Raw genomic sequence first — 114203 nt, 5'->3', positions numbered from 1 at the left:
CATCGACGACTGGCTCGCCGCCATCGCCACCGGCCGCTGCATCGGACTCACTCCCCAGGCCACCGCCGCCCAGTACCGCCGCGACGGCATCACCTATCGCCCCCTCCGTGGCGCCGAACCGGTCCCCGTCCACCTCATCTGGCGCGCCCACACCACCCACCCCGCCACCCACACCGCGATCGCGCTCGCCGCCGGCCTCTACCGCGAAGGCGAGGGCGCCCCGCGCTCGCGTAAATGATCTGATCGGTGCGAGCAGATCCGTGCGGGGCCGGCCGGCCGGCCGGGATCCCCCTCGGACCACCGAGTCAGTGCGGCTCAGCTGCCGGCCAGGCGCGCGGGTAGGGGACGCGCAGTGCCTCGGCTGTCGTCGGGGTGTGTTCGGCGGCCGCGTACAGGCGCCCGTCGCGGAGGGCGACCGCGCCGCCGGCGAGCATGGTCGAGACCAGTTCGGCGGTGAGGGACTCGGGGGCCACGCCCAGGAGGCGCGCGGCGTCGGTCAGCCAGGTCCGGGCAAGGAGGTACGGCTCGACCTCGTCGGCCGGGATCCCTTCGCGGATCATCAGCGCGAAGGCGAAGATCCGCCGCGCGCCGTACCAGACCGCTCCGGCGGGGTCGTCGACCAGGCGCTGGGCCCGGCGCAGGGCGGCGGTGAACGCGGAGGCGGGATCGGTGGGGACCGGGCCGTGGGAGGGCAGGATGACGCGCGGTGCGAGGTCGGCCATCCGCTGCAGGGAGGTGAGCGCGGTGGTGGCGGCGTCGGGGCCGTCGAGGGCGAGGTTGACCCAGCCGACGTCGTAGTCCGACAGTGCGTCACCGACGACGAGGAGCCGCTCATCCGGCTGCCACAGGGCCAGGTGGCCCGGGGTGTGGCCGGGGGTCCTCATGACTTCCCAGTCGGTGTCCCCGAGGCGGAGGACCTGTTGGTCGTCGAGCGCGAGGTCGACGGTGTACGGGGGCACGGGCTGGTCGAGGTACTCGGCCGCACAACAGCCGGGGTCCCGGCGGGAGATTGCCTCCGCCTCCGGTGCCCCGGCCGCGATCGCGGCGCCCTGGGCCTGGAGGAGGGCGTTGCCGCCGACGTGGTCGGAGTGCCAGTGGGTGTTCACGACGAGGGCGACCTGCCCGGCCTCGGCGCGGGCCCAGGCCGCGGTCTCCCGCGCGTGCGCGACGAACCCGCTGTCGACGAGGGCCGGTTGCCGTCCCGGTAGCAGGAGCGTGTTGGCGTCGGGGAACGGGCGCTGCCACCACGTGACCCAGGCCGGCAACGACGGCGCGGCCGTGCGGGGGCTCACTCGGCGGCCCTGTTCGCGCGGACCAGGGACTGCCGGCCAGGGCTCGCCTGCTCCTGCTCCTGATCATGCTCATGCTGGGTCTGGTCTGCCACGTACGTGCTCTCCTTCAAGTCCGTGTCGGGCGGATCGGGGCGGGTCCTCAGCCGGCCAGACGTTCCACCAGCAGGAAGGCGCCGATGCCGATCATCATGGCACCGCTGGTCCGGGTGACGGTCCGGGCGGCCGAGGGCCGGGTCCGCAGAGCCGTGCGGGCCAGGACTCCGACGGAGAGACCAGCCCGACACCGTCACCGCCTTCGAAGAGGCCGTCGCCGGCATCCCGCACGTCCTGCGGGCCCAGCGCCTCTTTTGGCGAACCCGACTACCTCCTGCGCGTCGCCACTGCCGACCTGGCCGCCTTCCAGCAGCTGTACGACCAGCAGCTCGCCCGACTGCCGGGGGTCCAGCGCCTGACCTCCACCCTCGTCATGAAGAACGTCATCGACGACCGCCCCCTGCCCGAGCAGTCGTAAGCGCCATCCGCGGGCCCCGTCCGCCCGTGCGAGTCGCTGACCCCGGTGGACCGATGGACACTGGTGGCCACGACAGGTCCTCGACGACCTTGAGAACGCACCCGCCAGGGGGGCCTGGAGGTACGTATGCCGCGGCCCTTGTGGACCGGCGCGATCAGCTTCGGGCTGGTCACGATCCCGATCAAGGTAATCAGCGCGACCGAGGACCACTCGATCCATTTCCGCCAGATGCACCTGTCGGACATGGGCCGGGTACGGACCCGGAAGGTCTGCGACCTTGACGGCAGGACGCTGTCGCAGGACGAGATCGGCAAGGGTTACGAAATCGCGAAGGGCGAGACCGTCCCGATCACGGACGAGGAACTCGACCGGATGCCGCTGCCGACCGCCAAGGCGATCGAGATCGTCGCGTTCGTCGGCGCGGACAGCATCGACCCGGTCCGGATCGCCGACTCGTACTACCTCGCGGGCGACGGCCAGGTCGCGGCGAAGCCGTACCTCCTGCTCCGCCGGGCCCTGGAGCGCTCCGACAGGGTGGCCGTCGCCAAATTCGCCTGGCACGGCCGCGAGCGCCTCGGCACTCTCCAGGTGCGCGAAGAGGCGATCGTGCTGCATGTCATGCACTGGCCCGACGAGATCCGCAGCCCGGAGTCCCTCGCGCCGAAGGAGGTGGAGCTGGACGACAACGAGATCGAACAGGCGGTCCAGCTCACCGAGACCATGGCCGCCGACGACATCTCCGGCTTCCGGGACCACTACCGCGAGGCCCTGGAGGAGCTCATCGAGGCGAAGTCCGAGGGCAAGGAGGCCCCTGAGCCGGCCGCCGGCGCGGAGAGCGAGTCCGGGCAGGTCATGGACCTGATGGCGGCCCTGAACGCCTCCGTCGAGGCCGCGAAGGAGAACCGGGGCCAGGAGGAGGACGGCGACGCGACCGTACACACGATGCGGCCGCGCAAGAAGTCCACGGTCGAGAAGACCCCGGCGAAGAGGGCCCCGGCGAAGAGGGCCCCGGCGAAGAAGTCCACGGCCAAGAGGGCCACGGCCAAGAAGTCCACGGCCAAGGAGACCCGCGCGAAGGGGTCCGCGACGAAGAAGTCCCACGCGAAGAAGGCCGCGGCCGGGGAGACTGCCGCTGAGAAGCGCAGCGCGTCCTGACCGGACACCCCTCGGCCGGGGGTCCGTGCAGAGGCCCGGACAGGCCCGGACAGGCCCGGACAGGCCCGGACAGGCCCGGACAGGCCCGGACAGGCCCGGACAGGCCCGGACAGGCCCGGACAGGCCCGGACGGGGTCCTACGCGGATCCTTCGTCCGTCGCGAGCGTGCTCCGGATGCCGTCCCGGACGAAAGCGCGCGCCCGTTCCCCCCGTCGTACGCGCTCCGCACGGCTGATCGGTACGGGATCCGCGTACCGGCGCTCGCGGATGTCGTGGACCAGGTCCGCGGGCGCACCGAGGTCCAGCAGTTCCGTCAGGGCCTCGCCCTTCGTGATCATCCGCCCGTCGCGCAGCGTGACCGCGGCGCGGGCCAGGACCAGCGGGCCGAGGTCCACCCAGATGTCCTGGAGCCAGAGGTGAGGTCTGCCGGTGGCCGGGAGCCAGTACTCCTTCAGGTCGCGCCGGATGTAGGCCTCCAACTGACCGGGTACGAGGGGCGGGAGGAGTGCGGACGGCGGCGGGCCGTGCAGGGCGAGTCCGCCGTCGAGCAGTTCCCGGCGGGTGACCGGTGTGACCGGGCGTTCCAGGATCGTGCCGTGTGCCCAGGTGACATGGTCCGTCTCGGCCTCGGCGAGTGATCCCTCGGGCATGTACGAGCAGTGCAGCTTGGCCGCGGCCGGCTCCTCGTCCAGCAGCCGCCGGTGAACCTCCGCCAGCAGCTCCCTTCGGGCCGCGTCCGGCGGGCTCTCGACCACGGCGATGAGGTCGAGATCGCTCCGTCCCTCCTGGAAGTCACCGAGCGCGAGCGAGCCGTGCGCCCAGACGGCCACCGTGGGCACCGACAGCCTCACGTCGGCGACGAACCGCTTGAGCACCTGATCGGTTTGGGTCGCTGTCATGGCCTGGATTCTCGCAGAGTGCCCCGCCGTACGCGGTGGTTCCCGCGTGTTCACGACCCGCCGACGCAGGGCCTCCGGTACGCGAACCCGGCCTGGCCCGGCGGGAGTTTGCATCCTCGTCGAATCGCGGTCCGGGGCCGCCGCGCCGCCCCATCATGGGAGGTGCGTGTCACGCGTACGACGGCGGCCGGTACGGGGGTCCGGCCGCCGCCGTACGCGTGTCACGCCGCCGTGCCCGGTTCGCCGTTCAGCAGGGCCTCGCCCAACGAGGTCCGCCGGTGCAGCACATGGTGGCGCCGGCGGTGCGAACTGATCAGGCCCGCCTCGCGGAGCACCGCCGCGTGCCGGCTCGCGCTCGCCGGGGCGAGGAACAGCTCGGCCGCGATCCCGCCGGTCGACATGGGCCGGTCCAGGACATCGAGCACCTGCGCGCGGGTGTGGCCGAGCAGCCGGCCCAGTGAGTCCAGGGTGCCGGACAGCGGGCGGGCCCGGTCGAGCCAGCCCGGCGCGGGCGACAGCGGGAGCACGAGGACCGGCGGCAGCTCCGGGTCGGCCAGCGTCACCGGCCAGCGGGCGCAGAAGAACGACGGGATCAAGTGCAACGGGCGTCCGTTCAGGGCGAGTTCCCACTCGATCGGGTACGCGCACTCCAGTGCCCCGTCCCGCCGGATCAGCTCCGACTGGTAACTGGCCAGCAGCCCTTCGGCACCCGAGGCGAGCGCCGCCTGCGAGCGGTGCGGCAGGTCGGCGGCGACCTCGGTGCGGATCGCTTCCTGGTACGGCGCCACCGCGACACGGTGGAAACGCCGCAGCGACTCGCCCAGCCAGTGCAGCGTCCCGAGATCCCCCTCTGCGAGCCGGCGCACGGACGCGGGCATGCGCCCGCGCGGGTAGAGCTGTCCGAGTTCCCGGCCGAGCCGTTCCCGCGGCGTCGACAGCACGGTGTCGAGCCCGGCCTCCAGGCTGTCGCCGCCGTCCCGAGGGGTGAGGAAGTCCGGGAAGTACTCCGCGTGCGGGCAGATCCGCATCAGCGCGGCCGTCGTGTCGGTCAGCCCCTCGTCGTCCAGGCTCGCGCGTGCCTTGCGGCGCCACGGATCGAAGGCCAGTGCGGCGTGCCGGTTCTGCAGGAGTTGCAGACTCAGCGCTGTTTCCCACAGCGGATGGACGGTTTCCGCCAGCCGCAGCCGGTTGAGGTCCTCTGTTCCGAATTCGATGCGCAGCATCTCATCCCCCGATGTCCCCCGTAGCTGCGCTGTCCACTATGGCAGGGGTCGACGGGGAGGACGAGGCCTTGCCCGGCCACTGTCGTCGGGGTCAGTGACCGCTCGCGGCATGGCTCAGGACATTGATGACACGGCCGTTCGGGTCACGTACGAAGAAGCGGCGCACGCCCCATTCCTCGTCGTGCGGGCCGTACACGATCTCCGCGCCGGCGTGCACCAGCGCCGTGTGTGCCGCGTCCACGTCCGTCACCTCCACGCTCATGTCCGGGGTGACCGGTGCGGTCTTGTCGGCGGTCATCACGCTGACCTGGGCGGTGGGTTGGGAGGGGGAGGCGAGCGTCATGATCCAGCCCTGGTTCATGACCTCCTCGAACCCCAGCAGTCCGTAGAACGCGGCATTCGCCCGCATGGCGCCGGCCTCGCCTTCGGGGCCCGCGCCCGCGTCGACGGAGATGTTCGGGACGACGCGATGGACGGACATCGGCTGCTCCTGTCACGTAACTGACTTCGAGTCACCGACCATACGGGCCGCGCTGGGCGAGCCGTGGATTCGGCCGCACCGGCAGGATCGTGCGGCTCATTCCCGACCATGCGGTCTGCTTTCGGCCGCCAAGCGGCCGATTCAGTCGCTCAGTTGGGGCTGCCGACCTGGCTGGGTACGGTTTCGAGGCAGCGGAGCAGACGCTCACCGCGATCTTCGGCCATATCCAGAGTGGCCAGAACGGCCGGCGTCGAGATGCTCGGCAGGACGTAGTGCAGCAGGACCGAGATGCGCCGGCCGAGGTCCTCGCGGTTGGACAGGACCTGGGACATCACCTGGATCCCCGAGAAGGATCCGGCCAGCATCTCGGCGGTCTCGCCCGGGTCGACGTGCGGCAGCAGCTCGCCCTGGCCCTTCGCGGCCCGCAGCAGGTGTTCGAGCCGGTCTATCCAGGCGCGGAACGGTGTGCCCCGGTCGAGCCCCTCCACGGCCTGGTCCATGGCCAGGCCGACGCTGGCCCGTACCAGCGGCTCGTGGCGCAGGCGGTAGGAGAGAATCATCCCCTGATCCACCAGTTCCTGGAGCTTGGTCAGCTGAGGAGGCAACGGGTCGCTGTGCAGCTGTATGTCCATCACCCCGAGCGCGAGATCCTCCTTCGAGGCGAAGTGGAAGTAGAGCGCGCCCTTGGTCACCCCCGCCCGCGCGAGGATCTCGCTGATGGTGGCGCTGCTGTAGCCGCGCTCGTCGAACACCTCGGCGGCCGCCACCAGGATCGACCGTCGGGTCTGGATCGCGCGCGCCTGTTGTGCCATCAGCTTCTCTCTAGTGGTGGCGGGGTCGGTGCCACATGGGGTTGGCTGGAAAGTAAAACCGGGCTGTCAGTATCTTACTGCGGGGCGGCTCGGCTCTGTGACTCGGATCCTCCTGGGGGAACTTCATGGTTCAGATCACCTCACGCAGCGCTTCGGTGTCGGTCGAGGATGTCGGAGCCGGGGGGCACACCGGACACGCCGCGACGTCCTGCGGAGCCCCGGGCTCCGCCACCGCCGCCGGAATGGAGCAATCGGCGCGAAGAGGGGGCTCCCCCGAGCACCTGAGACAGCTGGTGCACCGGCCCGACGCGCAGGACGTGTTTCCGACCGGACTGACCCGGCTGACCGACTCCCAGTTCTCGGTGTCGGCCCACTGGCCGCGGTCCCACCGCTTCTTCGCCCCGGTCGAGGGCCGCCACCAGGATCCGCTGCTGATCGCGGAGACGATGCGGCAGACCACCATGCTGATCGCACACGCCGAGTTCGGCGTACCTCTCGGAGACGCCTTCGTGATGTGGGAACTGCGGTACTTCTCCGAGGCCGAGCGCCTCGTTCTGGGCGAGGACCCCTGGGACATCACGGTGGACGTGTCCTGTTCCCGGATACGGCGCCGCGGCCGGAGCCTCGGCTCCATGCAGCTGGAACTCCTCCTGCACCGCCGCGGCGCCGTGCTGGCCTCCGGCGGCGGGCGCATCAGCTGTACCTCGGCCAGGGCCTACCAACGGGTACGCGGTCACCACAGCGCCATGCGCGACGTGCGCATACCCCTCCTGCCCGCCGTCGCACCCCGCACGGTGGGCAGGACCTCCGAGCAGGACGTCGTCCTCGCGCCCGCGGCGGCCCCCAGCACCTGGGCGCTGCGGCTCGACACCGGCCATCCGACCCTGTTCAGCCACGCCAACGACCACGTGCCGGGCATTCTGCTTCTTGAGGCCGCCCGGCAGGCCGCCCAGGCCGCCTCTCCCGGCCGCACCTTCCTCCCGACATCGATACAGGCCGACTTCCTCCAGTACGTGGAACTCGACCGGCCCTGCTGGATCGAGGCCCTGCCCGTCCCCGCCGACGGCACCTTGCCGGCCGGGGTACACATACGGGCCGTCCAGAACGACGAACCCGCCTTCACCTGCACTCTCCGCACGCCGGATCTCTGCCGGACCGGCCTCAGCGACGCCCGGAGCCGCCGCTCATGACCACGCGCATCCTCATCACCGGCGCGGCCGGATTCGTCGGCAGCCGGGTGGCCGCCGCCGCCCGCGCCACGCCCGGTGTCAGCCTCCGGCTGATGACCCACCGCACCGAACTCGACGCCTCGGCCGCGACAGCCGCCGGCGTCGAGACGGTGTACGGGGACCTCGCCGATCCCGGCACGCTGCGCGGCAGCTGCGAGGGCATCGACGCGGTGATCCACTGCGCATCGCACATCGGCTCCGGCGAACGGACCGCCCGGACCGTCAACGACCACGGCACCAGGGCTCTGGTCGACGAGGCCGTACGCAGCGACGTCGGCCGGATCGTCCAGCTGAGCACCGCGTCCGTCTACGGCCGGGGCCCCTTCACGGGGCTGCTCCCCGGTACGGCCGAACCGGCCCCCGCCTCGGCCACCAGCCTGACCCGGGCAGCCGCCGAACAGCACGTCCTCGCGGCCGGGGGAGCCGTCCTGCGCCCGCACATCGTCCACGGGGCGGGGGACCGGTGGGCGATCCCCGGACTGGTCGCCCTGCTGCGGTACCTGTCGGCCGGGCCGGTCGGCTGCGACGCCCGCCACTCGATGATCGACGTGGGGACGCTGGGCCGTGCGCTGCTCGGGGCGGCGCTCTCCCCGAAGCGCCCGGCCGGCGTCTACCACGTGAACCATCCGGAGCCGGTGACCTGTTCGGAGCTGCTGTCCACGGTCCTCACCGGGCTCGAACTGCCGTGGGCGCGGGCGGAGATCGGACTGGACGAGGCCCGCGCCCGGCTGACCGGTGTCCCGTACGCCAAGCATCATTTCGAGATGCTCACCGTGGACCACTGGTTCGCCGACGAGCGGGTCTGGGACGACTTCGGCTGCGTACCGGGTCCGGACTTCCGTACGTCCTTCGCCGAACATGCCCCCTGGTACCAGAAGTTCCTCAGCCGCTGAAGCGGTGGCGCCGAAGGGCCGCCGGTGAGTGTGCCGGGTCGCGGACGTGGAAGACGGTGTCCGATGCCCGCCACACCCGCCACACCCGCCACACCCGCCACACCCGCCACACCAGTTGCAGCATGTGCCGCACAGCCGTGCCGCGGTCCGGGACATCCCGCAGGTCCCGGACCGCGACTGCTGGTCAGTGGCAGTTCTTGGTGCCCTTGCTCGACTTCGTCCAGGAGCAGGAGTCCAGCAGCTTGCCGTTCGGCTTGATCAGCCGCGCCTTGTCACCGGTGTTGTTCCAGACGTACGAACCGCGGTTCCAGTACACGTGGCCGGAGCTGACCTTGCCCTTGCCGGTGTGGACCTTCACGGTCTTGCCCGCGCTGACGTTGTAGCTGCCGAAGGTGAAGGTGTAGCCGGTGTTGTCCTTGAGCTTGTAACCCTTGAGCTGCACCTTCGACTTGGTGTTGTTGTGGATCTCGACCCACTCGGCGTTGAGCGACGCCTTGGAGCGGGTGTCCTTGCCGGGGCTGTCGTACTGGATCTTGCCGAGGTGCACTCCGCCCTGGTGCGCGGCGGCCGAGGCCGGTGCCGCGACGAGCAGCGAACCGGCGAGGGCGGTGGTTGCGGCCAGAGCGAGAGGCACCGCCGTGCGTATGCGCATGCTGTGTTCCTTATGTGGAGTTCCAGTGAAGAGGAGTGAGCATAAGGGCAGCACGCGCTTGCCGGACCGGTTGGGGTGCCTTTCCGGCGGGCGTTGGCCGTTCCGGTCGACTCCAGCCGATCCGGCCGAGGGGCCGGCCGCCGTTGGCCGAGGGGTCAGCCCCGGCCCACGTACGGCATGGCCGTCGCCAGCACCGTGGCGAACTGGACGTTCGCCTCCAGTGGCAGCTCCGCCATGTGGACCACGGTCCTCGCCACGTCCGCGGCCGCCATCACCGGCTCCACGGCCAGCTCGCCGTTGGCCTGGAGGATTCCGGTCCGCATCCGCTCGGTCATCTCGGTCGCCGCGTTGCCGATGTCGATCTGCCCGCAGGCGATCCGGTACGGGCGTCCGTCCAGTGACAGCGACTTCGTCAGGCCGGTCAGTGCGTGCTTGGTCGCGGTGTAGGCGACCGAGTGCGGGCGCGGCGCGTGCGCGGAGACCGAGCCGTTGTTGATGATCCGTCCGCCCTGCGGGTCCTGCTCCTTCATCTGGCGGTACGCCGCCTGCGCACACAGGAACGCCCCCGTCAGGTTCACGTCGACCACCGTGCGCCAGTCGTCGTACGCGAGATCCTCGACCGGCACGCCGCCCGGACCGAAGGTGCCCGCGTTGTTGAAGAGGAGGTCGAGGCGGCCGAAGGACTCGCGCACCGAGGAGAAGAGCGCGTCCACCTCCTCGGGGCGCGAGACGTCGGTGGGGACGGTGATCACCCGGGCGTGCTCCCCGGCCAGTGCGGCGGTCCCGGTGAGCGGTTCGGGGCGGCGGCCCGCCAGCGCCACCGACCAGCCGGCGCCGGTCAGGGCGAGAGCCACGGCGCGGCCGATCCCGGAGCCCGCGCCCGTGACCACAGCCGTCTTCGTCGCCGAGTTCGCCGAGTTCGCCGAGTTCGCCGAGTTCGCGGGGATCGCGGAGTTCAACAGATTGTTGCTCATGGTGCGGCAGCGTACGCCGAGGGTCCGGGCGGAGCGAAGGCGCCGGCCGTCCACCCCGCCGGTCCTCTCAAAGGGTGCCCCCGGATGGCGGGTTCGCGTTCCCAGGGGTGATTTCGGCACCGGTTCCGGCGATTCCCCGGACATCCGGACCGGAGCTGATGATCATGGTCCTGGCCGCGTATATGCGGAGTTTGCCCTAGGGGACCCATTCCTGTCGCATTCCTCATCCCGGAGACGCCCGCGCGACGCGAGCACGACAACCGCTGGATGTGCTGGACCGGTGGACTTCCCCTCACATCACCAGTCAAGGGGAGGACAGATGACGCACTCATCGCACCAGCAGGAGCAGGAGCTGCGCGACGCCGCCCGGCACACGGGCCGCCGCCGATTTCTCACCGTCACCGGTGCCGCCGCCGCGCTCGCCTTCTCGGTCGGCCTGCCGGCCGCGGGAGCCGCGGGCGCCGCCGAGCTGGACACCCGGCAGATCGGCGAGGACCCGTTCACCCTCGGCGTCGCCTCCGGCGACCCGCTGCCCGACTCCGTCCTGCTGTGGACGAGGCTCGCGCCCCGCCCCTACGAGCCCGACAGCGGACTGCCCCGCTCCCGCGTCGAGGTGAGCTGGGAGCTGGCCCGCGACGAGCGCTTCACCCGGATCGTGCGGCGCGGCTCCGCCACCGCGCACCCGGAGTTCCACCACAGCGTCCACGTGGAGGTCAAGGGACTGGACGCCGGCCGCGTCCTCTACTACCGCTTCCGCGCCGGCGAGTGGACCAGCCCGGTGGGCCGGACCCGCACCGCGCCCGCCAACGGGGCCCGCAACAGCGAACTGCGTCTGGCCGCCGTGTCCTGCCAGGCCTACCACGACGGCTACTTCACCGCCTACAAGCACCTCGCCCAGGAGGACGTCGACGTCGTCTTCCACCTCGGCGACTACCTCTACGAGTACGCCGTGAGCGCGACCGGCGGGGCCCGCAACTACACCGACCGCACCCTGCCCGCCCTCTTCAACCGCGAGACGACCACGCTGGAGGACTACCGGCTGCGGTACGCCCTCTACAAGTCCGACCCCGATCTGCGCGCCGCCCACGCCGCGCACCCCTTCGTCGTCACCTGGGACGACCACGAGACCGAGAACAACTACGCGGGGGACACCCCCGAGAACGACGTACCGCCGCAGGAGTTCCTGATCCGCCGGGCCGCCGCCTACCGCGCGTACTGGGAGAACCAGCCGCTGCGCGCCCCGCAGCGGCCGACCGGCCCCGACATGCGGCTCTACCGGCGCCTGCAGTTCGGCCGGCTCGCCCAGTTCGACATCCTCGACACCCGCCAGTACCGCAGCGACCAGGCGTACGGCGACGGCTGGCACGCCCCCGGACCCGAGTCCGAGGACCCCGCGCGCACCCTGACCGGCGCCGCCCAGGAGCGCTGGCTGATCGACGGCTGGCGCCACTCGCAGGCCACCTGGAACGTCCTGCCGCAGCAAGTCAACTTCGCCCAGCGGCGTGACGTGCCGACCGACGCCTACACGCTCTCGATGGACGCCTGGGACGGCTACCCGGCCTCCCGCGACCGGGTCCTGAAGGGTGCCGAGGCCGCCGGAGCGGACAACCTGATGGTGCTGACCGGCGACGTCCACGTCGGCTACGCCTTCGACCTGAAGCGGGACTTCGACGACCCCTCGTCCCGCACCGTCGGCACCGAGATCGTCGCCACATCCATCACCAGCGGCAAGGACGGCTCGGAGAAGCCGGCCAACTGGAACAACCTGATGCGGGCCAACCCGCACCTGAAGTTCTACAACGGACGCCGCGGGTACGCCGTCATCACCCTCCAGGAGCGGCAGGCGCGGGCCGACTACCGCACGGTGGCCGCCGTCACCACGCCGGGTTCCCCCGTCACGACGGCCGCCTCCCTCGTCACCGAGGTGGGCAACCAGGGCCTCACCCCCGCCTAGGACCTACAGCGCGTCCACCGGGTAGCGGACGCCGATGCGGTCACGTACCGCGTCGAGCGTCCGCATCACCGCGAGTGAGCCGTCCAGCGGCACCAGCGGGGACTCCGTCTCGCCCGCCCGGACCGCCCGCATCACCTCCGCCGCCTCGTACTGCATCCCCGACAGGCCCTGCGGCCCCGGCCCAGAGGTGATCTCCTCGGGCTCGTGGCCCGCCCGGTGCAGCACGAAGCTCCGCGGGTAGAAGAAGCTGTCCGGGATGTCGATCCGCCCGGCCGTCCCGATGACCGTGGCGGCCGTCGGGTGGTGCCCGACGATCGAGCAGGCGAGCAGCGCGGTGGCGCCCGAGTCCCAGCCCAGCAGCATCCCGGTGTTCAGGTCGACGCCCTCCGGGGACAGCAGCGCGTCCGCCCGCACCCGGTCCGGCTCACCCAGCAGCAGCTGCGCGAACGACACCGGGTAGACCCCGAGGTCCAGCAGCGCACCGCCGCCCAGCGCGGGATCGCGCAGCCGGTGCTCGGCGCCGAAGTCACCGGCGAAGCCGAAGTCGGCCTGCACGGTACGGATCTCGCCGATCGCCCCGTCCCGCACCAGCTCGGTCATCCGCCGGATGACCGGGTTGCAGTACGTCCACATCGCCTCCATCAGGAAGAGGCCGCGGTCCCGGGCGAGCTTCACCAGCTCCGCCGCCTCGCGCTCGTTGAGCGTGAACGCCTTCTCGCACAGCACGTGCTTTCCGGCTTCCAGCGCGAGCGCGGCCGCCTCCCGGTGCGCCGAGTGCGGCGTGGCCACGTACACCACGTCGACCTCGTCGTCGGCGACGAGCTCGGCCCAGCTGCCGTACGCCTTCGGTATCGCGAACCGCTCGGCGAACGCCTTCGCCGAGGCGTCCGTACGGGAGGCGACGGCCACCACCTCCGCATCAGGCATCGCCAGCAGGTCAGCGGTGAAAGTCGCCGCGATCCCACCGGTCGCCAGCACGCCCCAACGGACAGTCCTGCTCATGCACGCTCCCAAAAAGGTATCGACCATTCCGGCTGAGCTGAGAGCATAGAGGCGGATTCAACAACAATGGAGATGAGAATGCCGGAGAGCGGCGTCAGCCGGGCCCAGCAAGCACACATAACCGACATCGACGCCGGAACCGGATTTTCCGGCGGCCCCGTCACCTCTCCACCCCGGCCGGCCGCCACGGCGGCGGCCCGGCGCACCGGACTTCTCGTCACCCTGGTCCTCGGCGGTCTGACCGCGCTGCCGCCGCTGTCCATGGACATGTACCTCCCGGCGCTGCCCGCCGTCACCGACGCACTGCACGCACCCGCCTCGACCGTCCAGCTCACCCTCACCGCCTGCCTCACCGGCATGGCGCTCGGCCAGGTCGTCGTCGGACCGATGAGCGACCGCTGGGGCAGGCGCCGTCCGCTGCTCCTCGGCATGATCATCTACGTCTTCGCCACCGCGATCTGCGTCTTCGCCCCGACCGTCGAACTCCTCATCGGCTTCCGGCTGCTCCAGGGCCTCGCGGGCGCGGCCGGCATCGTCATCGCCCGTGCGGTGGTGCGTGACATGTACGACGGCATGGAGATGGCGAGGTTCTTCTCCACACTGATGCTGATCTCCGGCGTCGCCCCGGTCATCGCCCCCGTCATCGGCGGACAGGTCCTGCGGATCACCGACTGGCGGGGCATCTTCGCCGTCCTCACCGTGGTCGGCATCCTGCTCACCCTGGTCGTCTGGAAGTGGCTCCAGGAGACCCTGCCCCCCGAGGAACGCCACACCGGCGGCATCGGCGACGCGCTGCGCACCATGCGCGGGCTGCTCGCCGACCGCGTCTTCGCCGGCTACATGATCGCGGGCAGCCTCGCCTTCGCCGCCCTCTTCGCCTACGTGAGCGCCTCGCCGTTCGTCGTGCAGGAGATCTACGGCGCCTCGCCGCAGACCTTCAGCCTGCTCTTCGGCATCAACTCGGTCGGCCTGATCGTCGTGGGCCAGATCAACGGCAAGGTCCTCGTCGGGCGGGTCAGCCTCGACAAGGCACTCGGCTTCGGGCTCTCCGTCATCGTGCTGGCCGCGACGGCGCTGCTGCTGATGACGTCCGGGGTCTTCGGCGACGTCGGACTCGTACCGGTGGCGACCGGGCTCTTCGTCCTGATGTCCGCGATGGGTCTCGCGATGCCGAACACCAACGCACAGGCCCTGATGCGCACCAAGCACGCCGCGGGGTCCGCCTCCGCGCTGCTCGGTACGTCGTCGTTCCTGATCGGTGCCATCGCCTCGCCGCTCGTCGGGATCGCGGGGGAGGCGACGGCCGTACCGATGGCCGTCGTGCAACTCGTGTGCGCGGTGGGCGCGATGGCGTGCTTCCTGGGACTGTGCCGGCCGTGGCAGCAGGTGGCCGGGCGGCCGTAACGGGTCCGGGGCCAGGCCCTAGTCCTCCGGGACCGACTTCGTCCGCGGGTAGCCGATCAGGTGCAGCCGGTCCTTCTCGTCCGTCCAGCGGAACAGGCCGACCCCCTGCGCCCCCTCCGCCGATGGCACCCGCACATTCGAGGACAGCAGGTCCGCCGTGCCGGCGGTGACCTCGACCTTGACCGGGTGGCCGCCGCCGGCCAGCACTTCCGCCGCGTTGCGCACGCTCGTCGCCCCGTACGCCGTGCCGTCGTCGGTCACCGACGCCAGCGTCAGCGCCTTCGCGCCCGCGCCGTCCTCGAAGCAGTAGCCCTCCCTGGCGCTCAGGTCGAACGCGAGGTTCCCGGCCACCAGATAGCCGCCCGAGGGCGAGACGACGGCCTGCGGGTACTGGCCCGGCTCTATCGCCGGTTTGTGGCACGCCACCGAGACCAGCGGCTTGCCCGTCTCCGCGTCGTGCACCGTCCACAGATCATGGGTCGCGGCATCCTTCGACTTCTTGTCGAGCTTCCACTTCGCCAGCACCACGCCGGGGGCCACGGACGTCGGGACGCCGCTCTGCCGGTCGGTGCCCTTGGGCGCGACGTTCCGGCTGAACCAGCCGCCCTGCACCCAGAACTCCCGCGCACCGCTCACCAGCAGGCCCTTCGAGGTCAGCCCCCGTACCTCGGTGAGCTGCTTGCAGGACGCGCAGTCCTTCGGGTACTTGAGCGACTTGGCGGGGACCTTGCTGATCCTGCCGGTCCTCGGGGACACCACCACACTGGTGCTCCGGCCGTCGCTGATCAGGATGCCGGGGCCGGTGGCGGTGATGGTCGGAACCGTGTTCCACGGCACCTCGACGCGCCGCCGGGAGCCGTCCTCCACGCCGTACACGTCGAGGGAGACGATCGTGGCGGGCGGGGTCAGCGCGTTCTCGCCGATCTTCCCGTACGACCACGTCACGAAGTACTCGTGGTCGTCCGCGGTGACCGTGAGCAGCTTCGGGAAGTGGTTCGCGGCCGGTGGCCGCCACGCCTCACCGCTCCAGCCGGCCCGCCCGGTGTCCGAGTCGACGGTCCGCAGCCGGAACTGGTACCCGGCGGCCCGCACCAGGTACGCCAGCCGTCCCGTCGTCCGGGAGACCGCGTAGTCGGACGAGGTGCCGATGAGCTCCCAGCCACGCTGTGTCGTGTACGCGGACGGGACGGGCAGCCGCGTCGCGGGACCGGTGCTCTTCTTCACCGGCTCCTTCGCCCTGCCGTTATCCTTGCCGCCACCGCAGGTGGCCAGCAGAAGCAGCAGAGCGAGCACCAGCACTCCGGCGACCAGCGTCAGGCGCACGATCTTCTGTCTCATGGTCCCCCCGATGAGCAATCCCGACGTCGCGCCGGTCAGCGTAGCAACTGGCCGATGACTGTCCGAAGTTCGGTTCCGCGGACGTTCCGTCCCCGTTCCGCACGGAGTACGGGCCCGGTGGAGCCCGGCCCGAATCCGCCTACACTTCGTCGGTGAACGTCACCCTCCCCACCGCGGACGCCCTGCGTGCGGCACTGGCCGGACTCCTCGACGGGCTGCCGCCCAAGCAGGCCACCCGGGCCGTCGACCGGCTCATCGCCAGCTACCGGGGGACCACCCCCACCGACGCCCCGGTGCTCCGCGACCGCTCGGACGTCGCCGCGTACGCCGCGTACCGGATGCCTGCCACCTTCGAAGCGGTACGGTCCGCCCTGCACGCCCTGCGCGAGGCCGCCCCGGACTGGGCGCCCGCCACCCACACCGACGTCGGCGGCGGCACCGGAGCGGCGAGCTGGGCGGTCGCCGGGGCCTGGGAGGGGCCGCGGACCACCGTCCTGGACTGGGCCGAACCCGCCCTCGCGCTCGGCCGCGAACTGGCCGACGCCTCCGGAGTCCCCGCGCTGGACTCCATCGACTGGCAGCGGGCCCGCATCGGCAAGGACCTCGACCTCGCCGCCACGGACCTGGTGACCGTCTCCTACGTGCTCAACGAGCTGACGCCGCAGGCCCGCACCGCACTCGTGGACGCCGCGGGCCGGGCGGCGCAGGCCGTGGTGATCGTCGAGCCCGGCACCCCCGACGGCTACGCCCGCGTCATCGAGGCGCGGGACCAGTTGATCGCCGCCGGGTTCACCGTCGCCGCGCCCTGCCCGCACAGCGAGGCCTGCCCCATCGAGCCGGGCACGGACTGGTGCCACTTCTCGGTCCGGGTGAGCCGCTCCTCGCTGCACCGGAAGGTGAAGGGCGGCTCACTGCCGTACGAGGACGAGAAGTTCAGCTACGTCGTGGCCACCCGCTTCACCCCGTCGCCCGTGGCGGCCCGGGTCACCCGCAGACCGCAGATCCGCAAGGGCCAGGTGCTGCTGGAGCTGTGCACCCGGGACGAGGCCCTCCGGCGGGCCACGGTCACCAAGCGGCACGGCGAGCTGTACCGCGCCGCCCGGGACACCGACTGGGGCGACGCCTGGCCGCCCCCGGAGGAGGCCGGCTAGCCGCGCAGCTCCTGGGTGCAGCACTTCACGCTGCCGCCGCCCTTGAGCAGCTCGCTCAGGTCCATCGGCACCGGCTCGAAGCCGCGCGCCCGCAACGGGTCGAACAGGCCCGTGGCGGCCTGCGGCAGCAGCACATGGCGCCCGTCGCTCACCGCGTTCAGCCCGAGCGCGGCGGCGTCCCCCTCCTGTGCGATCAGCGCGCCGGGGAAGAGCCGGGCCAGCACCGCGCGGCTGCCCGGTGAGAAGGCGGCCGGGTAGTACATGATCTCGTCGGCCGCCTCGTCGAGCACGCTCAGTGCCGTGTCCAGGTGGTAGTAGCGCGGATCGACCAGGTCCAGGCCGATCACCGGCCGTCCGAAGAACTCCTGGGCCTCGTCGTGCGAGAGCGGACTCGACCGGAAGCCGCGCCCGGCCAGCAGATACGAGGAGGTCACCGCGAAGTCGCCCTCGCCCTCGTTGACATGGGCGGGCTCATGGATCTCGGTGAATCCGTTGGCGCTGAACCAGTCGCGGTGGGCGGCCGCCTCGGCGAACCGCTCCTGATACGCGAACCGGGCGCCCAGCACCCGGCCGTCGACCACGGTGGCCCCGTTGGCGGCGAAGACCATGTCGGGCAGCTCGGGGTGGGGGGAGAGCAGGTCGACGGTGTGGCCCAGCGCGCGGTAGCGGTCGCGCAGATCCTCCCACTGGGTCTGCGCCAGGGGGAGGTCCACGGGTTTGGTGGGGTCCATCCACGGATTGATGGAATAGGTCACCCTGAAGTGGGCCGGGGCGCACATCAGGTAGCGGCGGGGTGTGGCTTCACGAGGCAACTAGGGCTCCTCACGAATCGTCGCGGCGGCATTGGTGGCCGCTGCGGCCGGTGCGTCGCACGGGTATGTGCGTGAGCCCATGGTGCGCCGTCCCGGGCCCGCGGCACAGTGAACCGATCGGGTGGTTCCCAGAAGCGATGATCGGGTGGTTCCCGAGAAGCGATGACGCGACATGGGGTCTCCGCCACGGGGCCGAACGGCCCCAGGGCCGAACGGCCCTAGCGGGGTGGGCCCTGCGATGGGTTCACTGCGGTGCGTCGCATGCCGCGGGCCGGTCCGGTACCGGTTCCCGAGCCGGGCCGACGCGTGGCGAGGCGAGCGTTCGGACGGTGCGGGTGCGGGTGCGGGAGAAGGGATACGTGGTGATCGCAGTCGTCGGGCACAGGGACCTCAGCAGTACGACGCTGGAACTGGTGGAGGCCGAACTGAGAGCGCGGCTGGACCGCCTGACCGAAGGGGCGGCCACCTTGGTGCGGGCCGGGGCGGGGCTGCCGCTGGTGTTCGGGCGGGTCGCCCGGGAGGCCGGGCGGAAGCTGACCGTGCTGCTGCCGGCCCAGGACCGCGTTCCCGCCGCGCTGCCCGAGCGGGACCGGTCGGCCGTCGGCGAACTGCTGGTCCTGGCCGAACACGTACGGCTGCTGGCCTTCGATCCGGCCGACCGCAACGCGTGTGTCGGCGCCGATGAACGCCTGGTGGAGGCCTGCCGGACCGTGCTCGCCGTGTGGGACGGGTCGCCGTCGGACGGCCGGGACGCCACCGCCCACCTGGTGGCCTTCGCGCGTGCGCGGGGAATCCGGGTGGAGGTCGTCTGGCCGGACGGCTCGCTGCGAGGGCGGGCATGAAGAGGGCGGGCATGAAGCTGTCGGAGCGGGGGCGGGGCGGGGGCTCGGGTGGCTGTTGGTGATCACCGCCGCGCTGGGGCTGCTCGGCTCGTTCGTCATCACGATCGACAAGTTCGAGGTGCCGGTGACCTGGTGCCTGGCCGTCGTCACGCTGATAGCAGTCCGGTTCTGGTCGTACTGACAGACGTTTCTGTGACGGCGACGATGCCGCCGGCCTCGTGATGGATGTGCGCGGCCGGAACTCCGGCGGCGACCAGCCGCGCGGAGACGGCCCGTACCCCTGCGGCCGTGGAGGTCTCGGGAGCCAGGGCCAGAAAGGCGTGCTGCCGGGCGGCGCCCGCGAAACGGGCGTCCGTCGCCTCGGCCGCGGCGACGGTCAGCCAGGGGCGCTCGCGCCTGAACGCCTCCAGATACGCCACGTCGTACATCTCCTCGGCCGCCGCGCCGCTCTCCTGCGGCGCGGCGGGACCCAGCAGCAGCCGTACCCGGTGCGCACGCGACCGGTCGGCGTCGATCCGCTGGAGCAGCGCCTTCATCGGGGCCCAGCCCGTACCGGAGGCGATCAGCAGAAGGTCCGCGGGCGGAAGGCGGCCGGGCAGCGTCAGCGCACCGCGCGGGGCGCTGAGACGGACGGCGCCGCCCTCCCGCGTACCGTGCACCAGCGCATCGCTCACCCCGCCGGCGCCTCGGGCCCGTACATGGAATTCCAGCTCGCCGTCCGGATGCGGGGCGCGGGCCAGGTAGTAGGGGCGCCACGCCTGTTCCAGCAGCGGCGACTCCAGGGAGGCGTACTGCCCGGCCTCGAAGACGTAGGGCTGATGCGGCCGCACCCGCAGCACCGCGAGACCGGGCGCGCGCAGTTCGTGCGAGGTCACCGTCGCCTCCCAGCTGGGCGGTTCCGCGATCGCCTCGTCCGCTCCCCTGACCATCGCCGAAACGGCCAGCCGCAGCATCCGCAGCCAGGCCTGCTCCAGCGCACCGGTCCACCGTGCGCCCGCGCGCAGGCGCAGTGCCTCGGTCAGCGCCCCTTCGAAGGCCTCGAAATGCGCGGGGCGCACACCGAGCTTGCGATGGTCGCGCCCCAACTGCCCGAAGACGCGGACGATCTCGTCCGGCCTGTGCAGATCGCCGATCAGACAGCGGAAGGCCGCCGCGAGATGGGCCTGCTGGAACGCCATCGACTCGGGGAACAACGACCGCAGATACGGATGCCGCTCGAAGAGAAGCCCGTACAGTTCGGCGATCAGCTCCTCCAGCGGGCCCACCAGCGGTACGGACTCGCTGATCAGCCGCTGGTCGGCTGTTCCGTCGTACGTGGCCGGGGCGTTGGCACTCCATGGTTCGCGGCGGCTGTCGGACGGGGCCAGGATGCGTCGTCGCAGCCGCATCGCGTCATGCCGTGCGAGCAGTGCGTGGTAGTCCTCGCTCGGGGTGTTCATGGGCCGGTGGCTCCTCGGTGCAGCGCAGTGGGGTGGCCGGGAAAGGGAGCTGTCCGTGGTGCCCGGACGCTCGTGGCGGCGCCAGTATGGCACCGGGCCCTGCCCGCTGACCGGCCCTGGCGACAGGGCCTTTCGGCCCTGTTCACACCCCCTTTCGTATGCCGCGACACCCCGGCGGGAACAGGCCGGCGGACGGGCACATACTGGGTTTCGGCCCTCTCCCCGAACCGATCGAGACTGGTGTGAACGAGTCCGCGAAGTCCCCGCCGAACACGGCCCCGTCGCAGTCCGCTGCCCCCGTACGCGTCTTCATCCTCGACGACCACGAGGTCGTGCGGCGCGGCGTACGCGATCTGCTGGACGCCGAGGACGGCATCGAGGTCGTCGGTGAGGCGTCCGACGCCCGGGAGGCGCTGGCCCGCGTACCGGCCAGCCGGCCGGACGTCGCCGTGCTCGACGTACGCCTCGGTGACGACCGGGGCGGTGACCACGCCGGTATCGAGGTGTGCCGGGAACTGCGAGCGCTGATGCCCGGACTCGCCTGCCTGATGCTGACGTCGTTCGACGACGACGAGGCGCTGTTCGACGCCATCATGGCGGGCGCCGCGGGCTATGTGCTGAAGCAGATCAACGGAGCCGATCTGATCGCCGCCGTACGCACGGTCGCCTCAGGCACCTCGATGCTCGATCCGCGCACGACCGCCCGCGTGATGGCACGGCTGCGCCGCGGCCAACGGGCCCCCGCCCAGGCGGCGGAGGTATCGGAACTGGACGTACTCACGCCCAGGGAACGGCAGATCCTGGATCTCATCGGCGAGGGCCTCACCAACCGTGAGATCGCGGAACGCCTCTTCCTGGCCGAGAAGACGGTCAAGAACCGCATCTCCTCGATCCTCGCCAAACTGGGCGTGGGCCGCCGGATCCAGGCAGCGATGCTCGTCGGCCGGATCAAGGACCGCCAGGGCCGGCCCCCCGCCCGGCTGAACTGACAGGCGACCAGACGTCATTCCGGCTGAACTGACAGGCGACCAGGCGTCTGCCCGGCCGAACTGCCCGGCGACCAGGCGTCATTCCGGGAGCGGCACGCGCCAGACGATCCGGGTCCCGCCGTCGGCCGGACATTCGACGGCCAGCGTGCCGCCGCACAGCTCCGCCCGGGTACGCATGTTGGCCAGCCCTCCGGGGCGCCCGGCCACCGGTTCGCCGGTCCGGGCCGCTTCCCCCGTCCCGGGCACGGCCGTGACACCGTCCCCGATGCCGATGCCGATGCCGATGCCGATGCCGATGCCGTTGTCGGTGACGGTGAGGGTCACCTCGTCGCCGGCCGACAGCACGATGCCGATACGGGTGGCACGGGCATGGCGCGAGGCGTTGGACACGGCCTCGGCGGTGACCGCCACCACGTGTTCGGCCAGTTCGTCCGGCACGATGCTGTCCACCGGCCCGTCGATCCGAAGGGAGGGCCGGAAACCGAGGGCGTGTGCCGCCGTGCGGGCGGTCTCCGACATCCGGTGACGCAGCCCGCCGCGGCCCGAACCGTCCGCTGTCCGCAGATCGAAGATGGTGGACCGGATGATCCGGATCGTGGTGTCGAGATCGTCCACCGCCCGGCTGACCCGCTCGGCCGCGTCCGGCCGGTCCGCGATGGCACGCGTGGTGCTCTGGAGCGTCATCCCGGTCGCGAAGAGACGCTGGATCGCCAGATCGTGCAGGTCGCGGGCGATCCGGTCCCGGTCGTGCATGACGGCGAGTTCCTCGGACTCGGCCCGCCTGCGGGCCAGTTCCAGGGCGATGGCCGCCTGGTCGGCGAAGCCGGAGACGAGCGCGACCTCGGTGTCGTCGAACGGCGGGCGCCCCACCGGCCGCCCCAGCCGCAGCACGCCCCTCGCTCCCGCGTCGACTCGCAGGGGCACCGTCACCACCGGGCCCAGCCCCTCCTCGGCGCCGTCGCCGAACGGGTGGGCCCGCGGATCGTCACGGACATCGGCGCAGTGGACGGGTCTCCCGGTACGGGCGGCAAGTCCGGCCAGTGATCCCCGCGCGGGCACGGACAGCCCCGTCACGCGTTCGGAGTCCCTGCCGTGGGCGACGACGACGGTGAGACGCGCCTCGGCGGCTGCCGCGGGTGTCTCCGAAGCTCCCGCGAGGGACGCGGCGGGCGCGGGCAGCAGGATCGCGGCCCGGTCGGCGCCCGCCACCTCCATCGCCCGCTCGGCGATCAGGTGCAGCACCTCGTCGGCGTCCGTCCCCGAGAGCAGGGTGCGAGTGATCTCGCCCAGTGCCTCCAGGCGGCGCTCCCGGCGACGGCTCTCGTCGTACATGCGGGCGTTGTCGATGGCGACCCCGGCGGCGATCGACATGGTGGTCAGCACCGCCTCGTCGTCGGCGTCGAAGCTCGCCCCGCCCCGCTTCTCGGTGAGGTAGAGATTGCCGAACACCTCGTCGCGCACCCGGACCGGTACCCCGAGGAAGGTGTGCATCGGGGGATGGCGGGGTGGGAAGCCGAAGCTGCGCGGATGGCTGCTCAGGTCGGTGAGCCGCAGGGGTTCCGGGTGATGGATCAGCTCACCGAGGATTCCGCGTCCGCACGGCGACGGGCCGATCTCGGCCGCGAGCCGTTCCGATATCCCGACCGGCAGGAACTCCAGGAGCTTCTGCCCCTCCCCGACGATGCCGAGTGCTCCGTACTCCGCGTCGGTCAGCGCCACCGCGGCCTCCACGATCCCGCGGAGCACCTCGGGCAGTTCGAGTCCGCGCCCCAGACTCATCACGGCATCCAGCAGCCGGCGCGTGCTGTCCGGCTGAACGGGCTCGGGCCGGGCCGCCGGGCCGGGGCAGCGGGCTTCAGGGGGGCCGGGGGGCGCGGTCGGTGCTGTCTCTGTCATCGGGGCGCCGCTCTCTGGATCCGTGTGCCGTAGGCCGGGAATGTGCTCGCCGAATCACCGCAGGGTTGGGGCCGGTCACGGACGGTCAGCCTACGACAGCCGAGGGGCGGGGAGCGCGCCGGTGCACCGCCGTCCCGGGACCGGCCGCGCTCCCGGCGGCCGGCCGCGGCCGCGGAGGACGAGCGGTGAGCCCCTGAACGGGCGCGACCCCTTGAACCGCATCCGTCATTTCATGACAAGGGGTGTGATAGTGCTCACCTCATGTCGCCGATCTCCGCACCCCGCTTCGGGACTCTGGCCACCCGAGGCGCAGGATGGTGGGACGATGGACAGGGGCAACGTGAGGTAAGGGGATAGATGGGCGCCGATTTCGGCCGTAGTCGCGGCTCAGAGAGCAAGTTTTCCCACTGGCTGCGCCGGCGACCCAAACCGCAGCAGAGCGAGGTCGACGACAGCGCACGGGAGGCACTGCTCCTGGCTGTCGCAGAGGCCGGAATGCCGATCTCGCCCGCCGCCCATCCGGTGGGCTACCGATGTTCGTGCGAGCGCATGGGCTGTCCCACGCCCGCCAGGCATCCGATCTCGTTCGCCTGGCAGACGCAGTCCACCACCGACCGGCCCCAGATCGAGCGCTGGGCCCGCAGCCAGCCGCTGGCCAACTTCATCACGGCGACCGGCATGATCCACGACGTTCTCGACGTCCCGCTGTCGGCGGGTGAGCAGGCGCTGGAGCGGTTGCTCGCGGCCGATATCGAGGTGGGCCCGGTGGCCCGGTCCGGCGACGACCGGATGCTCTTCTTCACCGCGACGCGGGGTACGCCGGAGGACGAGGACGAGTGGTGGCCGTGCGAGCTGGACTGCCACCCCGAGACGATGGACGAGCACCCCGGGCTGCGGTGGCACTGCCGCGGCAGCTACGTACTGCTGCCGCCCGCGCGGCTTCCGGGCGAGCTGGACGTGCGGTGGCTGCGGGGGCCGGAGAATCCGTTGCCGGATCCGCTGACGCTGCTGGAGACGCTGACGGACGCGTGTGCGCGGTTCGTGGGGTCGGCGGAGCAGAGTGATGTCGACCATGAGTCGGTGGCCTGGCCGCTGAGCCGGTAGGCGGTGGCCTGGGCGGGGTGGGGTGACCGGGTGCCGGGCGTCCGGCGGCCGGTTCCGTCCTCAAACGCCGGACGGGCTGAAAGATGCCCTCAATCGCCGGGCGGGCTTGGTTTTGCCGGGGTCGGGTGGAAGGTGCCCTCAATCGCCGGGCGGGCTTGGTTTTGCCGGGGTCGGGTGGAAGGTGCCCTCAATCGCCGGGCGGGCTGAAAGGGGTTACGAGCCCTTGGCCGAGGTCAGGCCTGGGAGGCGGTTCAGTATGGTCACCTTGCCCGTTCCGGCGCCCTTCTTCGGGACGTACACCAGCTGGCTGGAGACCCGCTCCTTCGTGAGGGTGCTCTTCACCTCGCCGGACAGCAGCGCACGCACGTCCGGGGTGACCGCCGGGCGCAGCCCCTTCGCCGCGGTCTGGCGTTCGAAGTGCTTGCTGCTGAAGAAGACCAGCGCCCCGCCGTCCGCCGTCTCCAGGCCGAGCGGGCCGAACGCGCCGCTGTCCAGCGGCTGGTCGATGTACTGGTACGAGAACCCCGCCCGCCGGGTGTTCTGGCGAGTGGTGCGCCACTGCGAGGTGGACGCCCCCGGGGTGAACACGTCGGGCGTGCCCTTCTGCAGGTAGCCCGTGTACTGCTCGCTCAACTCCTCCGGGGACACCACCAGTGCGGTGCTGTCCGCCGGTACCGGCTTGGCCCGGCCGTCGCCGTCCTTCGCGAAGCCGGGCAGCTGCGACGGGGCGACGACCGACAGATAGACGGCCTTCCATCCGGCTCCGGGACCGGACTTGGTGAAGACGAGCAGCCAGCGGGTGTCCTGCTTGCCGTGGTCCACATCCCGGTTGGAGTCGGTGTCCGCGACGAACCACCGCGGCCAGCCGGCCTTCTTGGGGATGACGTAGGTCGCGTCGGTCAGCTCCAGCGCCCGGTGGTTCGCGTTGCCGTTGGGATTGTTCTTCCGCCGGGCCGTCAGACCCGCCTGGTTGATCGCCCCGAGCGAGCCGCCCACCTGGTCCTCGTCCAGCGCCGGATCGTAGGCCTTGTCCGCCGCGTTGTACGCGGCGGTGAAGGCCTTAAGGGCCTGTGCGGCCTCAGCTCTCGTCGCCGCCGGCACGACTTCCAGCTCGCCGTGCACCGTCACGCAGCCGCTCGCCGTCATGCTCAGCACCGTCGCCGCCGCGAGCCCCGTCGCCAGCCGAACCGGCCTCAGACTTCTCATCCGTTGCTTTCTGCGCCTTCTGATCCGTCGCCCCCACTGACCGTGCGAACCCTACCGGGGCGAGGAACAGTGCGAGCGTGGGGATCAGATACAGCGCCCACACCGTGATCTGAAGGACCGTCGGGTCGGGCTGGAAGTTGAAGGTGCCCTTCAACAGCGTGCCGTACCAGCTGTCCGGCGGAATCGCGGCGCTGATGTCGAACGCCTGGTTCTGCAGACCGCCGAGGAACTCGGCCTCCTGGAGGTCGTGCACACCGTAGGCGAGCACGCCCGCCGCGACGACCACCAGCATGCCGCCGGTCCAGGTGAAGAACTTCGCCAGGTTGATCCTGAGCGCACCGCGGTAGAACAGCCAGCCCAGCACCACCGCGGTGGCGATGCCCAGCACCGCGCCGATCATCGGATGCCAGCCGTCGTCCGCCGCGTGCACCGCGCGCCACACGAACAGCGAGGTCTCCAGGCCCTCCCGGCCCACCGCGAGGAGCGCCGTGGCGACGAGCGCGCCGGTCCCCATCGCGAGTGCCGCGTCGAGCTTGCCGTGCAGCTCCGACTTCAGGTGCCGGGCGGTGCGCCGCATCCAGAAGACCATCCAGGTGACCAGGCCGACCGAGAGGATCGACAGCGAACCGCCGAGCGCCTCCTGCGCCTTGAACGTCATCTCCTGGGAGCCGAATTCGAGCCCCGCGCCGAACGCCAGGCTGACGACGACCGCGATGCCGACACCGACCCAGATCGGCAGCAGCTTGTTCCGGTTGCCCGTCTTGACCAGGTAGGCGATGAGGATGCAGACGACCAGGCTGGCCTCAAGGCCCTCGCGCAGGCCGATCAGGAAGTTGCTGAACACGATTCGGGTCCCTTTCCGCTTCGGGGTACTTGAGAGCGACTACGAGAACAGCGCACGGCCCCACCAGTCGTCCTTGTCGCGGACGCCCGGCGGGACGGCGAAGTGCGCCGAACCCACGTGCTGGATGTACTCGTTGAGTGCGTCGTGTGCCGCCAGGCGGCGCTGGAGCGGCACGAACCCCTTGCGGGTGTCGCGCTGGTAGGCGAGGAAGAACAGCCCGGCGTCGAGACGGCCCAGCCCGTCCGTGCCGTCGGTGAAGGAGTAGCCGCGCCGCAGGATCGTCGCCCCGGCGTTGCTGTCCGGGTGCGCGAGCCGTACGTGGGCGGTCGGCAGCATCGCCTTCAGGAACGGCTCGTCGCGCTCCTTGGCCTTGCCGACCGGGGCGCCCTCGCCCTTGTCGCGGCCGAAGACGTCCTCCTGCTCCTGGAGCGGGGCGCGGTCCCAGGTCTCGATGTGCATCCGGATGCGCCGGGCCACCAGGTAGGAGCCCCCGGTCATCCAGTCCGCCCGGTCCTTCCCGCCGACCCAGACGTGCTCGTCCAGGGCCGCGGTGTCGCTGCCGGCGATGTTCCGGGTGCCGTCCTTGAAGCCCATCATGTTGCGCGGGGTCTGTGCGCCGGGCGTCGTCGAGGACGTCTTGCCGAAGCCCAGCTGGGACCAGCGGATCGCGGTGCGCCCCATGCCGATCCTGGCCAGGTTGCGGATGGCGTGCACCGCCACCTGCGGGTCGTCCGCGCAGGCCTGGACGCACAGGTCGCCGCCGCTGCGGGCCGCGTCGAGGTTGTCGCCGGGGAACCTGGGCAGATCGACGAGCGCGTCGGGCCGCCTGCCCTCCAGGCCGAACCGCTCCTTGGCGAACAGCGAGGGGCCGAAGCCGATCGTCAGTGTCAGCCGGGACGGCTTGAGCCCCAGCGCCTCGCCCGTGTCGTCCGGCGGGGCCTCGGCCAGGCCCCCGTACGCCCCGTCGCCGACCGCGTGACCGGCTGTCATCCGCTCGGCGGCGCGGGTCCACTCCTTGAGCAGCGCGACGAGTTCGGACCGGTCCTTCGTGGTCACGTCGAACGCGGCGAAGTGCAGCCGGTCCTGGACAGCGGTGGCGATTCCGGCCTGGTGCGCTCCGTGGAACGGCACCGCCGCGCCACTGTCCGCGGCCGGGACCGCCGCGTCGTCGGAGCGGACCGCGGCGACGGCACCTCCGGCCGCCACCGCACCGAGTGCGAGTCCGGCGCCGCCCCAGCCGAGCAGCGCCCGCCTGGAGGGGGCGCCGCCGCCGGGGCCCCGCGCGGCCGGCGTACCGGAACCGGGCGTACCGGAACCGGGCGTACCGGAACCGGGCGTACCGGAATCCGGGCCCCCGGCGGTGGCGGGGCCGGCGTCGGCCGTGTTCTGCGTCTCCTCGGACATGCCCGGAACCCCTCTGCGAATCGCTACTTGGTCACCGCGGCGGCGAGCCTGGAGAGCGGCTCGGCCAGCGCGTTGACCGCGTCGGACAGTTCCTTGCGGTCCGCCTTGCCGACCTTCTCGTACGAGGTGAACTCGTAGGACGTCTTGTCCTTGCGGTAGGTGTCCAGCAGCTTGTTCAGTTCCGCGAACCGCTTGTCCAGGGTGGCTGACAGCGCCGCGTCGTTCTTGGAGGCGATCGGCTTGAGCAGCTCGTAGGACTTCTCGGCGCCCTCGACGTTGGCCTTGAAGTCGATCAGGTCGGTGTGGCTGTAGCGCTCTTCCTCGCCGGTGACCTTGCCGGTCGCGACCTCGTCGAGGAGTTCCTTGGCGCCGTTGGCCATCGAGGTCGGGGTGATCTCCGCCGTGCCGACCCGCTTCTGCCAGTCGAGCAGGTCCTTGTAGAGGGTCGGCGCGAGCGCCTTCTCCTCGGCGCCCAGCTTCTTGTCCTGCCACAGCGCCTTCTCCAGGCGGTGCCAGCCGGTCCACTTCTGGCCGTCCTCCAGGCCGTCCGCGCGGACGTCGACCTTCGGGTCGATGTCACCGAAGGACTCGGCGACGGGCTCGGTCCGCTCCCAGCCGAGCCGGGAGTCGGCGTAGGCCTTCTTGGCGGCCTCGATGTCCCCGGCGGCGACCGCGTCCGTGAAGAGCTTCGCCTTCGGCAGCGTCTCGTCGGCCTGGTCCTGGACGTAGGTGCGGTAGGCGGCGACGGCCTTGTCCATCTCGGGGCTGCGCTTGGCCGCGGTGCCTCCGCTGACCTCCAGCTTCTGCCGGATGCCGTGGCCCTTCATGCCGGGCTTGCAGGCGATCTCGTACGAACCGGCCTTGATCTCCGCCGTGATGGTGGCCCTGGTGCCGGGGCCGATGTTCTCGCGCTCGGCGACGATGCGGTCGTCGGGGAACAGGACGTAGACCTCGGTGACCTTGGAACCCTTGTTCTGCACGGCCAGTTCGATGTGCCCGGCCGGCAGCTTCTTCTTCGACACCTCGCAGGAGTCGTCCTTCGCGATGACCTGGACGGCGCCGTCGCCCTTGCCGTCACTCTTCTCGGCGCAGCCCGTGACGGCGGTCAGAGCGGCCACGGTGGCGGCAGCGGTGACGACGGAGAGACGAACGGCTCGCATACGGGCTCCACATGAGGATGAAGGAGAAGGATGAGGGAGAGGAAAACATGGCGGAGAAGAAGGGTAAGGCCGGACAAAGGCAGGTGAGGCGGACCTAACTTAACCGAGCCTTACCTGGCCGATACCCATGCGCGCAGTGATTCAGCTCTCACCACGCGCGCACGGGAACGGGGTGATCACGACCGACCCATGGGCGAGCCTGGCAAACGTAAAGCGATGGTCAAGCGGTCCGGTCCGGCACGACCAGCGGCACCCCGGTCCGCGGATGCGGGAACACCTCGACCGGCTGCCGGTAGACCTCGCCGAGCAACGCACTCGTGAACACCTCGGCGGGCGGACCCGCCACCGCGATCCGCCCGTCGTGCAGCACGGCGGCCCGGTCCGCGTACGCGGCGGCCAGCCCCAGATCGTGCAGCACGACGACGACCGCGTCACCGGCGGCGGCCCGCTCCCGGCAGATCCGCAGCACCAGTTCCTGATGGCGCAGGTCGAGTGCGGCGGTCGGCTCGTCCAGCAGCAGCAGCGGGGCGCGCTGCGCCAGCACCCGGGCCAGCGCGACCCGGGCCCGCTCGCCGCCGGACAGCGCGGAGAACGGGCGCGCGGCGAACTCGGTGACCTCGGTGGCCGCCATCGCCGCGAGGACCGCCGGATCGTCCTCGTCCTCGCGTTCCGTACCGGCCCAGGGCGCACGCCCCATCCGTACGACGTCCTCCACCGGGAACGGGAAGGAGAGCGCCGCAGACTGCGGCAGCACGGCCCGGCGCAGGGCGAGTTCGGGCGCGGACCAGTCGGTGACCGGCCGCCCGTCGATCCGTACCGCACCGCTCTCGGCGGGCAGGTCGGCGGCGAGCGCGGCCAGCAGCGTCGACTTCCCGGCCCCGTTCGGGCCGACGAGCGCCAGCACCTCGCCCGCGTGCACCGTCAGCTCGATGGAGTCGAGCACCTGGCGCCCGCCCAGCCGGACCCGCAGCCCGCGCACCTCGGCGACGGGGGAGCCGGGGGCGGCCGGGGCCGGGGGCCGGCGGTCGCGTACCGCGAAGAGATTCCGCAGCGTCCTCATGCCCAACCACCTTGCTTGCGACGGGTCCTGCGCAGCAGCCAGAAGAAGAACGGGCTGCCGAAGAGCGCGGTCAGTACGCCGAGCGGCAGCTCGGCCGGATCGGCGACGGTACGGGCCGCGAGATCGCCCGCGACCAGCACCAGCGCACCGCCGAGCGCACTGCCGGGAACGAGGAAGCGGTGCCCAGGGCCGTTCGCCATCCGCAGCAGATGAGGCACCAGCAGCCCCACGAACGAGATGATCCCGGCGACCGCCACCGCGGCAGCGGTCAGCAGCGCCACGACGAGCACCAGCACGATGCGGAGCCGTTCCACATCGACGCCCAGGTGCCGGGCGGGCCGCTCACCGAGCGCGAGCAGGTCCAGCTTGCGCGCGTAGAACGGCGCGAGGACGAGTCCGAGCACCGCGCACGGCAGCACGGCCAGCACCTTGGGCCAGGTGGCCTGGGCCAGCGAACCGAGCTGCCAGAAGGTGATCTGGGTGATCTGCGCGTTGTCCGCGAAGAAGATGAACAGCCCGATCAGCGCGCCCGCGAAGGCGTTGACGGCGATGCCGGTGAGGATCAGCGTCACCACCTCCGTCCGGCCGCCCGACCGCGACAGCGCGTAGACGAGCAGCACGGTCAGCAGTCCGGCGACGAACGCGCAGACGGTGATGGTCCAGTTGCCGAAGAAGCTCAGCCCCAGCGCGATCGAGGCGACCGCGCCGACCGCCGCGCCCGCCGAGATCCCGATGACGCCCGGCTCCGCGAGCGGATTGCCGAACACCCCCTGCATCAGGGCGCCCGCGCAGCCGAGCGACGCCCCGACCAGCAGCGCGAGGACGACCCTCGGCAGCCGTACGTTCCACAGGACGCTCTCCCCGACCCGGTCCAGGGCGTGCCCGCCGAGCCCGACCCGGTGCTGGACCGAGGCGAACACATCGCCGAGCGGGATGCGGTAGGCGCCGAGTCCGGCGGAGAGCAGACAGCAGACGGCCAGGGCCGCGAGCAGTCCGACGGTCAGGGTGACGGCGGTGGAGCGCCGGGCCGGGGGCGCGCTCGCTTCCGGGGCCCTCGCTTCCGGGGCCTTGGCTTCCGGGGCCTTCACTTCGGCCGGCCGGGTGCGTTCGTCGGACGGGGCGCTCACTTGGCCGCTCCGTCCTTCGGGTGGAGCTGGGCCACCAGTTCGCTCAGCACCCGGTCGGTGCGCGGCCCGTAGTTCAGCAGCACCCCGTCGTCGATGGAGAGGATGCGGCGGTCCATGCCGGCCGGGGTCTCGGCGACGCCGGGGATCTTCACCAGGCCGTCGACACCGCCGACCGAGTCGAGCCCCTTGGACATCACCAGGATCGCGTCGGGAGCCGCCTTGGCCAGGGCCTCGCTGGTGATGGCGGTGAAGTCCTTCTTCAGCCCGGACGCCTTGCCCGCGTCGACCGCGCCCGCCGCTTCGAGCAGCGAACTCGCGCCGGACTCACGGCCGCCCAGCAGATAGACGGAGGCGGAGCCGCGCAGATAGAGGAAGGCGACGCGCGGCTTCTCCGCCCCGTCGGCCGGTTCGGGCACGGACTTCCGGACGGCGTCGATGCGGTCCTGGGTGCGCCGCTTGAGCTCGCTGCCGGACTTCGGTACGCCCAGGGCGGCCGCAACCGTGTCGATCCGGCGGCCGACATCGGCGAGTTCCGTGGCCGGTTCGACGACGACGAGCGGAATCCCGGCGTCCCGGATCTGTCCGATGGCCTCGGCCGGGCCGGTCGTTGTGTCCGCGAGGACGACGGTGGGCCGCAGGGACAGGACACTCTCCGCCGACACGTCGTGGGCGCGGGTCACCACGGGGAGCTTCTCGGCCTGCTCGAAGGTGGCGGTGATGTCGCGGGCCACGACCCGCTTGCCGAGGCCGAGGGTGAAGACGATCTCGCTCAGGCTGCCGGTCAGCGGCACGATCCGGTCGGCCGAGGTGATCGTGGTCCGCTTGCCGTCCGCCGATGTCACGGTGACGGGCAACTCCGGTGCCGGCGCGGTGGCCAGCGGCTCGATCCGGTCGGCGTCCGCGGCCGTGGCGGTCCCGGCGCCCGCCGTCCTCGCCGCGGGAGTCCCCGTGCCCCCGCAGCCGGTCAGCAGCAGAGCCGTCGCCAGGGACAGGGCGGCCGTCAGGACGCCGGTACGCCCGCGCCTGGATTGACCGGCGTCCGGGGCCGGCCGGGCGAAGTCCTGCGAGAAGCGCACTGGGCACCGTCCTGTCGTTCTGCGGCGTGCAGTTGGGAGTGGATTGCGAGGAATGTGACGGAAGGGGGGTACCGGCACAGGATGTGCATACCTTAGGTTAGCCTTACCTCATCTTCTAGACCTCGGAGGGGTCCATGCCGCCGTTCAGACCTGCCCGCGCGCTCGCCGTCGCGCTTCTCGCGGTACTGCTGGGAGCTCTGCTCCCGGCCACCGCCGCGCAAGCGGCGAGCCGAACGGTGCAGGGCGGCCGGCTGGACTGGGGCATCAAGTCCTCCTTCCAGAGCTACGTCACGGGCCCCATCGCCCAGGGCAGCTGGAACCTGACCGGCGGCGCGGCCACGGTCGGCGGCAGCCAGTTCCGCTTCCACTCCGCCACCGGCTCCTACGACCCGGCGAGCGGCGCCCTCACCTCCGGCTTCTCGGGCGGAGTCCGCTTCACCGGGCACAAGAAGTCCGACGGCTCCAACGAGCTGGACCTCACGATCAGCCGCCCCACCGTCCGCATCCAGGGCGGCGGCGGCACCTTGTACGCGGACATGGTCAGCAAGGACCGGGGGACCGGCCGGGTCACCTCCGTAGCCCAGGTACCGCTGGCCACGCTTGGTCTGTCCGGGATCGACATGAGGGGCGGCTCCACCCCCGTCGCCCTCAACAACGTCCCGGCAACACTGACTTCACAGGGCGCGAAGTCCTTCGCCGGCTACTACACGGCCGGTACGCCACTGGACCCGGTCAGCCTCTCCGTCGACACCACGGGCCCGGCGCCGAAGCCCGCCGCGTCCAAGTCCCCCCAGAAGAAGCCCGCCGGCACCGCGAAGCCGAAGGAGACGGCGGGCCGCTTCGAGGACGCCGCCGTGGACTGGGGCGTGCGCCGCACCTTCCGGGAGTACGTCACCGGCTCGATCGGCCAGGGGAAGTGGACCCTGGCCGGGGGCGCCCAGGACGGCGGCGCGCTCTTCCGCTTCCCGAAGGGGCAGGGCACGTATGACGCGAAGAAGCAGACCCTGGCCGCCGCCTTCGCGGGCAGCGTCCGCTTCACCGGGGCCAATGACCTCGATCTGACGCTCTCCCGGTTCGCGGTGGGGCTGAAGGCGGGCAGGGGCACGCTCAGCGCCGACGTCCGGACCGAGGGCGACACCCGCAAGGCCGTGCCGCTCATCACCTTCACCGCCAGGGACTTCGTACCGAAGGACGGCCTCGCGGTCCTCACGGAGGCCCCCGCGAAGCTGACCGCCGACGGCGCGAAGGCCTTCGGCTCCCTCTACCGGGCGGGCACCGAGATGGACCCGGTCTCGCTCGCCGTGGCCGTGGACGCGAAGGCGAAGCTGCCCGCACTCCCCGACCTGGGCAGCGACCCGGCACCCTCCGCGCAGCCGTCGGACACCCCGTCATCCAAGAGCACCGATGCCGCCACGGCAGCCGTGGCGTCCGCGGCGGACGAGGGTTCCCCGACCGCCCTGTACCTGGCCCTCGGCGGCGCCGGCGTGCTCGCGGCTGCGGCCGGCGTGCTGTTCCTGGTACGCCGCAACCGCTCGACGCCGGGCACCCCCTCCTGACCTCCGCAGCCCTCCCTCCCCTCGCACCACCCCCGTTGATCACCGCTCATCCCCGAGGAGACCACCGACCATGGCAGCCACCCGCCGCCCCATAGCCCTCGCCGCAGCCGTCGCCACCGCTGCCGCCCTCGGCACCGCCTTCGCCCTCCCGGCGTTCGCCGCCGGACAGTCCGCCCAGGACGGCGCCACCGCGGCCGCCCCGGCCATGGAACTGAAGGACGGCACGCTGGACTGGGGCTTCAAGGAGTCCTTCCGCAAGTACATCGGCGCCGCCGGCAAGATCACGGTCAAGGACGGTGCCACCCAGGCCGCCGGCAACGGTGTGTTCACCTTTGTCAACGGCAAGGGCACGTACGACATGACCACCCACGGCACCGACACCGCCTTCGAGGGCGGCGTCAACTTCTCCGCCCACGGCGGCGTCCTGGACATCACGCTCTCGGACGTCAAGCTGTCCACCGCCGGTACGGGCGGTGCGATCACCGCCGACGTGGCGACCCCGCAGGGCACGCAGAACGACGTGGCCGTCGCCGACCTCGACCTGTCGGCCGTGAAGCCGGGCCAGGGTGCGGGCGGCGCGATGGTCTTCAAGGACATCCCCGCCAAGCTGACGAAGGCGGGCTCCGACGCCTTCAACGGCCAGTACCAGGCGGGCGAGGTCCTCGACCCGGCCACGCTCACGGTGAAGGCGGTCACGGCCCCGACCGAGAAGCCGACCGACCCGGCCGAGCCCACCGGGAAGCCGACCGACCCGGCCGAACCCACCGAGAAGCCGACCGAGAAGCCCACGGACAAGCCCACCACGCAGCCCACGGACAAGCCCACCACGCAGCCCACCCAGCCGACTCCGAAGCCCTCCCCGAGCGTCACGGCCACCGACAAGCCGGCCGCCGACCCGGGCGCCATCGTCGACGGCACCCTGAACTGGGGCGTCAAGGCCTCCTTCCGTACGTACGTCACCGGCCCCATCGCCCACGGCAAGGTCGAGACGACGGGCGGCGCGACCGCGTCCGGCGACGGCTACCGCTTCCCCGACGCCACCGGCCACTTCGACGCCGGCAAGCAGACCCTGAACGCCGGGTTCGACGGCAAGGTCCGCTTCCTGGGCCACCAGGAGGACGGCGCGTACACGCTCGACCTCGCCCTGAGCAACCTGGAGATCCAGGCCACCGGGGCCAAGGGCAAGCTCATCGCCGACGTGTCCACCAAGGACCGCGAGACGAAGAAGGTCGCCACCTACACCGGTCTCGCCGTCGCCGACCTCAAGCTGCCCGCCGGCGGACTCACCGCCAAGGACGGCGTGGTGACCCTCTCGGCCGTTCCGGCGGCCCTCACCTCCGACGGCACCAAGGCCTTCGGCGGGATGTACCGGGCGGGTGAGCAGCTCGACGCGCTGACCGTCTCGGTCGCTCTGGACAAGGACGCCGAACTCCCGTCCGGCGAGACCTCGACCGGCGGCTCGTCCACCACGGGCGGCACGTCCACCACCGGTGGCACGGGCGGTGCGACCACCGGCGGCACCGGCGGCACTGTGGGCGGCGGCGGCGGCGGTACGGTCGGCGGCTCGGGCGCCCTCGCCGCCACCGGCTCCGACGTCCCGGCCGGCGCGCTGTTCGCCGCCTCGGGCCTCATCGTGGCGGCCGGCGCCGGAGCGGTCGTCGTCGCCCGCCGTCGCCGCACCGCCTGATCCCGCCCCGCCGCACGACACCACCGCCCGGGTACCGGCCCTCTTACGGGGCAGGCACCCGGGCGGTGCTTGAATGCGCACGTGAGTGACTACGACGTACCCGCCGGCATCGACGTACTGCGCGTGTTCTGCGGCCCCGACGGGCGGCACGGCAACGCGCTCGGCGTCGTACGCGACGGACGCGACCACCCCGACGAGGCCTCCCGGCAGGAACTCGCCCGGCGACTCGGCTTCAGCGAGACCGTGTTCGTGGACGACCCGGAACGCGGTCACCTGGACATCTACACCCCGGGACTCCGGCTTCCGTTCGCCGGTCACCCGCTGGTCGGCGCCGCGTGGCTGCTCGACCTGGAGGTCCTGGAGCTGTCGGTGGGGGAGGTCTTCGCCCGCCAGGACGGCGAGTTCACCTGGATCACCGCCCGCCCCGAGTGGGCCCCGCCGCGCACGCTGGAGCGGTACGGCTCGGCGGCCGAGGTCGAGGCGCTGACCGGCCCGCCGCCCGGTGAGGGATGGCTCTACGCATGGGCCTGGGAGGACGAGTCGGCGGGCCGGGTCAGGGCGCGGGCGTTTCCCCGGCGGGGCGACGGCATCGACGAGGACGAGGCGACGGGGGCGGCCGCGCTGCTGCTCAGCGCCCAGCTGAACCGCGCCCTGAACATCAGGCAGGGCCGCGGCTCCCAGATCCTCACGGCCCCCGCACCGGACGGCACGGTGGAGATCGGCGGCCGGGTCCTGCTAGCGGTCCAGGGGTGAACCAAGCCCGCCCGACGGCACGTCCCGAGCCCGTCCGGGAAACACCAGTCCGACGGAAACATCAAGCCTGTCCGGCGAAACATCAAGCCCGTCCGGCGATTGAGGACAAAAGACGAAGCGGCGGGGCGACCCGAGCCCGGGTCACTCCGCCGCCGGCCGCCAAGGCCTACGCACTCAGCGGAAACGCCTCCCCCAGCTCCCGGAACACCGCGGTGTTCAGCGCGAAAGCCCGCTTGCACTCGTCCACGATCCGCTGCTTCTCCAGGTCGTCCGCGTTCACCGCGTCCAGCAGCTCGCGATAACCCCGCTTGAACGACGCGGGGTTGGCGATCCCCTCGAAGACGTAGAACCGCACCCCGTCGCCCTTGCGCTCGAAGCCCCAGGTCCGCTCCGCCTTGTCGCGGATGATCTGGCCGCCCGACAGGTCGCCCAGGTAGCGGGTGTAGTGGTGCGCGATGTAACCCGCGGGCCAGGTGCGGGCGCACTCGGCGACCCGGTCGGCGTACGCGGCGGTGGCCGGCAGCGGCTCCAGGCCCTCGCGCCAGTCCGCACCCCGCAGGTGCGCCAGATCGCGCTCCAGCTCGGCGGTGCGCATCAGCTCGGCCTGGATGAACGGACCGGCGACGGGATCGTTGCGCAGCGCCTCGGCGCCGTCCTCCAGGGCCCGGTACACGAACCACAGCTGCTCGGTGTAGCGCGTGTACGCGTCCACGCCGAGGCGTCCGCCGAGCAGGTCGCTCATGAAGGTCGAGGTCTCCGCCTCGGTGTGCTGTTCGTGCGACGCGGTACGGATCAGCGTGGAGAAGGGCGTGGCGGTGACGGTTGCGTCCAAGGCGGGCCTCCGGGGACCAAGGGGGACGGGAAGTCCAGAAAGAGACGGAGATATCGTCCCGCCGCGGCTGTGTACCGCAGCGCGGTCCGACGACCCGATCTTCCTACTTAGGCTTACCTAAGTCAACTGCTTCCCGACGCTCTGTCGGTAAAACCGTACCCCGGTCCGGCCCGGACACACGGATGCGCGAAGGAACGGAAGCACGAAGAACGGCCGCCCGAGGGGGCGGCCGTTCTGTGCGCAGGGGAGAGGAGGAGTGGGACGGCGCGGTTACGGGAGCGTGAGGATCTCGGCCCCCGTCTCCGTCACCACCAGCGTGTGCTCGAACTGCGCGGTGCGCTTGCGGTCCTTCGTCACCACGGTCCAGCCGTCGTCCCACATGTCGTAGTCGTGGGTTCCGAGCGTCAGCATCGGCTCGATGGTGAACGTCATGCCCGGCTTCATCACGGTGGTGGCGTGCTCGCTGTCGTAGTGCGGAATGATCAGGCCGGAGTGGAACGAGGAATTGATCCCGTGCCCGGTGAAGTCCCGCACCACCCCGTACCCGAAGCGCTTCGCGTACGACTCGATGACCCGCCCGATCACGTTCACCTGGCGGCCCGGCCGGACCGCCTTGATCGCGCGCTTCAACGACTCCTCGGTGCGCTCCACGAGCAGCCGCGACTCCTCGTCCACGTCACCGCAGAGGTAGGTGGCGTTGTTGTCGCCGTGCACCCCGTTGATGTACGCCGTCACATCGAGGTTCACGATGTCGCCGTCGCGCAGCACCGTCGAGTCCGGGATGCCGTGGCAGATCACCTCGTTGAGCGAGGTGCAGAGCGACTTGGGGAAGCCCCGGTAGCCCAGCGTCGATGGATAGGCGCCGTGATCGCACATGAACTCATGGGCGACCCGGTCGAGTTCGTCCGTGGTGACGCCCGGCGCGATGAGCTTCGCGGCCTCACCCATCGCCTGCGCGGCGATCCGCCCCGCGACGCGCATGCGCTCCACGGTCTCGGCGTCCTGGATCTCCGGGCCGGTGTACGGCGTCGGAGCGGGCTTGCCCACATACTCGGGGCGCCGGATGTTTCCGGGCACGGAACGGACGGGAGTGAGCTCCCCTGGTACAAGCAGCGACTGGCCAGACATGCCAGCGAGTTTAGGGCAGGCCCTAACCAGCGTGTATGGGGCAGCATGGCACCGAGGAAAGGAGCCGACGATGGCCCTGTTCAAGAAGCGCACGGTCGGCAAGCCCGGCGAGTGGTTCTACTGCCTGGAGCACAAGAAGGTCGAGGAGGGCCCCGAGTGCCCCGCCAAGGACCGCTTCGGCCCGTACACCTCCCGTCAGGAGGCCCAGCACGCCATGGAGACCGCGCAGGAGCGGAACCTGGAGTGGGAGAACGACCCCAAGTGGCACGACCGCCAGGGCCCGGGCGAGGACGCGAGCGGCTGAGGGCGCGGGGCGGGGCGCGGCCCCGGAGGGCGATGGCCGGGGCGCGGCGGGCGGGGCGCCGGCCCAGGGCGCAGGCGGGCGGGGCTCAGCCGGTGGCGGTGGCCACCGGGCCCTCCTCGTTCCGCGCCGCCCGCCTGCGCAGCGCGTCCTCGTCCGTCGCGGAGTCGTACGTCAGCAGCTTTGGGAGCGCCGCCGCCAGCAGCGCCACCGAGGCCACGCACGCCACACCGCCGGACCAGACCGCGGACCGGGTCCCCGTCCACCCCGCCATACCGCCGGCCCGCACCTGGCCCAGCTGCGGGCCGACGCTGTACGAGAGCACCTCGATGCCCGCCAGCCGGCCCCGCAGCTCCTCCGGGATGGTCTGGTTCCAGATGGTGGAGCGGCCCAGCCCGCTGAGCATGTCGCCCGCGCCCGCCACGGCCAGGCAGACCAGCACCAGCCACACGTTGCCGAACCAGCCCGCCGCCGCGATGGCGAGCCCCCAGACGGCGGCGCCGAACACCACGAACAGTCCGTGTCTGCGCACCCCTCTGGTCCAGCCGCTGGTCAGGCCCAGCACCAGCGAGCCGACCGACCCCGCCGCGTACATCAGGCCCAGCGACCACTCGGCGTCCAGTTCGTCGCTGAGGAACGGGAAGATCGCGTTCGGGAAGGCGAAGAACATCGCCGTCATGTCGATGGCGTACGTCCCCAGCAGTACGGGACGGCTCCAGGCATAGCGCGCGCCCTCCGCGATACCGCGCAGCGACGGCTTCTGCCCCTTCTCCACGGGCGGTGCGGGCGTGAGCCGGCGGCACAGGAACACGGAGACGGTGAACGTCACGACGGTGACCGTGTAGGCCGTGGCGTGCCCGGCGTACGCCACCACCACACCGGCCAGCGAAGGGCCCATGATCGCGCCGAACTGCCACCGCAGCGAGTTCAGCGCGGCGGCCGCGGCGAGCTGGTCGTGCGGCACGATCCGGGCCATCAGCGAGTCCAGCGCGGGCCGCTGGAGACCGGAGAGCGCGGAGACCCCGCCCGCGACCACGTAGAGCGGCCACAGCATCGGGTCGGGCAGGGCGGCGTTCACCAGCAGGACGAGCGCGAGCAGTCCGAGCCCCGCCTCGGTGGCCAGGATGACCTTGCGGCGGTCCACGGCGTCGGCGAGCGCACCGCCGTAGAGGCCGAAGACGACCAGCGGCACCAGCTCCACCGCGCCCATGGCGCCGACGGCGAGAGGGGACCCGGTGAGGTCCTTGATCTGGAGGGGCAGCGCGATCAGCGCCATGGAGCTGCCGAAGAAGGTGACGAGCCCCTGCACCCACAGCAGCCGGAAGTCCGCCGAGGAACGCCAGGGCGAGAGGTCGGGAAGAAGCGCGGCCAGCCTGGCGGCGAGCGAGGGACGAGAGGTCACGAGGGGTCATGGTCCGCCGGGATACGTGCCCGGTGCAAATGTGTTTTCGAAACCGCGGGACCGCCCCTGGGAAGAAGACGGCCGCCCGGCTCACCAGCGTGGTGGCGGGGGAGCCGTCAGCTGGTCGGCGAGCCGGGACAGCCGGTCGCGGAAACGCCGCCGGCCGCGCCGCACGGGCGCGCTGTTCTCCCCGGCCGCCGCGCTGACCAGGTGCTGGACCGTGTCCAGGTCCACGTCGTCGCCGCCCGCCACGGACAGCGCCTCATGGGCCAGGCCCCGGACCTCCGGATCGCCGTTGTCCAGCGAGAGCACCGTCGCGCCCGCCCGGCGCGCGTCGTGCACCCGCTCCAGCAGGCCCTCGCCCGGCGACTCCGGCACCACCACGAGCAGGGTCTCGCCCCGCCCGGCCGCCTCGATCCGGCCCAGGCCGACAGCCAGGTGGGCCGGGTCCCCGGGCTCCACCCGGTGACGCACCAGCGTGGGCGTCAGCTCGGGCAGCCCCGACCAGGTGGACTCGTCGACCAGATGCGCCGCCAGGTGCCACGGCTCGTACACCTCGGTCCCCACCAGCAGCAGCCCGCCGCCGTGCGGGACGACGGACGAGCGCAGCGTCCCGGCGAACCGCCGGGTGGCGGCCGGCCACTCGGTCCCGGCGAGCACCTCACGCAGCAGCGCCACCCGTACGGCATCCATGGCCCGGCATCCTGCACCACACGCCGGGTCCCGTGCGGGGGAACGGCCGCAGAACCATCCGAACGGGTCCGGGGACGTGCGGGTCCGGGGATGTGCAAGGCCAAGGACATGGGGGGCCGGGAACGTGATCCGGATCGCGGTCCGGCGCAGGGGCGGCCCTTCCCCGCCTGGAAGTAATGTCGGGGCCATGACTACGAATGACAGCGGCAGCGCGCCCAAGCCCCCCGCCAAGGACCCCTGGGACCTCCCCGACGTGTCGGGCCTGACCATCGGCGTGCTCGGCGGCACCGGCCCGCAGGGCCGCGGACTCGCCTACCGGTTCGCCCGCGCCGGACAGCAGGTCGTCATCGGCTCCCGCGCGGCCGACCGCGCACAGGCCGCCGCCGAGGAGATCGGCCACGGCGTCCGGGGCGCGGACAACGCCGGGTGCGCCCGCGACAGCGACGTCGTGATCGTCGCCGTGCCGTGGGACGGGCACGCCAAGACCCTGGAGTCGCTGCGCGACGAACTCGCCGGGAAACTCGTCATCGACTGCGTCAACCCGCTCGGCTTCGACAAGAAGGGCGCCTACGCCCTGAAGCCCGAGGAGGGCAGCGCCGCCGAGCAGGCCGCCGCCCTGCTGCCGGAGTCCCGCGTCACCGCCGCCTTCCACCACCTCTCGGCCGTGCTGCTCCAGGACGAGGCGATCGAGGAGATCGACACCGATGTGCTGGTGCTGGGCGAGGCCCGCGCCGACACCGACCTCGTCCAGGCGCTGGCCGGCCGGATCCCCGGAATGCGCGGCATCTTCGCCGGGCGGCTGCGCAACGCCCACCAGGTCGAGTCGCTGGTCGCCAACCTGATCTCGGTCAACCGCCGCTACAAGGCACACGCGGGGCTGCGCACCACCGACGTGTGAGCCGCACCTCCGCGGCCGTACCCCGCTCGGAGCGGCTGGGGGCATGGGGGACACTGGACGGGACCGCGCGCCATCCCCCGACAGGAGCCGTCCTCATGCCCCGCCTCGCTCTCTACGCCGTAGCCGTCTGCGCCCTGGCCGTCGCCGCGGCCGTGATCTCCTTCGTGCGGGGCAGCTGGCCGCTCGGCATCGTCTGGGTGCTCATGATCGGCCTCTCGTCCAACATGGCCTGGTACTACCTGCGCCGGCGGCGCGCCACCAGCACTGCCGCCTAGGGCCTCTCGTTTGGATCATGCTGGGCTCGCGGGGGCCGGCACCGCACCTCGCGGCGTTGTCGTCGGTCGCCAGGACTCCGCCCTGACTCCCTCCTCCGCCTTGCGATGCACGGCACCGGCCCCCGCTCCCTGATCCAGCCTGATCCAAACGAAAGACCCTAGCCGTTCAGCGAGCAGATCTCGTTCGGCGTCTGCCAGAACCGGTAGGCGTCGAGACCGCAGTACGTGTCGAAGTCGCTGACGCCGAGCGACCGCAGCAGCGCGTGGACCGCGTCGAAGAACACCGCGTTCACTCCCGGAACCCACAGCAGGGCGAAGACCGCGATCAGTCCGAACGGGGCGAACGGCTCCACCTGGCGGCGCACCGAGTGCGAGAGCCAGGGCTCGATCACCCCGTAGCCGTCCAGACCCGGCACCGGTACGGAGTTCAGGATCGCGGCCGTCACCTGGAGCAGCGCCAGAAAGCCCAGCGCGTACCGGAAGGCGGCCGGGACGCCGTCCAGCGCGTCCAGCCAGAACGGCGCCGTGCACACGATCGCGAACAGCACATTGGTCAGCGGGCCCGCCGCCGAGATCAGGCTGTGCCGCCAGCGGCCGCGGATCCGGCCGCGCTCGATGAAGACCGCACCACCCGGCAGGCCGATCCCGCCCATGATCACGAACAGCACCGGCAGCACGATGCTCAGCAGGGCATGGGTGTAGCGAAGGGGATTAAGTGTGAGATATCCCTTGGCACGGATGGAGATGTCGCCGCTGTGCAGCGCGGTCCTGGCGTGGGCGTACTCGTGGAGACAGAGGGACACGACCCAGGCCGCCGTGACGAAGAGGAACGTGGCGAACCCGGGCTGATCGGCGAAGTCCGTCCACACAGCCCAGCCGGACACCGCCGCGACGGCTGCGATTCCGAGGAAGACCGGGCTGATCCCTTGGCGCTCGTTGGTGGGCATGAGCCGACCCTAAGGGCTGTCCCGCCGCAGGCCCCAGAACACAACGCACCGCCCTTGGAGGGTGAGGGGCCTGCGGCCACGATCGCTCCGCCGTTGCTCAGGCGAGCTGGTGTTCCCAGCGGAGCGACGGGTTGTCGTCGGGCCGACACTTCGGGGTCCACCTCGACCGTCGTCACGTTGTCTTCGCCGAGCCGGTGACACATCAGGGCCGCGGAGTAGCCGGTTCCCGTGCCGATCTCCAGTACCTGATGCCCGTCCTCCACCTCCAGGTTCTCGATCATGTCCACTACGGCGACCGGGGTGGTGGATGACGAGGTGGGGGAGCCTGTCACGAGATCGCTGATCTGGTCGGCGGTCAGGGAGCCGTCGAGTTGAGTGGTCAGCGACCGGTCGCTGTAGGCGATATTGACCCACCTGTCCGGATCGGCTTCGAGCGCGGATACCGGCCGCCATCGGCCGCCCTCCTCGGCCAGGAACACTCCGGGGTTCAGGAACACCTCGCGGGGTACGGCCTCCACCGCTGCGCGCCACTCCGGTGTGGTGAGCACGCCAGCCTTCTCCAGACGATCGGCCAGCGCACGCCGCTCGGGAGCGGTATCGGCCATGAGGTATCTCCTCGTGTCAACAGGTCGGCGAATGCCGCGGACATCTCCAGCCCGGTGCTTTCCTCCAGCCACCCCCACTGGCCGTTCGGGTTCAGCTCCAGCCACCCGTAATCTCCCGCCCGGTCCACGGCGAGATCAAAGCTCCCGGACACCAACCCGAAGTGATCCAGACAGGTCAGCAGCGCCTTGCCCACCCGGGCGGGCAGGTCCACCACCGTGCAGGAGAGGGCGGAGTAGTCCTTGCGCCAGTCCAGAAGGCCGGAGTCGATGCGCACGGCGAACACGCGTCGGCCGACCACCAGCACCCGGACGTCGGCCACCTTGTCCCAAGCGCCCCGGTGACGTCCGGAGTTGGGTTCTTCGCGATGACCCGCGCCGTGTCTTCCGGGGTCCTCTTCTCGGTGGTCATAGTCATAGATGACCTTCCGTCACATAGCCCTGCTTGCCGTGGGGTTCAGAACGAAGCCAGACGGGCCTGGAGTCAACCTGCAAGAAGATTGCGCGAGTTTGCAGTACGGAGATTGAACTCACTCAACCGCCTCCTTGACCATCGGTGTGCCGCAATCTCGTGCAAGGCAGAGGACAGGAGAGCAGCCATGCAGCTACGGTTCCTGGGTAAGAACTCCAAGGTGGGCGACTGCCCGACCCTCTACGCCACCGACCGTGACACCTACCTCGTCCAGGGGTGGAAGATCTTCGCGAACGACCTCCCGGCACAGCTTGACCTCGGCGAGGGCGAGGCGGCCGTGGAGGTCCCCACCGAACTGTTCGAGCACCTGGAGAAGGACGGCCACCCCTCTGGCGAGTTCAGGCGCCTTGAGGACCCCCTCATGGTCCTCACGCCGGGTGGTACGTACGTTGTGCAGGGTCGGGAGGTGGCTGATCCCGAGGCCCTGTCCCGGATGTCGATTCCTGACTACGAGACCGTGGTCGAGGTCTCCAAGGCCGCGATCACAGCCCTACTGGAGGAACCACGTGGAGCTGATCTCCAGCACCGAGCGCAACCGGCTCATTGAGTCCGTCGCGCACGATGCCTTCCATCTGGAGCTGAGGGACGACTACTCGGTGCCGTTGGAGGACGGGCCGTATGAGAAGTGGCTCGGGGGAGTGGTCGACAACGACTTCATGGGCCCGTGGCTGTCGATGATTCGGCAGCTCACCCAGGGGGGCAAGACTGTTCGGCGTGTCCGTGTCGTGACCGAGCCGCACACCCCGTATGTCCGCTGGGAGCATGAGGGCACTCCGCTCAACGAGAAGGCCGGCGAGCAGATCCGGTGGCTCCCGAGGCATGAGCTGCCCGAGGGCCTGTCCTTCCCCCTGGCCGGGAAGGACTGGTGGCTGCTCGATGGCAGGCTCTTGGCCGTAGGTCACTTCGACGACACAGGGAGGGTCCTCGGGTCCGAGTTGATCGACGACCCCGAGACCGTCGCTGAATGCATTCGAGTACGGGACTTGCTCTGGGAAACCGCCATCCGGCACTCCGAGTACAAGCTCTGATCGATCAGTGAGCAACCAGGCGAAGGAGACCCGAGAGGCGTTGGGTGCCCGGCTGCGTGGATACCGCAAGGACGCGGGCTTCACTAGCGGCCGGGCGTTCGCTGCTGCCACCGGGTGGCAGGAGTCCAAGGTCTCCCGGATCGAGAACGGTAAGCAGAACGCGAGCGAGGAGGACATCCGTGCCTGGTGCCAGTCGACGGGGCACGAGGCCGATCTCGCCGACCTGATTGCCGTCATCCGCCACATGGACGAGATGTGGATGGAGTGGCGTCGACAACTGGAGGAGGGAGCTGAAAAGCGCCAGCAGAAGTCCATCCCGCTCTACCGGAAGACCAAGGTGTTCCGTATCTGGGAGCCCAACGTCATCTGGGGCACCATCCAGACCGCGGCGTACGCCAGAAACATCTTTGATCAGGCATCCAGCTTGTACGACACCCCGACTGACACCGATGCGGCAGTGGCCAAGCGCATCGAACGGCAGGGTTTCCTTTACACCGGGGACCGAATTTTCAACGTGCTCCTCGGCGAGCAGGCGCTCTATGCGAACCACGGTGGACCGGAGGCCATGAAGGCTCAACTCGATCGATTGATGAGTGTCCTCACACTGCCCCGGCTCAGCTTGGGTATCGTCCCGCTCTCTGCCCCACTCGGAATCTGGATCGGTCACGGATTTTCGATGTTCGACGACAAGCTCGTCATGGTGGAGACGTTCTCCGCGGAGATGTCCGTGACTGCCCCCGGGGAGGTCGAGACCTACATGAAGGCATTTGAGCTTCACAGGCGGATCGCGGTGTACGGGCATAGCGCAAGGAATCTGATTCTGGCTGCTATCGAGCACTTCAACCGAATGTGAGAGAAAAGCGTGGCTGTAATTCCTCACTGGCGCACGAGCACCTATACGAAGAGCGATTCCTGCGTGGAAGTCGCGGATGACGGCCCTGCCGCAGTCGTGGTCCGGGACACGAAGGGGCGGGACCTCGGAACACTCTTCGTTCCGCCCACTGCCTGGGCTGAGTTCGTTGAATTCAGTAAGGCCGTCAAGCTCTGACCTCGATCGTTCACCGCCCAGCGGGAGCGGGCGGGCGGCGAGCCCCGACCGTACAGGCGACACGGCCAGAACGTCTGGCATCCTGCCGGTGGTTCCGTAAAGGGTGGGGGCATGACAGGCAGTACGGCGGACGGCCCGCGCTCATACGGCCGGGCCGCGGTCCCGCACCCGGCCCCGGTCACGGAGAATAGGCGCGTGCGCTACAGGATCCTCGGTACCACCCAGGCACTCCGCGACGACGGCACGGCTGTCGCCGTCGGCGGGGCGCGGCTGCGCGCCCTGCTCACCGTTCTCGCGCTGCGGGTGGGCAGGCCGGTGCCCGCCGCCGTGCTTGTCGACGAGGTGTGGGACGGGGACCCGCCCGCCGACGCGCCGGGTGCCCTGCAAGCACTCGTGGGACGGCTCCGGCGGGCGCTCGGGCATGCGGCGGTCGCCTCGGCGGAGAACGGCTACCGGCTGGCCGCCGAACCGGACACCGTCGACCTGTACCGCTTCGAGCGCCTCGCGGGGGAGGGGACACGGGCCCTGGAGGAGGGCGATCCGGCGAAGGCCGTGACGCTCCTCGACGACGCATTGGACCTGTGGCGCGGACCGGTCCTCGCCGATCTCCCCGACCGGCACGCCGAAGCGGCCCGCTGGACGGCCCGCCGGCTCGACGCCCGCCGCACCCGCCTCACCGCCCTGCTCGCCCTCGGCCGGGCCGAGCAGGTGCTGCCGGAGCTGGCCGCGCTCTGCGGCGAGCACCCCATCGACGAACCGCTCCAGGCGCTGCGGCTGCGGGCCCTGCGCGACGCCGGACGCACCGCCCAGGCGCTGGCCGCGTACGAGGAGGTGCGCACCGTGCTCGCCGACCGGCTCGGCACCGACCCGGGCGCCGAACTGGGTGCGCTGTACGCCGAACTCCTGCGCCAGGAACCGGCCCACCCGGCGATACCCGCAGCCCCGAACGGCCGCCCCGCCCCCGCCGCCCGGCCCGGCAATCTCCGGGTCAGGCTCACCAGCTTCGTCGGGCGCGAGAGCGACATCGACACCCTGCGCGGCGATCTCTCCGGCGCCCGGCTCGTCACCCTGCTCGGCCCCGGTGGCGCGGGCAAGACCCGGCTCTCCCAGGAGGCCGCCGAATCCGTCGATCCCGACACCTGGCCGGACGGCGTCTGGATGGCCGAGCTCGCACCGGTCGAGGACCCCGATTCGGTGCCGGAGGCCGTCCTCACCGCTCTCGGCGGCCGCGAGACCGTGCTGCGCGGTGCGGGCGCCGAGGAGCTCCGGGCCGTCGAGCGGGGCGGGGGAGCCGAACCGCTCGCCAGGCTCACCGAACACTGCTCCGGGCGCCGCATGCTGCTGCTCCTGGACAACTGCGAGCACGTCATCGAGGCCGCCGCCGCCCTCACCGACCATCTGCTGGCCCGCTGCCCGGAGCTCACCGTTCTCGCGACCAGCCGTGAACCCCTCGGTGTACCGGGCGAGTTCGTCCGGCCCGTCGACCCGCTGCCCGACCCGATGGCGCTGCGCCTGTTCGCGGACCGAGGCGCCGCCGCACTGTCCGGCTTCCGGGTCGACGCGGACGAGCGCACAGCGGCGGCCACCGCCGAGATCTGCCGCCGCCTGGACGGGCTGCCGCTCGCCATCGAGCTCGCCGCCGCCCGGTTGCGAATGCTCACTCCGCGCCAGATCGCCGACCGGCTCGACGACCGCTTCCGTCTGCTGACCGGCGGCAGCCGGACCGTACTGCCGCGCCAGCAGACCCTGCGGGCCGTCGTCGACTGGTCCTGGGACCTCCTGGACGAGGGCGAACGCACCGCCCTGCGGCGGCTGTCGGTCTTCTCCGGCGGCTGGACCATCGCCGCCGCCGAGGCGGTCTGCGCGGACCGGCCGCAGGACGCGTACGACGTCGCCGCGGTGCTCGGCTCGCTCGTCGACAAGTCGCTCGTCGTCGCCGCGCCCGCCGCGGACGGCGGGATGCGCTACCGCCTCCTGGAGACCGTCGGTGAGTACGCCGCCGAACGGCTCGACGAGGCGGGGGAGCGGGAATCCGTCGAACGGCAGCACCTGGTGTTCTTCCGGGAGCTGGCCCGTACCACCGACCCCGAACTCCGGGGCCCGGGACAGCTCGCCGCCATCGAACTGCTCCAGCGCGAGTACGAGAACCTGCGCACCGCCCTGCGCCACGCCGTCGCCGCCCGCGACGAGCAGGAGGCCCTGTGCATGGTGATCTCGCTCTCCTGGTTCTGGCAGATACGCGATCTGCGCGCCGACGGCCTGCAGTGGGCCGAAGCCGCCTCCGCGCTCGGCCCCGATCCGTTCGCCCCGCCCGTCAGCCCCGCACCGTCCCTCCACGAACGCTGCATCGACGCGCCCCCGCCGATGCGCCCCGAGCTGCTCCAGGAGGCGCGGCGCCAGGTCGCGCTGGTCCAGCTGGTCAGCATGGACCACGCGATGGACGAGTTGGTGAGCCCCGAGGGCATGGCGCGGCTGCGTGTCATCGCCGGCACCTACCGGGCCGGCCAGCCGCAGACCTGCCGTGCCCCGGCATCGCTGTGGTTCTTCGCGGTCCTGCTCACCGGGGACATCGGCGGCCTGCGCACGATGCTGGACGAAACGGTCCTGGCCGCACGGGGGTTCGGCTACGAGTGGGAGCTGGCGGCAGCGCTCCAGATGCGCGCCAACGTGCTGGCCAACCGGCCCGACTGGTCGGGCGAGGCACGGGTGGACGCCGACGAGAGCCTGGAGGTGTTCCGCCGCCTCGAGGACGACTGGGGTACGGCCGAGGCGCTCTCCTCGCGCGGCGAGGCCAACGAGAAGACCGGCGCCTACACCCGGGCGGCCGATGACTACCTGGCCGCGGTCGGATACGCGGAGAAGCTCGGCGCCCACGCCCAGGTGCTGGTGCTGCGCACCCGGTACGCCTCCGTACTGACCGAGCTCGGCCGCGGCGAGGAGGGCGAGGCGATCCTGCGGGAGGTGCTCGACGAGTCCCGGTACGTGGTTCATGGCGCGCGGTCGTTCGCCCGGCTCTTCCTGGCCATGTGGCTGGGCCGGTCCGGCCGTACCGCCGAGGCCCGCGAACACCTGGCCACCCTGCGCGAGGAGTTCCACGCGGAGACCCGGGCGGTCTTCGACGGATTCGTGCTGGGCGGTGTGGCCTGGCTGGACAACCTGGACGGGCGGTACGCGGAGGCGCTGGCCGGGACCCTGCGATCGCTGGCCCGCGCCGACGACCCGCTCGCGCGGATGGTGGCGCCGCAGATGGCCGTGACCCATCTGGTCGGCGCCGCGCGGGCCCTGGGCGGACTCGGCGGGGAGCGCAGGGCCGCCGTCGCGGCGCGGCTGCTGGGCGCCTGCCGGGGCCTGCTGCCCGCCGGTCATGTGCCGACGTCGATGGAGCTGGAGGACCGCACGGCGGCCGGGGAACTGGCCCGTGCCGTTCTCGGGGACACCGCCTTCGAGACGGCGTACGCCGAGGGCGGCAGCCTCTCCCTGAAGGAGGCCACCGCCCTCGTCGAGCCGTACCGGGACTGAGACCGCCCGGCTTCCCGGTCAGGTGCGCTTGCGGAACTTCGAGACCGCCAGCGGTGCCGTGATCGCGGTGATGCCCACGGCCCAGACGAGGGTCATCCACACGGAGTGGCCGAGCGGGCCGCCGGTCATCAGGCCACGCGCCGCGTCGGCCAGGTTGGACAGCGGGTTGTAGTCGGTGAAGGTCTTGAGCCAGCCGGGCATCGTGGTCGGCGGGGCGAAGATCGAGGAACCGAACTGAAGAGGCATCAAGATGAGGAATCCCATCGCCTGAACCGACTGGGGCGTCTTGAGGGACAGCCCGAGCAGGATGAAGATCCACATGATCGCGGCGCCGAACGCCGCCGACAGCACCACCGCGGCCAGCAGGCCGGGCACCGAGCTCACCTGGAGCCCGAGCGCGAAGCCCATGCCCAGCAGGATCGCCGTGGCGACCATCATCCGGCCCAGCTCGACCACGATCTTCGCGATGAGCACCGACGAGCGGGCGATCGGCATCGTGCGGAACCGGTCCATGACCCCCTTGTGGAAGTCGTCGTTGACACCGGTGCCGACCGCGGTCGCGATGTTCATGCCCATCATCGCCATCAGACCGGGTATGACGTAGTTGATGTACGTCTGCCGGTCACCGCCCAGGCTCGCGCCGACGGACCCGCCGAAGACGTACACGAACAGCAGGGTGAAGACGATGGGCATCAGGAGCACATCGAACATCGACTCCGGATCCTTCTTGATCTGGAGCAGGTTGCGCCGCATCAGTGCCCCGATGTGCCGCATGTTGCCACGCAGCCCGATCCGGCCCTCGTCGTGGAGCGGCTTCGCCGGGGCGGTACCGGCCGAACCGGTGGGGGCGGGCTTCAGAGTCGTCGTGCTCACGCCGCGACCTCCTCGTGGATCGTGTCGGTGGGGGCGGAGGTCTTCTCGCCCGTGATGGCGAGGAACACCTCGTCCAGGCTGGGCAGCGCGGTGGCGACGTGCGCCAGCGAGAAGCCCCGGGTGCCGAGCAGGCCGATGACGGCGGTGAGCTGCTCGTCGCTGAGGATCGGTACGTACAGCAGCCCCTCGTCCGGGACCGCCTGCGTGCCCGCGACCCCGTCGAGACCGGCCTCCCGCAGCGCCTGGGCCATCGCGGCCAGCTCGGACGGGTCCGAGGGACGGATCTGCAGGGTGCGGCCGCCGACCCTGGCCTTCAGCTCGTCGACACCGCCGCGAGCGATGATCTTGCCGTGGTCGATGACGGTGAGCTCGCTGGCGAGCTGTTCGGCCTCTTCCATGTACTGGGTGGTGAGCAGCACGGTCGCCCCCTCCGCGACCATCCTCTGCACCTCGTCCCAGACCTCGTTACGGGTACGGGGGTCGAGCCCCGTCGTCGGCTCGTCGAGATAGAGCACGGACGGGCTGCCGATCATGGAAGCGGCCAGGTCCAGCCGGCGCCGCATGCCGCCGGAGTACTCCATGGCGGCCTTCTTCGCCGCGTCGGTGAGCGAGAAGCGCTCCAGCAGCTCGTCGGCGCGGGACCGGGCCTTCTTGCGCGGCAGATCGAGCAGCCGCCCGATCATGTAGAGGTTCTCCCAGCCGGAGAGCTTCTCGTCGACCGAGGCGTACTGCCCGGTCAGACCGATGATGCGGCGCAGCTGGCGGGGCTGCCTCACCACGTCGTAGCCCGCCACGACCGCGTGTCCGGCGTCGGGCAGGATCAGGGTGGACAGGCAGCGTACGAGAGTGGTCTTGCCGGCGCCGTTGGGGCCGAGCACTCCAAGGACGGTGCCCTCGCGTACGTCGAGGTCCACGCCGTCCAGAGCCTTGGTCGAGCCGTAGTGCTTGACCAGTCCCCGTACCTCGACGGCGTTCCCGCCGCTCCTGGGGTTCTTGTCGATTCGCGTCATGCCCACTATCAGAACAGCCGCCACCGACAGGCCGCCGACAGCGGGCCGACAGCCCGCCGATGGGGGATGTCGGCGGGCTGTCGGTGGTGCCGGCAGTGGTCGTCCGGCCGGTGGGTCCGGTCAGTGGAAGGTGTGCTCCGGCGCCGGGAAGCTGCCGCCGACGACCTCGTCCGCGTACGCCTTCGCGGCGTCGCCGAGGATCTGGCGCAGGTCGGCGTACTGCTTGGTGAAGCGCGGCACCTTGCCGCCGGTCAGCCCGACCATGTCGGTGTAGACCAGCACCTGGGCGTCGGTGTCGGGACCGGCGCCGATGCCGACGGTCGGGATGTGCAGGGTGCGGGTGACCTCGGCGGCCAGCTCGGCCGGTACGAGTTCCAGGACGACGGCGAACGCGCCCGCGTCCTGCACGGCCTTGGCGTCGCGCAGCATCTGCTGGGCGGCCTCCTCGCCGCGGCCCTGCACCCGGTAGCCCATCGCGTTGACGGACTGCGGGGTCAGGCCGATGTGGGCCATGACCGGGATACCGGCGCCGACCAGCAGTTTGATCTGCTCGTGGCTGCGCTCGCCGCCCTCCAGCTTGACCGCGCCGACCCCGGACTCCTTGATCAGCCGGGTGGCGTTGCGCAGGGCCTGGACAGGGCCCTCCTGGTACGCCCCGAAGGGCAGGTCGGCGACGACGAGGGCGCGCTTGGTGCCCCGTACGACGGCGGCGGAGAGGATGGCGATCTCGTCCATCGTGACGGGCACGGTGGTCTCGTAGCCGAGGTGACAGTTGCCCATCGAGTCACCGACGAGCATGACCGGGATGCCGGCCTCGTCGAAGACGGACGCGGTCATCGCGTCATAGGCGGTGAGCATGGGCCACTTCTCGCCGCGCTCGGTGGCGGCGGCGATGTCGTGGACGGTGACGCGGCGGGTGCTCTTGCCTCCGTACAGCGCCTTGCTGCTGTCGGTGGGGGCTCCCGCGGGGGGTGTGGCGGACTGGTTCTGCGCAGCCTGAAGCGACATTGCCAACGGCTCCTTCGTCATCTCGAGGCACCCTGACGGCGTCCCCGGATCCCTTCCATGGTGGCATCCCGGAGCCGGTCACGGGAAGTGGGCCCGCGCAGGTAGCCCGGACGGCGGTACGGCGGCGGGTTCCAGCCCGGTAAAGACTTTCCAATACGAGACGGTCCCGTATCGTAATGAGGTTAGGCTCTGGGCCATGTCCATACCGTCCGGCGCTCCCGCCGTCGCACCCCAGGTCCCGGAGGCGGTCCACCGCCGCCGCTGGGCGATCCTCGTTGTCCTGATGTTCAGCCTGCTCATCGTGGTGCTGGACAACTCGATCCTGAACGTCGCCGTCAAGACGATCGCTTCCCCCGCACCCACCGGACTGGGGGCCACCCAGAGCGAGCTGGAGTGGGCGATCAACTCCTACACCCTCGTCTTCGCCGGACTGCTCTTCACCGCGGGCCTGCTCGGCGACCGCCTCGGGCGCAAGAAGGTGCTGCTCTTCGGCATCGTGCTCTTCGGCATCGGCTCGGCCTTCGCCGCCATGTCCGGCTCGCCGGGCGAACTCGTCGCCTGGCGTGCCGTGATGGGCTTCGGCGCCGCGTTCGTGATGCCGGCCACCCTCGCCGTCCTGATGAACGTCTTCGAGCGCGACGAGCAGCCCAAGGCCATCGGCATCTGGGCCGGCAGCGTCGGCCTCGGCATCGCGATCGGCCCGATCACCGGCGGGCTGCTCCTCGAACACTTCTGGTGGGGCTCGATCTTCCTGGTCAACGTCCCCGTGGTGGTCATCGCGCTGATCGCGATGGCGGTGCTCGTACCGGACTCCAGGGACCCGAAGCCGGGCCGTCTCGACCCGATCGGTGTGGTGCTCTCCATCATCGGCCTGGTGCTGCTGGTGTACGGCATCATCCGCGGCGGCGAGCTGGCCGACTTCACCGACGTCTCCGTGCTCCTGCCGGTCATCGGCGGCCTGGCCGTCCTGGTGGTGTTCGTCCTCCACGAGAAGCGCAGCAGCAGCCCGGCCATCGACGTCACGTACTTCAGGAAGCCGGCCTTCTCGGCCGCCGTCGCCGCCATCGCGCTGGTCTTCTTCGCGCTGATGGGCGTGACGTTCTTCTCCGCCTTCTACATGCAGAGCGTGCGGGGCTGGAGCGCCCTGCAGTCCGGGCTGCTGATCCTGCCGCTGGCCATCGCCCAGATGGTCTTCGCGCCCAGGGCGCGGCTGGTCGTCGCGCGGTTCGGCGCCCGTGCGGTGTGCACGGTCGGCATGCTGCTGGTCGCGGTCGGGCTGGCGGCGTTCGCGCTGTTCGACGCCGACACCCCCGTCTGGCTGATGTGTCTGGTCTTCTTCGTGCAGGGCACGGGCATGGCCCATGTCATGCCGCCGGTCACCGTCGCCGTGATGCAGGCCCTGCCCCGTGAGAAGGCCGGCTCCGGCTCGGCCGTCAACAACACGTTCCGGCAGGTCGGCGGCGCGCTCGGGATCGCCGTCCTGGGCTCGGTGCTGTCCGCCGTCTACCGCGGCGACATCGAGGGGCACCTCGGTGGGCTGCCGGCCGCCGCCAGGGACACCGCGGCGGAGTCGATCGAGGCGACGCTCGGCGTCGCGGAGAAGATGGGACCCGCGGGCGCCCCGCTGGTCGCCGCCGCGCACGACGCCTTCCTGAACGCCATGCACGTCACGGCCATCAGCTCGGCCTTCGTCGCCCTGGTCGGGGCGATCGTGGTCGCGCTGTTCCTGCCGGGCAGGACGCCCGCCGCGCAGACGCCCGCGCCGGGCGGCACGCCGGACGGCACGCAGGACGAGCCGACGGTGCCCGCGCCCGCGGCACGGTGACACGGGCGGCCCCGTACGGCTGACGGCGCACGGCTGCCGGACCCGGCCGGTGCCCGATCCGGCCGGATGCTGCCGGGCGCCGTCCGTTCGGGGAGAATCGGGGGCGGCGAAAGGTGGTTTCACGTGCAGGCTCAGGCATCGGACCGGGACGAGCGGGCTCCGGGCGACCGGGACCGCGACCGCGGCTCCGGCGACGGCCAGGAGCCCCGCCGCGGCCGCCCGCGCAGCGCGGCGGCCGAGCGGGCCATCCTGGACGCCGTCGTCGGACTCCTGGAGGCCGGCGAACCCCTCGCCGGCCTGTCCATCGAGCGGATCGCCCGCACCGCCGGGGTCGGCAAGGCCACCATCTACCGGCGCTGGACCGACAAGGAGGAGCTCTTCGTCGACGTCCTGCGCGACATCGAGCCCCCGGAACCCGATGTCTCCGGCACCGGCGGGCTCGGTGATCTGCGCGTACTGCTGGAGTCGATGCGCAGGCGCGGCCTGGCCCAGCGTTCCTCCGTACTGCTGCACAACGTCTTCGCCCAGATGAAGAGCCATCCCCGGCTCTGGGCCGAGTACCAGTGCACCGTGATAGCGCCGCGCCGCGTCGCGATGCTCGCGGCCGTCCGGCGAGCCGTCGAAGCCGGCGAACTGCGCGGCGACACGGACGTGGAGCTGATGGACGACCTGTTCGTCGGCCCCATGCTCGTACGGACCATTCACCGGCCGGACGCGCCGCTGCCCGAGGACCTCGCCGACCGCATCATCCAGCTGCTGGTCGAGGGCGTCGGGCCGCGGCCGCCCGGCACCGGACCCGGCGAAGCCGCAGGTCACGGCTGACGCGCCCGGACCCCCACGCATGTGCTCGTTCTGTCACAGGCCCCCACAGACCGCCCCCGGCCGGAACCCACCGCACCTCCTTGTTCGTCCTGCTGGCAGTACGGCCGTCGTCGACGGCGGGAAACGCATCGCATATCGCCTAGGGTCGTTGGCGCGGCGATGTGCACGGCAAGGCAGTGAGGACAGCGCGATGGTGCAGGCGTACAGGGCGGACACCGGGAACGGCGGCGGGGGACCGCAGCCCTCCGGATCCCGTTTCCGGGACCTGCGCGACAGACTGGTCCGGGACCTGCGCGACAGACTGCTCCGGGACCGGGGCATCTGGCGGCGCGGGATGGTCCTGGCCGGCTGCTCGGTCCTGCTGACCGTCGTGATGCTCCTCCACTCCCACATCCCGAACGCCATCGGCAACCTGGGCAGCCTCACCGAGACGTTCCTGCCGTGGATCGCCGTCTTCGTACCGGTGCTGCTCGTGCTGGGCCTGGTGCGGCGCTCCGCGACGGCCCTGATCGTGCTGCTGCTCCCGGTCGTGGTGTGGTTCAACGTGTTCGGCGGTCTGCTCACCGACAAGTCGGGCGGGGGCGGCGATCTCACCGTCGCCACCCACAACGTCAACGCGGACAACACCGACCCCTCGGGCACCGCCCAGCAGGTCGCGGGCTCCGGCGCCGACGTCATCGCCCTCCAGGAACTGCCCGCCGGCCAGGTGAAAACGTACGAATCGGCGCTCGCCGGCCGCTTCCCGTACCACTCGGTCCAGGGGACCGTCGGTCTGTGGAGCAAGTACCCGATCAGCGACACCCGTCCGGTGGACATCAAGATGGGCTGGGTCCGGGCCATGCGGACCACCGTCGCCACGCCCAAGGGCGAGGTCGGCTTCGTCGTCGCGCACCTGCCCTCGGTACGGGTCAAGCTGCACGCCGGATTCACCGCGAACCAGCGCGACCAGAGCGCGGACGCACTCGGTGAGGCCATCGCGGACGAACGGCTCGACCGGGTCGTCCTGCTCGGCGACCTCAACGGCACCATGAACGACCGCTCGCTCAACGCGGTCACCTCGCAGATGCGCTCCACCCAGGGCGCGGCCGGTGACGGCTTCGGATTCAGCTGGCCCGCCTCGTTCCCGATGGCCCGCATCGACCAGATCATGGTGAAGGGCGTCGACCCGGTGTCGTCCTGGTCGCTCCCCGCGACGGACAGCGACCACCTCCCGATCGCCGCCCGCGTCAAGCTCTGACGTCGCACTCTGACGTCAAGCTCTGGCATCAGCTCTGACGTCACGGGCTGTTTACGGGCTGTTCACGGGCCTTCCCCGCGGTCGGGAGTGGGCGTTTACCTCCCGGCATAAACCACCTGAGAGTATTTGTTCCGATCAGGGACCGAGGCCGACCGGCGATGGAGCCGGTGAGCCGCTGTGTGCTCGGGCGCCCACGCCCCGCAGCGCCGCCACGCCCCGGCTCCCTCCTGCACCCCGTGCCGCGACCGGCCCCTTCCGTCGCGGCGGACGGGGCTTCCTCCGGAAAGGTCTCTCCTCATGCCTCTGGCTCTGCTCGCTCTCGCGGTGAGCGCCTTCGGCATCGGTACCACGGAGTTCGTGATGATGGGCCTACTGCCCGATGTCGCGGACGATCTCGGCACCTCCGTCCCCACGGCGGGCTATCTCGTGTCGGCCTACGCGATCGGTGTGGTGCTCGGCGCCCCACTGCTCACCGGCCTCGGCTCCCGCATCCCGCGCAAGCGGATGCTCCTGCTGCTGATGGCGCTCTTCACCGTCGGCAACCTCGCCTCCGCGCTCGCTCCCGACTTCGGCTGGCTGCTCGCGGGACGCGTCCTGGCCGGGCTGCCGCACGGCGCGTTCTTCGGCGTCGGCGCGGTCGTCGCCGCCCGGCTGGTCGCGGACGGGCGCCAGGCACGGGCCGTGGCGACGATGTTCCTCGGCCTGACCGTCGCCAACATCGTCGGTGTGCCCGCCGCCACCCTGCTCGGCCAGCACCTCGGCTGGCGGGCCACGTTCCTGGTGGTCGCGGTGATCGGGCTGTGCGCGATGGCCGCGCTCGCCCGGCTCGTCCCGCGGATCCCGGTCGAGGCCCACCACAACGTCCGCCACGAGCTGCGGGCCCTGGGCAACCGGCAGGTGCTGCTCGGACTGCTCACCGCCGTCTTCGGCTTCGCCGGGGTCTTCGCCGTGTACTCCTACCTCTCGGCGATGACGACCGAGGCGATGGGCTTCGGTGAATCCTCGGTGACGCTGGTGCTGGCGCTCTTCGGCATCGGCATGACCCTGGGCGCGCTCGCCGCCGGCCCGCTGACGGACCGGGCACTGCGTCCGACCCTGTACGGATCGCTGGGCGCGCTCGCGGTCGTCCTGGTGGTCTTCCCGTTCGCCGCCCATGTGCAGTGGGCCGCGCTGGTGATGGTGGTGCTGCTGGGCGGGGTCGGCTTCATGACGACGACGCCGTTGCAGATGCTGGTCATGAACAAGGCCAAGGACGCCCCGACCCTGGCGTCCGCCTCCAACCACTCCGCGTTCAACCTGGCCAACGCGGGCGGCGCGTGGCTCGGCGGGATGGCGATCTCGGCCGGCTGGGGCTGGACGTCCCCGGCCCTGGTCGGCGCGGTCCTGGCCGTGGCGGGCCTCGCGGTGGCGGTCACGGCGGGCGTACTGGACCGCGACCGCACACCGTCGAGGGTGGTGGCCCGCGCGGACGTGGCGGTGGCCGAGCGGAGCCCGGCCACATCGAGCCCGTCCGGCGATTGAGGACGAACCGTCAGCCGGACGGGACCGGCGCCGCACCCGCCGCCCCCGCCCCACGCCGCCCCGCCCCCCGGCGTCAGCCGGACTCGCGCCAGCGGTTCGTGATCGGCAGCCGCCGGTCCTTGCCGAAGCCCTTGGGCGAGATCTTCGTGCCCGGCGGGTACTGCCGCCGCTTGTACTCCGCCGTGTCCACCATCCGCAGCGTCTTCGCCACCAGCGCCCGGTCGAACCCGGCCGCGACGATCGCGTCGAGCCCCTGGTCCCGGTCGACGTACATCTCCAGGATCCGGTCCAGCACGTCGTAGTCGGGCAGCGAGTCCGTGTCGACCTGGCCGGGGCGCAGCTCCGCGCTGGGCGGCTTGGTGATGGAGGCCTCCGGGATCGGCGGGGTCTGCCCGCGCTCCTCGGCGGCCCGGTTGCGCCACTTCGCCAGCCGAAAGACTGACGTCTTGTAGACGTCCTTGATCGGCCCGTACGCGCCGACCGAGTCGCCGTACAGCGTCGAGTAACCGACCGCCAGCTCCGACTTGTTGCCCGGCGCCAGGACGATCTGCCCCTCCTGGTTGGAGACGGCCATCAGCATCGTGCCGCGCAGCCGCGACTGGAGGTTCTCCTCGGCGAGACCGCTGAGCCCCAGCGAGCCCATGTACGCGTCGAACATCGGCTCGATCGGTACGGTCCGGAAGTTCAGCCCGGTACGCCGCGCCAGCTCGGCCGCGTCGCCCTTGGAGTGGTCCGAGGAGTACTTCGACGGCATCGAGATGCCGTACACGTTCTGGGCACCCAGCGCATCGCAGGCGATCGCCGCGACCAGTGCCGAGTCGATCCCGCCGGAGAGCCCGACGAGCACGCTGCTGAAGCCGTTCTTCGCGGCGTACGCCCGCAGGCCCACGACGAGCGCGGAGTACAGCTCCTCGTCGTCGTCGAGCCGGTCCGCGTACCCTCCGGCCAGCTCCGCCTCGTAGGGCGGCAGCGGCTTCTCGGAGAGGACCACGTGGTCGATGCGCAGCCCGTCGTTCACCACACCAGACGGCGCGTCGGCCGCGGCGGCCGGCAGATCGAGATCGATGATCACGCTGCCCTCGGCGAACTGGGGGGCACGGGCGATCACCTCGCCGTGCTTGTCGACGACGATCGAGTCACCGTCGAAGACCAGCTCGTCCTGGCCGCCGATCATCGCCAGATAGGCCGTCGTGCAGTCGGCCTCCTCGGCCCGCTTGCGGACCAGCTCCAGCCGGGTGTCGTCCTTGTCCCGCTCGTAGGGCGAGGCGTTGATCGAGAGCAGCAGCCCGGCCCCGGCGGCCCGCGCGGCCGGTACCCGGCCGCCGTCCTGCCAGAGGTCCTCGCAGATCGCGAGCGCGACATCGATGCCGTGCACCCGCACCACGGGCATCGAGTCGCCCGGCATGAAGTACCGGAACTCGTCGAAGACGCCGTAGTTGGGCAGGTGGTGCTTGGCGAAGTTCAGCGCGATCCCGCCGCGGTGCAGCACCGCTGCGGCGTTGCGCGGGGACCCGGCGGGCTGGCCGTAGCGCGGCGCCGGGAACTCGGAGCGGTCGAGGTATCCGACGACGACCGGCAGTTCCCCGAAGCCCTCCTCGTCGAGACGGGCGGCGAGCGCACGCAGCGCGTCCCGCGACGCCTCGACGAAGGACGACCGCAGGGCCAGGTCCTCGACGGGGTAACCGGTCAGCACCATCTCGGGGAACGCCACCAGGTGGGCGCCCTGCTCGGCGGAGTGCCGGGTCCAGTGGACGATCGCCTCGGCGTTGCCGGCGAGGTCACCCACGGTCGAGTCGATCTGATTCAGTGCGAGGCGTAGTTGAGGCACGCCGCCCAGTGTAATCGTCTGACTGACGCGATGTCCTGGCGGGCCGCGCGAAGAGCCGGGCGGCCCGCCAGGGAGCCGGTCAGCCGCGGTAGCCGACGACCGTCATCATGCCCGCCTCCGCGTGGTACAGGTTGTGGCAGTGGAGCATCCACAGCCCCGGGTTGTCGGCGTCGAAGTCCACCGTCAGCGACTGCCGGGGCAGCACGATCGCGGTATCCTTGCGGGCCCCGGACGCGTTCCCGGCCAGCGCGAACGTGTGCCCGTGCAGATGGACCGGGTGCCACATCGAGGTCGCGTTCCTGAACTCCAGCCGGACCCGCTCCCCGGCCCGCACCGGATGGCGCTGGTCGGCGCTGTACGGCTTCCCGTCGAAGGCCCAGTCGTACGCCGCCATGGAACCGGTCAGCCTGATCCGCACCGTCCGGTCCGGCTCACGGACGGGCAGCGCCACGGACGCGTCGTACCGCTCGCCCATGCCGAGCAGCAGGGCGTCCGTCGTGGTGTGCCGGACCGGGAAGCCGTCGGTGTGCGTGACCGTCATCCGGTGGCCGCCGAGCGCGACGCGGAACGCGGTGTCACCGCCCGCGTTGATGATCCGCAGCCGGATCCGGTCGCCCGGCCGGGCGGTGAAGGCGGCCGGGTCCTGCGGAGTGCGGCCGTTGACCAGGTAGTACGGGTAGCCGACATCGCCCGCGTCGCCGCCCAGGAGCTTGCTGGTGGCGCCCATGAGCATGCGCGAGGGCCCGGTTCCGGCACCGGCCGAGGGCATGTCCCCCATGGCGTGTCCGCTGTGGCCGCCGCCCTTGGTCAGCTCCTGGAGCACCGCGTCGGGGGTCGAGCCGTCCACCCCGTCGAGCCAGTCGTCCAGGACGACGACCCACTCCTTGTCGTACGACAGCGGCTCCTTGGGGTCCTCGACGATCAGCGGCGCGTACAGCCCGCGGTCCAGCTGGACGCCCGAGTGCGGGTGGAACCAGTACGTGCCGGGGTCCGGCACCGCGAACCGGTAGGTGAAGTCCTTGCCCGGCTCGATGGCCCGCTGGGTCAGCCCGGGGCCGTCAGGCCGTACGCGGTGCGGGTCAGTTGCGGGAGTAGACCTTCTCGGCCCAGCCGGCGATCTGGTCGTCGGAGAGGTGCTGAGCCAGATCGGCCTCGCTGATCATGCCGATCAGCTTCTTGTTCTCGACCACGGGGAGCCGCCGGATCCGATGGTTCTGCATCTCCTGGAGCACGTCCTCCACCTCGGCGCTCGCGTCGATCCAGCGCGGCGTGCCCTGCGCGAGGTCGCCCGCGGTCACCTGCGAGGGGTCCCGGCCCATCGCCACGCAGTCGACCACGATGTCGCGGTCCGTGAGGATGCCGATCATCCGGTCCTGCTCGCCGCTGGCCGAGATGGGCAGGGCCCCGACCTTGTGCTCGCGCATCAGCTGGGCGGCGCGGTCGAGGGTCTCGTGCGCCGGGATCCAGGTGGCGCCGGTGTGCATGATGTCCTTGGCGGTGGTCATGGGGGTTCCTCCTGCGTACCGGTGGGCACTGCCGTACGACCCCGAGCGAACCCATCGTCATGGGCCCGTTCGGGGTACGCGACCGCTATCACCCATTCGGGTGCATTTGCGCCGCAGGGGAACCTTTTGGGGACCTTCAGGCGCGGGGTGCCGAGCCGCGTTCCGCCAGCATCCCGGCCATCGCGTCCAGCTCGGACTGCTGGGCCTCGACCATGCTCTGGGCCAGCCGCTTCTCCGCCTTCACGGTGCACAGGGTCGCGCAGCCGCGGGCCATGTCGATGCCGCCCTTGTGGTGGTCGGTCATCAGCTGGAGATACAGGATCTCGGCCTGCTTGCCACTGGCCTTGCGGAGCTGACCGAGCTCGGTACGGGTGGCCATACCGGGCATGAGGGACCCGTCGTGGGCCTGGTAACCGCTCCCGTACCCCGACATCCCTTCCATCCCCTCCATCCCGTCCATATCGCCCATGTCGTGCCCATCGTGCCCACCGGCACCGGAACTGGCAGCGGCACTGGGACCGGCACCGGCCCCACCGGCCATCCAGGCCATCGGCTCCTGCCCGGCGGCCACCTTGGGCAGCTCCCACAGATCCAGCCAGCCGAGCAGCATGCCCCGCTGGTTGGCCTGCGTGTTGGCGATGTCGTACGCCAGCCCGCGCACGTCCTCGTCCCGCGTACGGTCCCGCACGATGAAGGACATCTCCACGGCCTGCTGGTGGTGGACCGCCATGTCCTGGGCGAACCCGGCGTCCGCCGAGTCAGCGGCGGGCGTGCGCGGGGCGGACTCGGACGCGGCCGCGTGGTGGTCCGCCCCGTCGTCCCGCGCGGAGGCCACCGTCGCGGCGCCCGCGAACAGCACCGCGAGCGCGACGGCGGAACCCGCCACCCACCGAGTGCGCCGGGTGCGCTCCGTAACCGTCACTCCGCCCCCCGCCCACCGGTGCACGCCGCGCCCGGCTCGGGCGTCTGCGGCCCCTGCACGTACTTGGAGAAGAACTGCGCCACCCGGGGGTCGTCGGCGCCGTCCACCGTGACCTGCTTGCCCCAGGCGCTCAGCATGATCGTGCCGGCCTGGTCCTCGTACGGGCTCATCAGCGAGTACGGGGTCCTCTCGACCCGCTCGGCGAGCTTGTCGAGGTCTGCGGCCGGGGCCTTGTCCGTGTACGTCACCCACACCGAACCGTGCTCCAGCGAGTGCACGGCGTTCATGTCGGGAATCGCCTTCTTGTAGACCTCGCCGTCGCAGTTCATCCATACGGGGTTGTGGTCACCGCCGACCGGGGGCTTCATCGGGTACGTCACGGTCTCGGTGACGTGGTTGCGGGTCAGCTTCTTCGCGTCCCAGGTCTTCTCGCCCTCGATCGCGCCGTCGGCCGCGTCCTTCCCGTCCGCCCCTTGCTGCTCCGACACCTTCGCGTCGGCGGACTTCTGGTCCGCGGAGGCCTCGGACCTGTCGAGCAGTGTGTAGCTTCCGAAGGCGACGAGACCTGCGACGACGACGGCGCTGAGGCTTATGGCCACCACACGGTTGCGGTGGTCCCGCGTACGGTCGGCGTTGCGCATCTGCTCGGTGCGGGTCCTGCGGTCGTGGCTCTCGTGGCTCATGTCGTGGGTCCTTCTGCGAAGGGGCGATGAGGGTCTGGAACAGGTCGGAAAACCGGTGTGCGCAGGGCGGTTGCGAGGCCGCCGCATCCCTTGCTCACCATGGCCGACGATCGTAGTGGGTGGCCGAGTGCCCCATCTCCCGTCGTGTGCGTAATCTGGGTGAAATCCCGGGTCGTGATACTGGAGTTTCCCCCCTACCCCGGGCGGTGGTGCACGGACCGTCTGAACTGCAAGGATGTGGCTATGGACAAGCAGCAGGAATTCGTCCTCAGGACCCTTGAGGAGCGCGACATCCGGTTCGTCCGGCTGTGGTTCACCGACGTGCTCGGTTACCTCAAGTCCGTGGCCGTGGCCCCTGCCGAGCTGGAGCAGGCGTTCGACGAGGGGATCGGCTTCGACGGCTCGGCCATCGAGGGCTTCGCCCGGGTCTACGAGTCGGACATGATCGCCAAGCCGGACCCGGCCACGTTCCAGATCCTGCCCTGGCGTGCCGAGGCCCCCGGCACGGCCCGGATGTTCTGCGACATCCTGATGCCGGACGGCTCGCCGTCCTTCGCCGACCCGCGCTATGTGCTCAAGCGCATCCTGGCCAAGACCTCCGACCTGGGTTTCACCTTCTACACCCACCCGGAGATCGAGTTCTTCCTGCTGAAGGACAAGCCGGTCGACGGCAGCCGTCCCACCCCCGCGGACAGCTCCGGCTACTTCGACCACACTCCGCAGAACGTCGGGATGGACTTCCGCCGCCAGGCGATCACGATGCTCGAATCGATGGGCATCTCGGTCGAGTTCAGCCACCACGAGGGAGCCCCCGGCCAGCAGGAGATCGACCTGCGGTACGCGGACGCGCTCTCCACCGCCGACAACATCATGACGTTCCGCCTGGTCATGAAGCAGGTCGCGCTGGAGCAGGGCGTGCAGGCGACGTTCATGCCGAAGCCGTTCTCGGAGTACCCCGGCTCGGGCATGCACACCCACCTCTCCCTCTTCGAGGGCGACCGCAACGCGTTCTACGAGTCCGGCGCCGAGTACCAGCTCTCCAAGGTCGGCCGCTCCTTCATCGCGGGCCTGCTCACGCACGCCGCGGAGATCTCCGCCGTGACCAACCAGTGGGTCAACTCCTACAAGCGCATCTGGGGCGGCTCCTCCCGCGCCGCCGGCGCCGGCGGCGAGGCTCCCTCGTACATCTGCTGGGGCCACAACAACCGCTCCGCGCTGATCCGGGTCCCGATGTACAAGCCCGGCAAGACCGGCTCGGCCCGCGTCGAGGTCCGCTCCATCGACTCCGGCGCCAACCCGTACCTGACCTACGCGGTCCTGCTGGCCGCCGGCCTCAAGGGCGTCGAGGAGGGCTACGAACTCCCGGCCGGTGCCGACGACGACGTCTGGGCCCTGTCCGACGCCGAGCGCCGCGCGATGGGCATCGAGCCCCTCCCGCAGAACCTGGGCGAGGCGATCTCGCTGATGGAGAAGAGCGAACTGGTCGCCGAGACGCTGGGCGAGCACGTCTTCGACTTCTTCCTGCGCAACAAGAAGCAGGAGTGGGAGGAGTACCGGAGCGAGGTCACGGCCTTCGAGCTGAAGGCGCTCCTGCCGGTGCTGTAACCACACGTCAGCGGCGCTGGAGCGCTGGTACCCGACATCGGGCCGACGGTGCGACACCTGTCGGCCCGAAAGTATTTGGGCGCATCAGGCTGCCCTCGGCCCCCGGAGCCGACCGGAGCGGTGGTCACCACCGTCGCCGCACGGTCGCCTTGCCGCCGGTCACCAGGCTGGCCGGCGGAACGTCATCGGCCACGACCGAGCCGGCCGCGATGACCGCATCGCGGCCGATGCTGACGCCCGGCAGGATCCTGGCACCGGCGCCGATCCACACGTTCTCCGCCACGTCGATGGGCGCGCCGGTCAGCCATTCCCGTCGCTCCCCGGGATCGACCGGGTGGCCGAGGGTGATGAACATGACGTTGGGCCCGACCATCACCCGCTCGCCGAGCCGGATGCCGGCGTAGTCCAGGAACGTGCAGTTCTGGTTGATGAACACGCGCTCCGCGAGGTCCAGATTGAGGCCGTGGTCCGTGTAGAAGGGCGGATAGATCGTGACTCTCGGCGGCAGCGGCTTGGCGAAGATCTGTTCGAACAGTTCCGCCTTGCCTGCCTCGTCCTCGAAGGGCAGGACGTTCAGGCGGGAGGTGAGCTGGGTGGCCCGCAGGACCCGCTCGGACATGGCCTGGAACTCGGGGCTGTGGATGCGCATGAAACGGTCGCTGGGCAAGTCACGATCCTTTGTCTTTGTCCGGTGTGCTGGTGTGCTGGGTGGCGGTGGGCTGGGCAGGGCTCGCCGGTGCACAGCCGGTTCAGCTCTGTGGCGTCGTAGCCCAGGCAGGGCGCCAGACCGGCCCCGGGAGCCCTGGCAGGCTGTGGAGGTGGGTGATGACTCCGCGAAGTCCTGGATGCGGATTCATTGCGGGAAGGATGAGCGAGAGCGGGTAGGCGAGGGTCGGATTCACCACAGGGATGCGACGCAGGTCGTGGCCCGCCGGCCAGATGTACCGGTCGCGCGCGCCGACGAGGGTGGCCACCTCCGCGGAGTCCGCGAGGGTGTCCAGGAGTACTTCGTCCCCGAAGTGCGGGCCGGCCGCGTCGATGCGCAGGTCGAAGTCGGAGGCGAGCTGGTCGTAGAACTCGGACCATTCGCTTCGGGGCGCGATGCCCGGCACCCAGATCCGGTGCTTGCGCAACTGCGGTGGCGTCAGTTCGCGCGCGGAGGCGAGCGGATGCCCCGGGCCGACGAGGAGTTCCAGCGGGGAGTCGAACGCGTGGATCATCCGCAGGCCGGGCGGCAGGACGGCCGGGTCGGTGACGGAGCGGAACGAGGCGTCGATATCGCCCGCCTCGACGGCGGCGACCGCCACGCGCGGGTCGTTGACCCGGAGGGTCACCACGTCCAGCTCTGTCCCCGGATGCGACCGCCAGTAGTCATGCAGCAGGACGGCCTGCGCGCTCCGCAGGCCGAGAACGTCGATCCGAAGGGCCCGGGAGCCCGGTCTGACGGCGGTGACGGCGCGCTCGACACCCGCCACGACGCTCCGCGCGTGGGGGAGGAACGCCTGACCGTCGAGGGTCAGCTCCACCCCTCGGGGAGTGCGGGTGAACAGGCGGACCTCCAACTCGCGCTCCAGGGCGGCGATCCGCTTGGAGACCGCCTGCTGTGTCACGCCCAGCTCGTCGGCGGCGTGCTGCAACCGTCCCAGCTCGGCCGCCCGGACGAACGTGCGCAATGCCTCGGTGTCCACCGGTTCAGTCTAGGTACATACAACTGATCGTTGTGGCTGCCGAGGGTCGGTTGTGGGGTTCCCCGCGCGGGCCCGCGCGGGCGGCGCCCATATGATCCGGCCCATGGTGACTGCGACGGTTCGGGAGTGGCGCGACGAGGAAGGGTGGGGCGTGCTCGATTCCCCCGAGACCCCCGGCGGCTGCTTCGGCCACTACTCCGACATACAGAAGCCCGGTTTCCGCACCCTGACGCCCGGACAACGGGTGGACCTCAGCTGGGAAGCGCCCGGCTTCAAACAGGACGGGTACGACTACCGCGCGCTGAGCATCGTGCCGCGATCCGCCTGACGTCCACGGTCGTCCCGGAGTCATCGGTGACCACCCGCGGGCACGGACGCGATCCACGGCCGCACCACTACTGACTATTCGTCAGTTCTCTGCGATGCTGCGCGCCATGCCTGACGAATCGGGAGCGGCGAAGGACGCGTCGGCCAGCGCACCGGATGTGCTGGCACCCGCCCGGCTGGGGCCGCTGAGGCTGCGTAACCGGGTGATCAAGGCCGCGACCTTCGAGGGCGCCACCCCCGAGGCGCTGGTCACCCAGGAGCTCATCGACTACCACCTGCGCCCCGCGGCCGGCGGCGTCGCCATGACGACCGTCGCCTACTGCGCGGTGTCCCCGGAGGGCCGCACCGAGCGCCGCCAGCTGTGGATGCGACCCGAGGCCCTACCCGGACTGCGCAGGCTGACGGAGGCGGTACACGGCACCGGGGCCGCGGTCTGCGCCCAGCTGGGCCACGCCGGACCGGTGGCGGACGGCCGCTCCAACGGGCTGCCCGCCCTCGCGCCGATGGCCGGCTTCAACCCGCTCAGCATGCGCCGCAACAAGGCGGCCACCGCCGATGACATCGCCCGCGTCATCGAGGCCCACGCCGAGGCGGCGTTACTGGCGGCCGAGGCCGGCTTCGACGCCGTGGAGATCCACCTCGGCCACAACTACCTGGCCAGCGCCTTCCTCAGCCCCCGCCTGAACCGTCGCACCGACGCCTTCGGCGGCTCCCTGCGCGCCCGCGCCGCCGTGGCGCTGGGCATCACCCGGGCGGTACGCGACGCGCTGGGCGACCGCCTCGCCATCACCGCCAAGCTGAACATGAAGGACGGCGCGCCGGGCGGGCTCACCCTGGACGACAGCCTCCAGGTCGCACGCTGGCTGGAGGACGACGGCTCGGTGGACGCCCTCGAACTGACGGCGGGCAGCTCCCTGTTGAACCCGATGTACCTCTTCCGGGGTGACGCCCCCATCACCGAGTTCGCGGCCAACTTCCCGCTGCCGCAGCGCCTGGCGATCCGCGCGCTGGGCCGCGCCTTCTTCCGCACGTACCCGTACCAGCCGCTGTACCTGCTGGACGCCGCCCGGCAGTTCCGCGCCGCGCTGCGGCTGCCGCTGATCCTCCTGGGCGGCATCACCGACCGCCAGGGCATGGACCGCGCCATGGCGGAGGGCTTCGACTTCGTCGCCATGGCCCGCGCCCTGCTCCGCGAACCGGACCTGCTGCACCGCATCGGGCGCGACACCGCGACCCGCTCGGAGTGCATCCACTGCAACCGCTGCATGCCCACGATCTACACGGGGACCCACTGCCCGCTGATCGATGGACGGTAAGGGCGTTGTACGGGGACTGAATGGCCGGGACCTCAACGCTGTGCCCGTCCGCTTCAGACGTTTGTCTCCTCCGAAGGGTGGGCCTCTTCCCAGGTGTGCTGTTCGCTATGGCCGGCGAACAGGCAGCAGCCTTCCCCGCCGGGCCGCAGGTCGGCCGTCGAGCAGTCCGACAGCGCGGCCAGGCCCACATCGGTCCCGTGCCACCGGAGCCACAACGCGGTGCCGTACGCCAGGTCGTCGAGGAAGCCGTAGTGCCTGTCGTCGTCGTGCGTGGACAGCTGGCACTGAACAGCGCGGTCGATACATCCCGAGGGAGCCCGTTCCCGGGCGTCCTGGGCCAGGTTCAGGGGCAGCCGACGCCAGTGTGCGCACTGCATCACGGCACCATGCGGAGGGGGCGTGTCGAGTCCCGCTGCTGCCTCGCGCAAAGCGGGCACGCACACGGCGGGAACCTGAAAGGGCTGATGGGTACCACCGGGCCCTTGGCCAACGACACCTCTGTCCGGGGCCCCCACGTCCGGCCGGAGTCACGCGAGACCCTGAGCGTCATGATCACACGCTGTTCCTCGCCGAGGCCGTGCGTCAGTGTTGCGTGGTCCCGCCGGCGTGTCTCAGCTCTGGCTCGCGTGTTCATGGTCTCGCTCCTGCGTGCGTTTCGGTGCTCTTCCGGGTCAACAACCAGGTAAGCGGGTGGAGTCGAAGGTCTCCACGGCATTGATGAGGCACTCTTGACGCAGATCCGGGCATGGGGCGCGGAAGGGGCCGGAGTCGAGGGAGGAGGGCGTCATGAGGCTGGCGAAACGACGCAGGGCCCTGGGCTACAGTCAGGAGAAATTGGCCCAGTTGCTCGGTGTTGACCGCACAACGGTCGGGCGCTGGGAAAGCGGCAGAATTGATCCGCAGCCGCCTCAGCGGCGAGGTTTGGCCATCGCTCTCGAAGTCAGTCTCGAAGAGTTGGACGCTCTCCTGGCACCAGCGCGAACCGCAGACCGGGAGAGCGGCGGGCACCAGTCCAGCGAGCCCTCGAACGCGGGAGACCCCGACGAAATGATCCGCCGCGAATTCCTCCGCATTCTGACCATCAGTGGCGCGCTGACCGTTCTGCCGGTCGAGGAGGCCGAGGCCCTCGTGGAGGGCGTGCACGGAGGAGCCCCTGCCGACTTCGCACGTATGAACAGCCATCTCTGGCAGGTTTACCAGCTGGCCCGCTCCAAAGGTTCCGTCTACCCCGTAGTCCGGGATCAGCTGACAACGCTGAACCAGGCCCTGGCGGGCAACCGAGGAAGCCGCGGCCCTCTTCTGAGCGCGGCGGCTGACCTGTTTCAGCTGGCCGGCGAGGTGGCGTTCGACGGCAGCCGGTATTCCGATGCCGTGGCTTCGTACTCGCTGGCGGCATCGGTCAGCAAGGATGCCGAGACGTATGACCTGTGGGCTTGCGCCCTCGTCCGACATGCCTACGTGGACATGTCCGAGCAGCGCTATCGGCAAGCGGCGCAGATGCTCGGTGCAGCCGCGCGACTGGCCGGCCGGGGCGACAGCAGCCTCTCGACCCGGCATTGGGTTGCCTCGGTCCAGGCGGAGGCATACGCGGGTCTCGGTGACCTGGATGGATGCGAACGCGCCATGGGCCAGGCAGAGTCGGTCCACGATCTCGCTGCCGACAGCGTCAACGGTGGCTGGCTCCGCTTCGACGGTACGCGTCTGATCGAGGAGCGCGGGTCCCGCTACCTACAGCTGGGCCGCCTCGACTTGGCGGAGGATGCGTTGCGGAGAGCGCTCAAGCAGACAGCCCTGGCATCCGGGCAGTCGTACCGGCGGCGCGGAGCTGTGCTGACCGATCTGGCAGTCATCGGCGCGAAGCGGCGGGATGTCGAACAGGTTGTCGCGTACGGGAACGAGGCCATCGGTCTGGCCCGAGCCTCGGGATCCGGCTACGTCGCCCGTAGACTTCGTGCCCTGTGCGACGAGTTCGGCCCCTTGAGCCGTGACCAACGAGTGGCCGAGCTGGGGGCGGAGATCGCCACGTTGGGCACGCCGTGACGAGAGGGGTAGGCATGTCGCAGATCGAAGGTGCACGACTGTTCCGGGAGACGTGGATCGCGGGAGTGCACCAGCACTTTCCCGGGGAGCCCAAGGCTGGGTACGTCACTCCGTGGGACGACACTCCTCAGTGGGAGCGTGAGGCCGCGGGAGCGGTCTACGAACAGGTGCGGCAGTTCATCGAGCTCAGCGGCGGTCACGCTTCGCGGCTCTCCCGTGAGCAGAAGAGCCGTTTCGTCGCGACCTGCTGGACGGCCCAGATGTTCAAGCACTTCGAGGAACCGAAGCCCGGGTATGTGGCCGACTGGCCAGGCCTGCCGTCCTGGCAGCAGGAGACCGACGCCGATATCTTCGAGGCCGTCGAGAAGGCGCTGACCTGACTGCCATGCCCCGCTGACCCGGGCCGGCAAGCCGGCTACGGGGTCGACGCCCGGTGCGGGAGGCCGCAGGAGTCGTCCCTCATGTGCAGACGGCGGAGGTCCCGCAGGGCGGCGACGGGGAATGGGTGCTGTACCCACTTCGCCCGGTACCCGTCCTCACCGTGAATCCGCAGTACCTCCTGCGCCGCCTCCACGACGGCATGACTCAACAGGGCGCGGGGCTGGGTCGACGTCCATGCGAGTCTGCCCTCCGATTCGGGCCTGTCGTAACTCGTGGTCACATCGGGGAACTCGTAGATCGTGATGCGTACCTCCGCGCCCCGGCCTCGTATGACCCACCTCATCTCGGAGGGTTCGAGGTCGAACGAGGCCCGCTGGATGTGGGTGGGGCCGTAGAGCCCCGCCACGCTGCGCAGCAGGTCGGCGAGAGCGTCCGTGCAGTAGCTGACGGTGCGCTTGAGCGACCATGAGCTGTCAGCGACGCGGCACGTTGCCCAACCGGAGCCGCTCAGTTCCCAGCTGAACCGGAGATCACCCGGCACCGTCCGCCCCCCTGATCGTCTGCGGAGACGGTACAGGGAGGCCTACGGGCCCGTGCTTCCCCCGGGGGTTCCTCTCCCGCGCCCCGGCGCCAAGGGCTCAGCCGAAGCTCCGCCCCATCTCGTCGAGGATCTCGTCGATCACCTCGGCCGGCTCACGTGCCAGGTCCTCCTCGATCCACATCCGCATCGCGATCCGGATCGACGAGAGGAACGCCGCCGCGAGGACCAGAGGGCGGACGGGGCACGTCGAGTGGCCCCGGCGGGCGGCCACCGCTTCGGCCAGGTCGCGTTCCAGGGCCGCGTGGTTGGCGAGCTGGCGGGCGAGCAGGGAGGGGTGGCGCATGGCCAGGCGGGTGCGGACGGCCCATTCGCGTTCCGGGGGTGCCAGCCGTTCGGCGAACTGCGTCACCGCTGCCCGCAGCGCGGTCCAGGCGCTCTCCTCGGCGGGGCGTTCACGTACCGCGCGGACGAGGTCTCCTATCTGCTGCTCCTCGCCGTACAGGAGGGCGTCCTCCTTGCCGGTGAAGTAGTTGGAGAACGTTCTGCGGGAGATCCCGGCCGCGTCCGCGACGGCCTCCACCGTGACCTGGTCGAAGCCGTGCTCGACGGTCAGCCGCAGTGCCGCTTCGTGCACTGCCTGCCGGGTGGCTTCCTTCTTGCGTTCCCGCAGTCCCACAGAGCGCTCCATGGGGGCATTATCTACCCGCCGGTTATTATTGCGCAGTGGGCAAAATTGCCCAGCGGGCATGTACGGTGAGCTTCTGTCTTCTCCCTTGCCCTGTTCACATACCTCCTGGAGGCTGAGCGTGAGCGCTCAAACGGCCGCGCCGACCGACGTCGCGCCCATGGACCACCGCCACATCCTGCGCGCGCTGAGCGGTCTGCTCATCGTGCTGTTCGTGGCGATGACCAGCAGCACGGTGGTCTCCGTCGCGCTCCCGCAGATCATCGGCTCCCTCAACGGGACGCAGTCGCAGTACACCTGGGTCGTCACCGCGATGCTGCTGGCCTCCACGGCCTCCACCCCGATCTGGGGCAAGCTCGCCGACCTCTTCAGCAAGAAGCTGCTGCTCCAGATATCCATCGGCATCTTCGTCGTCGCCTCGATCGGCTGCGGATTCGCCCAGTCCACCGAGCAGTTGATCGCCTTCCGCGCCCTCCAGGGCCTCGGTATGGGCGCGCTCCAGGTGCTCGTGCAGGTCATCATCGCGGCGATGATCAGCCCCAAGGAGCGCGGCCGCTACAACGGTTACCTCGGCGGCGTCATGGCCGTCGCCACAGTCGGCGGCCCGCTGCTGGGCGGTTTCATCACCGACACCTCGTGGCTCGGCTGGCGTTGGTGCTTCTTCATCGCCGTACCGTTCACGCTGCTCGCCTTCGTGATGCTCACCCGCACCCTGCACCTCGCCGAGATCCGGCGCCCCGACACCAAGGTCGACTACCTGGGCGCCTCGCTCATCGCCGTCGGCGTCAGCGTGCTGCTCCTCTGGGTCACCTTCGTCGGCAACGACTTCGACTGGCTGTCCTGGCAGACGGCCGCCATGGTCGGTGCGAGCGTGGTGATCCTCGGCGGTGCCGTGGCCGTGGAAGCGCGGGTCAAGGAGCCCGTCGTGCCGCTCCACGTCGTACGCCGCCGGGACCCCGCCCTCGCCATCATCGCGAGCCTCGCGGTCGGTATGGCGATGTTCGGCGGCGCGGTCTTCCTCGGTCAGTACTTCCAGATCGGACGCGGCTACTCGCCGACCGAGGCCGGACTGCTCACCATTCCGCTGATGTTCGGCGTGCTGGTCTCCTCGACCGTGGCCGGCCGGATGGTGTCGAAGACGGGCAAGGTGAAGCCGTTCATCATCGCCGGCGTCGTCGTCCTCACCCTCGGCTTCCTGGGGCTGTCCACCATCGACCACGAGACACCGCTCGTCCTCGTTTCGATCGGCATGCTCGCGGTCGGCGTCGGTGTCGGCATGTCGATGCAGAACCTCGTTCTCGTCCTCCAGAACACCGTCCCGCTCAGTGAACTCGGCGCGGCCAGCGGCGCGATCACCTTCTTCCGCTCGCTCGGCGGCACCATCGGTGTCTCGGTCCTCGGCGCTGTCCTCGCCAACCAGGTCGCCACGAGGATCGCGTCCGGCCTGACGAAGATCGGCGTCGACCCGGCGGCCTCCTCCTCCGGCGGCTCCACGCTGAACGTGGCGGCCATGCCGCCGGAGATCCGCGAGATCGTGCGGGCCGCGTACGGCGACGCGACGGGGCACATCTTCCTGATCTCGGCGGCCATCTCGGTCGTCGGCGTAATCGCCGCCCTGTTCCTCACCCCGACCAAGCTGCGCGACAGCGTGGATCTGTAGCCGGCGCGAGCGCGGGCGGGGGCGGGCTCCGGGGGCGGTGTCCGCCCCCGGAGCCCGTGATTCCGGTGGACTACACCTGTCTGATCACTGACAATGGCACCACAGGCCATAGTGGACGGGGGAGCCATGGTTGAGATCGCCGTGCTGTTCGGCATGCTGTTGAGTGTGGTCGTCTTCCTGATCGTGAAGCTGGTACTGAAGGAACGGCGACGTCCCACGGACAACTTCGACGGCCAGCAGATCGAGCGGCACCACAGCGCGGAGGCGCGGCACATCCGGGCCGCCAACACATCGGTCGCCGTCCACAACCGCTTCCTCGACGGCGGCAACGACTGGCGGCCCAAGAAGCGCTGACGCCCGGCGGGCCGGAACGGACCGAGCCCCGCTGGGGTAGGGTGACGCTTCCCCGCACGGGGACGTGACCTGAGAATGTGACCAAGAATGTGTCCCCGCACGGGGACGCAACGAGGATTCCCCCGCACGGGGACGTACTGAGGAGGTGGGACCCATTACCGCTGTATCAGGCTGGGTGCTCACCCTTCGTCAACGCGTGGCCGACCGGACATAACCGACCGCGGAGCACCCATCGGCGTTTTTCCGAAAGGCTCCGCTTCATGCCGGTCCCGCTGTCACCGCTTGCCCTCTCCACCCTCGTCACCACACTCCGCACCGCAGGCTGCGTATTCGCCGAGGACGAGGCGGACCTGATCGCCTCCACCGCCACCGACACCGCCGCGCTCACCGCCATGGTGGAACGCCGCGTCGCCGGTCTCCCCCTGGAACACGTCCTGGGCTGGGCCGAGTTCAGCGGACTGCGGATCGCCGTGGACCCCGGGGTCTTCGTCCCCCGCCGCCGCACCGAGTTCCTGATCCGGCAAGCCGTGGAACTGGCCCGGGGACCGGCCGTCGTGGTCGACCTCTGCTGCGGGACGGGCGCGCTCGGCGCCGCGCTCGCCGCGGCCCTGGACGGGGTCGAACTCCACGCCTCCGACGTCGAAGCCGCCGCGGTGCGCTGCGCCCGGCGCAATATCGGCGAGCTGGGCCGGGTCTACGAGGGCGACCTCTTCGCACCGCTGCCCGACTCGCTGCGCGGGCGCGTGGACGTGCTGCTCGCCAACGTGCCGTACGTACCGACCGGGGATGTCGCGCTGCTCCCCGCGGAGGCGCGCGTGCACGAGCCGCTGGTGGCGCTCGACGGAGGCGGCGACGGTCTCGACGTGATGCGGCGGGTGGCCGCCGAGGCGCCGCAGTGGCTGGCACCGGGCGGCAGCCTGCTGGTCGAGACGAGCGAACGGCAGGCGGCCCGTGCCGAGGAGGCCGTGGGCGGCAGCGGGCTGATCCCGCGTGTGGTCTCCTCCGACGAGCTGTACGCCACCGTCGTGATCGGGACCATGCCAGCCGCCCCCTGAGGCGGAGGCGGGGGCGCGAGCAGGGCCGGCCGGTCCCGGCAGCCCCTCAGGCGAAGGCCCAGCGGGTCTGGGTGAACGGGTCGCCCTTGCCGAAGCCGAAAACCGTACGCGGGGACACGGCGAAGACCTCGGCCCGGTTGCCCTGGGCGCCCACGAACACGCCGTCGGCGACATCGAAGTGCCAGACCGCCCCGTACTTCGCCTCCCAGGCCCCGGCGAGACCGCTCAGCAGGCCCTCGTCCGTCACCCGGTCCGCCCGGCCCTCCACCACCATGTCGAAGCCCTCCGCCCAGGTGCTGGTGCCGGTGGTGAGGACCACTTCGGGGTTCGCCGCGAGATTGCGGGCCTTGCGCTCCTCGGCGCTGGTGCAGAAGTGCAGCGCGCCCCGCCACCAGACCCCGATCAGCGGGGTGACGTGCGGGCGGCCGTCCGGGCGGACCGTCGTCAGCCAGTACAGCTCGGCGCCGGCCAGCAGTTTCCGCGCGTCGGCCCAGCGGGCGGGCTCCGCGCCGGGGCTGCTGAAGCGAGGGTCCAGTTCGGTGCGCGGCTCGGCGCTCGGGCCGGTGCTCCGTTCGGGGTGGGGTTCTGCTGCGGACATGGTCGGGCCTCCCGGTCGGGTGCTGCGTCTGGTGCTGCGTCGGGTGCTGAAAGAGATCGTGCCGGTGAAGTGCGGACTGTGCGGCCGCTCCGTACTCATCGGTGCGGGACTACGCTCGTACAGCTGGAACGTGATCGGGCGGCGAGCAGGAGAGCACGGAATGACGACGTTGCCGGGGCGCAGGAGCAGTACGTTCACCCGATTGCTGCGGCACGGATTCACCGACCCGTCCGCTGCCGAGCGGCTGCTCGACCTGCCGGAGCTGTCATCGGTGCGCTCCGACCCCGTACTGCTCGAAGCGCTCGGGGCCACCGCCGACCCCGATCTCGCGCTGCGCGGCGTCGTACGGCTCGTGGAGGCGGAGGAGGCGGACGAGCGGCAGATGCTGCTGGACACGCTCGTCACCGCCAAGCCGCTGCGGGACCGGCTGCTCGGGGTGCTCGGGGCGTCCGAGGCGCTCGGCGACCACCTGGCCCGCCACCCGCGCGACTGGCAGGCCCTCGTCACGTACGAGGCCACCGATCTGCACCCCGGGGTGGCCGAGTTCGAGCACGAGCTGGCCGGGGCCGTCGATCCGGACGCGCTGCGCGTCGCCTACCGCCGGTGCCTGCTGTCGATAGCGGCCCGGGACGTGTGCGGCACGACGGATGTCGCCGAGACCGCCGCCGAACTGGCCGACCTGGCCACCGCGACCCTGCGGGCCGCGCTCGCCATCGCCCGTACGGCCGCGCCCGAGGACGCCGCGCAGTGCCGCCTCGCCGTCATCGCGATGGGCAAGTGCGGCGGCCACGAACTGAACTACGTCTCCGACGTCGACGTCATCTTCGTGGCGGAACCCGCCGACGGCGCCGACGAGAGCGCGGCCGTCCCGGCCGCCACCCGGCTGGCCGCACACCTGATGCGGATCTGCTCCGACACGACCGGCGAGGGCACCATCTGGCCCGTCGACGCCAACCTCCGCCCGGAGGGCCGCAACGGGCCCCTGGTGCGCACCCTGTCCTCGCACCTCGCCTACTACCAGCGCTGGGCCAAGACCTGGGAGTTCCAGGCGCTCCTCAAGGCCCGCCCGGTGGCCGGTGACCCCTCGCTGGGCGCCGAGTACGTGGATGCCGTCGCGCCGCTCGTCTGGCAGGCCGCCGACCGCGAGAACTTCGTCCCCGACGTGCAGAAGATGCGCCGCCGGGTCATCGACACGATCCCCGTCGACCGGGTCGCCCGCGAGATCAAGCTCGGCCCCGGCGGACTGCGGGACGTCGAGTTCGCCGTACAGCTCCTCCAGCTGGTGCACGGCCGCAACGACGCCACCCTGCGCAGCGGCTCGACCCTGGACGCCCTGGGCGCCCTCGCCCGCGGCGGCTACGTGGGCCGGGTGGACGCCGCGCAGCTGGACGACGCCTACCGCTTCCTGCGCGCCATGGAGCACCGCATCCAGCTCTACCGGCTGCGCCGCACCCATCTGGTCCCGGAGGACGAGCCGGACCTGCGGCGGCTCGGCCGCTCCCTCGGCATGCGGACCGACCCCATCGCCGAGCTCAACCAGGCGTGGAAGCGGCACGCCTCCGTGGTGCGCCGGCTGCACGAGAAGCTGTTCTACCGGCCGCTGCTCGACGCCGTCGCCCAGCTTGCCCCCGCCGAGTCCCGGCTCAGCACGAAGGCCGCCGCGCTCCGGCTCGAAGCCCTCGGCTACGAGGACCCGGCGGCGGCCCTGCGGCATCTGGAGGCCCTGTCGTCCGGCGTCTCGCGCAAGGCCGCCATCCAGCGCACGCTGCTGCCGGTGCTGCTCGGCTGGTTCGCGGACTCCGCCGACCCGGACGCCGGACTGCTCGGATTCCGCAAGGTGTCCGACGCACTCGGCAAGACCCCGTGGTACCTGCGGCTCCTGCGCGACGAGGGCGCGGCGGCGGAGAACCTGGCCCGGGTGCTGTCGGCCGGCCGGCTCGCCCCCGACCTGCTGCTGCGCGCCCCCGAGGCGGTGGCGATCCTCGGCGACCCGCAGGGGCTGAAGCCGCGCGGCCGCATGGCCCTGGAACAGGAGGTGCTGGCCGCGGTGGGGCGGGCCGAGGACGCCGAATCGGCGGTGGCCGTGGTGCGCGGGGTGCGGCGGCGCGAACTGTTCCGGACGACGTCCGCGGACCTCATCGGCTCCTACGGTACGGAGGAGAACCCCGCCGAACCGGACCCGGGCGCGCTCGTCGACCGGGTCGTCAGCGCGGTCACCGATCTGAACGCCGCCACGATCGCCGGCGCGCTGCGGGCCGCCGTGCGCGCGGAGTGGGGCGACACCCTCCCCACCCGGTTCGCCGTGATCGGCATGGGCCGGTTCGGCGGGCACGAGCTCGGCTACGGCTCCGACGCGGACGTCCTGTTCGTCCACGCGCCGCGCGAGGGCGTCGACGAGCAGGAGGCGAGCCGGGCCGCGAACCGGGTGGTGGCCGAGATGCGCCGGCTGCTCCAGCTGCCCACCGCGGACCCGCCGCTGCTCATCGACGCCGATCTGCGCCCCGAGGGCAAGAGCGGGCCGCTGGTCCGCACACTGAAGTCGTACGAGGCGTACTACCGGCGCTGGTCGCTGGCCTGGGAGAGCCAGGCGCTGCTGCGCGCCCAGCCGATGGCCGGCGACGCGGATCTGGGCCGCGACTTCATCGAGCTGATCGATCCGCTGCGGTACCCGGTGGAGGGGCTGGGGGAGGACGCGGTCCGTGAGATCCGGCGGCTGAAGGCCCGGATGGAGTCCGAGCGGCTGCCGCGCGGCGCGGACCCGACGCTCCACACCAAGCTGGGCCGGGGCGGGCTGAGCGACGTGGAGTGGACGGTGCAGCTGATGCAGATGCAGCACGGCTGGTCGGAGCCGGGGCTGCGGACCACCAGGACCCGTGAGGCGCTGGCCGCCGCCTGCGCGGCGGAGCTGATCTCCGGCGAGGACGCGCAGACGCTGGACGAGGCGTGGGTGCTGGCCACCCGGGTCCGCAACGCGGTGATGCTGGTGCGGGGGAGGCCGGGCGACACGTTTCCGTCCGGGCCGCGGGAGCTGACGGCGGTGGGGCGGTACCTGGGGTACGAGCCCGGTCATGTCGGGGACATGTTGGACGACTACCGGCGGATCACGCGGCGCGCGCGGGCGGTGGTGGACGAGCGGTTCTACGGGGCGTGAGGGTGGGGGCATTCCGAGCCGCTCCGGCGGTTTTCGAGCCGCTCCGGCGATTGAGGAGCGGGGTCCGGGGCGGAGCCCCGAAAACCGGCGCGCCCACCCGGCCCCGGCACGTCAGTTCCGGCCCGCCGCTGTTCTCTCCCGCTGGACCGAGAGCGCCGACAGCCGTGGGCGGCGGGTCGTTTTCGGGGGGATCTGTCTCGGCAGGTGGTGCGGCAGCGCTCCGTACCAGGCGTACGACACCGCGTAGCCGAAGGCCAGGCAGACCATGCCGCCCACCGCGTCCAGCCAGAAGTGGTTCGCGGTCGACACGATCACGATCAGGGTGACCGCCGGGTAGAGCAGGGCCAGGATCTTCGCCCAGGGCGCGGAGGCCAGGGCGAAGACGGTCAGACCGCACCACAGCGACCAGCCGATGTGCATCGACGGCATCGCCGCGTACTGGTTCGACATGTTCTTGAAGTTGCCCGAAGCCATCGAACCCCAGGTCTGGTGGACCATGACCGTGTCGATGAACTTGCTGCCGTTCATCAGCCGGGGCGGTGCCAACGGGAACAGGTAGTAGCCGGCCAGCGCGGCCGCCGTGGTCGCGAACAGGGCCAGCCGGGCTGCCGCGTAGCGGCCGGGATGGCGGCGGAACAGCCACACGAGCACGCTGATGGTGACGATGAAGTGCAGTGTCGCGTAGTAGTAGTTCATCCCCACGATCAGCCATGTCACCGAGTTGACCGCGTGGTTGACCGACTGCTCGACGGCGATGCCCAGGAACCGCTCGACCGACCAGATCCAGTCGGCGTTGGCCAGGGCCGCCGCCTTCTGCTCGGGGACGGCGTTGCGCACCAGCGAGTACAGCCAGTAACTGACCGCGATCAGCAGGATTTCGAACCAGAGGCGTGGCCGTCTGGGGGACCGCGGGGCACGCAGCCCTGCCAGGCCGCGGTCACGCAGTCTGCGCATCCGGTTCACGTCGCCGGGTTGCTTCGCGTTCGCCTCGGGAGCCGCCTCGTTCACGATGGGTGACGGGGTGGCCTCCGCGCGGCCTTCCTGTGGTCTCACACTCAATTCACCCATAGGCACAGAGTCTGCCAGATTTGCCCCCTCCGCCTGATGATCCTCCGGTCGGGTGCGGGGTGCACGTCCTGCGGACTACGGGTGCGCGTGGGATCCTTGGACGGGCGGGGCGGCCGAGGAGGCCGCGCCGGGGCCCGGACCCGCGGCGGTGGAGCCGCGCACGACCAGCTCGGGCATGAAGACGAACTCGCTGTGCGGGGCGGGAGTGCCGCCGATCTCCTCCAGGAGCGTGCGCACCGCGGCCTGGCCCATCGCCGTGACCGGCTGCCGGATCGTGGTCAGGGGCGGATCGGTGAACGCTATGAGCGGGGAATCGTCGTAACCGACCACCGACAGATCGCGCGGCACGTCCTTGGAGAGCCTGCGGGCGGCCCGGATCGCACCCAGCGCCATCATGTCGCTCGCGCACACCACCGCCGTGCAGCCCCGCTCCATCAGCGCCGAAGCGGCCGCCTGGCCGCCCTCCAGCGTGTACAGGGAGTGCTGGATCAGCCCCTCCACCTCGTCCGGGGTGAGGTTCAACTGCTCCCGCATCGTGGTGTGGAAGCCCTCGATCTTGCGGACCACGGGGACGAACCGCTTGGGGCCGACCGCCAGTCCGATCCGGGTGTGGCCCAGCGACACCAGATGCGTCACCGCCAGCCGCATCGCGGCCCGGTCGTCCGGTGAGATGAACGGCGCCTGCACCTTGGGCGAGAAACCGTTTACCAGTACGAAGGGGACTCCCTGGGCGCGCAGTTGCTCGTAGCGCTGCATATCGGCCGAGGTGTCGGCGTGCAGTCCGGAGACGAAGATGATTCCCGAGACGCCGCGGTCGACCAGCATTTCGGTCAGCTCGTCCTCGGTGGAGCCGCCGGGCGTCTGGGTCGCCAGCACCGGGGTGTAGCCCTGCCGGGTCAGCGCCTGCCCGATGACCTGGGCGAGCGCCGGGAAGATGGGGTTCTCCAGCTCGGGCGTGATCAGGCCGACCAGACCCGCGCTGCGCCTGCGCAACCGTACGGGCCGTTCGTAGCCCAGGACGTCGAGCGCGGCGAGGACGGATTCGCGGGTGGCAGCGGCAACCCCGGGCTTGCCGTTCAGTACACGGCTGACCGTCGCTTCGCTGACCCCCGCCTGAGTTGCGATATCGGCAAGCCGTGCGGTCATGGGACTGGACTGTACCGGGAGTGGGTCGGATTGCCCACCATGCGCAGGAATCGGACGCGGGCGGGCGCGGGGCCGGCCGGTGGCGCCGTCCGGGGACCCATTTGCGGAGCGCCGAAGCAATATCTTGCAAGGTCTTGCGGAGCCGGTCTGCGGGCTGCGGTCAGATCGTCGCACTGCTGAATCGCGGGCGGTGGCCTGCCCCTGCCAGGGTTCAGGGGTCCACGTCAAGGGGCTTGACGGCAACCGTGAGGACACGCGAATGTAACGATCGGCGGAGCTTGCAGAAATCTTCCGCAAACTCTTTCGGCCTTCTTTCATCCTTGTTACGTTCACGTCGACCCGGCGCCGCGACGGAGCGGTACGGCAGTTGAAGGAGTTCAGATGCGACGTGGCATAACGGCCACCGCCCTGGTCGCGGCCCTGGCGCTCGCGGCGACCGCCTGCGGCAGCGATGACAGCAGTTCCGACGGCACCTCCAAGAGCTCGGGCGAGCTCTCGGGCACCGTCACGTGGTGGGACACCTCCACCGCGGGCAGCGAGGACAAGGTCTTCAAGAAGATCGCCGAGGGCTTCGAGAAGGAGCACCCGAAGGTCGACGTCAAGTACGTCAATGTCCCCTTCGGCGACGCGCAGAACAAGTTCAAGAACGCCGCCCAGGCCGGCTCCGACGCCCCCGACGTGATCCGCTCCGAGGTCGCGTGGACGCCCGAGTTCGCCGACCTCGGCTACCTCGCCGCGCTGGACGGCACCGCCGCCCTGGTGAAGCAGGACGACTTCCTGAAGCAGGCCGCGGCGTCCACCAAGTACAACGGCAAGACGTACGCGGTGCCGCAGGTCATCGACTCGCTGGGCATCTTCTACAACAAGAAGATGTTCAAAGCGGCCGGCGTCGAGGTTCCGAAGACAATCGACGAGCTGAAGACCGTCTCGAAGAAGATCAAGGAAAAGACCGGCAAGACCGGCTTCTACCTGCGCGGCGACGACGCGTACTGGTTCCTGCCCTTCCTGTACGGCGAGGGCGGCGACATGGTCGACGCCTCCAGCCAGTCCATCACCATCGACAACCCGGCCGGCGTCAAGGCGATGAAGGTCGTCAAGGACCTGGTCGACTCCGGCGCCGCCAAGACCGACGCGACGGACGGCTGGGAGAACATGCAGTCGTCCTTCAAGGACGGCAAGGTCGCGATGATGATCAACGGCCCGTGGGCCATGGCCGACACGTTCTCCGGCAAGGAGTTCAAGGACAAGACGAACCTGGGTGTCGCCCCGGTACCGGCCGGCTCCGCCGGGCAGGGCGCCCCGCAGGGCGGTCACAACCTCGCCGTCTACGCCGGTTCCAAGAACCTCGAAGCCTCCTACGCCTTCGTCGACTACATGACCTCCGTCAAGACCCAGGCCCAGGTCACCAAGGAGCTCAACCTCCTGCCGACCCGCACCTCGGCCTACGCGCAGGAGAGCGTCGTCGACAACGAGATCGTCGGCTTCTTCAAGCCGGTCGTCGAGAGCGCCGTCGAGCGCCCCTGGATCCCGGAGACCGGCAGCCTCTTCGCGCCGCTCGTCACCGAGTACACCAAGGTCCTCACCGGACAGACCACGCCGGAGAAGGCCGTCAAGACGACCGGCGATTCCTACCGCAAGCTCCTCAAGGGCTGGAAGTAACCCAGGAAGGCAGGCCGGCTGATGGCTGTCCACACCAGCCAGTCGGTGGCGAAGGCCGCGGGCGACGACGTCGTCGCCCGCGGCCGGAGCCGCGGTACTGGCAACCCCCCACCTCCGAGCAAGCTCCGGCGTGCTCTGTCGACGCACTGGTACGCCTGGACGATGGTGGCCCCGGTCGTCATCGTGATCGGCGTGATCATCGGGTACCCGCTGGTCCGCGGCATCTACCTCTCGATGACGGACGCCAACGAGCGCAACGTCGAACGGTCCATCGGTGTCAACCACATGCCCGCCACGTACAAGTTCGTGGGCCTGGACAACTACGCCGACGCCCTCACTGGCGACCAGTTCCTCGGCACGCTCGGCTGGACCCTGGTGTGGACGGTCTCCTGTGTGGCCATCACCTTCAGCCTCGGCATGGCGCTCGCCAACATCCTGAACCGCCGGATCGCCGGGCGTTCCGCGTACCGGATGGCGCTCATCCTGCCCTGGGCCATCCCCGGCTTCGTCTCCGTCTTCGCCTGGCGCTTCCTCTACAACGAGGACCGCGGGCTGCTCAACAAGATGCTCTCCGGCGCCGGGATCGACGGCATACCGTGGCTGAACGACCCCACCTGGGCGAAGCTCTCGGTCATCGCCGTCAACGTCTGGCTAGGGGTGCCGTTCATGATGGTCGCCCTCCTCGGCGGCCTCCAGTCCATCCCCAGCGAGCACTACGAGGCCGCCGAGATGGACGGCGCCACCGCCTGGCAGCGCTTCCGCCACATCACGCTGCCCGGACTGCGGCCCATCTCCACGACGGTGATCCTGCTCTCCACTATCTGGACCTTCAACATGTTCCCGGTGATCTTCCTGCTGACCCGCGGCGGACCCGGCGACGCCACCCAGATCCTGGTCACCCAGGCGTACAAGTTCTCCTTCGAGATCAGCCCGCGCGACTTCGCGCAGTCCTCCACCTGGGGCGTACTGATCCTCGTACTCCTGCTGATCTTCGCCGCCGTGTACCGGCGAGTCCTGCGCACCCAGGGAGACGACTGGTGACCACCATCCCCACCGCGCGGCACTCCGCGCCCAAGGCCAGGATGCGCGACGAGCGTTCACCGCTGGCCTCCACCGCCCTGCACCTGACGCTCATCGTCGCGTCCGTGATCGCGGTCTTCCCCGTCCTGTGGGTACTGCTCACCTCGCTGAAGCCCGTCGCCTACGCGACCACCACGGACTTCTTCAAGGACACGACGTTCGAGAACTACACGAACCTGATCCAGAACACGAAGTTCCTGACCTGGTTCGGCAACTCGCTGCTCGTCGCGGGGCTCACCACGCTCCTCGGCGTCATCGTCTCCGCCTCCACCGGCTACGCCGTCAGCCGCTTCCGCTTCCCCGGCAAGCGCGGACTGATGTGGACGCTGCTGATCACCCAGATGTTCCCGGTCGCCGTCCTCATCGTGCCGATCTACAACATCATGGCGGGCATGGGGCTGCTCAATAAGCCCGCCGGTCTGGTCATCACCTACCTCACCATCTCGGTGCCGTTCTGCGCCTGGATGATGAAGGGCTTCTTCGACACCATCCCGCGCGAGATCGACGAGTCGGGGCAGGTCGACGGACTCACCCCGTTCGGCACGTTCTGGCGGCTCATCCTGCCGCTGGCCAAGCCCGGCCTCGCCGTCACCGCGTTCTACTCCTTCATCACCGCATGGGGCGAAGTGGCGTACGCCTCGGCCTTCATGGTCGGCGAGGACAACCTCACGCTCGCGGGCGGACTCCAGCTGTTCGTCAACCAGTACGGGGCCCAGTGGGGTCCGATGACCGCCGCGTCCGTGCTGATCGCGATACCCGCGGCCCTGGTCTTCCTGTTCGCGCAGAAACACCTCGTCACCGGCATGTCCGCCGGAGCCGTCAAGGGCTGACGTCCCCGCGGCAACAGCACGACCCGCACGCACCAGTCACGGTGGCGCCGGCATCCCGACCCGGTTCCGGCGCCACTCCCCACCCAGACACCCCAGGGACGACATGACCCAGCACCTCGCTGCCCCCTCCACCGGCACGTCCACCGACGCCCCGGGCCACCGCACCGGCTGGTGGCAGGACGCGGTGATCTACCAGGTCTATCCGCGCAGTTTCGCCGACGGCAACGGCGACGGCATGGGCGATCTCGCAGGCGTCACCGCCCGGCTCCCGTACCTCAGGGACCTCGGCGTCGACGCGGTGTGGCTCAGCCCCTTCTACGCGTCCCCACAGGCCGACGCCGGGTACGACGTCGCCGACTACCGGGCCATCGACCCGATGTTCGGCACCCTGCTGGACGCCGACACCCTGATCCGCGACGCCCACGACCTGGGCCTGCGGATCATCGTCGACCTGGTGCCCAACCACTCGTCCGACCAGCACGAGTGGTTCAAGCGCGCGCTCGCCGAGGGCCCCGGCTCCGCCCTGCGCGACCGCTACCACTTCCGCCCCGGAAAGGGCACCGACGGCGAACTCCCGCCCAACGACTGGGAGTCCATCTTCGGCGGACCGGCCTGGACCCGGACCACCGACCCGGACGGCACGCCCGGCGACTGGTACCTCCACCTGTTCGCGTCCGAGCAGCCCGACTTCAACTGGGAACACCCGGCCGTCGCCGACGAGTTCCGCTCGATCCTGCGCTTCTGGCTCGACATGGGCGTCGACGGCTTCCGGGTCGACGTCGCGCACGGCCTCGTCAAGGCCGAGGGCCTGCCCGACCTGGGCACGCACGACCAGTTGAAGCTGCTGGGGAACGACGTCATGCCGTTCTTCGACCAGGACGGGGTGCACGCGATCTACCGCAGCTGGCGCACCATCCTCGACGAGTACCCCGGCGACCGCGTCGCGGTGGCCGAGGCCTGGACCCCGACCGTCGAGCGCACCGCCAACTACGTGCGCCCCGACGAGATGCACCAGGCCTTCAACTTCCAGTACCTGGCCACCTCCTGGGACGCCCAGGCGCTGCGCGACGTCATCGACACCTCGCTGAACGCGATGCGCCCGGTCGGCGCCCCCACCACCTGGGTGCTCTCCAACCACGACGTCACCCGGCACGCCACCCGGTTCGCCAACCCGCCCGGCCTCGGCACCCAGATCCGTACCGCGGGCGACCGCGAGCTGGGCCTGCGCCGCGCCCGTGCGGCCACACTGCTGATGCTGGCGCTGCCCGGCTCCGCCTACGTCTACCAGGGCGAGGAGCTCGGCCTGCCCGACGTCACCGACCTGCCCGACGAGGCCCGCCAGGACCCGTCGTTCTTCCGCGCCGACGGCCAGGACGGCTTCCGCGACGGCTGCCGGGTGCCGATCCCGTGGACCCGTGAGGGCAGTTCGTACGGCTTCGGCGAGGGCGGCAGCTGGCTGCCGCAGCCCGCAGGCTGGGGCGAGCTCAGCATCGAGGCGCAGACCGGCGTGGCCGGCTCCACCCTGGAGCTGTACCGGTCCGCGATCGCCGCCCGCCGGGCACACCCCGGACTCGGCGCGGGCACCGCGGTGGAGTGGCTGGACGCCCCCGACGGCCTGCTGGTCTTCGCCCGCACCGGCTTCGTCTGCACCGTCAACACGACGGGCGCCGCCGTCCGCGTCCCCGTACGCGGCACCGTCCTGCTGTCCAGCGAACCGGTCACCACCGACGGCGCCGAGATCGAGCTGCCGGCCGACACCACGGTGTGGTGGGCGGTGTGACCGTCCCCCCGCCCAGAGCCGGCAGCGCGCTCAGGCTCTCCGACATCGCCGGGCAGGCCTCGGTCAGCGAGGCGACCGTCAGCCGGGTGCTCAACGGCAAGCCGGGCGTCGCGGACACCACGCGTCAGCGGGTGCTCGCGGCGCTCGACATCCTGGGCTACGAGCGCCCGGTACGGCTGCGGCAGCGCAGCGCCGGACTCATAGGACTGGTGACACCCGAACTCACCAACCCGATCTTCCCGGCGTTCGCGCAGTGCGTCGAACAGGTCCTGGCGGGTCACGGCTACACGCCGGTGCTCTGCACCCAGCTGCCCGGCGGCGCCACCGAGGACGAACTCGTCGAGCAGCTCGTCGAACGCGGCGTCGGCGGCATCGTCTTCCTCTCCGGGCTGCACGCCGACACCTCGGCCGACCCGGCGCGCTACGCCGCGCTGACCGACCGAGGTGTGCCGTTCGTCCTGATCAACGGCTACAACGAACGGATCAGCGCCCCGTTCGTCTCGCCCGACGACACCGCCGCCGTGCGGATGGCCGTGGGGCACCTCGCCGAACTCGGCCACCGCCGGGTCGGCCTGGCGATCGGCCCGCAGCGCTACGTGCCGTCCCGCCGCAAGCGGGACGGCTTCGTGGACGCGGCGGTGTCGTTGCTCGGCCTGGACCGCGCCGAGGCCGAACTCCTGGTTTGCTCAACCCTGTTCAGCGTCGAGGGCGGCCAGGTGGCGGCCGCCGCACTGCTCGACCGCGGATGCACGGGCATCGTCTGCGGCAGCGACCTGATGGCGCTGGGCGCGGTGCGGGCCGCCCGGGACCGCGGCCTCGTGGTGCCGGGCGACGTGTCCGTGGTCGGCTTCGACGACTCGCAGCTGATCGCGTTCACCGACCCACCGCTGACCACGGTCCGCCAGCCCGTACAGGCGATGGCGGCGGCCGCGGTGGGCGCCCTGCTGGAGGAGATCGGCGGAAGCCCCGTACAGCGCACGGAGTACGTGTTCCAGCCGGAGCTGGTGGTACGGGGGTCGACGGCGGCGGTGGCGTCGGCGGCGCGCGGAGCCTGACGCAGGCCCCCGGGCGGACCCGGCCGGGGGCCGGGAAGGCTTCTTCCACCACCTGCGCGGACTCGCCACCCGCGCGAACTGCGGGGCGACGGGGTGGACATCAGCTGAAGACGATGTCTGCGCATCGGACTTCTTTGTGCATCACCAGCACAGTGATACCGGCGCCGGATACCTTGTCCGCCGGACAGACGGGGCAGACGATCACGACGTTCCCGACTTACCGATCATGCTCCCGAGCCCTGTCCCGACCACCACGGGGACGACGATATCGAGGGGCCCAGGCAGCGGACTGGACACGATGAACACGCCGATGACCACGATGCCGCCCAAGAGGATTTTCCAGCGGTAGCGCACCGGGTTATTAGTCCCCATATATACCTTCGCATGATCCACCCGCCAGGAATCCGCCTGCTGCGAGCCCTGCGTTGACGTGGTCCCGCCGGGCGCGGGAGTGGTCCGAACGTACAGGAGAGGCACCAGGAGCCGGCCCTGAACGGGCCTGCGGGGAGTGGGTGACTCCGGGTGCCCCTCTTGTCCGTGACCGGCCCGGCCGGCCGGGCGCGTGGGGCCCGGGGTAACGGGACCCCCGGCCGACCGGACCGGAGTCGGGAGAAACGTAACAGGTCTGCAATGTTTTGCGTAAGAGCTTGCAGGAAGGAATCTGTGGTATTTCGGCGGTGTGAGCGGGTCGCGTCCAGGGGGTTGACCGGGGCCTGGTGGGCTCGTACGGTCTCCCCGCGGCAAGGTTTGCATTCTTGCAGCAAGAACATTCAGGAGCCTTGAGGGCAGGGCGCGTTGCCGGACGAGGCTGCACCGTCACCCGCATTTCCCCCACCGCAGGAGGAAAACATGGCCAGCAGACCCTTGTCTGCCGCGCTCGCCCTGATAGCGGGCGCCGCCGCCCTCGTGGTCCCCGCCACGAGTGCCCAGGCCGCCACGCCGGGCACCAAGGACGTCACCGCGGTTCTCTTCGAGTGGAAGTTCGACTCGGTCGCCCAGGCGTGCAAGGACTCCCTCGGCCCGGCCGGCTACGGCTACGTACAGGTCTCGCCGCCCCAGGAGCACATCCAGGGCGGGCAGTGGTGGACCTCGTACCAGCCGGTCAGCTACAAGATCGCCGGACGGCTCGGCGACCGGAGCTCGTTCGCCAGCATGGTCAGCACCTGCCACAGCGCGGGCGTCAAGGTCGTCGCCGACTCCGTCATCAACCACATGTCGGCGGGCTCGGGCACCGGCACCGGCGGCTCCTCGTACTCGAAGTACGACTACCCCGGTCTGTACTCCGCACCGGACATGGACGACTGCACCGCGCAGATCAGCAACTACCAGGACCGCTACAACGTCCAGCACTGCGAACTCGTCGGCCTGGCCGACCTGGACACCGGTGAGGACTACGTACGCGGCAAGATCGCCGGATACCTCAACGACCTGCTCTCGCTCGGCGTCGACGGCTTCCGCATCGACGCGGCCAAGCACATCCCCGAGGACGACCTCGCCAACATCAAGTCCCGGCTGAGCAATTCGGGCGCCTACTGGAAGCAGGAGGCGATCTACGGAGCCGGCGAGGCCGTCTCGCCCGACGAGTACGCCGGCACCGGGGACGTCCAGGAATTCCGCTACGCCCGCAGCCTCAAGCAGGTCTTCAACAACGAGAACCTGGCCAACCTGAAGAACTTCGGCGAGGGCTGGGGCTTCATGTCCTCCTCGAAGGCCGCGGTCTTCGTCGACAACCACGACACCGAGCGCAACGGTGAGACGCTGAACTACAAGGACGGCGCCAACTACACGCTCGCCAGCGTGTTCATGCTGGCCTGGCCCTACGGTTCGCCCGACGTCCACTCCGGCTACGAGTGGTCCGACAAGGACGCCGGTCCGCCCAACGGCGGCACGGTCAACGCCTGCTACAGCGACGGCTGGAAGTGCCAGCACGCCTGGCGCGAGATCTCCTCCATGGTCGGCTTCCGCAACACCGCGCGCGGTGAGTCCGTCACCGACTGGTGGGACGACGGCGGCGACCGGATCGCCTTCGGCCGGGGCTCCAAGGCGTACGTCGCGATCAACCACGAGGGCTCCTCGCTGACCCGTACCTTCCAGACCTCGCTGCCCGCCGGCGACTACTGCGACATCCAGTCCGGCGACGGCGTCACCGTCAACGGCTCCGGCCAGTTCACCGCCACGCTCGGCGCCAACACCGCCCTCGCCCTCCAGAGCGGCGCCCGCACCTGCTCCGGCGGCGGCACCGGCCCGACGGACCCGACCGACCCGACCGATCCCGGCACGGGCACCTCCGGCGCCTCCTTCGGCGTCAACGCCACCACCCAGCTCGGCCAGAACATCTACGTCACCGGCAACCAGTCCGCCCTCGGCAACTGGAACCCCGACGCCGCGCTGAAGCTGGACCCGGCCGCGTACCCGGTCTGGAAGCTCGACGTGAGCCTGCCCGCCGGTACGTCGTTCGAGTACAAGTACGTCCGCAAGGACGCGAGCGGCAACGTCACCTGGGAGAGCGGCGCCAACCGCACGGCCACCGTGCCCTCCTCCGGCAAGGCCGCGCTGACCGGTGACGTCTGGCGCGGCTGACGTCCCGCCCGTGGACCGCGCGGTCTCCCGGCCGCGCCGTGTCCTCAATCGCCGGACGGGCGTGTTCAGCCCGTCCGGCCCCGCACCCGTACCCCTTCGAGGAGAGCCCGAGTGATACGTCCGTCCCCGCGCGTGCCCGCGCGAAGAGCGGCGCCCGCCGCCGTCGTCGCGGCCGCCCTGTGCGCGGCCCTCGTGCCCGCGCTGCCCGCCGCGGCGGCCAGGCCGCCCGCCGCGCCGTCGGACGCCAAGCTGGCCGCACAGCCCGCCCGCCACGATCTGACCCGTGAGCAGTTCTACTTCGTGATGCCCGACCGGTTCGCCAACGGCGACACCGGCAACGACCGGGGCGGGCTGACGGGCTCCCGGCTGGAGACCGGGTACGACCCCACCGACAAGGGGTTCTACCAGGGCGGCGACCTCAAGGGGCTGACCAGCAGGCTCGACTACATCAAGGGGCTCGGCACCACCGCGATCTGGCTCGCCCCGATCTTCAAGAACCGGCCCGTCCAAGGCACCGGCAAGGACGCCTCGGCGGGCTACCACGGCTACTGGATCACCGACTTCACCCGGGTCGACCCGCACTTCGGCACCAACGCCGACCTGACGAAGCTGATCGACAAGGCCCACAGCAAGGGCATGAAGGTCTTCTTCGACGTCATCACCAACCACACCGCCGACACCGTCGACTACGCCGAGAAGACGTACGGCTACAAACCCAAGGGCGCCTACCCGTACCTCGACCGGACCGGCCGCCCCTTCGACGACGCCGCGGGCATGGCGAAGGTGGACGCCGACTCCTTCCCGTACAAGCCGGTCACCACCGGCGGCAAGACGCCGTCCTGGCTCAACGACCCGACGATGTACCACAACCGCGGTGACTCGACCTATGCCGGCGAGTCCACCACGTACGGCGACTTCTCCGGGCTCGACGACCTGTGGACCGAACGGCCCGAGGTCGTCTCCGGCATGGAGAAGATCTACGAGAAGTGGGTCCGCGACTTCGGCATCGACGGCTTCCGCATCGACACCGTCAAACACGTCGACCTGGACTTCTGGACCCAGTGGGCGACCGCGCTCGACGCGTATGCCGCCAAGCACGGGCGCAAGGACTTCTTCATGTTCGGCGAGGTCTACTCCGCCGACACCGCGATCACCTCGCCCTACGTCACCCGGGGGCGGCTGGACGCGACACTCGACTTCCCCTTCCAGGAAGCGGCCCGCCAGTACGCCTCGCAGGGCGCCCCGGCCTCGAAGCTCGCCGCCGTCTTCGCGGACGACTACCGGTACACCACCGACAAGGCCAACGCCTACGAGCAGGTGACCTTCCTCGGCAACCACGACATGGGGCGCATCGGCACCTTCCTCAAGCAGGACAACCCCGGGGCCGGTGACGCGGAGCTGGTGAAGCGTGCCCGGCTGGCCAACGAGGTGATGTTCCTCAGCCGCGGCAACCCGGTCGTCTACTACGGCGACGAGCAGGGCTTCACGGGCGACGGCGGCGACAAGGACGCCCGCCAGACCATGTTCGCCTCGAAGACCGCCGACTACCTCGACGACGACGAGCTGGGCACCGACCGCACGCACGCCTCCGACGCCTACGACACCAAGCACCCGATCTACCGCTCCATCGCCGCGCTCTCCGAGCTGACCAGGAAGAACCCGGCGCTGCGGGACGGCGTCCAGACCGAGCGGTACGCCGAGGGCTCCCTCTACGCCTTCTCCCGTACGGACCCGGCGCACAGCAACGAGTACGTCGTCGCCACCAACAACGGCACCGGTGCGAAGACCGTCGAGCTGCCCACCGAGTCCGCCCGGACGGACTTCCGTACCCTGTACGGCGGTTCCGGTACGGTCCGCAGCGGCGCCGACAAGAAGATCAAGTTCACGGTCCCGGCCCTGTCCAGCATCGTGCTCCGTGCCGAGAAGCCGCTCGGCGCCCCCGCCGCCCGGCCCGCGATCTCCCTGAAGGCGCCGGCCGCCGGAGCCACCGGCACCGTCGAGCTGACCGCCGACGTGCCCGGCGGCTCCCTCGACCGGGTCGTCTTCGCCGCCCAGCAGGGCAACGGGAAGTGGACCACGCTCGGTTCCGCCGACCACGCCCCGTACAAGGTCACCCAGACCATCGGCGAGGCGACCGCCGCCGGAACGCCCCTGCGCTACAAAGCCGTTGTGATCGACCGCGCCGGGCGCACCGCGAGCGCCCTCGCCTCCTCGACCGCCGGACAGGCACCCGCCCCGGCGAAGCCCGTGGCCGTCGAACGCGACTACGCCGTCATCCACTACAAGCGCGCCGACGGCGACTACGACGGCTGGCAGGCCAGGTCCGGCGACACCACCGCGGACTTCACCGGGCGGGACGCCTACGGCGCCTTCGCCTGGATCAAGGTGCCCGAGGACGCGTCGGCGGTCCCGTACACCGTTGAGAAGGACGGCGCCGCCGACGGGCCGGAGCGCTCCGTCGACCTGGCCACGACCGGACAGGTCTGGATCGCGCACGGTGAGGACGGCCAGTCGGCCACCGCCCCCGACGGCGCCTACCCACCGCAGGACACCGGCAAGGCCGTCCTGCACTACTACCGGGCCGACGGCGACTACGACGGCTGGGGGCTGCACACCTGGACCGGCGCCAAGGAGCCCACCGACTGGGCCAAGCCGCTCCAGCCGGTGAAGAAGGACGCCTCGGGTCTCACGTTCGAGGTCCCGCTCACCGACGGGGCCACCTCGCTCAGCTACATCCTGCACCGGGGCGACGAGAAGGACCTGCCCAGCGACCAGTCCCTCGACATCGCGAGCAACGGCCACGAGGTGTGGATGCTCGGCGGCGCGGCCGGCTATCTGCTGCCGCAGGCCGGCGGCGTCCCCGCCCCCGACCTCACCAGGGCCGAGGCGCAGTGGATCGACTCCAGCACCGTCGTCTGGAAGGTGAAGGCCACCGACGCCACCAGCCAGCAGCTCGTCTACGCATCGAGCGGCGGGATCTCCGTCGTCGACGGCGCACTCTCCGACGAGGGCCAGTGGCTGCGGCTCAGCCCGTCCGCGCTGACCGACGCGCAGAAGGCGAAGTACCCGCACCTCAAGGACTACCCGGCGTTCACCGTGGACGCCCGTGACCGGGACAGGGTCCGTGACGCCCTGCGCGGCCAGCTGATCGCCACCCAGCGCGCGGTCAACGGCGCCCTGCTCGCCGCCACCGGCGTACAGAGCGCGGGGGTGCTCGACGACCTCTACGGGAAGCCGGCGAGCGGCGCCTCGCTCGGACCGGTCTTCCGGCACGGCACCCCGACGCTGTCCGTCTGGGCGCCCACCGCCCGTACCGTCTCGCTCGAACTCGGCGGCCGTACCGTCCCGATGCGGCGCGACGACCGCACCGGCGTCTGGTCGGTCACCGGGAAGCGGGACTGGAACGGCAAGCCCTACCGGTACGTGGTGAAGGTCTGGGCGCCCACCGTCCAGAGGCTCGTCACCAACAAGGTCACCGACCCCTACTCCACCGCGCTGACCACCGACTCCGCCCGGAGCCTCGTGGTCGACCTCGACGACAGCAAGCTCGCGCCCAAGGGCTGGGACGGGCTGCGCAAGCCCGCCGCGGTGCCGCTGCGGAACGCCCGGATCCAGGAACTCCAGATCCGCGACTTCTCGATCGCGGACCCCACGTCCAAGCACCCCGGCGAGTACCTCGCCTTCACCGACACCCGCTCCGACGGGATGAAGCACCTCAAGCAGCTCGCCGACTCCGGCACCGGCTACGTCCACCTGCTGCCCGCCTTCGACATCGGCACCATCCCCGAGAAGAAGAAGGACCAGCAGAGGCCCGCCTGCGACCTGTCCGTCTACGCCCCCGACTCCCAGGAGCAGCAGGCCTGCGTGGCGAAGACCGCCGCGAAGGACGCGTTCAACTGGGGCTACGACCCGCTGCACTACACCGTCCCGGAGGGCAGTTACGCCTCCGACCCGGACGGCACCCGGCGCACGGTCGAGTTCCGGCAGATGGTGCAGGGGCTGAACGGCGCCGGTCTGCGGACCGTCATGGACGTCGTCTACAACCACACCGTCGCCTCCGGCCAGGACGACAAGTCCGTCCTCGACCGCATCGTGCCCGGCTACTACCAGCGGCTGCTGGAGGACGGCACCGTCGCCACCTCCACGTGCTGCGCCAACACCGCGCCCGAGAACACCATGATGGGCAAGCTCGTCGTCGACTCGGTCGTCACCTGGGCCAGGCAGTACAAGGTCGACGGCTTCCGCTTCGACCTGATGGGACACCACCCCAAGGCGAACATCCTGGCCGTCCGCAAGGCCCTCGACGCCCTGACCGTCGCCAAGGACGGGGTCGACGGTAAGAAGATCATCCTGTACGGGGAGGGCTGGAACTTCGGTGAGATCGCCGACGACGCCCGCTTCGTCCAGGCCACCCAGAAGAACATGGCCGGCACCGGCGTCGCCACCTTCTCCGACCGGGCCCGCGACGCGGTGCGCGGCGGCAGCCCGTTCGACGAGGACCCCGGTGTGCAGGGCTTCGCCACCGGCCTCTACACCGACCCCAACACCTCCACCGCAAACGGTACGAAGGCCGAGCAGAAGGCCCGGCTGCTCCACTACCAGGACCTGATCAAGGTCGGGCTCACCGGCAGCCTCGCCGGCTACACCTTCACCGACAGCTCGGGCAGCACGGTCAAGGGTTCGGACGTCGACTACAACGGAGCCCCGGCCGGATACGCCGCGGCCCCCGGTGACGCCCTCGCCTACGCCGACGCCCACGACAACGAGACGCTGTACGACACCCTCGCCTTCAAGCTCCCGGCGGGCACTTCGGCAGCCGACCGGGCCAGAACGCAGGTCCTGGCCATGGCGACGGCCACCCTCTCGCAGGGCCCCTCGCTCTCCCAGGCCGGCACCGACCTGCTGCGCTCCAAGTCCCTGGACCGCAACTCCTTCGACAGCGGTGACTGGTTCAACGCGCTGCACTGGGACTGCCGCGCGGGCAACGGCTTCGGCCGCGGACTGCCGCCCGCCGCCGACAACGAGGACAAGTGGCCCTATGCCAAGCCGCTGCTGACCAACGCCGCGATCAGTCCGGGGTGCGCACAGATCAACGGCGCCTCGGCCGCGTACCGGGACCTGCTCACCATCCGCGCCACCGAGAAGGACTTCGGCCTCTCCACCGCGGGGCAGGTGCAGTCCGCCCTCTCCTTCCCGCTCTCCGGCAAGGACGAGACCCCCGGAGTGATCACCATGCGGCTCGGGAAGCTGGTGGTCGTCCTCAACGCCGCCCCCGGCGCCACCACGCAGAAGGTCGCCGCCCTGGCGGGAAGGAACTACGCCCTGTACCCCGTCCAGGCTGCGGGCGCGGATCGTACCGTGAAGCAGTCGACGTACGAGCGGAGTTCGGGAAGTTTCACCGTCCCGGGGCGGACAGTGGCGGTGTTCTCGTTGCGCTGACCGCAACAGGTCTACCGTGAGGCCAGCCGCCGGGGAGAGCCGCACCACCGCACCCCCCGGCGCGCCCTCCCACTCCACCCGGCCGGGTCCCGGCCCCCGCCCCGTACGCACAGGCAGCCGCACCGTCGGCCCCGCCGGTGCCGTACCGGGCGCGGGGACGGGGACCCGGCCTCTCCACCTGTTCAGCGACGGTGACGATGGTGAGCTACATCCCCGAGGAGACCACGAGCTTCGTCGGACGGAAGACGGAGCTGGGCCGGATCGAACGCGCCCTCGCCACCCGCCGGCTGACCACGCTCACCGGAGCCGGCGGGGTCGGCAAGACCCGGCTGGCGGTCCGCGCGGCCGGCCGCGCGGAACCCGGATACCGCGACGGCGTCTGGTGGGCCGACCTCGCCCCGCTCCACGACGACGGACTGCTCCTCGCCACCGTCTCCGACGCGGTCGGGCTCAGCGACCACACCCTGCGGATGCCCATGGACGTACTGTGCGAGTGGCTCGCCGACAAAGAGCTGCTGCTCGTCCTGGACTCCTGCGAACACCTGCGCCCCGCCTGCGCCCACCTCCTGGGCGAGATCCTCACCACCTCACCCGGACTCACGGTGCTCGCCACCAGCAGACAGCCGCTCGGTATCAAGGCCGAGCAGCTGGTGGAGGTGGAGCCGCTGCCCGTGGACGGCGCCGCCGACGCCCTCACCCTGTTCCGGGACCGGGCCATCGCGGCGGCACCGGGCACCGTGTTCCACGAACCGGCCACCGTCGCGGCGGCCGCCGAGATCTGCCGCCGGCTGGAAGGCATTCCGCTCGCCATCGAACTCGCGGCGGCGGGCACCGGGCGGCACACCGTCGAACAGATCGCGCTGCGGATCGGCTCCCGCCTCGATCTGCTCTCCGACGCGTCGATCCGGCCGCAGCGCCACCGCACCCTGCGCACCGCCATCGGCTGGAGCCATGAACTGTGCACCCCGCTGGAACGGCTGCTCTGGGCCCGGCTGGCCGTGCTGCGGGGCGACTTCGACGAGGCCACGGCCCGCGAGGTCTGCGCCGGGGGACCGCTCACCGGGGACGGGGTCCGCACCGCACTGCGCGGGCTGGTGGCCAAATCGGTCGTCGTGCGCGACGGCCTGCGCCACCGGATGCTGGACACCCTCCGTGAGTACGGCCGGATGTGGCTGGCCGAACTGGGCGAGGAACGCGCCGCGGCCGACCGGCACGCCGCCTGCTTCCTGCAACTGGCCCGCAACGCCCACGCGGGCTGGACCGGCGACGACCAGATCAGCTGGTACCACCGCATCGCCGACACGCACGCCGACCTGTGCGCGGCCCTCGACCACCTGCTCGCCCACGACACCACCGCCGCCCAGGAGATGGCCGGCCGGATCGGGTTCTTCTGGTGCTGCTGCGGCCACCTGCCGCAGACCCGCGGCTACGCGCAGCGCGCCCTGGACCTCGGCCCGGCACAGGGCCCGCACCGCACCCGGGCCCTGTGGGTGCTCGGCATGTGCGTGATGCTCCAGGGCGACTACCCGGCCGCCGAGCGGATCGGCGCGGAATGCGTACGGGCGGCGGCCGCAGACGGGCCCGACGAGGGCATCCTCGCCGCCGCGTACCTGCGCGGCCTCACCCATCTCATGGTCGGCCGGCCCGATCTGAGCCTGCGCGAGGCGGACCGGGTGCTGCGCAGCACCGAGGCGTGCACCCCCCTCGAATCGGCCTACCGGCTGCGCTGCCACCTGATCACCGTCTTCGCCCTGACCAGCCTCGGCCGGCTGGACGAGGCAGCCGAGGCCGCGGTCGTCCTGCGCGCGGCCTGCGAGGCCATGGACGAGTGCTGGACCCGCAGCTACGTCGACTACCAACTCGCGCTGATCGCCCTGCTCCAGGGCCGCGCCGAGGCGGCCGCCGCGCATGCCAGGGCCATGCTCGCCGGCAAGCACCGGCTCCGCGACAGCTTCGGCATCGCGCTCGGCCTCGACATCCTGGCCGCCGCGGTCGCCGCCCAGGGCGAGGGCGCCCACGCCGCCCGGGTGTACGGCACCGGACAGCTCTACTGGCGGATGGTCGGCCACCCGCAGCGCGGCACCCCGGAGCTGGGCCCGCTGCGCGAGGCCTGCGAGCGCCGGGCCCGCGAGGCCGTGGGCGACGCCGCCTACCAGCGGGCCTTCGAGCGGGGCCGGGCGGACAGCGCGGAAGCAGGTCTGGCGCTCGCACTCCACGGCGAACTGCTCACATAGCGGGCCCAGCTTGTGCACCCTCCCCGGTCGGGGAAAGAGTGGGGCGGCCACCACCCGCGCCCCGCCCAGGAGACCGCCATGCCGCAGATCACCGTCGACTACTCCGCCGAGCTCGACGAGACCTTCGACTTCCACGGCTTCGCGGGGGCGCTGCACCCACTGATCGCCGAGACGGTCAGTACGAAGACCGCCGCCTGCAAGACCCGCTTCCGCCAGGTCGCGGGGACGGCGGTGGCGGACGCCCCCGACGGCGACGCGATCGTGCACATCGAGATCGCGATGCTGGCCGGCCGTACCCCGGAGCTCAAGGCGCGGCTCGCCGAGTCGGTACTGGAACTGCTGGCCGGCCACATCCGGCCGACCGACGGGCTGACCCTGCACCTCTCGGCCGAGACCCGCGACCTCGACCCCTCCTACCGCAAGCGCTGAGCCGGCGCCGGCTCTCGCTACGGCAGCTGCTGCGGGGGCACGGCCGGCACGGCGGGCGCCAGCGCGGAGAGCCGCACCAGCAGGTCTGCGAACGGCCCGTCCGCCGGCTCCCGCGCGAGGACCCGCAGCACGATGCCCGCCATCTCCTCGTTGTACGCGGCGCTCACGGCGATCAGCGCCGCGAAGTCGTGCACGAGCTGCAACTCCAGCTCGGCGCGCGGGATGTCCCGTCCGTCCAGCCAGATCAGCGCCGTCGACTCGGCCAGCGACACCCAGGACCGTACGACCAACACCAGCCGGGCCGGGGGCTCCTCGACCCCCAGGTGGGCCAGGATCTGCTCGCAGGCCGCCTGCCGCACCCCGTCGATCATCGCGTTCGCCGTGGACGAGCCCACGGCCGGGCCGCCCCGCATCAGCGCGGCGAACCCCGGACCGTGCTCGTCGACGAAGGCGAAGAACCGCCCCATCACCCGCAGCAGCCGTGCGCCCAGGGGGCCTTCGCGCGGCTCCACGAACCGGGTCGCCAGCTCGTCGGCCGCCCGGCGCAGCGCCGCCTCGTACAGACTCTGCTTGCCCGGGAAGTAGTGGTAGACCAGCGGCCGCGAGATCCCGGCGGCGGCGGCGATCTCGTCGATCGACACCTCGTCGGGGGAGCGGTGGCTGAACAACTCCAGCGCGACACCGATCAGCTGCTGCCTGCGCTCCTCGACGCCCATCCTGCGCCGCACCCCGGTCGTCATGAGGAACAGCGTACCGACCGGCGCGGCCGGGGCGCGGCGCGCGGGTCCCGTCCCGGCCGCCTACAGATCGAGCACCAGCCGCTCGCCCCGGCACCGTGACACGCAGATCAGCATCGAGTCCCGCCGCTCCGCGTCCGTCAGCAGATCGTCCCGGTGGTCCACCTCGCCCTCCAGGACGCGCTGTTGGCACGTACCGCAGAAGCCCTGCTCGCAGGAGTACGCGAGGTGCGGCAGCTCGGCGCGCACGGCGGCCAGCGCCGACCGGCCCGCCGCCACCCGGACCGTGCGGCCCGAGCGGCGCAGCTCCACCTCGAAGGCCGCGGAGCCGGTGGCGTCCGGGGCCGCCGCGGAGAAGCGTTCCAGGTGCAGGGTGCAGCCGGGCGGGAGCGCGGCGGCGACCGCCTCCATCAGGGGCTCCGGGCCGCAGCAGTGGACCGCCGTGCCCGCCGCCGCGTCCGCCAGTGCCGCGGCGACGTCCGGGTGGCCCGCCTCGTCCTGCGGTACGAGGGTGACCCGGCCGCCGTCCGCGTCCAGTTCCCCGATCTCCTCCAGGAACGGCATGGTCGCCCGGCTGCGGCCCCCGTACAGCAGCCGCCAGTTGGCTCCGGAGGCGGCGAGCGCGCGCAGCATCGGCAGGATCGGTGTGATGCCGATGCCGCCCGCGACCAGGACGTACGCGGGGGCGTCCGCCAGCGGGAAGCGGTTGCGCGGGCCGCGGACCTCGACCTCCTCGCCCACGTGGAGCCGTTCGTGCACCTCTCTGGAGCCGCCCCGGCCGTCCTCGGCGAGCCGGGTCGCGACGGTGTACGAGTCGGGGTCGGCCGGGTCGCCGCACAGCGAGTACTGGCGGATCAGCCCGGACGGCAGCACTAGGTCCAGATGGGCGCCGGGCTGCCAGCGCGGCAGGCCGGAGCCCTTCAGGCGGAGCAGCACGACCCCGTCCGCGGGGGTGGACCGCTCGGTGATCAGCAGCCGCAGGCCGGTGGTGGAGCGGCGCCGCGAGTGGCCGGAGACGGGCTCCTCCAGCGCGGGCAGCGGCCACAGCGGGGACTTCTCTATGCGCCGGCGCATCGCCCGCCTGGCGAGCAGCGCGGCACCGGCCACCACGACGGCGGTACGCAGCCGGGGGAGGGGCAGGGGCATGGTCAGCCGGCTTCCGTGGTGCGGGCCTCGGCGGCGACCGCGGCGGGCGAGTGGGCGAGGTAGTCGACGGCCTGCGCCGTACTGCCCTCCTGGGTGGGGTGGTACCCGCGGCTCAGATAGCGCGGGATCGAACGCAGCATCGAGGGCGTGCTGGGCAGGGTGCCCTGCCTGCCGCTGTTGTAGAACTGCCGGAACGACGCCTTGCCGCCCAGCAAGCCGGGGTCGTTCTCCATGAAGAACCGGGCACCGCGCTGCCAGAGGAAGGCCAGTGCGGAGAACGCCGTCGCCCAGGTCCGCACCCGCCGCCGGTATCCGCCGTCGACATGCGTGAACACATCGAAGGCGACCGACCGGTGCTCGACCTCCTCCGCGCCGTGCCAGCGCAGCAGATCCAGCATCGTGGGGTCGGCGCCCCGCCGGTCCAGCTCCTCGGCGTTCAGTATCCAGTCACCGAGGAACGCGGTGTAGTGCTCTATCGCGGCTATCGTCGCCACCCGCTCCATCAGCCACCACTCGCGTGCCCGCCCCGGCGGCAGCGTCCGGTCGCCGAGCAGCTTCTCGAAGAGCCAGTCGACCTGGGCCGTGTACGGGGTCGGGTCGAGGCCCAGCTCCCTCAGGTGCGGGAGTACGTCGTCATGGGCCTGGGAGTGCATCGCCTCCTGGCCGATGAACCCGATGACGTCCTCACGCAGTCGCTCGTCATGGATGTACGGAAGCACCTGGCGGTAGACGTGGATGAACCAGCGTTCCCCGGCCGGGAGCAGCAGATGGAGCACATTGATGGTGTGCGTGGTGAACGGATCGCCCGGCACCCAGTGCAGGGGCGTCCTGTCCCAGGAGAAGGAGACCCGGCGGGCCTTGAGCGCGATCCGCTCCGACGCGACCGCCGCTGGCTGCGTGTTAGACATGTTGTCAATGTACTGAGGGGTAGGCCCGGGGAATAGGGGCCTGCGGCGACTTCCTGAGCCCGTCCCCGCCGGCCCGAGCTCACCGCAGAGCCCTGGCCCGGCTGCCGTCGGCCAGCCGCCCGTCCAGATCCGCCCGGTCCCCCGCACCGGCGGGCACCGTGAGCAGCCGCCCCCGCGTGCTCCCCGCCACCCCGCCCGACGTGGTCAGCGAGGTGAACTGCTCGCTGCCCGCCGCGAGCACGTACCACCGGCCGCCGTGCGACTTCCACAGCACACCCGCCAGTACTCGCGGCATGCGCGAGCCGCACGCGGGGGAGTCCTCGGAGCGCGCCGCGACGGCCCCCTGCGGACGGCTCCCGGACGGCCGCGCGGACGGCGCCTGGAACTGGGCGAGGACCCGGCTCCCGGTGCCCCGCCAGGTCTCCGCCCGGGTGCACAGCCACTGGGCCGAACCGCCCCCCTCGGGCAGCGGCTGCGTCGCGTACGTCCAGGAGTTGACCGACCGCACACCGTGCGAACGCACCGCGGGCAGCAGACAGGCGGTCCGCGCCCAGCTCTCGAACTCGGCCCGCCCCGACACGTCGTGCGGTTTCGATGGCGGGCCCGAGGTCAGCCGGGCCGGGGCGAGCTCACCGAGATCCGTCATCAGGCGGACCGCCGTGCCGTCGGTCAGTGCGACCGCGTCCCAGGACCGGCAGCCGTCCGTGGCCCCCGCAGTGGTCAGCGCGTCGGTCACCCCGTCCGGGGAACGGTGCAGCGGGCGCGGCGCACGGTCCGGCGCGAGCAGATCCCGTACCGACACCTGCCGTACCCAGGGCGCCGTCAGATAGCGGACCCGGCCCCCCGCGCGGTCCACCACCAGGGCGCCCGACGACGTCGCGTCCGCCCCGTCGACCCGGGCGAAGTCGAGCGCCGCGCCCTCGGACGGATCGGCGTTACGGGGCTCCGCGTACCGCACGACGCGCAGCCCGTCGTAGAACAGCACCACCGCCGACGCGCCCACCTCGCCCGCGTACAGCAGCTGCGGGGCCCCCATCGGCGGCCCCGTGGGCGTCCGCGGCGTCGCCGACGTCCGCACCCCGCTGCCCGGCCGCGCCCATACCGTCAGCGCCCGCCGCAGCAGCCGGGTGTCCTCGGTGCGGTCGCCCCGGGTGGGCCAGGCGGTGAAGTCGGTACGCGGTGAACGCCGCCAGAACGACGCCGTCACCATCCGCAACGCCCCCGGATCCAGGGCCTCCTCGGCGGCCGGATTGCGCGCGTACGGCGGCGCGGCCGGCCCCTCGCGCCCCCAGCCGCCGCCCGGCAGCCCCAGCAGCGTCCCGCACACCACGAGCGCGGCGGCGGCGGCCAGCGCGGCCCGCGCGAATCTGCGGCGGCGCGGCAGATCCGGCGGCCCGGCCCGGAGCGAGCACGGGTCGAACCCGGGCGAGGAGAGCAGCGCGTACGGCGCCGGCACCCCGTCCGCCTCCCGCAGGGCCGCGTGCGGGTCCGTCACCCCGGCGGCGGCCAGCTCCCGCCGGACCTCGCCGTCCGCGAGCGATTCGAGGCCACGCAGGACGAACGCGGCGCGCGCCGGTCCGCTCAGCGCCGACAGCCGCTGCTCCAGCGCGAGTTCGCCGGCCCCACCGGAGTGCGGGAACAGCCGCAGCCCCCAGACCAGCGGAAGGACGGGCGGCAACGGGGAGCGCCACAACCGCAGCCGCAGGGGCATCCCCGCCGCCAGCGCGCCGCGCAGCACCTGCCGCCTGACGTACGCGTAACCGGGCGCGGCGGCCTCCGCACGGCCGGGGCGGCGCGGCAGCGGGACGCCCGAGCCGCCCGCCGGACCGGCCCCGCGCGCGGACTGAAGGGAGCGCTGGGCCAGGGCGTGGGCCGCGAGGACGCGCCGGCTGCGGCTCAGCGTGGGCGGCAGGGCGAGATAGCCGAGCCGGACCAGTCTCGGGTAGTGCTCGACGAGCGAGGCCTCGGCCTGCTCCGCATCGACCGGGGCGGCGGCTGACGGTACCTCTGGCAGTGGGCGCACATTCAGCTGAACGAGCGAATCGTGCGATGGTCACTCCGGGCCGGGTGCCTCTGGGATCGCTCCCCGTCCCAGGCCTCAGGCGAAACGGGCCAGTTGAGGATCGACGGGCGCCGCCGTCATCCGGTTGGCGAGGGTCGACACGGTGTAGGCGCCGATCCCCAGGACCACTTCCAGCGCGTTGCGGGCGGTGTGGCCGTGCGCCAGGAACGACTGGAGTGCCGCGTCGTCCACGGCCCCGCTCGTGTCGATCACGGCAAGGGTGAACTGCCGTACCGCCTCAAGTCGTTCGTCCGGAAGCGGCAGCGGGCTCCCGCCGCGCAGGGCGGCGATGAGTTCGCTGTCCGCGCCGAGGGCGGTGAGCTTCGCGGTGTGCATCGCCACGCACAGGTGACAGCCGTTACGGGTGGCCACCGTCATGATCAGGACCTCGCGGGAGAGCTGGTCCAGGGTGGTCGACTCGAAGAGCGCGCTCATCCTCAGGAAGCCGTTGAGCAGCTCCGGCGAAGAGGCGAGCAGGCCGACGGCGGCGGGCAGATGGCCCTGCTTCGCCGCCACGGCCGCCATGGCGGGGCGGGACTCGGCGGGAGCGGATTCGAGGCTGTGCTCGGGAAAGGGAGAGGGGAAGGGGGAGCGGAGGGGGGAGTGGGGGTGGGCGTGGTCGGGGGAGACGGGCGCGGGCATGGCTGACCTCTCGCGGTAAACTCGACAACGTGATTGACGAAAAGGTAAACCAGGTTGTCGAGTACCGCAATGGCTGAGCGCACGGGAGAGGCCTCTCCGGGCGGCGCCGGCGCGGGCTTCGAGCTGCCCCTGCTGCTCTTCGCCGGCTTCCGGTCGATCATCGACGACCTCCACCGCGAGCTGGCCGAACAGGGCCACCCCGAGGTGCGCCCCGCGTACGGCTACGCGCTCCAGGCGGTGGGCCGTGACGGGGCGACCGCCAGTGAGATCGGCCGGCGGCTGGGCGTCTCCAAGCAGGCCGCCGGGAAGACCGTCGACCGGCTCGAAAGCCTCGGTTACGTCGAGCGCGCCGACGATCCGCAGGACGGCCGCCGCAAGCTGGTCCGGCTCTCCCCGCGCGGGGTCGACGTACTGGTGCGCTCCGCCGAGGGCTTCGACCGGCTGCGCGCCGGATGGGTCCGGACGCTCGGCGCCGAACGGGTCGCCGCCCTGGAGTCCGACCTGCGCACCATGGCCCCCGCGGACGCCTTCCGACTCGACGCGACGAGCTGGTTCAACGGCTGACCGGAACCGGTGAGGGCTTGGACTTTACGGGCGAGAGATAGGACGTATCTGTCAGGCACCCTTCCCGCGGGCCACTCGCTGCGGCAACATGCACGCGTCGGTACCCAAGAGATCCGACCACTCGTGGTCGAGAATGGCAGGGAACCATGGCACGACGCACCCATGTCCTCAGCGCGCTCGCGCTGGCGGCCGCCGCCGCGCTCATCCCCGTACAGGCCACGGCGCAGCAGACCGCGCGGCCCGCCACCCCCTGTGGCGGGCCGGTGAGACCCGCGTCGCAGATGACGGTCGAGGCGTGCGACAGCCCGGAGCGGATCATCGAGAAGGCCGCGAACGTCGTCCCCACTCCGGGCCAACTCGCCTGGCAGCAGCGGGAGGTCACCGCCTTCACGCACTTCGGGATGAACACGTTCACCGGCCGTGAGTGGGGCTCCGGCACGGAGGACGAGAAGCTGTTCGCGCCGCAGAGCATCGACGCCGACCAGTGGATGCGCGCCTACAAGGCCGCCGGCATCAAACAGGTCATGCTCACCGTCAAGCACCACGACGGCTTCGTCCTCTACCCGAGCCGCTACACCGACCACTCGGTCGCCCTCAGCCCCGGCAGCCCCGATGTCGTCGCCCTCTATGTGAAGGCCGCCCGCAAGGCGGGCCTGAAGGTCGGCCTCTACCTCTCGCCCTCCGACGGCGCGGAACTCCCGCACGCCTGGCACGCCGAGTGGGTCGAGGAGATCCGCGCCAAGCAGGCCGAGGGCAAGCCGCTGAGCCTGCCGGAGCAGATGGCGCTGGAGGACGGCGACCGCGCCCCCGCCGGCCAGGGCCGCTTCGGCAACGGCAGCGCCGTCACCGAGCGCACCATCCCCACCCTCGTCCCCGGCGACGACCGCGCCGCCCGGGTGAGGAGCGGCAAGCTGCCCACCTTCAAGGTGAAGGCCGACGACTACGACACGTACTACCTCAACCAGCTGTACGAGATCTTCACCCAGTACGGCCCGGTGGAGGAACTCTGGCTGGACGGCGCCAACCCCTGGTCCGGCTCTGGCATCACGCAGAAGTACGACGTCAAGCAGTGGTTCGACATGGTCAAGGCCCTCTCGCCGAACACCGTCGTCTTCCAGGGCCCGCAGGGCGTCCGCTGGGTCGGCAACGAGTCCGGCGTCGCCCGCGAGACCGAGTGGAGCGTCACCCCGCACATCACCGACCCGTGGACGGGGCTCGGCAGCCTCCCCAACGACTCGACCGACCCCGACATCGGCTCCAGGGGCAGGCTCCTCGACCCGGAGATCAACTACCTCCAGTGGTACCCGGCCGAGGCCGACGTCTCCAACCGCCCCGGCTGGTTCTACCACCCCGACGAAAAGCCCAGAACCGCCGCGCAGTTGATGGACCTGTACGAGAAGAGCGTCGGCCGCAACGCCTCGCTCCTGCTCAACGTCCCGCCCGCGCCGGACGGCCGGATCGCCGGCGAGGACGTCGCGTCGCTGACCGCCTTCGGCGCCGGTCTGCGCCGGGTCTACGGCGCCGATGTGCGCAAGCAGGGGCCGGGGCCGTACACCTTCGACCGGGTCGCCGTCCGTGAGGACATCCGGCACGGACAGCGGGTGGAGAAGTTCGCCGTGGAGGCCCGGATCGACGGTACGTGGCAGCGGATCACCGAGGGCACCACCATCGGCCACGAGCGCATCCTGCCGCTCCCCGCGGCCGTCACCGCCTCGGCCGTCCGGGTCAGGGTGCTGGAGTCCAGGGCGAAGCCGTACCTGGGAGCCACGACGCTGCACCTCACCACCGCGCCCGCCACCCCCTAGGGCATGACCTAACCCCGGTCGAGATACGCCAGTACCGCGAGAACGCGGCGGTTGTCGTCGTCGGAGGGCGGCAGGCCGAGCTTCCCGAAGATGTTCGAGGTGTGCTTGGCCACCGCCCGCTCCGTGATCACCATGTGCGAGGCGATCGCCGCGTTCGAACGGCCCTGGGCCATCTGCTCCATGACCTCCCGTTCACGCGGCGTCAGCCCGCCCATCGGCTTGTCCTGCGAGCGCCGCGACAGCAACTGCGAGATCACCTGCGGGTCCATCGCGGTGCCGCCCGCCGCGACCCGGCGGACCGCGTCGATGAACTGCTCGGCGTCGAAGACCCGGTCCTTGAGCAGATAGCCGATGGCGCCGTTGCCGTCCGCCAGCAGCTCACGTGCGTACAACTGCTCGACGTGCTGGGAGAGCACGAGCACCGGCAGACCCGGTCGCGCCCGCCGGGCCGCCAGCGCGCACTGCAGCCCCTCGTCCGTGTGGGACGGCGGAAGCCGGACGTCGACAACGGCGACGTCCGGCTTCAACTCGGCGAGGGCCCTGGTCAGTTCGGGTCCCGTCTCGACGGCGGCCGCGATCTCGAAGTCGTACGCCTCCAGCATGCGCACCAGGCCGTCGCGCAGCAGGAAGAGATCTTCGGCTAGGACAACTCGCAAGGGATCTCCATGGTCACCATGGTGGGACCGCCCGCGGGGCTGCTGACGGCCATGATGCCGTCGAATGTACCGAGTCGGCGTTCGACCCCGCTCAGGCCCGAGCCCGAACCGGTCGTCGCACCGCCCTTCCCGTTGTCCGTGACGGAGATCCGCAGCATCCCCTGCGCATCGTGCAGATCCACCCAGATCCGGTCGGCGCCCGAGTGCTTCGCGGCGTTCGTCAGGATCTCGCTGACCGCGAAGTACGCGGCCGACTCCACCGGGGCCTCCGCGCGACCGCTCAGCTCCACGTCCACCTCGGTCCCGATCGGCATCCGCAGCGCAAGCGCCTTGACCGCGTCCCCGAGCCCGCGCTCGGCCAGGACCGGCGGATGGATGCCCCGCACGAGATCGCGCAGCTCCGTGAGCGCCTCCGCGGACGACGCGCGGGCCATCGCCAGGAGCTTCTTCGCCTGCGCCGGGTCCTTCTCGACCAGCGCCTCGATGGTGCCCAGATTCATGCCCATGGCGACCAGCCGGGCCTGGGCACCGTCGTGCAGATCGCGCTCGATGCGCCGCAGCTCCGAGGCGGCGGTGTCGACCGCCTCGTGCCGGGTCTCGGTCAGCCGGTCGATGCGCAGGGCCAGTTCCTGTTCATGGGTGGGGGCCAGCACCGAGCGCGCGATCACGAAGTGCGCGTGCAGCAGCCGCTCGCTCAGCAGCACCCCGGTCGCGAAGAGCGCCACCCCGAGCCCGGCGGCGGCGAGCCCCGTCGCCTGACTGTCCACGGGGACGAACCCGTACCAGTACCGGTCGTCCGTGAAGACCCGCCACAGCCCCGCAGCCAGGACGAAACCCTCCACTGGGTAGATCATCAGCGCCGCCGCCAGGATCGACACCACGTAGCCGGCCGTCATGTCGACCAGCAGCCACTGGATGTCCCGCCAGGTCGCCGGGTCCTTCAGCATCGCCCCGGTCCGCTCCACCTGTCCGATGAACCCGCTGCGGACATCCTCCGGGATCGGCCGGTACGGCACCGGGATCCGGACGTTTGACCAGGTGATCGCCAGCAGCCGGCGCTGATTGGCGTGCTTGCGCACCGCCGACAGCACGTACGGGGTGGTCACCAGGCCGATGCCCAGCGGGATGAGGACGATGGAGGTCACCGCCAGCACGAACAGCGTGACCGACCCCACGATCGAGGCGAACGACAGCACCAGCCCCCGCCCAGCGGCCAGCAGCGCGCCCCTCGTCCGTCCGTGCGGCGTGTTCATATCGGTCCCTCTTCCCTCGCCGGCACTCGTGGCAGCCCCGGTCCGCACACAGTCTGCCGCCCCGTGCGGCCGGGGCGGCAGCCGTTCCGACACCCGGCCGGGGTGTACCCAGCACCACCCCCGCGACCTCGCCCTACGTCACGGGGAGTGGGTGTTCCAGCGGCTGGGGCGGCGGGCCGCGGGTTCCTAGATTCGAGGTGTCTTCCGACGACTCCTTCCGACGGCTACTTCCAGGGGGCGAACACGCCATGAGGCGTAATCTCGCGGCACGTATCGGTGTGTGGAGCGCACACCACCGAAAGACGGCCATTCTCGGCTGGCTGCTCTTCGTGGTGCTCGCCGCGGGCATCGGCGGCGCGTCCGGCATGGTCGAGATGACCAACGCCGAGAACGGCGCCGGTGACTCGGCACGGGCCGAGCAGATCCTCTCCGACGCCGGTCTCAGCCACCGGGCGGGCGAGCTGGTCATGGTGTCGTCGGCCGAGCCGGACGGCTGGCGGACCGCGGCGCGGGAGCTGACCACCGCCCTCGGGAGGACCGGCGAGGTGACGGGCCTCGCGGCTCCGGTCGCCTCCAGGAACGGCAAGGACGCACTGATCACCTTCGAGATGAAGGGGGACGCCGCCACCGCGTCCGACCGGGTGCAGCCCGTCCTGGACGCCGTCGACGGGGTCCAGAAGCAACGGACGGACGTCACGGTCCAGCAGTTCGGCGACGCCAGCGCCGGGAAGTGGCTCGGCGACCTGCTGTCCGACGACTTCAAGAAGGCCGAGTTCACCGCCGTACCCCTGGCCCTGGGCATCCTGCTGGTCGCCTTCGGCGCCGTCGTCGCGGCCCTGCTGCCCGTCGGGCTCGCGCTGACCGCCTGCCTGGCCGCCTTCGGTCTGCTGTCGCTCGCCAGCCACCAGCTGCACCTCTTCCAGACCACGTACTCCGTGATGTTCCTGATGGGCTTCGCCGTCGGCGTCGACTACTGCCTCTTCTACCTGCGGCGCGAGCGGGACGAGCGGGCGGCGGGGCGCGACGCCGAGACGGCGCTGCGGATCGCCGCGGCCACCAGCGGCCGGTCCGTCCTGGTCTCCGGGCTGACCGTCATGGTCGCGATGGCCGGCATGTTCCTGTCCGGACTGCTCCTGTTCAAGGGCTTCGCACTCGCCACGATCATCGTGGTCTTCATCGCCATGATGGGCTCCGTGACGGTACTGCCCGCACTGCTCTCCTGGCTGGGCGACCGGATCGACGCCGGACGGGTACCCCTGCTCAACCGGCGCGGCAAGCGGGGTACGAAGCAGAGCGGCCGGATCGCCGGCAAGCTGCTGCGCCCCGTCCTGTCGAAGCCGAAGTTCTTCGCCGCCGCCTCGGTCGTCGTGCTGCTCGTGCTGGCCGCGCCCGCCCTCGGCATGAAGACCGAGGAACTCGGCCTGGAGAAGCAGTTCGGCTCCGAATCCCGGCTCGCGGTCGCCTACCGCGACATCAGCGAGGCCTTCCCCGGCGGACCCGCCCCGGCCCAGGTGGTCGTCGAGGCCGACGACATCGAGGCGCCCGGCGTACGCGAGGCACTCGACGGCTTCGACAAGGTGGCCGTCCACCGGGCGCAGAACGTCGCGGAGATCGAGATCCCGCTGCCGCACGGCGAGAGCGATCTGACCGAACTGCGCGAGAAGCGGCTGCCGGCCGCGTTCGACGGAACGGGCGCCCGCGCCTATGTGACAGGTGAGGTGGCCGGGTCCACGGACTTCAACGACCAGCTGAAGCGCGGCATCCTGCCCGTCTTCCTCTTCATCACCGCGGTGACCTTCCTGGTGATGCTGTTCTGCTTCCGCAGCTACGTCATCGCCGTGACCGCGATCCTGCTCAACCTGCTCTCGGTGGCCGCCGCGTACGGAGTGATGGTCGCCGTCTTCCAGCACGGCTGGGGTGCCTCGCTGATCGGCTCGGAGGGCGTCGGCGCCATCGAGTCCTGGATGCCGCTCTTCGTGCTGGTCGTCCTGTTCGGGCTCTCGATGGACTACCACGTCTTCGTGGTCTCCCGGATCCGCGAGGCCCACGGCCGCGGCCTCTCCACCCCGGCCGCGATCGACGAGGGCATCCGGCGGACGGCGGGTGCGGTGACCGGCGCGGCCGTGATCATGGTGGCGGTGTTCGCGGTCTTCGGGACGCTGTCCATGCAGGACATGCAGCAGATGGGCGTCGGCCTGGCCGTCGCGGTGCTGCTGGACGCGACGGTCGTACGGATGGTGCTGCTGCCCTCCGTGATGGCGCTGCTCGGCGAGCGGAACTGGCGGACCCCGCGCGGACTGTCCCGGCTGCCCGCCCTGGACCACAGTGAGCCGGAGCCGGAGCCCGGCCCCGCGGCGCACCCGGTCGGAACGGGGCTGCGCGGCTGACCCCCGGCGAGCGAAGTGGGCCCCGGCCGCGCGTACGTACCGCGGCCGGGGCCCACTCGTGTGCGATCAGGGCGCGTACTTGTACCCGACGCGCCGCACCGTCTGGATCGACCGGCGGTGCTCGGCGCCCAGCTTGCGGCGCAGCCGGGCGATGTGGACATCGACGGTGCGCCCGTCGCCCACGTGCCCGTAGCCCCAGACCGTGGTCACCAGCTGGTCGCGGGTGTGCACCCGGTTCGGGTGCGCCACCAGATGGGCGAGGAGCTCGAACTCCAGGTAGGTGAGGTCGAGCGTGCTCCCGTTCACCGCGGCGGTGCGCTGGACGGGGTCGATGAGCACCGGACCGGCCGCTGGGGTCTCCAGCAGCTCCGGCACCACGTACTGGGCGGCGCCGGCCGCCGCAGGCGTGAGCGCCGGCTGCTGGTCGGCGGGGACGAGCACGAGATAGCCGACCATCGGCGGCCGGCCCGGCAGCGCCGGCAGGGTGTGCTGGGGTGCGGGCAGCCAGGTCGTGCCCGGCGCCAGGAACGCGGACACATCGGCCGGCTGGAAGACCTCGTCCGGCGCGACGGCCCGCAGCCGGTGCCGGTTGGGGGAGGGGGGACGGGCGGGGGTTGCCGCAGCGGCCGCCGTCTGCGCTGCGGTGGCAGCGGCTGCGGCGGAGAAGGTGCGAGTGTTCGCCATGGGGGTCAGCTCTTTCGCGCGAAGGAGTCGTCTGTGGACGGACTTGCTGCGTGCGCGCGGACCGAAGACCGGGGTGAGCGGCTTTAGAGGGCCAGCGCGTTCAACGCGCGGCAACACACCCGGTCGAAGTCGTGATCCTGACGGGAGGGCCAGAACGGCTCCAGGTCGCTGCGACCTGTCGAGGTGTGCTGGAAGCTGGCCATGCCCCCATTGAACCAGAGAAGACGGTCCCGCAGCAGGCTTCTCCCACCCGCCGATACGGACCCTTCGCGTTACCTTCCTCACCTCGGGCACGACAACAGGCGCCCACCGGCGGTGCGGTGGGCGCCTCTCGTACGTGCGGGCGGGATCAGACCTGCCCGGCCTTCTCCAGCGCGGCACAGCAGGTGTCGACGATCAGCCGGGTGACGACGTACGGGTCGACGTTGGCGTTCGGGCGGCGGTCCTCGATGTAGCCCTTCCCGTCCTGCTCGACCTGCCACGGGATACGGACCGAGGCGCCGCGGTCGGAGACGCCGTAGCTGTACTCGTTCCACGGGGCGGTCTCGTGCAGACCGGTCAGCCGGTCGTCGATGCCCGCGCCGTAGTGCTTGACGTGGTCCATCGGCTTCGAGCCCTCGCCCAGCGACTCGCACGCGGTGATGATCGCGTCGTAGCCCTCGCGCATCGCCCTGGTGGAGAAGTTGGTGTGCGCGCCCGCGCCGTTCCAGTCGCCCTTGACCGGCTTCGGGTCCAGGGTCGCGGAGACGTTGAAGTCCTCGGCGGTGCGGTAGAGCAGCCAGCGGGCGATCCACAGCTGGTCGGAGACCTCCAGCGGGGCCAGCGGGCCCACCTGGAACTCCCACTGGCCGGGCATGACCTCGGCGTTGATGCCGGAGATGCCCAGGCCCGCCCGCAGACAGTTGTCGAGGTGCTTCTCGACGATGTCGCGGCCGAAGATCTCGTCGGCGCCGACACCGCAGTAGTAGCCGCCCTGCGCGGCCGGGAAGCCGCCCTCGGGAAAGCCGAGCGGCCGGTGGCCGTCGAAGAAGGTGTACTCCTGCTCGATGCCGAAGACCGGCTCCTGGCCCGCGAACCGCTCGGCGAGCGGGCGGAGTCCGGCACGCGTGTTGGACTCGTGCGGGGTCATGTCGATGTGGAAGACCTCGCACAGGACCAGGACGTCGTCACCCCCGCGGATCGGGTCCGGGCAGGCGAAGACCGGCTTCAGCACCCGGTCGGAGGCGTGGCCCTCGGCCTGGTTGGTGCTCGACCCGTCGAAACCCCAGATGGGCAGCTCCGCCACGTCGGACGACGGGGAACCGGGCATGATCTTCGTCTTGGAACGGAGCTTGGCGGTCGGCTCGGTGCCGTCGATCCAGATGTACTCAGCCTTGAACGTCACGGAAGCCATCCTTCGGAGGTGCTGCGGGTCTATGCAGCGCAGCTTCGCAAGACGCGATTTCCCGTCCGTTGCTCTCGTGTGAACCCCGTGTTACCGAGGTTTCCCGGACAAGACGGACCGGTCGCGAGGGCCCTCGCCAGGCCCCGCAGCTGCCAGGCCCCGCAACGGCCGGGCTACCAGCTGCCGGCTCTCAGCCGCGGGCCCGGAGCAGCGACTCGAAGCCGGCGGACCGGATCCGCCGCAGCAGCTCCTCCTCGGTCGCGCCCAGCGCCACCGCCGCACGCGGGAGCTCCCAGTCCGCGTCGGCGAGCCGTTGCAGCAGATGACCACGCCGGATCTGCGCCTCGGACAGCCGGAACGTCTTCAGGTAGGCGACCCGGCCCTTGTGATCGGTGACGGTCTCCCCGATGTGCTGCCCGCCCCGGTTCCGCAGGAACGGCGGCAGGAACCGCCACAGCGTGAACGACCCCATCCGGTACACCCGCTCGAAGCCGTACGAGGAGTCCAGCAGCTCCCGCGCGAACAGCGTGTCGTGCGCCTCGCGCCACTCCCGCTCCTGCTCCCGCGCGGCCGCCCGCAGACCGGCGAGCGTGTTCAGCCCCGGCCCGTCCGCGATCCGCGCCCCGAAAGCGGCCACCGGGGCGCCGTACATCGCGTACTGGTGGACCAGCTCCCCGTACAGGTCCTGGACGAGCGACGCGTGGAGCAGGCGGTAGTCGTCGGGGTGCGGCACCACGAACGCCGCGGCGAGTGCGTCGGCCGCGTACACCATCACCCCGCACTGGCCGGGATGGATCTCGAACACCCGCAGCGCGTCGCCGAGCCCGCGCACCGACCACCCCAGATACGCGTCCTCGGCCCGCGGCGAGAGGCCGTCGCGCAGCGCCTGCCGCGACCACTCCTCCCAGGCGGTCGACGGTCCGCCGAAGTGCAGCGAGAGATAGCCCTCCAGCGCGAGGTGCAGCGGCAGGAAGCGCAGCCGGTCGCCGGGCTGCCGCTTGGCCATCCGGTGGTGGCGGTGGCGCGGCAGCCGCAGGGTCCTGGGCGGGGTGCTGCCCGCGTCTCCGTGGGCCGCCAACTGCGTGCCGTACGCGGCGGTCCCGGCACCCTCGCCCGACCAGTCGGCGACGAAACCGTGCGGGATGTACGAGGTGTAGTGGGCCCGCGGCCCCACCTCCACGACACCGTTCCCGTCGCCCGCGTACACCTCTCGGTGCAGCCGGAGCCCCTCCACAGGCCTCTCGCGCACCAGCGGCACCAGCCGGATACCGCCCCAGACCTGCGACGGGCGGGCGGTGAGCCCGGTCAGTTCGAGCTTGTTCACAGAGGGTCCCCTTCCCGGCCGGCCGTCACGAACCGGGCGACCCGCCGGTCCAGATACGAGTGGAGTGCGGCGGGCCCGGTCCGGCCCTCGGAGAACCGCGCGATCTCCACCAGGGCCGGCAGATCCTCCGCGTCCCGGATACCGGCCGTCGGCACACCCGGGGAGAGCCGCCGGACATCGAAACCGTCAGCGTCGTATACAGGGTTCACATGCACCACCGCCGTGCCCCGGTCCGGATCGAGCCTGGTCCGCCACACCCGCAGCACCTCGCCCGCGAGCCCGGGAGGCGCGTTGTCCCAGCCGTCCGAGACGATGACCAGCCGGTCGGGACCGTACTCCAGGGCGTCCAGCACCCGGCTGCCGAGCGGCGTCGGCCCCCGGGGCACGACCAGCAGCGGATCACCGGCCCCGGTGGTCCACAGCGGGGTGTACGCGCCCGGCGCGGCCAGCGCCTCCAGCAGGAAGTGGCAGGCCAGCGCCACGGCGAGCGGCCGGCGCCGCTTCTCGCCCGAACCGGACGACGAGTAGCTGTCGTCCAGCACGGCGGCGACCCGCCCCCAGCCCCCGGCGTGCGGTCCCGCCGCGCGACGGGCCGCGGTGCGCAGGGCCGAGGTCAGCTCCTCGCGGTGCCGGCTTCGCAGCTCCAAGGAGAACGTCAGGACGTACAGGGCGAGCCGGGTCAGCGGCATCACGGACAGATCGACACCCGCCGGCAGCTCCCGCGGAGCGGCCGCACCGCGCTGCCCCTGGGTGCGCAGCCGCTCCAGCCGGGTCATCCGGGGCGCCATCCGCTCCAGGAACGCCTCGCGCTTCATGCCGTGCCGGGCCGCGAAGCCCTCGGCGACGGTGAAGGGGAGTTCGTCGACGGCGCCCCGCTCGTAATGGGCGCGGCGCCAGGCGTCGAGCAACTGGTTGCGGTAGCGGGGCAGTTTGCCGGGCCGAAAGAGAAAGTCCCCGACCTCACCGCTGCTTCCGCGTCCGCCGAGCCGGAGGTGTGCGTGGCGGGCCGTGTTCTTCAGCCCCGAGCGGTACTTCACCGCGTCGTGCGCCGGATCGGGCCGCGCGGCCAGCCAGTCGCGCATGATCGCGCGGGTGCGCCGGTTGTTGACCTTGGCCGCGCGCAGCCCCCGGAACAGCCGGTACACCCGCTGCGGCGGCAGCTTCGCCAGCCGCGCGGCGATCAGCCGGCCCTCGGCGCGCTTCTCCTCGGCGGTGGCCTCGGCGGCGTACTCCAGGAGCCCCTGCACGATGCGCGCCGCGTTGTGGTCGTTGATGTCGAGGGCGAGCGAGGCGGCGTACACCCGACGGTAGTTGACCCGTACGTAGGTGTGCAGGAAGTCCAGCGAGAGCTGCTGCCGGTCCGCCCCCGAGTGGAACTCGCGCTGCCCGGTCGCGGTGATCGCGGCATTGACGAAGAGGAGCACGTCCTCGGCGGCGACAAGGTCGGCAAAGGTCTCGGTCGTCATGATGAATCCCCCGTGGTGTTCCGCGAGGCGGTACGCGCAAGCGGAAGCCGGCCGGGGAATGGGGGCGCGAGCAGCGAAATGTTTGCTTTACAGGCAAGTCCCGGAAGTCGCACCGGAGTCCCGCGGCCGGCCCCGCCAACGTAACCGCCCGGCCAGGGACCCCGCCACCGCATTCGTTCC

Annotated in this window: 97 protein-coding genes and 5 pseudogenes (1 of these 102 cut by a window edge); 48 read left to right on the top strand and 54 right to left on the bottom strand. The window is 71.0% G+C overall.

Annotated elements, in window-relative coordinates; genetic code table 11:
* A protein-coding gene (locus ACZ6S6_RS02860) for a LysR family transcriptional regulator (RefSeq protein ID WP_362957055.1) crosses the window boundary here: on the top strand, nt 1-238 show its 3' end. 665 nt of this gene lie to the left of the window's left edge; the window shows 238 of its 903 coding nt (coding positions 666-903); its start codon lies beyond the left edge, outside the window; it ends in the stop codon at nt 236-238.
* A 67-nt stretch (nt 239-305) separates the two neighbouring features.
* Here ACZ6S6_RS02860 and ACZ6S6_RS02855 read toward each other — a convergent pair whose 3' ends face one another.
* Together ACZ6S6_RS02855 and ACZ6S6_RS02850 are read right to left on the bottom strand one after the other, a co-directional pair.
* Nucleotides 306-1292, bottom strand: coding sequence for an MBL fold metallo-hydrolase (locus ACZ6S6_RS02855; protein WP_362957057.1), 987 nt, complete (start codon nt 1290-1292; stop codon nt 306-308).
* 139 nt (nt 1293-1431) lie between these two features.
* Nucleotides 1432-1563: pseudogene (locus ACZ6S6_RS02850) on the bottom strand (LysE family translocator); the annotation flags it as partial.
* On the opposite strand from ACZ6S6_RS02850, the pseudogene ACZ6S6_RS02845 reads away from it, so the two are divergent.
* Together ACZ6S6_RS02845 and ku are read left to right on the top strand one after the other, a co-directional pair.
* Nucleotides 1557-1803 (top strand): annotated as a pseudogene (locus tag ACZ6S6_RS02845) (Lrp/AsnC ligand binding domain-containing protein); the annotation flags it as partial. The pseudogenes ACZ6S6_RS02850 and ACZ6S6_RS02845 sit on opposite strands and share 7 nt — an antisense overlap.
* A gap of 126 nt (nt 1804-1929) precedes the next feature.
* Nucleotides 1930-2958 carry a non-homologous end joining protein Ku gene (gene ku, locus ACZ6S6_RS02840; protein ID WP_469703403.1) on the top strand — a complete coding sequence of 343 codons (1029 nt, stop codon included), beginning with the start codon at nt 1930-1932 and terminating at the stop codon, nt 2956-2958.
* A gap of 137 nt (nt 2959-3095) precedes the next feature.
* Here the strand turns inward: ku and ACZ6S6_RS02835 are convergent, their stop codons facing one another.
* The 4 genes from ACZ6S6_RS02835 to ACZ6S6_RS02820 all read right to left on the bottom strand — a co-directional run bounded on the left by ACZ6S6_RS02835 (nt 3096) and on the right by ACZ6S6_RS02820 (nt 6373).
* The gene (locus ACZ6S6_RS02835) at nt 3096-3857 is read right to left on the bottom strand and encodes a nucleotidyltransferase domain-containing protein (protein ID WP_469703400.1); all 762 of its coding nucleotides are present in this window, start codon (nt 3855-3857) and stop codon (nt 3096-3098) included.
* A gap of 221 nt (nt 3858-4078) precedes the next feature.
* Nucleotides 4079-5080: an ArsR/SmtB family transcription factor gene (locus ACZ6S6_RS02830; protein ID WP_469703398.1), complete on the bottom strand. Its 1002-nt coding sequence runs from the start codon at nt 5078-5080 to the stop codon at nt 4079-4081.
* Between the two features lie 91 nt (nt 5081-5171).
* On the bottom strand, nt 5172-5561 hold the full coding sequence (locus ACZ6S6_RS02825; RefSeq protein WP_469703396.1) for a VOC family protein: 390 nt from the start codon (nt 5559-5561) through the stop codon (nt 5172-5174).
* 149 nt (nt 5562-5710) lie between these two features.
* Nucleotides 5711-6373 (bottom strand): ScbR family autoregulator-binding transcription factor, encoded by a 663-nt coding sequence (locus tag ACZ6S6_RS02820; protein WP_362957067.1) that lies wholly within the window; start codon nt 6371-6373, stop codon nt 5711-5713.
* 125 nt (nt 6374-6498) lie between these two features.
* Between ACZ6S6_RS02820 and ACZ6S6_RS02815 the strand changes: the two genes are divergently transcribed.
* Nucleotides 6499-7563 carry a ScbA/BarX family gamma-butyrolactone biosynthesis protein gene (locus ACZ6S6_RS02815; protein WP_469703393.1) on the top strand — a complete coding sequence of 355 codons (1065 nt, stop codon included), beginning with the start codon at nt 6499-6501 and terminating at the stop codon, nt 7561-7563.
* Nucleotides 7560-8495: an NAD-dependent epimerase/dehydratase family protein gene (locus ACZ6S6_RS02810; RefSeq protein WP_362957073.1), complete on the top strand. Its 936-nt coding sequence runs from the start codon at nt 7560-7562 to the stop codon at nt 8493-8495. The genes ACZ6S6_RS02815 and ACZ6S6_RS02810 overlap by 4 nt, the downstream gene beginning before the upstream one ends.
* 184 nt (nt 8496-8679) lie before the next feature.
* Here ACZ6S6_RS02810 and ACZ6S6_RS02805 read toward each other — a convergent pair whose 3' ends face one another.
* Together ACZ6S6_RS02805 and ACZ6S6_RS02800 are read right to left on the bottom strand one after the other, a co-directional pair.
* Nucleotides 8680-9147, bottom strand: coding sequence for a lamin tail domain-containing protein (locus ACZ6S6_RS02805; RefSeq protein WP_362957076.1), 468 nt, complete (start codon nt 9145-9147; stop codon nt 8680-8682).
* A 155-nt stretch (nt 9148-9302) separates the two neighbouring features.
* Entirely contained in the window at nt 9303-10121 is an 819-nt protein-coding gene (locus ACZ6S6_RS02800) for an SDR family oxidoreductase (protein ID WP_469703389.1), read from the bottom strand.
* 319 nt (nt 10122-10440) lie between these two features.
* Here ACZ6S6_RS02800 and ACZ6S6_RS02795 point away from each other — a divergent pair, with 319 nt between their 5' ends.
* The gene (locus ACZ6S6_RS02795; protein ID WP_469703387.1) at nt 10441-12075 is read left to right on the top strand and encodes an alkaline phosphatase D family protein; all 1635 of its coding nucleotides are present in this window, start codon (nt 10441-10443) and stop codon (nt 12073-12075) included.
* 3 nt (nt 12076-12078) lie between these two features.
* Here ACZ6S6_RS02795 and ACZ6S6_RS02790 read toward each other — a convergent pair whose 3' ends face one another.
* Nucleotides 12079-13077 (bottom strand): Gfo/Idh/MocA family protein, encoded by a 999-nt coding sequence (locus ACZ6S6_RS02790; RefSeq protein ID WP_362957084.1) that lies wholly within the window; start codon nt 13075-13077, stop codon nt 12079-12081.
* 78 nt (nt 13078-13155) lie between these two features.
* Here ACZ6S6_RS02790 and ACZ6S6_RS02785 point away from each other — a divergent pair, with 78 nt between their 5' ends.
* The gene (locus ACZ6S6_RS02785) at nt 13156-14481 is read left to right on the top strand and encodes a multidrug effflux MFS transporter (protein WP_469703383.1); all 1326 of its coding nucleotides are present in this window, start codon (nt 13156-13158) and stop codon (nt 14479-14481) included.
* 18 nt (nt 14482-14499) lie between these two features.
* On the opposite strand, the gene ACZ6S6_RS02780 is transcribed toward ACZ6S6_RS02785, so the two are convergent.
* Nucleotides 14500-15819: a hypothetical protein gene (locus tag ACZ6S6_RS02780; RefSeq protein WP_469703381.1), complete on the bottom strand. Its 1320-nt coding sequence runs from the start codon at nt 15817-15819 to the stop codon at nt 14500-14502.
* 152 nt (nt 15820-15971) lie between these two features.
* Between ACZ6S6_RS02780 and ACZ6S6_RS02775 the strand changes: the two genes are divergently transcribed.
* Nucleotides 15972-16970 (top strand): small ribosomal subunit Rsm22 family protein, encoded by a 999-nt coding sequence (locus tag ACZ6S6_RS02775; RefSeq protein ID WP_469703379.1) that lies wholly within the window; start codon nt 15972-15974, stop codon nt 16968-16970.
* On the opposite strand, the gene ddaH is transcribed toward ACZ6S6_RS02775, so the two are convergent.
* Nucleotides 16967-17782, bottom strand: a complete 816-nt coding sequence (gene ddaH / locus ACZ6S6_RS02770) for a dimethylargininase (RefSeq protein ID WP_469703377.1) — start codon at nt 17780-17782, stop codon at nt 16967-16969. The genes ACZ6S6_RS02775 and ddaH overlap by 4 nt on opposite strands.
* Nucleotides 17783-18144: 362 nt before the next feature.
* Here ddaH and ACZ6S6_RS02765 point away from each other — a divergent pair, with 362 nt between their 5' ends.
* Nucleotides 18145-18624, top strand: a complete 480-nt coding sequence (locus ACZ6S6_RS02765) for a hypothetical protein (RefSeq protein WP_362957248.1) — start codon at nt 18145-18147, stop codon at nt 18622-18624.
* Nucleotides 18625-18682: 58 nt separating this feature from the next.
* The gene (locus ACZ6S6_RS02760) at nt 18683-18805 is read left to right on the top strand and encodes a hypothetical protein (RefSeq protein ID WP_469703375.1); all 123 of its coding nucleotides are present in this window, start codon (nt 18683-18685) and stop codon (nt 18803-18805) included.
* Here ACZ6S6_RS02760 and ACZ6S6_RS02755 read toward each other — a convergent pair.
* Nucleotides 18771-20063 carry a globin domain-containing protein gene (locus ACZ6S6_RS02755; RefSeq protein ID WP_469703372.1) on the bottom strand — a complete coding sequence of 431 codons (1293 nt, stop codon included), beginning with the start codon at nt 20061-20063 and terminating at the stop codon, nt 18771-18773. The genes ACZ6S6_RS02760 and ACZ6S6_RS02755 overlap by 35 nt on opposite strands.
* Nucleotides 20064-20305: 242 nt before the next feature.
* Between ACZ6S6_RS02755 and ACZ6S6_RS02750 the strand changes: the two genes are divergently transcribed.
* Nucleotides 20306-21052, top strand: a complete 747-nt coding sequence (locus ACZ6S6_RS02750) for a response regulator transcription factor (protein WP_469703370.1) — start codon at nt 20306-20308, stop codon at nt 21050-21052.
* A gap of 78 nt (nt 21053-21130) precedes the next feature.
* Here ACZ6S6_RS02750 and ACZ6S6_RS02745 read toward each other — a convergent pair whose 3' ends face one another.
* Nucleotides 21131-22831, bottom strand: a complete 1701-nt coding sequence (locus ACZ6S6_RS02745; protein ID WP_469703368.1) for a sensor histidine kinase — start codon at nt 22829-22831, stop codon at nt 21131-21133.
* A gap of 474 nt (nt 22832-23305) precedes the next feature.
* On the opposite strand from ACZ6S6_RS02745, the gene ACZ6S6_RS02740 reads away from it, so the two are divergent.
* Nucleotides 23306-24052: a bifunctional DNA primase/polymerase gene (locus ACZ6S6_RS02740; protein ID WP_362957106.1), complete on the top strand. Its 747-nt coding sequence runs from the start codon at nt 23306-23308 to the stop codon at nt 24050-24052.
* 213 nt (nt 24053-24265) lie between these two features.
* On the opposite strand, the gene ACZ6S6_RS02735 is transcribed toward ACZ6S6_RS02740, so the two are convergent.
* From ACZ6S6_RS02735 to ACZ6S6_RS02705, 7 genes are all read right to left on the bottom strand, one after another.
* On the bottom strand, nt 24266-25198 hold the full coding sequence (locus ACZ6S6_RS02735; RefSeq protein WP_469703840.1) for an SCO2278 family lipoprotein: 933 nt from the start codon (nt 25196-25198) through the stop codon (nt 24266-24268).
* Nucleotides 25131-26102, bottom strand: a complete 972-nt coding sequence (gene efeU, locus ACZ6S6_RS02730) for an iron uptake transporter permease EfeU (RefSeq protein ID WP_362957109.1) — start codon at nt 26100-26102, stop codon at nt 25131-25133. The genes ACZ6S6_RS02735 and efeU overlap by 68 nt, the downstream gene beginning before the upstream one ends.
* Nucleotides 26103-26141: 39 nt before the next feature.
* Nucleotides 26142-27506, bottom strand: a complete 1365-nt coding sequence (gene efeB / locus ACZ6S6_RS02725; RefSeq protein WP_469703365.1) for an iron uptake transporter deferrochelatase/peroxidase subunit — start codon at nt 27504-27506, stop codon at nt 26142-26144.
* Between the two features lie 23 nt (nt 27507-27529).
* Complete coding sequence (gene efeO / locus ACZ6S6_RS02720) at nt 27530-28666, bottom strand: iron uptake system protein EfeO (RefSeq protein WP_362957114.1); 1137 nt, start codon at nt 28664-28666, stop codon at nt 27530-27532.
* A 220-nt stretch (nt 28667-28886) separates the two neighbouring features.
* Nucleotides 28887-29726, bottom strand: coding sequence for a heme ABC transporter ATP-binding protein (locus tag ACZ6S6_RS02715; RefSeq protein ID WP_469703363.1), 840 nt, complete (start codon nt 29724-29726; stop codon nt 28887-28889).
* Nucleotides 29723-30853: a FecCD family ABC transporter permease gene (locus ACZ6S6_RS02710; protein ID WP_469703361.1), complete on the bottom strand. Its 1131-nt coding sequence runs from the start codon at nt 30851-30853 to the stop codon at nt 29723-29725. The genes ACZ6S6_RS02715 and ACZ6S6_RS02710 overlap by 4 nt, the downstream gene beginning before the upstream one ends.
* Entirely contained in the window at nt 30850-31929 is a 1080-nt protein-coding gene (locus tag ACZ6S6_RS02705) for a heme/hemin ABC transporter substrate-binding protein (RefSeq protein WP_469703359.1), read from the bottom strand. The genes ACZ6S6_RS02710 and ACZ6S6_RS02705 overlap by 4 nt, the downstream gene beginning before the upstream one ends.
* A gap of 134 nt (nt 31930-32063) precedes the next feature.
* On the opposite strand from ACZ6S6_RS02705, the gene ACZ6S6_RS02700 reads away from it, so the two are divergent.
* The 3 genes from ACZ6S6_RS02700 (at nt 32064) to ACZ6S6_RS02690 (ending at nt 35925) form a co-directional block, all read left to right on the top strand.
* A complete protein-coding gene (locus tag ACZ6S6_RS02700) occupies nt 32064-33485 on the top strand; it encodes an HtaA domain-containing protein (RefSeq protein WP_469703357.1) in 1422 nt (473 codons plus the stop codon).
* A 70-nt stretch (nt 33486-33555) separates the two neighbouring features.
* On the top strand, nt 33556-35172 hold the full coding sequence (locus tag ACZ6S6_RS02695) for an HtaA domain-containing protein (protein WP_469703354.1): 1617 nt from the start codon (nt 33556-33558) through the stop codon (nt 35170-35172).
* A gap of 81 nt (nt 35173-35253) precedes the next feature.
* Nucleotides 35254-35925: a PhzF family phenazine biosynthesis protein gene (locus tag ACZ6S6_RS02690; protein ID WP_469703352.1), complete on the top strand. Its 672-nt coding sequence runs from the start codon at nt 35254-35256 to the stop codon at nt 35923-35925.
* A 166-nt stretch (nt 35926-36091) separates the two neighbouring features.
* Here ACZ6S6_RS02690 and ACZ6S6_RS02685 read toward each other — a convergent pair whose 3' ends face one another.
* Nucleotides 36092-36757 carry a biliverdin-producing heme oxygenase gene (locus ACZ6S6_RS02685; protein WP_362957129.1) on the bottom strand — a complete coding sequence of 222 codons (666 nt, stop codon included), beginning with the start codon at nt 36755-36757 and terminating at the stop codon, nt 36092-36094.
* 270 nt (nt 36758-37027) lie between these two features.
* On the bottom strand, nt 37028-37885 hold the full coding sequence (gene map / locus ACZ6S6_RS02680) for a type I methionyl aminopeptidase (protein WP_362957132.1): 858 nt from the start codon (nt 37883-37885) through the stop codon (nt 37028-37030).
* A 70-nt stretch (nt 37886-37955) separates the two neighbouring features.
* On the opposite strand from map, the gene ACZ6S6_RS02675 reads away from it, so the two are divergent.
* The gene (locus tag ACZ6S6_RS02675) at nt 37956-38189 is read left to right on the top strand and encodes a hypothetical protein (RefSeq protein ID WP_469703349.1); all 234 of its coding nucleotides are present in this window, start codon (nt 37956-37958) and stop codon (nt 38187-38189) included.
* An 85-nt stretch (nt 38190-38274) separates the two neighbouring features.
* Here the strand turns inward: ACZ6S6_RS02675 and ACZ6S6_RS02670 are convergent, their stop codons facing one another.
* Both ACZ6S6_RS02670 and ACZ6S6_RS02665 read right to left on the bottom strand, forming a co-directional pair.
* Nucleotides 38275-39588, bottom strand: a complete 1314-nt coding sequence (locus ACZ6S6_RS02670; protein WP_469703347.1) for an MFS transporter — start codon at nt 39586-39588, stop codon at nt 38275-38277.
* Nucleotides 39589-39678: 90 nt separating this feature from the next.
* Entirely contained in the window at nt 39679-40281 is a 603-nt protein-coding gene (locus tag ACZ6S6_RS02665; RefSeq protein WP_362957140.1) for a hypothetical protein, read from the bottom strand.
* A 187-nt stretch (nt 40282-40468) separates the two neighbouring features.
* Between ACZ6S6_RS02665 and npdG the strand changes: the two genes are divergently transcribed.
* Together npdG and ACZ6S6_RS02655 are read left to right on the top strand one after the other, a co-directional pair.
* On the top strand, nt 40469-41179 hold the full coding sequence (gene npdG, locus ACZ6S6_RS02660; protein WP_362957142.1) for an NADPH-dependent F420 reductase: 711 nt from the start codon (nt 40469-40471) through the stop codon (nt 41177-41179).
* 95 nt (nt 41180-41274) lie between these two features.
* Entirely contained in the window at nt 41275-41454 is a 180-nt protein-coding gene (locus tag ACZ6S6_RS02655) for a hypothetical protein (protein ID WP_362957144.1), read from the top strand.
* A 158-nt stretch (nt 41455-41612) separates the two neighbouring features.
* Here ACZ6S6_RS02655 and ACZ6S6_RS02650 read toward each other — a convergent pair whose 3' ends face one another.
* The 3 genes and pseudogenes from ACZ6S6_RS02650 to ACZ6S6_RS02640 form a co-directional block, all read right to left on the bottom strand.
* The gene (locus ACZ6S6_RS02650; protein ID WP_469703342.1) at nt 41613-42401 is read right to left on the bottom strand and encodes a site-2 protease family protein; all 789 of its coding nucleotides are present in this window, start codon (nt 42399-42401) and stop codon (nt 41613-41615) included.
* Between the two features lie 137 nt (nt 42402-42538).
* Nucleotides 42539-43006 (bottom strand): annotated as a pseudogene (locus tag ACZ6S6_RS02645) (methyltransferase domain-containing protein); the annotation flags it as partial.
* A gap of 2 nt (nt 43007-43008) precedes the next feature.
* Nucleotides 43009-43332 (bottom strand): annotated as a pseudogene (locus ACZ6S6_RS02640) (ATP-grasp ribosomal peptide maturase); the annotation flags it as partial.
* A gap of 270 nt (nt 43333-43602) precedes the next feature.
* Between ACZ6S6_RS02640 and ACZ6S6_RS02635 the strand changes: the two are divergent.
* The 5 genes from ACZ6S6_RS02635 (at nt 43603) to ACZ6S6_RS02615 (ending at nt 49070) form a co-directional block, all read left to right on the top strand.
* The gene (locus ACZ6S6_RS02635) at nt 43603-44022 is read left to right on the top strand and encodes a hypothetical protein (protein WP_469703340.1); all 420 of its coding nucleotides are present in this window, start codon (nt 43603-43605) and stop codon (nt 44020-44022) included.
* A complete protein-coding gene (locus ACZ6S6_RS02630) occupies nt 43982-44503 on the top strand; it encodes a DUF6879 family protein (protein ID WP_469703338.1) in 522 nt (173 codons plus the stop codon). Before ACZ6S6_RS02635 ends, ACZ6S6_RS02630 begins: the two co-directional genes overlap by 41 nt.
* 7 nt (nt 44504-44510) lie before the next feature.
* The gene (locus ACZ6S6_RS02625) at nt 44511-45356 is read left to right on the top strand and encodes a helix-turn-helix domain-containing protein (RefSeq protein WP_469703336.1); all 846 of its coding nucleotides are present in this window, start codon (nt 44511-44513) and stop codon (nt 45354-45356) included.
* Between the two features lie 9 nt (nt 45357-45365).
* Nucleotides 45366-45551, top strand: a complete 186-nt coding sequence (locus tag ACZ6S6_RS02620) for a DUF397 domain-containing protein (RefSeq protein ID WP_362957155.1) — start codon at nt 45366-45368, stop codon at nt 45549-45551.
* Between the two features lie 195 nt (nt 45552-45746).
* Nucleotides 45747-49070 (top strand): BTAD domain-containing putative transcriptional regulator, encoded by a 3324-nt coding sequence (locus tag ACZ6S6_RS02615; protein WP_469703334.1) that lies wholly within the window; start codon nt 45747-45749, stop codon nt 49068-49070.
* An 18-nt stretch (nt 49071-49088) separates the two neighbouring features.
* Here the strand turns inward: ACZ6S6_RS02615 and ACZ6S6_RS02610 are convergent, their stop codons facing one another.
* The 3 genes from ACZ6S6_RS02610 to panB all read right to left on the bottom strand — a co-directional run bounded on the left by ACZ6S6_RS02610 (nt 49089) and on the right by panB (nt 51961).
* On the bottom strand, nt 49089-49943 hold the full coding sequence (locus ACZ6S6_RS02610; RefSeq protein ID WP_362957160.1) for an ABC transporter permease: 855 nt from the start codon (nt 49941-49943) through the stop codon (nt 49089-49091).
* Complete coding sequence (locus ACZ6S6_RS02605; RefSeq protein ID WP_362957163.1) at nt 49940-50953, bottom strand: ATP-binding cassette domain-containing protein; 1014 nt, start codon at nt 50951-50953, stop codon at nt 49940-49942. Before ACZ6S6_RS02605 ends, ACZ6S6_RS02610 begins: the two co-directional genes overlap by 4 nt.
* Before the next feature lie 120 nt (nt 50954-51073).
* Nucleotides 51074-51961, bottom strand: coding sequence for a 3-methyl-2-oxobutanoate hydroxymethyltransferase (gene panB, locus ACZ6S6_RS02600; protein WP_362957166.1), 888 nt, complete (start codon nt 51959-51961; stop codon nt 51074-51076).
* A gap of 196 nt (nt 51962-52157) precedes the next feature.
* Here panB and ACZ6S6_RS02595 point away from each other — a divergent pair, with 196 nt between their 5' ends.
* From ACZ6S6_RS02595 to ACZ6S6_RS02580, 4 genes are all read left to right on the top strand, one after another.
* Nucleotides 52158-53786 carry a DHA2 family efflux MFS transporter permease subunit gene (locus ACZ6S6_RS02595; RefSeq protein WP_362957168.1) on the top strand — a complete coding sequence of 543 codons (1629 nt, stop codon included), beginning with the start codon at nt 52158-52160 and terminating at the stop codon, nt 53784-53786.
* A gap of 123 nt (nt 53787-53909) precedes the next feature.
* Complete coding sequence (locus ACZ6S6_RS02590; RefSeq protein WP_469703331.1) at nt 53910-54608, top strand: TetR/AcrR family transcriptional regulator; 699 nt, start codon at nt 53910-53912, stop codon at nt 54606-54608.
* A gap of 334 nt (nt 54609-54942) precedes the next feature.
* A complete protein-coding gene (locus ACZ6S6_RS02585; protein ID WP_469703838.1) occupies nt 54943-55845 on the top strand; it encodes an endonuclease/exonuclease/phosphatase family protein in 903 nt (300 codons plus the stop codon).
* Between the two features lie 297 nt (nt 55846-56142).
* Nucleotides 56143-57366: an MFS transporter gene (locus tag ACZ6S6_RS02580; RefSeq protein ID WP_469703329.1), complete on the top strand. Its 1224-nt coding sequence runs from the start codon at nt 56143-56145 to the stop codon at nt 57364-57366.
* Between the two features lie 73 nt (nt 57367-57439).
* Here ACZ6S6_RS02580 and ACZ6S6_RS02575 read toward each other — a convergent pair whose 3' ends face one another.
* From ACZ6S6_RS02575 to ACZ6S6_RS02555, 5 genes and pseudogenes are all read right to left on the bottom strand, one after another.
* The gene (locus ACZ6S6_RS02575) at nt 57440-59194 is read right to left on the bottom strand and encodes an NAD+ synthase (RefSeq protein WP_469703327.1); all 1755 of its coding nucleotides are present in this window, start codon (nt 59192-59194) and stop codon (nt 57440-57442) included.
* Between the two features lie 79 nt (nt 59195-59273).
* Nucleotides 59274-60248 (bottom strand): annotated as a pseudogene (locus ACZ6S6_RS02570) (multicopper oxidase family protein); the annotation flags it as partial.
* Nucleotides 60249-60273: 25 nt separating this feature from the next.
* Nucleotides 60274-60699, bottom strand: a complete 426-nt coding sequence (locus ACZ6S6_RS02565; RefSeq protein ID WP_362957182.1) for a CBS domain-containing protein — start codon at nt 60697-60699, stop codon at nt 60274-60276.
* A 136-nt stretch (nt 60700-60835) separates the two neighbouring features.
* Nucleotides 60836-61585: a DUF305 domain-containing protein gene (locus tag ACZ6S6_RS02560; RefSeq protein WP_469703325.1), complete on the bottom strand. Its 750-nt coding sequence runs from the start codon at nt 61583-61585 to the stop codon at nt 60836-60838.
* 32 nt (nt 61586-61617) lie between these two features.
* Nucleotides 61618-62304 (bottom strand): DUF3105 domain-containing protein, encoded by a 687-nt coding sequence (locus ACZ6S6_RS02555; protein ID WP_469703323.1) that lies wholly within the window; start codon nt 62302-62304, stop codon nt 61618-61620.
* Between the two features lie 243 nt (nt 62305-62547).
* Between ACZ6S6_RS02555 and glnA the strand changes: the two genes are divergently transcribed.
* Entirely contained in the window at nt 62548-63909 is a 1362-nt protein-coding gene (glnA, locus tag ACZ6S6_RS02550) for a type I glutamate--ammonia ligase (protein WP_362957188.1), read from the top strand.
* Between the two features lie 124 nt (nt 63910-64033).
* Here the strand turns inward: glnA and ACZ6S6_RS02545 are convergent, their stop codons facing one another.
* Both ACZ6S6_RS02545 and ACZ6S6_RS02540 read right to left on the bottom strand, forming a co-directional pair.
* The gene (locus ACZ6S6_RS02545) at nt 64034-64576 is read right to left on the bottom strand and encodes a sugar O-acetyltransferase (protein ID WP_469703320.1); all 543 of its coding nucleotides are present in this window, start codon (nt 64574-64576) and stop codon (nt 64034-64036) included.
* Nucleotides 64577-64658: 82 nt separating this feature from the next.
* Nucleotides 64659-65597 carry a LysR family transcriptional regulator gene (locus tag ACZ6S6_RS02540; protein ID WP_469703318.1) on the bottom strand — a complete coding sequence of 313 codons (939 nt, stop codon included), beginning with the start codon at nt 65595-65597 and terminating at the stop codon, nt 64659-64661.
* Nucleotides 65598-65700: 103 nt separating this feature from the next.
* Here ACZ6S6_RS02540 and ACZ6S6_RS02535 point away from each other — a divergent pair, with 103 nt between their 5' ends.
* Both ACZ6S6_RS02535 and ACZ6S6_RS02530 read left to right on the top strand, forming a co-directional pair.
* The gene (locus tag ACZ6S6_RS02535; RefSeq protein WP_362957197.1) at nt 65701-65925 is read left to right on the top strand and encodes a cold-shock protein; all 225 of its coding nucleotides are present in this window, start codon (nt 65701-65703) and stop codon (nt 65923-65925) included.
* A 106-nt stretch (nt 65926-66031) separates the two neighbouring features.
* On the top strand, nt 66032-67240 hold the full coding sequence (locus ACZ6S6_RS02530) for an NADH:flavin oxidoreductase (protein ID WP_469703316.1): 1209 nt from the start codon (nt 66032-66034) through the stop codon (nt 67238-67240).
* Between the two features lie 53 nt (nt 67241-67293).
* Here ACZ6S6_RS02530 and ACZ6S6_RS02525 read toward each other — a convergent pair whose 3' ends face one another.
* On the bottom strand, nt 67294-67617 hold the full coding sequence (locus ACZ6S6_RS02525) for a hypothetical protein (protein ID WP_469703314.1): 324 nt from the start codon (nt 67615-67617) through the stop codon (nt 67294-67296).
* A 409-nt stretch (nt 67618-68026) separates the two neighbouring features.
* Between ACZ6S6_RS02525 and ACZ6S6_RS02520 the strand changes: the two genes are divergently transcribed.
* Both ACZ6S6_RS02520 and ACZ6S6_RS02515 read left to right on the top strand, forming a co-directional pair.
* The gene (locus ACZ6S6_RS02520) at nt 68027-69280 is read left to right on the top strand and encodes a helix-turn-helix transcriptional regulator (protein ID WP_469703312.1); all 1254 of its coding nucleotides are present in this window, start codon (nt 68027-68029) and stop codon (nt 69278-69280) included.
* Nucleotides 69281-69294: 14 nt separating this feature from the next.
* On the top strand, nt 69295-69660 hold the full coding sequence (locus ACZ6S6_RS02515; RefSeq protein ID WP_362957208.1) for a hypothetical protein: 366 nt from the start codon (nt 69295-69297) through the stop codon (nt 69658-69660).
* A 35-nt stretch (nt 69661-69695) separates the two neighbouring features.
* On the opposite strand, the gene ACZ6S6_RS02510 is transcribed toward ACZ6S6_RS02515, so the two are convergent.
* Together ACZ6S6_RS02510 and ACZ6S6_RS02505 are read right to left on the bottom strand one after the other, a co-directional pair.
* Nucleotides 69696-70202: a hypothetical protein gene (locus ACZ6S6_RS02510; protein ID WP_469703310.1), complete on the bottom strand. Its 507-nt coding sequence runs from the start codon at nt 70200-70202 to the stop codon at nt 69696-69698.
* A gap of 97 nt (nt 70203-70299) precedes the next feature.
* Complete coding sequence (locus tag ACZ6S6_RS02505) at nt 70300-70890, bottom strand: acyl-CoA-like ligand-binding transcription factor (protein ID WP_362957214.1); 591 nt, start codon at nt 70888-70890, stop codon at nt 70300-70302.
* A gap of 157 nt (nt 70891-71047) precedes the next feature.
* On the opposite strand from ACZ6S6_RS02505, the gene ACZ6S6_RS02500 reads away from it, so the two are divergent.
* The 3 genes from ACZ6S6_RS02500 (at nt 71048) to ACZ6S6_RS02490 (ending at nt 73956) form a co-directional block, all read left to right on the top strand.
* Complete coding sequence (locus tag ACZ6S6_RS02500; RefSeq protein WP_469703836.1) at nt 71048-72547, top strand: MDR family MFS transporter; 1500 nt, start codon at nt 71048-71050, stop codon at nt 72545-72547.
* Nucleotides 72548-72673: 126 nt separating this feature from the next.
* Complete coding sequence (locus ACZ6S6_RS02495) at nt 72674-72901, top strand: hypothetical protein (RefSeq protein ID WP_362957217.1); 228 nt, start codon at nt 72674-72676, stop codon at nt 72899-72901.
* Between the two features lie 260 nt (nt 72902-73161).
* On the top strand, nt 73162-73956 hold the full coding sequence (locus ACZ6S6_RS02490) for a putative protein N(5)-glutamine methyltransferase (RefSeq protein WP_469703308.1): 795 nt from the start codon (nt 73162-73164) through the stop codon (nt 73954-73956).
* A 46-nt stretch (nt 73957-74002) separates the two neighbouring features.
* Here ACZ6S6_RS02490 and ACZ6S6_RS02485 read toward each other — a convergent pair whose 3' ends face one another.
* Nucleotides 74003-74554 (bottom strand): pyridoxamine 5'-phosphate oxidase family protein, encoded by a 552-nt coding sequence (locus ACZ6S6_RS02485; protein WP_469703306.1) that lies wholly within the window; start codon nt 74552-74554, stop codon nt 74003-74005.
* A 160-nt stretch (nt 74555-74714) separates the two neighbouring features.
* Here ACZ6S6_RS02485 and ACZ6S6_RS02480 point away from each other — a divergent pair, with 160 nt between their 5' ends.
* Entirely contained in the window at nt 74715-77705 is a 2991-nt protein-coding gene (locus ACZ6S6_RS02480) for a bifunctional [glutamine synthetase] adenylyltransferase/[glutamine synthetase]-adenylyl-L-tyrosine phosphorylase (protein WP_469703304.1), read from the top strand.
* A gap of 111 nt (nt 77706-77816) precedes the next feature.
* Here ACZ6S6_RS02480 and ACZ6S6_RS02475 read toward each other — a convergent pair whose 3' ends face one another.
* Both ACZ6S6_RS02475 and ACZ6S6_RS02470 read right to left on the bottom strand, forming a co-directional pair.
* A complete protein-coding gene (locus ACZ6S6_RS02475) occupies nt 77817-78713 on the bottom strand; it encodes a phosphatase PAP2 family protein (protein WP_469703833.1) in 897 nt (298 codons plus the stop codon).
* 135 nt (nt 78714-78848) lie between these two features.
* On the bottom strand, nt 78849-79919 hold the full coding sequence (locus ACZ6S6_RS02470; RefSeq protein WP_469703302.1) for a LacI family DNA-binding transcriptional regulator: 1071 nt from the start codon (nt 79917-79919) through the stop codon (nt 78849-78851).
* Between the two features lie 381 nt (nt 79920-80300).
* Between ACZ6S6_RS02470 and ACZ6S6_RS02465 the strand changes: the two genes are divergently transcribed.
* The 9 genes from ACZ6S6_RS02465 (at nt 80301) to ACZ6S6_RS02425 (ending at nt 97005) form a co-directional block, all read left to right on the top strand.
* On the top strand, nt 80301-81578 hold the full coding sequence (locus ACZ6S6_RS02465; protein WP_362957226.1) for an extracellular solute-binding protein: 1278 nt from the start codon (nt 80301-80303) through the stop codon (nt 81576-81578).
* 21 nt (nt 81579-81599) lie between these two features.
* Nucleotides 81600-82619, top strand: coding sequence for a carbohydrate ABC transporter permease (locus tag ACZ6S6_RS02460; protein WP_469703299.1), 1020 nt, complete (start codon nt 81600-81602; stop codon nt 82617-82619).
* Nucleotides 82613-83488, top strand: coding sequence for a sugar ABC transporter permease (locus ACZ6S6_RS02455; RefSeq protein WP_469703831.1), 876 nt, complete (start codon nt 82613-82615; stop codon nt 83486-83488). The genes ACZ6S6_RS02460 and ACZ6S6_RS02455 overlap by 7 nt, the downstream gene beginning before the upstream one ends.
* 103 nt (nt 83489-83591) lie before the next feature.
* The gene (locus ACZ6S6_RS02450) at nt 83592-85268 is read left to right on the top strand and encodes a glycoside hydrolase family 13 protein (RefSeq protein ID WP_362965288.1); all 1677 of its coding nucleotides are present in this window, start codon (nt 83592-83594) and stop codon (nt 85266-85268) included.
* Complete coding sequence (locus ACZ6S6_RS02445) at nt 85253-86323, top strand: LacI family DNA-binding transcriptional regulator (RefSeq protein ID WP_469703297.1); 1071 nt, start codon at nt 85253-85255, stop codon at nt 86321-86323. The genes ACZ6S6_RS02450 and ACZ6S6_RS02445 overlap by 16 nt, the downstream gene beginning before the upstream one ends.
* Nucleotides 86324-87172: 849 nt before the next feature.
* Nucleotides 87173-88903 carry a carbohydrate-binding module family 20 domain-containing protein gene (locus tag ACZ6S6_RS02440; protein WP_469703295.1) on the top strand — a complete coding sequence of 577 codons (1731 nt, stop codon included), beginning with the start codon at nt 87173-87175 and terminating at the stop codon, nt 88901-88903.
* 111 nt (nt 88904-89014) lie between these two features.
* Nucleotides 89015-94342 carry a pullulanase-type alpha-1,6-glucosidase gene (pulA, locus tag ACZ6S6_RS02435; protein ID WP_469703293.1) on the top strand — a complete coding sequence of 1776 codons (5328 nt, stop codon included), beginning with the start codon at nt 89015-89017 and terminating at the stop codon, nt 94340-94342.
* Nucleotides 94343-94539: 197 nt separating this feature from the next.
* Nucleotides 94540-96576, top strand: coding sequence for an ATP-binding protein (locus ACZ6S6_RS02430; RefSeq protein WP_362965296.1), 2037 nt, complete (start codon nt 94540-94542; stop codon nt 96574-96576).
* 78 nt (nt 96577-96654) lie between these two features.
* Nucleotides 96655-97005: a 5-carboxymethyl-2-hydroxymuconate Delta-isomerase gene (locus ACZ6S6_RS02425; RefSeq protein WP_362965298.1), complete on the top strand. Its 351-nt coding sequence runs from the start codon at nt 96655-96657 to the stop codon at nt 97003-97005.
* A 17-nt stretch (nt 97006-97022) separates the two neighbouring features.
* On the opposite strand, the gene ACZ6S6_RS02420 is transcribed toward ACZ6S6_RS02425, so the two are convergent.
* From ACZ6S6_RS02420 to ACZ6S6_RS02400, 5 genes are all read right to left on the bottom strand, one after another.
* A complete protein-coding gene (locus tag ACZ6S6_RS02420; protein WP_469703290.1) occupies nt 97023-97745 on the bottom strand; it encodes a TetR/AcrR family transcriptional regulator in 723 nt (240 codons plus the stop codon).
* Nucleotides 97746-97805: 60 nt separating this feature from the next.
* Nucleotides 97806-98882: a PDR/VanB family oxidoreductase gene (locus ACZ6S6_RS02415; RefSeq protein WP_469703829.1), complete on the bottom strand. Its 1077-nt coding sequence runs from the start codon at nt 98880-98882 to the stop codon at nt 97806-97808.
* Nucleotides 98883-98890: 8 nt separating this feature from the next.
* Nucleotides 98891-99796 carry a metal-dependent hydrolase gene (locus ACZ6S6_RS02410; RefSeq protein WP_469703288.1) on the bottom strand — a complete coding sequence of 302 codons (906 nt, stop codon included), beginning with the start codon at nt 99794-99796 and terminating at the stop codon, nt 98891-98893.
* Nucleotides 99797-99875: 79 nt separating this feature from the next.
* On the bottom strand, nt 99876-101819 hold the full coding sequence (locus ACZ6S6_RS02405; RefSeq protein ID WP_469703286.1) for a hypothetical protein: 1944 nt from the start codon (nt 101817-101819) through the stop codon (nt 99876-99878).
* Nucleotides 101820-101894: 75 nt separating this feature from the next.
* Complete coding sequence (locus tag ACZ6S6_RS02400; RefSeq protein ID WP_469703826.1) at nt 101895-102383, bottom strand: carboxymuconolactone decarboxylase family protein; 489 nt, start codon at nt 102381-102383, stop codon at nt 101895-101897.
* Between the two features lie 186 nt (nt 102384-102569).
* Between ACZ6S6_RS02400 and ACZ6S6_RS02395 the strand changes: the two genes are divergently transcribed.
* Nucleotides 102570-103064: a MarR family winged helix-turn-helix transcriptional regulator gene (locus ACZ6S6_RS02395; RefSeq protein ID WP_469703284.1), complete on the top strand. Its 495-nt coding sequence runs from the start codon at nt 102570-102572 to the stop codon at nt 103062-103064.
* 146 nt (nt 103065-103210) lie between these two features.
* Nucleotides 103211-104869 (top strand): alpha-L-fucosidase, encoded by a 1659-nt coding sequence (locus ACZ6S6_RS02390; RefSeq protein WP_469703282.1) that lies wholly within the window; start codon nt 103211-103213, stop codon nt 104867-104869.
* Between the two features lie 8 nt (nt 104870-104877).
* Here the strand turns inward: ACZ6S6_RS02390 and ACZ6S6_RS02385 are convergent, their stop codons facing one another.
* Together ACZ6S6_RS02385 and ACZ6S6_RS02380 are read right to left on the bottom strand one after the other, a co-directional pair.
* Nucleotides 104878-105525: a response regulator transcription factor gene (locus ACZ6S6_RS02385; RefSeq protein WP_362965309.1), complete on the bottom strand. Its 648-nt coding sequence runs from the start codon at nt 105523-105525 to the stop codon at nt 104878-104880.
* Nucleotides 105510-106778: a sensor histidine kinase gene (locus ACZ6S6_RS02380; protein ID WP_469703280.1), complete on the bottom strand. Its 1269-nt coding sequence runs from the start codon at nt 106776-106778 to the stop codon at nt 105510-105512. Before ACZ6S6_RS02380 ends, ACZ6S6_RS02385 begins: the two co-directional genes overlap by 16 nt.
* 248 nt (nt 106779-107026) lie before the next feature.
* On the opposite strand from ACZ6S6_RS02380, the gene ACZ6S6_RS02375 reads away from it, so the two are divergent.
* Nucleotides 107027-109165 (top strand): MMPL family transporter, encoded by a 2139-nt coding sequence (locus ACZ6S6_RS02375; protein WP_469703278.1) that lies wholly within the window; start codon nt 107027-107029, stop codon nt 109163-109165.
* Nucleotides 109166-109231: 66 nt separating this feature from the next.
* Here the strand turns inward: ACZ6S6_RS02375 and ACZ6S6_RS02370 are convergent, their stop codons facing one another.
* From ACZ6S6_RS02370 to ACZ6S6_RS02355, 4 genes are all read right to left on the bottom strand, one after another.
* The gene (locus ACZ6S6_RS02370) at nt 109232-109849 is read right to left on the bottom strand and encodes a winged helix-turn-helix domain-containing protein (RefSeq protein ID WP_469703276.1); all 618 of its coding nucleotides are present in this window, start codon (nt 109847-109849) and stop codon (nt 109232-109234) included.
* Nucleotides 109850-110198: 349 nt separating this feature from the next.
* The gene (glnII, locus tag ACZ6S6_RS02365; protein WP_469703274.1) at nt 110199-111233 is read right to left on the bottom strand and encodes a glutamine synthetase; all 1035 of its coding nucleotides are present in this window, start codon (nt 111231-111233) and stop codon (nt 110199-110201) included.
* A 190-nt stretch (nt 111234-111423) separates the two neighbouring features.
* Entirely contained in the window at nt 111424-112557 is a 1134-nt protein-coding gene (locus ACZ6S6_RS02360) for an ARPP-2 domain-containing protein (RefSeq protein ID WP_469703272.1), read from the bottom strand.
* Nucleotides 112554-114023: a hypothetical protein gene (locus ACZ6S6_RS02355; RefSeq protein ID WP_469703270.1), complete on the bottom strand. Its 1470-nt coding sequence runs from the start codon at nt 114021-114023 to the stop codon at nt 112554-112556. The genes ACZ6S6_RS02360 and ACZ6S6_RS02355 overlap by 4 nt, the downstream gene beginning before the upstream one ends.
* Nucleotides 114024-114203: the final 180 nt, after the last annotated feature.

The organism is Streptomyces sp. NPDC048671 (assembly GCF_055587045.1).
The sequence above is the reverse complement of the archived record's forward strand: the minus strand, read 5'-3'. Positions and strand labels throughout refer to the sequence as shown.

What these genes read in the sequence shown, in the direction of transcription:
- ku (WP_469703403.1), top strand. Translation starts at nt 1,930, where the DNA reads ATGCCGCGGCCCTTGTGGACCGGCGCGATCAGCTTCGGGCTGGTCACG.
- ACZ6S6_RS02835 (WP_469703400.1), bottom strand. Translation starts at nt 3,857, where the DNA reads ATGACAGCGACCCAAACCGATCAGGTGCTCAAGCGGTTCGTCGCCGAC.
- ACZ6S6_RS02830 (WP_469703398.1), bottom strand. Translation starts at nt 5,080, where the DNA reads ATGCTGCGCATCGAATTCGGAACAGAGGACCTCAACCGGCTGCGGCTG.
- ACZ6S6_RS02825 (WP_469703396.1), bottom strand. Translation starts at nt 5,561, where the DNA reads ATGTCCGTCCATCGCGTCGTCCCGAACATCTCCGTCGACGCGGGCGCG.
- ACZ6S6_RS02820 (WP_362957067.1), bottom strand. Translation starts at nt 6,373, where the DNA reads ATGGCACAACAGGCGCGCGCGATCCAGACCCGACGGTCGATCCTGGTG.
- ACZ6S6_RS02815 (WP_469703393.1), top strand. Translation starts at nt 6,499, where the DNA reads ATGGTTCAGATCACCTCACGCAGCGCTTCGGTGTCGGTCGAGGATGTC.
- ACZ6S6_RS02810 (WP_362957073.1), top strand. Translation starts at nt 7,560, where the DNA reads ATGACCACGCGCATCCTCATCACCGGCGCGGCCGGATTCGTCGGCAGC.
- ACZ6S6_RS02805 (WP_362957076.1), bottom strand. Translation starts at nt 9,147, where the DNA reads ATGCGCATACGCACGGCGGTGCCTCTCGCTCTGGCCGCAACCACCGCC.
- ACZ6S6_RS02800 (WP_469703389.1), bottom strand. Translation starts at nt 10,121, where the DNA reads ATGAGCAACAATCTGTTGAACTCCGCGATCCCCGCGAACTCGGCGAAC.
- ACZ6S6_RS02795 (WP_469703387.1), top strand. Translation starts at nt 10,441, where the DNA reads ATGACGCACTCATCGCACCAGCAGGAGCAGGAGCTGCGCGACGCCGCC.
- ACZ6S6_RS02790 (WP_362957084.1), bottom strand. Translation starts at nt 13,077, where the DNA reads ATGAGCAGGACTGTCCGTTGGGGCGTGCTGGCGACCGGTGGGATCGCG.
- ACZ6S6_RS02785 (WP_469703383.1), top strand. Translation starts at nt 13,156, where the DNA reads ATGCCGGAGAGCGGCGTCAGCCGGGCCCAGCAAGCACACATAACCGAC.
- ACZ6S6_RS02780 (WP_469703381.1), bottom strand. Translation starts at nt 15,819, where the DNA reads ATGAGACAGAAGATCGTGCGCCTGACGCTGGTCGCCGGAGTGCTGGTG.
- ACZ6S6_RS02755 (WP_469703372.1), bottom strand. Translation starts at nt 20,063, where the DNA reads ATGAACACCCCGAGCGAGGACTACCACGCACTGCTCGCACGGCATGAC.
- ACZ6S6_RS02745 (WP_469703368.1), bottom strand. Translation starts at nt 22,831, where the DNA reads ATGAGTCTGGGGCGCGGACTCGAACTGCCCGAGGTGCTCCGCGGGATC.
- ACZ6S6_RS02740 (WP_362957106.1), top strand. Translation starts at nt 23,306, where the DNA reads ATGGGCGCCGATTTCGGCCGTAGTCGCGGCTCAGAGAGCAAGTTTTCC.
- ACZ6S6_RS02735 (WP_469703840.1), bottom strand. Translation starts at nt 25,198, where the DNA reads ATGACGGCGAGCGGCTGCGTGACGGTGCACGGCGAGCTGGAAGTCGTG.
- efeB (WP_469703365.1), bottom strand. Translation starts at nt 27,506, where the DNA reads ATGTCCGAGGAGACGCAGAACACGGCCGACGCCGGCCCCGCCACCGCC.
- efeO (WP_362957114.1), bottom strand. Translation starts at nt 28,666, where the DNA reads ATGCGAGCCGTTCGTCTCTCCGTCGTCACCGCTGCCGCCACCGTGGCC.
- ACZ6S6_RS02715 (WP_469703363.1), bottom strand. Translation starts at nt 29,726, where the DNA reads ATGAGGACGCTGCGGAATCTCTTCGCGGTACGCGACCGCCGGCCCCCG.
- ACZ6S6_RS02700 (WP_469703357.1), top strand. Translation starts at nt 32,064, where the DNA reads ATGCCGCCGTTCAGACCTGCCCGCGCGCTCGCCGTCGCGCTTCTCGCG.
- ACZ6S6_RS02695 (WP_469703354.1), top strand. Translation starts at nt 33,556, where the DNA reads ATGGCAGCCACCCGCCGCCCCATAGCCCTCGCCGCAGCCGTCGCCACC.
- map (WP_362957132.1), bottom strand. Translation starts at nt 37,885, where the DNA reads ATGTCTGGCCAGTCGCTGCTTGTACCAGGGGAGCTCACTCCCGTCCGT.
- ACZ6S6_RS02675 (WP_469703349.1), top strand. Translation starts at nt 37,956, where the DNA reads ATGGCCCTGTTCAAGAAGCGCACGGTCGGCAAGCCCGGCGAGTGGTTC.
- ACZ6S6_RS02665 (WP_362957140.1), bottom strand. Translation starts at nt 40,281, where the DNA reads ATGGATGCCGTACGGGTGGCGCTGCTGCGTGAGGTGCTCGCCGGGACC.
- npdG (WP_362957142.1), top strand. Translation starts at nt 40,469, where the DNA reads ATGACTACGAATGACAGCGGCAGCGCGCCCAAGCCCCCCGCCAAGGAC.
- ACZ6S6_RS02655 (WP_362957144.1), top strand. Translation starts at nt 41,275, where the DNA reads ATGCCCCGCCTCGCTCTCTACGCCGTAGCCGTCTGCGCCCTGGCCGTC.
- ACZ6S6_RS02650 (WP_469703342.1), bottom strand. Translation starts at nt 42,401, where the DNA reads ATGCCCACCAACGAGCGCCAAGGGATCAGCCCGGTCTTCCTCGGAATC.
- ACZ6S6_RS02635 (WP_469703340.1), top strand. Translation starts at nt 43,603, where the DNA reads ATGCAGCTACGGTTCCTGGGTAAGAACTCCAAGGTGGGCGACTGCCCG.
- ACZ6S6_RS02605 (WP_362957163.1), bottom strand. Translation starts at nt 50,953, where the DNA reads ATGACGCGAATCGACAAGAACCCCAGGAGCGGCGGGAACGCCGTCGAG.
- panB (WP_362957166.1), bottom strand. Translation starts at nt 51,961, where the DNA reads ATGTCGCTTCAGGCTGCGCAGAACCAGTCCGCCACACCCCCCGCGGGA.
- ACZ6S6_RS02595 (WP_362957168.1), top strand. Translation starts at nt 52,158, where the DNA reads ATGTCCATACCGTCCGGCGCTCCCGCCGTCGCACCCCAGGTCCCGGAG.
- ACZ6S6_RS02585 (WP_469703838.1), top strand. Translation starts at nt 54,943, where the DNA reads ATGGTCCTGGCCGGCTGCTCGGTCCTGCTGACCGTCGTGATGCTCCTC.
- ACZ6S6_RS02580 (WP_469703329.1), top strand. Translation starts at nt 56,143, where the DNA reads ATGCCTCTGGCTCTGCTCGCTCTCGCGGTGAGCGCCTTCGGCATCGGT.
- ACZ6S6_RS02565 (WP_362957182.1), bottom strand. Translation starts at nt 60,699, where the DNA reads ATGACCACCGCCAAGGACATCATGCACACCGGCGCCACCTGGATCCCG.
- ACZ6S6_RS02555 (WP_469703323.1), bottom strand. Translation starts at nt 62,304, where the DNA reads ATGAGCCACGAGAGCCACGACCGCAGGACCCGCACCGAGCAGATGCGC.
- glnA (WP_362957188.1), top strand. Translation starts at nt 62,548, where the DNA reads ATGGACAAGCAGCAGGAATTCGTCCTCAGGACCCTTGAGGAGCGCGAC.
- ACZ6S6_RS02535 (WP_362957197.1), top strand. Translation starts at nt 65,701, where the DNA reads ATGGTGACTGCGACGGTTCGGGAGTGGCGCGACGAGGAAGGGTGGGGC.
- ACZ6S6_RS02530 (WP_469703316.1), top strand. Translation starts at nt 66,032, where the DNA reads ATGCCTGACGAATCGGGAGCGGCGAAGGACGCGTCGGCCAGCGCACCG.
- ACZ6S6_RS02525 (WP_469703314.1), bottom strand. Translation starts at nt 67,617, where the DNA reads ATGCAGTGCGCACACTGGCGTCGGCTGCCCCTGAACCTGGCCCAGGAC.
- ACZ6S6_RS02520 (WP_469703312.1), top strand. Translation starts at nt 68,027, where the DNA reads ATGAGGCTGGCGAAACGACGCAGGGCCCTGGGCTACAGTCAGGAGAAA.
- ACZ6S6_RS02515 (WP_362957208.1), top strand. Translation starts at nt 69,295, where the DNA reads ATGTCGCAGATCGAAGGTGCACGACTGTTCCGGGAGACGTGGATCGCG.
- ACZ6S6_RS02505 (WP_362957214.1), bottom strand. Translation starts at nt 70,890, where the DNA reads ATGGAGCGCTCTGTGGGACTGCGGGAACGCAAGAAGGAAGCCACCCGG.
- ACZ6S6_RS02500 (WP_469703836.1), top strand. Translation starts at nt 71,048, where the DNA reads ATGGACCACCGCCACATCCTGCGCGCGCTGAGCGGTCTGCTCATCGTG.
- ACZ6S6_RS02495 (WP_362957217.1), top strand. Translation starts at nt 72,674, where the DNA reads ATGGTTGAGATCGCCGTGCTGTTCGGCATGCTGTTGAGTGTGGTCGTC.
- ACZ6S6_RS02490 (WP_469703308.1), top strand. Translation starts at nt 73,162, where the DNA reads ATGCCGGTCCCGCTGTCACCGCTTGCCCTCTCCACCCTCGTCACCACA.
- ACZ6S6_RS02485 (WP_469703306.1), bottom strand. Translation starts at nt 74,554, where the DNA reads ATGTCCGCAGCAGAACCCCACCCCGAACGGAGCACCGGCCCGAGCGCC.
- ACZ6S6_RS02480 (WP_469703304.1), top strand. Translation starts at nt 74,715, where the DNA reads ATGACGACGTTGCCGGGGCGCAGGAGCAGTACGTTCACCCGATTGCTG.
- ACZ6S6_RS02470 (WP_469703302.1), bottom strand. Translation starts at nt 79,919, where the DNA reads ATGACCGCACGGCTTGCCGATATCGCAACTCAGGCGGGGGTCAGCGAA.
- ACZ6S6_RS02465 (WP_362957226.1), top strand. Translation starts at nt 80,301, where the DNA reads ATGCGACGTGGCATAACGGCCACCGCCCTGGTCGCGGCCCTGGCGCTC.
- ACZ6S6_RS02460 (WP_469703299.1), top strand. Translation starts at nt 81,600, where the DNA reads ATGGCTGTCCACACCAGCCAGTCGGTGGCGAAGGCCGCGGGCGACGAC.
- ACZ6S6_RS02450 (WP_362965288.1), top strand. Translation starts at nt 83,592, where the DNA reads ATGACCCAGCACCTCGCTGCCCCCTCCACCGGCACGTCCACCGACGCC.
- ACZ6S6_RS02440 (WP_469703295.1), top strand. Translation starts at nt 87,173, where the DNA reads ATGGCCAGCAGACCCTTGTCTGCCGCGCTCGCCCTGATAGCGGGCGCC.
- ACZ6S6_RS02430 (WP_362965296.1), top strand. Translation starts at nt 94,540, where the DNA reads ATGGTGAGCTACATCCCCGAGGAGACCACGAGCTTCGTCGGACGGAAG.
- ACZ6S6_RS02425 (WP_362965298.1), top strand. Translation starts at nt 96,655, where the DNA reads ATGCCGCAGATCACCGTCGACTACTCCGCCGAGCTCGACGAGACCTTC.
- ACZ6S6_RS02420 (WP_469703290.1), bottom strand. Translation starts at nt 97,745, where the DNA reads ATGACGACCGGGGTGCGGCGCAGGATGGGCGTCGAGGAGCGCAGGCAG.
- ACZ6S6_RS02410 (WP_469703288.1), bottom strand. Translation starts at nt 99,796, where the DNA reads ATGTCTAACACGCAGCCAGCGGCGGTCGCGTCGGAGCGGATCGCGCTC.
- ACZ6S6_RS02400 (WP_469703826.1), bottom strand. Translation starts at nt 102,383, where the DNA reads ATGGCGGCCGTGGCGGCGAAGCAGGGCCATCTGCCCGCCGCCGTCGGC.
- ACZ6S6_RS02395 (WP_469703284.1), top strand. Translation starts at nt 102,570, where the DNA reads ATGGCTGAGCGCACGGGAGAGGCCTCTCCGGGCGGCGCCGGCGCGGGC.
- ACZ6S6_RS02390 (WP_469703282.1), top strand. Translation starts at nt 103,211, where the DNA reads ATGGCACGACGCACCCATGTCCTCAGCGCGCTCGCGCTGGCGGCCGCC.
- ACZ6S6_RS02380 (WP_469703280.1), bottom strand. Translation starts at nt 106,778, where the DNA reads ATGAACACGCCGCACGGACGGACGAGGGGCGCGCTGCTGGCCGCTGGG.
- ACZ6S6_RS02375 (WP_469703278.1), top strand. Translation starts at nt 107,027, where the DNA reads ATGAGGCGTAATCTCGCGGCACGTATCGGTGTGTGGAGCGCACACCAC.
- ACZ6S6_RS02370 (WP_469703276.1), bottom strand. Translation starts at nt 109,849, where the DNA reads ATGGCGAACACTCGCACCTTCTCCGCCGCAGCCGCTGCCACCGCAGCG.
- ACZ6S6_RS02355 (WP_469703270.1), bottom strand. Translation starts at nt 114,023, where the DNA reads ATGACGACCGAGACCTTTGCCGACCTTGTCGCCGCCGAGGACGTGCTC.